The following is a 102576-nucleotide window of genomic DNA, read 5'->3' as shown; positions in this document are numbered from 1 at the left end:
GGAAAAAACCGCAAGGTTTATCTCAATGAAAAATGGGAGAAGCAAAAAGAGAATATTCGTCAACTGCTTTCGGAAGAAGAAACTGGAGCAATTTACGGGCGGCGTAAAACCGACGTAGAACCAGTTTTTGGGTTTCTGAAGGCGAATTTGCGTTTCACCAGAATGTCGGTGAGAGGCAAAGACAAGGTGAAACAAGAAATGGGATTTGCACTCATGGCAGTGAACTTAAGGAAGTTCACTGCCATGAGTCGCCTGCGTTATTCGAATGTACAAACAAAACGCTTCCGATTATCCATTTTGGATAATCGGAAGCGTTTTTACTTAGCTAGAACTTTTTGTCCCAGCCTCTTTTCTCTACACGTTATTCTTCATTGTCGTCTGCGTCTGGTTCATTGTTGTTGTCGTCGTCTTCCTCTGGTGTCTCGTCACCACTGTCCTCTTCCGCGTCACTCTCGTCTTCGTCATCGTCACCACTGCCGGCGAGGCGCCCTCGTTCCAGATCATCCGGATTCACGTCGAGAAGGTAGTCTACTCCCTCCGTGTAGCGGTTTGAAGCGTTCCATAGAAGGAATTCGTAGATGTCGTTGTCATACATCGCCTGAATCTGTGCTTCCACTTCCTCTACTCCGTAGTTGAGGTAGTTACCGGATCCAAGATAGGATGCAGTGAAATCCCGTATCCACGGACGGGAGACCGGTGGGTCATCGAGTGCTCCGAGCACCTCATTTTCCACCTGGGAGTATTCATCAACAAGATCGTAAGGATAGAGATCCGGTTGGTCGATACCGAAATAAGGACCCCAGTGGCTCGGGTAAATCATCGAGGACATCACGTCTACGTTGTCTGCGATTTTTGAAAAATCCTGCCCGATCCCCGGCGCTGCCGGTATCGTGGCGGCATATCCGAATACATCGGCAGAAAGCTCTACATCGTATGGTTCAAGTGCTTCCCTTGTATACTCAATAAATTCAGTTACCGCATCGACACGCCGCGATACATTATCTCCTGGACGGTCCGTATATTCCCCGGTATCATAGTCCAGATCTTCGTCTCTGTTCTCAAAACCTTCCGGGAAACGCACATAGTCCAGCTGAATGTCTTCAAAGCCCATCTCCGCTGCCATAATCGCAACGTCGACATTATAGTCCCATACTTCCTGCAGGAAAGGATTTGTGAATGCTTCTCCCCGGCTGTTTTTCCACACTTCGCCATTCTGTGTAAAGGACAGATCCGGTCGCTCTTCTGCAAGCAGCGTATCTTTGAAAGCGACGATTCTTGCGATTGGATAGATATCGTTTTCTTCGAGTGTCCGCATCATCTCCTCCGGATCCTTGATCATCGGCTGAGAGATATCTATGTAGGGACTCGCTTCCTCCGGCGTGAACGTAATGTACCCATCATCTTCTTTGACATCAATGACCATGGCATTCAGTGCGGTGTCATCGACCAGCTGCAGCAGATCGTCAAATCGTGAACCCCCGGCTGAGTGCCCGGTCACGAAAATCCCTCTGACGGCGTCCGGATACTCAAAGTCGAACCCACTGTCAAAACTGAACCGGGCAATCTGTTCCGGCCAGTTATGCGCCTGAAGCGACACTTCTTTCGTTACTGGATGCTGAATCGTCAGCGCTTCTGCCTCTCCTTCGGCTCCCGCACTTCCATGTATACCTGCGATCAATACTGCAGCTACGGCTGCTCCTGCTGTTTTTTTCATTAGTTTATTACCCGCTTTCCAAGCTCATGATAAAAGGCAGCATCCGTCAACGGATGGACTCCTTTTCTTTCTATATAATTATACATCGCCTCCAGGCTTTTACCAATGTTTTACGAATGATTTTTTAAATTCTTTTTCAAATCAATAAGGTAGTGAATTTTCTATTGACATCGAAACCAGAAAACTGTATCATAGGAGAAATATATAAAATAAGGAGGAAGCCGCTATGTCACGTGTTTACATGGTCGATATTTATCATCACCCTATTGCTCAAAAGTATTTGAGAAGGTCCGGCCTTGCCCACGCGGTTGCATGTGCATACAACGCTTTTGCTCTTGCTGAGCGAGCCGGCGTAGATGCTGATGCTGCGTGCAAAGCTGCCTTCCTTCATGATATTGGACACTATACCTGGTACCAGAATGGAAGCTGGGACTATGAACAATACCGTCGTAATGACATTCATGCCATCAAAGGAGCTGAACGAGCACACAAGCTGTTGATCCGCTTGGGAGAAGATCCGGAAAAAGCGAAAGAAATCTCCCTCGCCGTGCTCTTTCACACCGATTCCTTTCTTCCTGATCCGAGTATGAAAAAAGACAAACTGCAGGAAGTTGTAGCAGCTGCTGACGAAGCAGATGAAGAACCCGGCGGTGCGCATCATTACCGGAAGATAACAGATGACTCCGCCGTGAAAAGCCTGACAGCTCTGGACACCATGCTCACCGCCCGCTGCACGCAGACTGCAGCATCCTCATGATGTTGCTTTTCCCTATTCCCTATGCTAATTTAAGATGAGATGGGGGAGTAGCAGCCACTACGGTTTATAGATCGTCATCCCGTCAGCCTCCGCGCTGTCCGGTCTATAAAGCTCAGCGATGAGTCAGCGAGACCTTTCTGTACACAAGCCGGTGCAGAAAGGTTTTTTGTTTTCTGCCCGTGGAAAGAGGGGCTTATTTATGATGTTTTTTCTGTTTGCAGTGGCAGCTGCCGTGACGATCATATCGGCCGTGAAATTGTCCACGTATGCAGATGTGATTGGAGAAAAGACGAGACTCGGCAGTTTGATGGCCGGTACCATTCTGCTTGCTGGGGCAACATCCCTGCCGGAAGTAACTACGAGTGTTACGGCGGTCGTTGTAGGTAATCCGGATCTGGCTGTAAGTAATGTATTCGGCAGCAACTTATTCAATTTATTTATTCTCGCGCTGATTGACCTCATCTACCGGCAGAAGCAGATTCTACGGGCAATGGATACCCAGCAGATCAAGACGGCCTGGTTGAGTATGGTGATGACCGCCTGGACCGCTACCGCCGTTTTCTGGTCAGGCAATCTGTCCTTCTTCGGCATTGGTGTCGAATTGATGATATTATTCTCTCTCTATATCCTCGGGATGGCTTATGTTTCAAAAGACCAGAATAGCGGGCTGCCAACGGAGGAAATCACCGATGACTATAAAGCTGTTTCTCTCTCCACAGCAAAGAAAGGTTTTGCGGCTGCCGCCCTCATCACCCTTGCAGCTGGTTCACTCCTGTCTATCAGCGCGGATGGCATTGCGGCGGCTACCGGCATTGGGTCCACCTTTATCGGAACCTTCCTGCTGGCAGGCGCCACCTCCCTGCCAGAGCTTGTCACTGTCCTTGTCGCTGTTCAGCTCATGAATTACCGCCTCGCCCTCGGAAATATCCTTGGATCCAACTTATTCAATCTGCTGATTCTGATCATCATTGATCTTGCATACCTGGAGGGAGCGGTTCTCGAGCAGGTGCATCCTGCGACGCTGATCAGCGCCGGCGCTGTCATTATCCTGCACATGATCTTCATCCTGTTCGTCTTTATCAGAAACAGAAAGCCTCAATTCTTTTACGCTGCAAATGCGTTTCTTGTCGTCCTCTTTTATGTCATCAGCAGCTTTGTGATTTTTATCTGGAGCAGTTAGCACCTGTATCACCTTGCAGAACCTGCAGCAATCGGATATACTAATCTCGAATAGGAACCAGGCAATGAGAAAGAGTAGTACTTTTACAACAAGCAGGTTCAGAGAGTCTGTGGCTGGTGCAAACAGACCCTGCTGGTAAAAGGAATGGACTTTCGAGCCGGACAGCTGAATCTGCAGTAGGCAGTCCCGGGATTTCTCCCCCGATACCAAACGAGAACCTCTTCCTTTCCGGAGCAGGTCAAGATGCACAGCCAAGCTGTGTAATAAGGGTGGTACCACGGTCCATTCGTCCCTGTATCAGGGGACGGATGGGCCTTTTTTGTCTGGACCAGGAGACGGGTTTAAAGATCCCTCTTCTAAGCCGACACAGACCGGAAACGGAGAGGGCCGAAAGAGATCATACAGAAAAACCAATGGAGGTACATGCTATGAAAACTGTTTTTTCCGGTATTCAACCGAGTGGAACGTTGACGCTCGGCAACTATCTTGGAGCCATGAAAAATTTCGTCGACATGCAGGAGGACGAAGACTGCTACTTCTGCATCGTCGACCAGCACGCAATCACCGTTCCGCAGAAAAAAGAAGATCTCCGTCGGAACACCCGGAGTCTTGCGGCGCTCTATCTGGCTGCGGGGATCAGCCAGGAAAAATCAACGCTGTTCATACAGTCGGAAGTCCCTGCCCATGCGCAGATGGCTTGGATGATGCAGTGCATCAGCTATATCGGGGAGTTGGAGCGGATGACGCAGTTCAAAGACAAATCCAGCGGCAGTGATGCTGTGTCCGCAGCGCTGCTGACCTATCCGCCGTTAATGGCTGCCGATATTCTGCTTTACGGAACCGATGTCGTCCCTGTAGGGGAAGATCAAAAACAGCACCTGGAACTCACTCGAAACCTTGCATCCCGCTTCAACACCCAGTACAACGATATATTTACCGTTCCGGAAGTCAGGATCCCGAAGGTTGGTGCCCGCATCATGGCACTGAATGATCCGGAAAAGAAAATGAGCAAATCAAACCCGAAGGCAAAAAGCTACATTTCGATGCTGGATGAACCGGATACCATCCGGAAAAAATTCCGCAGTGCTGTCACAGATTCCGAGGGGATTGTGGCCTTTGATAAAGAGAATAAAGCCGGCATTTCCAACCTGCTTACTATCTTTTCCCTCTGTTCCGGAGACAGTATAGAGCAGCTGGAAGAGAAGTACCGGGACAGCGGATACGGCGCATTCAAAGACGCTGTAGCAGAAGCTGTCATCTCTGTCCTTTCTCCTATTCAGGAACGATGGAAAGAGCTGATGGATTCGGCCGAACTTGACGATATTCTGGATGAGGGCGCAGCCCGGGCAGACAAAAAAGCCGCCAAGATGCTTGCCAAAGCGGAGCGCGCGATGGGACTCGGCCGACAAAAGCGGCGGTGATGTCCGGCCGATTCAAAAAAATCAGCGGTGCGCTGCTCCGCTTTTCCATTTCTTTCTTCTTTTTTTCATTAATCGTCAAGAATCTATTCTCTATCCGTATCTCCATCTGGTATAATCACTATTGTTGAGGTGAATCTGATGGGGAAAACAAAAAAAGCTCTGCCTCTCTGGCTGAAGTTCCTGACGCTGACGGTACTGATTTTCGTACTTGGCGGAGTCGGCTTTGCAGCATGGGCAGTAAATGAATTCGATAATGCAAGAGAAGCTTCCATAGAAGAAATCGAACGCGAGGGCGGAACCGTAGATAATAACGAAGACATTGAATTTGACGCTGCAGATCCCGAAGAAGACGAGGAAGAAGAGCTGGATCACATTAATCTCCTCTTGATCGGTGTCGGCGATGATTCGGATGAAGGTCGTACGGATACGATTCTCATTGGGCAGTATCATCCGGAAGACGGCGAACTAAAGCTTGCTTCCATGATGCGGGATATGTATGTTGACATCCCTGGACGAGGCTCCAATAAACTGAATGCGGCTTATGCATACGGCGGCCTGGAACTGCTGAGGGAAACTATTGACGAAAACTTCGAATTCCCACTTCACTATTACGCGCAGGTCAACTTCGATGGGTTCACACAGATCGTTGATGTCCTTGCTCCAGATGGCATTGAGGTCGAGGTGGAAGAGGATATGTACTACGAGGATGAAGCCGGCGGTCTTCTTATTGATTTTGAAGAAGGCGAGCATGTCCTCGACGGAGATGAAGCGCTGGAGTTTGTCAGATTCAGAAATGACGGCAACAATGATTTCGGCCGTGTCCAGCGGCAGCAGGAAATGCTGAGCAACCTGCAGGACGAGCTGATGACACTCTCCGGGGTTTCCAGAGTGCCTCAACTCCTCGGTTCAATGGAGCCGTTCTTCCAGACGAACATGTCCAATCAGCAGCTCATTTCCTACACAAGGGATTTTTTCCTCCATGGAGATGAAGATATCGAGACGATAACCATCCCTGCTGAAGGCGGGTATGACTATAACTATCATTCGCACGCTGGATCTGTACTCGAACCGGATTTCGAGGCAAACATTGAAGTGCTGGCAGACTTTTTTGAAGCAGAAGGAACATCCGCTTCAGAATCAGCAGAGGAAGAATCTGCCTCGATTTATCACCGAATGCCGCACGCAGGCCGTGAGTAACCCCTTCATGCCGAAAAAGCTGATGCGGAGTGTGCTTCAGGCTGAATAATGAAGGAAAGGGTTCTTCTTTCTTCCCGCGCAGCGCACGAAGCCGCCGTTTTTCTCCTCTGGCATCTACTCTTTGACAAATTGAATAAAAAGCATCAGAACGATGCTGCGAAGGCCGCCTCATCCGATTGGTTGAGACGGCCTTCTTTGTAGGTTCTACGTCAATTGTTGGGGTAACCACCCTGGTATCTAAAGATACTCCCTCAAATAGGGTATGTTAAAAAAAACGATAAACAAACACAAATGCGAGTGTTTCCGTAAGTGACAGGCGGCGACGCCAGAGGGATCAAGCGCCGTCCGAAAATCCTCATTCGCTCCGCGAATGATAGTTGAGGGCAAGCCCCTTGGCAAGCGTCCGCCGAAAACGAAGGAAATCGGCGTAGACGTTGTTTCCACACCCCAACATATATTTCAGAACCACATTTATTTTAGAGCCTAGAATCGTTGGAACCATCACAAAGACCCCCGAATGTTAGATTGTTGGACTAACATTCGGGGGTCATCTCAAATGGAGATATTTGCCTATCTACTTATTACATCACAGTCTCCTCTTTCCCGAAGAGTGCTGCTTCAGATAGAATTAAACGAATTTTTTAAACAAGAGAGACACGTTGTGTCCACCGAATCCAAGTGAATTACTCATTACTGTCGTCACCGAGGCACTGCGTGCTTTGTTGGGCACTTTATCCAGATCACAAGCAGGATCCTCGTTCTCGTAATTCATGGTCGGCGGCATAAGCTGGTCTTCAATCGCTTTGACTGCAAAAATGGCTTCCACCGCACCTGCAGCACCTAACAGGTGACCGGTCATCGATTTTGTGGAACTCATCGCCAATGTGAAGGCATGATCCTGAAAAACCGATTTTACGGCTGTTGTTTCGTAAGCATCGTTATACTCTGTGCTGGTACCGTGAGCATTAATGTAGTCTACTTCTTCGTGCGCTGTTCCACTCTGGTCCAATGCCTGCTGCATGGCACGGGCAGCACCTTCACCTTCCGGGGCTGGAGCCGTTACATGGTAAGCATCCCCGGTAGCTCCATATCCGGTAATTTCAGCATAGATCTTCGCTCCCCTTGCCTGAGCAGCGTCGAGGGATTCCAGTACAAGAATTCCCGCACCTTCGGCCATAACAAAGCCATCCCGTTCTTTATCAAATGGACGGCTTGCTGTTGCAGGATCGGGATTGGTGGAAAGGGCACGCGCGGAACAGAATCCTGCAAAGGACATTTCTGTCAGCGGCGCTTCAGCTCCACCAGTAATCATCGCGTCAGCATCCCCACGTTCAATGACTTTGTACGCATCGCCGATTGAATTCGCACCGGAGGCGCAGGCGGTCACTGAACACGAGTTAATGCCTTTTGCTCCGAGAGAGATAGAAACCTGTCCAGCAGCCATGTCTGGAATCAGCATTGGTACAAAGAAAGGAGAGACACGACGGTATCCCCGTTTCTCATAAAGCCGGAACTGCTTCTCGTATGTGTCCATTCCACCGATGCCGGATCCGATCCAGACACCGATACGTGAGGCGTTATCCTCGTTAATATCCAGACCGGCATGTTTCACCGCCATCTCAGCTCCCGCAACCGCAAATTGCGTGAAACGATCCATCTTGCGTGCATCTTTTGGATCCATAAAATCTGCAGGATCGAAATCCGCTGCCTCCCCTGCCACTTTCGCAGGGAAGTCTGCATTCTCATATTTCGTGAAGGTATCGATGCCGGATCTTCCGTTTTTGATCCCGTCCCAGCTCGTCTCCGCATTCAGTCCCAGCGGAGTTACTGCTCCGTAACCTGTCACTACCACTCGTTGTTTCGTCATGTTTTGTTAACCCCTTTCTATTTTCCCCAGACAAGTGCCATTGATCCCCAAACGAGCCCGGCTCCAAAGCCTACGAGTACAATGACATCCCCCTCGTTGATTTTTCCTTGATCGATTTCATACTTCAATGATAATGGTACCGAAGCCGACGACGTGTTGCCATAGCGGTCGACCGTTTTTGACATTTTTTCTTGAGGAAGTTCCAGGCGCTGCCTCGCGGCTTCCATGATGCGGATATTCGCCTGATGCGGTACGAGAAAATCCACATCGTCTTTGGTCAGCCCGGCTTTTTCCACCGCGTTGATGCAGGATTCCCCCATCTGCCTCACGGCGAATTTGAAGACTTCGCGTCCGTTCATGAAAATATAATCGTTCATGCGGATGTGCGCACCGCCGCTGCCATCAGACCCAAGCTCAAAGGAGAGAATTCCGCGGTCTTCGCGGACGGGACCGAGCACGGTGGCGCCGGAACCATCGCCAAAGAGAACAGCGGTATTCCGGTCTTCCCAATTAATCGTCTGCGATAATTTCTCGGTTCCTATGACGAGAACATGCTTATACGTACCTGTTTCAATAAACTGTTTTCCGACGGCCATGCCATAGAGATACCCGGCGCAGGCAGCTCCTACATCCATGGCTGCTGCATTCACAGCGCCCAACTGATGCTGGATCATGGATGATACGGAAGGAAAACTCTGATCCGGCGTCACTGTAGCTACAATAATCATATCCAGTTCTTCCGCCGTAATACCTGCATCCGTTAATGCATCTTCAGCCGCTGCAAAACTCATGTGCGACGACTTGATTTCATCCGGCGCAATACGACGTTCTTTGATGCCGGTTCTCGTCTGAATCCATTCATCGGATGTATCGAGAATCTGCTCCAGATATTCATTTGTAATGACATTGTCGGGGACATAGGTACCCATGCCCCATATTCCTGCGCGCATACATGCTCCTCCCATTTCAAAAAAACTTATTATGTATCATTATGACCTGTTACTAAAAAAATTGCAAGAAGCGTTCCGGCACAGCGCTCTGGCCGGCCGGAACTCCGTTAATGCAGTGGGTTGTTCTGCTTCTCATTTCCATCATCTTCGAGCGTTTCCATCAGCTCCTGAAACATCTCGTCCACGCGCTCGATCAGCTTTTTTTCCTGATTGTCTTTCGGTGTCAGCGGCTTCAGGTGCTCCATTGTGGAAAGAAATGCTTCCGCATCCTTGTCCCCGATCTGTGCGATGGCTGTGTAGCAGAGCAGTTTTGCATTCGGTTTGTTTTCCGTGTGAAGCATCGGCACCATCGGTTCTAATAACTGCCGGGCTCTGGAATACTCCTTTTGATGAACAGCTTCATAGCCATCCAGCACCCGCTGTGCTAATTTATTTACCGCTTTTTCGTTTCCAGACATTAAGCAGCACTCCTTCCCATGTGCAGTATCCTCATGCAGAGACCCGCAGCGTTTTTTCGTCCTGCGGGCCTTTACAGGATGTACTTCTACCATCCTAGTATTTTTTTGATGTCATGACCAGCCGTGCGTCCTGGTACTACATCGACAAGTACGGCGTATTGAAGTGTTCCCACTTTTCCCGCTGGCCGTTCATCCATTGGCGGAGCATATTCATCTGACCGAGATGATAACTTTCATGATAGTGCAGATGATGCAGAACCCATTCGGGAGAAAAAAACTCATCGCTGCTCCCGCCGGAAATAGTGAGATCCGGCCGGCGGAATTCCTGGTCCGATAACGCGTAGAAAAACTCTCTCGTATGCATCCGTGATTCTCCCAGCCGGGCAAGGATATAGCTTTTTTCCAGCCCGCCCGCTGCAGGAATTTCCTGCTTGTGGGAGAAACGGAACCGTTCCTTTACATCTGAGGAAATACCTTCATCCCGGAGGACGACGAAGTTCCACCACCACTCTATCTGCGCGAGATGCAGGGCATAACCGCCAATAGTCGGAAACTCCTGAACGGGGTGATGAATGTCCTCTTCATCGAGACCAGCGATAAAATCCAGTAGTTTTTCACGTGTCTGAACCAGCCCTCCAAGAAGATGAAGGGATTCTCTGGATGTCACGGGAGCAAGAGTATATTCTTTCACTATGATGATACCTCCTCAGGAAGTTCTCCTGTTTCTTTGTAGTGTTCCACGTGTTCTTCCATCCATTGACGTGTTTCCTCCGCTACACCGGCACCATATTCTCCCATGATGATCGCTTCCTCACCAAAATCCAGATGGCGGGTTCCTGCTTCCAGATCGCCATTCTGAAAATCCTCTGCCGTATCGACATACACATTGACAACATCCTGCACCGTACTCGTAAGGACGTGGTCCGGTGAAAGGTGGGCCTGGTCGGTAACGTAGCCGATGACGAAGCTGCCTTGTTCTTCTGCAAGATCGATAATATATTCATTGTACCCATCCGAGGCCGGATAGAAAACATCCGTCCCCTCCGTCATCATGTCGTCATAGGCGCCGGCCGCAAGATCTCTGCGGATCCAGCTCTCGGTAAATGCGACCTCGACGTCATGGGATTCATCGTGATAAGCTGCCCCGTCCAGAAATCCATCCACTTCCGGCTGAAATGGAAAGGCTGCGATGACACCGCTTCTGCCGGTTCTGCTTTTCTCTGCGGCCAGCATCCCGGCAAAGTATCCCATGGCGTATCCTTCGAAATGCAGGCTCGTCATATTTTCTCCAGCTGCATCGTCATTAAAAACAACAAAATGGATGTCGGAATACTGATCCGCCTGTTCACGGAAAATATCGGCGTACAGCGATCCATGGCCGAACACGAGGTTTACCTCGTCTTCCTGCCAGGCAGACAGCACTGCCTCGACGTCTGTGTCCGTGCGGATATCCTCCTGGACAAATACATCAGCGGCGAGCTGCTCTTCTATCTCCGTAATTCCTTCGTAGCCAAGCTGATTCCATTCCTGATCCTCTATTGCATGAGGCAGCAGCAGTCCCGTACGGATTTCCTCCGTACCGCCGCTCCCTATACAGCCGCTGAGCAGTATTGCCGGCACCAGCAGCATCAAATACGTCATACGCACCTTGATCCCCCCACGGTCTTGTCTAATTCTGCCAACTATTTCGACAGAGAACGTGGTCACTCCTTCTCATGCTGCTGTTTTTTTCTGAATTCAAAATAACTCCACTCCAGCAGCAGGCCTGCCCCGAGTGCCGTTACGACGGCCGCCTCTACCGGGACAGCTGTATACAAGTCAAGAATTAAATAAAGTACGAGGGCTGTGACCGAAAAAATGATGACGCCATAAACAAACTTCACTGCGATGCACCTCTCCATCCTGATCGGTTTGAAACCACGCTCAACCTCCTGATACCGGCGGAAGGAACGCCGCATTATCGCTGCTCGTGACAAGCTCACTGTCTGATGCAAATTCTTCGTTCACCGCCATCATGGAACGGCCGATCACTTCCGCCGCCTCCGGAAAAGCGGCCGCGGCTTCCCTGCGGAGTTCACCGATGGATATCTCTTCGCGGTCAATCTCCCACTTCTCCTGACCGGCCGCTTCTTTTAAGCCGGCAAAAAAATACACGCTAATCAATGTCAGGACCTCCTTCGTCATACCTCGACGTTTCCAGTTGATCTCCGATCCAGCTGCTTCCGTCTTCCCAGTGCTCTTTTTTCCATATCGGGACAATTTCTTTGATCCGTTCAATCGCATAGCTGCTCCCTTGAATTGCAGCTTCCCGATGAGCAGACGCGACTCCGATGATCACCGCTGCCTCCCCAATCTCCAGCGGGCCGGTCCGGTGATGAACCGCTGTCTTCGTCCCCGGCCATTTTTCTGCTATTTCCATGCCGATCTGCGCCAGCTTTTTTTCTGCCATCGGCACATACGCTTCGTACGTGAGCGAGAGTGTGCGTTTTCCTTTCGTCCATTCGCGCACCGTCCCGATGAACAAATTGACAGCCCCCGCATCCGGAGAGGCCACCAGGGATTGAATCCGGTCGGCGCTTAACGGTTCTTCCATGACTCGAAACAAATGCTTTTCTTCCACATGATCTCCTCCAGCTCGTCAACAGGCATGTCGCTGCCTCTAATAATTTTTACGATGTCCGGCCACTGCGGCGCTTCCGCGTGTTCGGGCAGCAGGACAATTTTCGGCAGGTGGGCGTGTTTCCAGCCTTCAACTAGAAGCATGTCCACGCCCCGGTGATAAAAAAATTCAACTGCCTCTTCGAGAGATACTTCCGCTTCTGCTGTCCACTGCGACTGCCCCGCCCCGGTCACCATTGTTTCTACGGCTCCGGCCTGGCGGTGGTTCCAAGTATCTTTCCCCTGATCGAGCGTGAGCGGCGCTGTTTTGCCGTGGTGTTTCAGCACGGCTGCTTTCACCTGCTCTGCCCGCAGCCGTTCCAGCAGCAGCTGTATGAGCGTCGTCTTGCCGGATCCGCTCCAACCGGCGGCCTGGATAATTCTCACGTGTCCCTCTCCTTCACTGCCTGCGCAAATGCCGCACTTCCGCTGCCCCGGAGAAGCAGTACATCCACTTGATCTCCTGCGTGAAATCCTCTTGTCCCCCCTGGGAGCATCATCAGCGAATCTGCTTCTACGAGGGACGTCACCACCTGGGATTTATCCAGTCCGGCTGGAGCCGCCTGAAGTCTGCCGTCAGCCATACTCGTTTTGCTGCGGACGAACCTGGTGAATGGATTCGGTTTGGGGAAGTCCGTTTGGAGAACTGCTTTTTCACGTTTCAGGTACGGCATCTCTGCTCCGGCGCATGCTTTGAGAAACGGTCCCGCGAAGAGCTCAAAACCGACGAAACAGGCCGAGGGGTTGCCGGACAACCCAAAGAGCATCTGATTTTCACGAACGGCTGCAGTCGTTACACTGCCGGGCCTCATAGCCACTTTATTAAACATCACGTCAGCTCCGAGTTTCTCGTAGATGGCTGGGAGAAAATCAAAATCGCCGACAGAAACGCCGCCTGTTGTGATCAGGACATCGACTTCATGGAGAGCCGATTTGATGTGTTCATAGCAGGAATCAAAGTCATCAGGCAGCTGCCCTAAATAGACCGGCTCCGCTCCGGCTTCCTTTACCTGGGCACAAACCATCGGCGCATTGCTGTTGCGGATTTTTCCCGGCTGGAGCTCTTCGTGCGGCTCGAGCAGTTCCGTCCCGGTAGCAAGCACTCCGACACGCTGCTTCACGCTTACGAGGGGAGAGCCGTAACCGAAAGAAGCCAGGGCAGCAGCAGTCCCGGAGTGAATCGGCCTTCCTGCCTCTGCCAGCAGATCTCCCTGCTTTGTCTCTTCGCCCTTGATCACGACATTCTCGCAGGACTGCACCGGCCGCTGCAGCGTGATGGTATCCAGCGACGTTTCCTGGACGAGCTCGAGCATGATCACCGCATCCGCACCAGCCGGCATCTGCGCCCCTGTCATGATGCGGATACACTCCCCGGCATCAAGCCCGTGTTCTGCCACCTGTCCTGCCCCTATCGTCTCCAGTACTTTAAGAGGCACCGGCTCCTGTTTGGACGCCTGCGTCGTATCTTCTGCACGAACCGCAAACCCATCGTAAGGAGAGCGGTCAAACGGAGGAACAGGTGCATCTGCCTGTATCGCTTCCCGAAGCCATCTTCCGTGCGCCTGATGAAGTTCAACCCGTTCTGTTTTACCGGGTACTGCCTGTTTCATCACCCGTGATACCGCTTCTTCTACTTGCATCGGCGTTCTTTTTTCCACCATTAGTCACCCTCCTGCTCTATGCCACTCTTCTGCTGTTTCAACTTCCGTTCTCATTTTATCACCGAAGCACATGGCTTGTCCTTATCCAGCGGAAAAGATCGCCGTTTACGAGACCTGACGGCCGACACTTCTCTTATCAGCTGAAACTGCTTTCGCCGGAACGTTACGCCGCAGGCTCTGGAGGGAAGACAGGGGCTTCTTTCTGCTCATGCAGCAGACGACACCGCCGTCGCTCGGTTCTCATTCACATGTTGGGATGAATCTATGATTCACTCTGAAAAAAGCTTTGTTGAAGCTTGTTGTTACTTCATGAAGCAGCGATAGGCTGCGACGCTCTAGGGATAAGCGCAGTCCGAAAATCCTCCTCCGCCTCGCGAAGGATCATGGAGGACAAGCTCCTGAGCAAGCGTCCGTCGAAAGCGGATGAAATCAACGACGACCGATAACACAGCCTTGAAAAAAACAACAACGAAACCTTTTCAGAAGTGAAGGGCAGCGCCCCCTGGCAAGCGTCCGCCTGAAATCAACCTCTCCCCCACCATTTGCTTTAGAACCCGTCTCTCTTCATGAGAATACTTTCCTGCAAAGAAAAAACCCCTCCTTCCATCCAGGGAAGAAGAGGCGTTGTTTTATTCGCTGGAAGCAGATCGGCGCTTCTGCCGGGAAGGTCGCTGGTTCCGCCGGGAAAAGTCCGGCCGGTTTCTTTCATGAAGATGCCGTGCCGAAGCAGAAGGGAAGACGGGCCGATTTACTGAATCACGTCCTCAATATCTTCTATCGTCCGTTCGGGATCAAAGCTGTCCTCTCCAGCATACATGCGGTGAATCACACCGTCCGGGTCCACGAGATAAAAGCGTGTAGAATGGATAATATCATCCTGCTCCGGCGCTTCCATCACCTGAGCAGAGAAGGAATCCTGCGCAAAGGTCTGCAGTTCGTCAAAGTCGTAGCCCGTCACAAAATCCCACGAATCAAAGTCAGCGTTATACGATTCTCCGTACTCTTTCAGCCGCTCCGGCGTATCGAATTCAGGATCTACTGTAAAGGATACAATCTGCACGTCCAAATCCTCTTCCTTCAGCTCATCCTGCAGCTCGGACATGTTGGGGGACATGACATTACAGACTGTCGGGCAGCGGGTGAAAACCATTTTTGTAATCCACCAGTCTCCTTCCAGACTTTCTGTCGAGATATCGTCGCCTTCCTGATTCACACCGGACATCGGCGCTACTTCCCAGGGTTCATCCGCAGTCGTTACATCTATCACTACTTCAGCCTGGCCTGATTCAGACGTGTCTTCATAAAGAAAACTGCATCCACCGAGCAGTACTATGCCGGCGGCGGCCGCGATCCATTTCATATATATCATCCTTTACTGATTTACTGCGGCTTCGGCTCATACATCTCGTAGGCCTGCAGTTCCAGTTCCTGTGTTTCTTTTTTATCACGCTTCTGCCAGAGGCGGAAGGAATAGCCGATAGCAACACCGTAGACGATCTCTTGAATAATTTTCATCAATGCGCCGCCGAACTGTTGATCATGATGGGGGGTAAGGAACGTAAGCGTGTTGCCTCCCTGCATGACTTCATATGGAATATCCGCTCCGGGTGGAAGGCAGTAGGCAATCGCAGAGGCCCACACAGCAGGATCGGTGTACGTTGCATACAGCGTGCTGGTAGAAAAGATGATCAACGCGCATGCCGGAGTGAAAAGCACTCCGCTGACAAACATATATCCAATTCTTTTCAGCTCTGTCAAATGGTACTTTGTATCGATCCGCGGCAGGATATGCCACCACATCAGAACAGCAAGCCCGAACATGCCAAGCTGATATACGTTATGCAGCCCTTCATTCGTCATTAAGTAATCGAATACGCCGGGAATATGATATACCGAAAAAGCCCCGTTGAACAACAGCAGTGCCAGCACCGGAAACCCGAGTACAAGGAAGATTCCACGTACAGGCCGGAACTGCCGGAACTTTTCAAAGAACCAGGAAGGGATCCCGAGCAGCAGCAGCGGCGGCGCAATCAAATAGACAATGGCCATGGAAATCATGTGCATGCTCAGCATAATGTGGCCTAAAACATAAAGTGGACCGCCGAAACCAAGGTAAATACAAAGCAGGCCGAGGTGAAAATACACCTTCCTCCGCAGCGGAACTTCTTCCGCTTCTGGAAAACGGTCACGGAACTTTGTTATGATAAGAAAGTAAAGAGCGCTGATAAGAGCGAGAACAACAAGTAATTCCGGTGTCCAGATGGTGCGGAAGGTAAATGTCGTGAAAAGCTGTTCCATCTGTCAATCTCCTTTACGTTCAATTCAGTCTGAACTTCCGATCCAGCGTATCGGATTCGACTGGACTCTTACACAGTTATACCACGATTTTTATATAAATCCCACCCGTTCGCAGGCAAAGAATTGACTATTCATTGAACGGGCGCGGAAATGGAGGCAGAGTCATGCGGATTTATCACGTTACGAAACCAGCAGACGACACAACAATTGATGCGCTCACCACCTTGATGATGGAACAGATGGAGCAGCTCAGCAGCCCGCCGATGCGCGAGGAACTGCGGGCAACCATTGCTCTATCTCTTGAGGATGGATGCGCCTCCGAATTTTTCGCAGCTGAGAAAAAGGGCGAGATCGTCGGGTGTGCGTTCTTCAACAAAGGCGTCGGTCTGGATAAAGGCGGATACTACCTCTGGTTGAACGAACTATACGTGAGAAAACAGGACCGGAAACAGGGAATTGCCCGAAAGCTGCTCCTCCGGGTACTTCAATGGGCCGAAGCGGAAGGCTTTAAAGGAATTGAATTGGAAACCGGAATGAACAACGAAGCAACGAAGCGGCTGTACAATTCCCTCGGCTTTTACGACATCGTGTCCAAACGGTACGGCCGGACCCTTTAACACCAGTACCATCGATTGACGACGCTCGAGAAGGAGGCCGCGGCCTTGAACCAGCGATTTTTAAAACTGACCATTTTTCTAAGCTCTTACTCCCCCATCTTCTACATTGCTGCAGTACGCCTTCATGAGGACATGCCGATTTCCACGGCGTTTCTGTACACGCTGCTTGCCGGAATTACCGTAATGACGGTAGTCAGCTTCATCCATGCGTACCATGGACTGTTCATGCATAAAAACAACCGTCAGAATCGACCCGAAGCCTATGTTCACGCACGAAGCGCCCAGCCGCTGAAGAATTCCCTCTTCACGGCGTACCTGGTGGCGTTCTTCCTGCCCATCATGAATACGGAATTCAACTCTCCGAGTGATACCATGACGTTTCTGCTGATTTTCGTCCTGCTTTTCGTGCTGTCGATGCAGACGACCATGTATTACTTTAATCCGCTCCTGCTGATTATCTTCGGCTATCAGGTATTCGAAGCAGAACTGCATGAAATCGAGGGCTCCCCCAACATGACACCGAAAAAATCCGTCATCATTACGAAAGAGCACCTGGAATTCTTTAATGATGATCCGGACATGCACCTCGTTCAGATCAAAGATGGCCTCTATTTTCACATCGATACCTTTGCTGAAAGCAAAGAAGGAGGCCCTGTGTCAGCCGATCATGAACTGCAGGGCAGTGAGCAGTAGAATGGTGCCGGCGACAACGACGAGCAGCGGGGCGCCGCGCCAGGCAAGGACTACCGCTGCAGCCCCGCCCGCAACACTCAGCAGCAGGCTGTCCATCGCATAAAGAATACCAGGGAATATTAATGCACCGAGTACCGCGTAAGGCACCCTTCCAAGCATGCGGCGAAGCCACTCCGGCCAGCCTTCCGTTGACAGGATCGTCAGCGGAAGCATCCTCGGTATGTACGTGACAACGGCCATGCCAATAATCATCCAGAAAATGGCTTCATTCAGCATGAGCCTCCCCCTTTCCAATGAACAGTTCATACAAGAGCAGCGAGGTGACGGAAGCGGCCATGAGAGCCCATCCTGTATCCAGCAGCTGCAGGTAAAGCCAGTTGGACAGCCCGGCGGTCAGCGCCAGCAGGAGGATGCTTCTGCCGGCCTGCTTGATAGAGGGGACCAAAAGCGCAATAAACAAGGCATACAAAGCGATTCCCATACTCTCCTGGAGCACTGCGGGAAGAAGCTCTCCGGTAAAGTACCCGATACCTGTAAACCCGACCCAGCTTCCGTACGCACTTACTCCGACGCCAAGAATATAGCCGGGTTTAACGGGCGCATCCGCCACGGAAGACACAGCGAACACTTCATCCGTCAAAAAGAAACTGAAAAAAGCACGCCCTTTTTTCGAAGAAGGCGCTGTTCGCTCATGAATGGAAGCGCTCATGAGCAGATGACGGAGATTCACGATGAAGGTGGCAGCGACGATCTCCAGAGCACCTGCGCTGACGGCAATCATGGAGATGGCCATATACTGTGCAGCCCCCGCAAACACCAGCATGCTCATCAGTACCGCCTCGACAGCCGTCAATCCTGTAGAACCTGCCAGTAATCCGAATGTGATAGCTACCGGCATATAGCCGAACGCGATCGGCACCCCCGCCGTCAGCCCTTGAATCACACTTCCCTGTTCGATTTTTTCATTATGTACAACGTCCACCGCCGCCGCCTCCTCTTTTGATCACATAAAAATCCCGCACGGGCCGGGGACCCGCTGCGGAATTTTGATCATCAATCGTATACTTTTGTGAATGTCTCCTCGACTTTCGGCAGGAGATCATCCCACTCGGCATCCGGAAGCTTGTTGACCGTAACAAAGTCTTGAAAGCCGAAGATGTTATCGACCCCTTCGAGCTGTAGCAGCTCTTTTGCCAGCGGGTGATCCGTTTCCTCCGCGCTTTTGAACGAAGCACTGCCGGATCCTTCAAAAAGCACCTGGTTTGCCGTAAATTTCATTGCGTTCGGGTTTGGTGTTGCGTCTGCTCTCACTTCTACTGCCATGAACAATGACCTCCTTAGTATCTACATCTTTTCGTATTTTATCATGCCTGCGGGATAAATGAAAAGGATTCAGAATGTCAGCTCTTTTGTCGTACGCAGCGCTTCTGCTTCCACCCCTTCCGTCGTCTCTGCAGGAATGCTCACCTGAATCTCCGCTGCCTCCTCGACAGAAACGCCTGCTTCTTCTCTGAATTCCTTCGTTTCGCCAGGCTGTAACAACACGGTTTCCAGCGCCTGTGTGAACATCCGGTCGTCTCCGTATGAATAGATTACCTCTTGCCCGGCATTGACGATGTGGAAATCAAGCATCTGTCCATCGCGGAAATCAAGGCGGATAGGATCCTCTCCAATGTTCTCCAATGTGACCATCACCACGAGGGCCTCTTCCGCTTCCTGCACATCCACCGTGACATATGCCTCCGGTGCCTCATCTGCACGGGAACAGGCTGACATCACGAAAAGCAGAATGAGCATCGGCGCAGCGCGCATTGGGAACCTCCTCTCCTGATTTCTTCATAAAACGAAGAGCCTCCAGCCTGACTGACGCAGGAGTGAGGCTGCTTCGCTGTCTATGCTTCGGGTCTCTTCTTCTGACTCCCTGCCGCTTCGGCTGCTGCTTTCACCCGAGCAGCTGAACTGCCGAAGCCCGCTTCCATTACGGCTGCCAGAGCGCCTTCTACAAACGCCGCATCCGCAATCGTGACCTGCTCCTCCATGCCGCTCATTTCAGCAGCAAGATCGGTGTTCATCCATGCGCTGCCGAGATCAAATAGCACGACAATTTCTTCCTCTTTCCAGGCCTGGAGCTTTGTGCTTATTGTATCGGGATCCGTACCGATGCCTCCACTGTCGCCGGCGGCGGCTTCGATATCAACATCAGGCTGCATCTGCTGCAGCAGTTCTTTCAGTCCTTCTGCAAGCTTCTCACTGTGGGAGACGAGCAGGATTTTCGTCATGAGTCACCGCTTTCCAGCACTTCTGCCAGGCTTTCAATCAACATTCTCGTAGAGACAGATCCCGGATCCAGATGGCCGATCGAACGGGCACCGAGGTAGGCAGCCCGGCCCTTTTTCGCCTGCATCTCTTTGGTGGCGTCGGCCGCTTCTGCTGTTTTCATCCTGACGTGCTGCCAGTCAATGTCCTCTTTTTCTTCTGCTGCTCTGACAACCGCTTCCCACACATCATACATCGTTTTTTCCCCACGTTCCGCCCTGCCTCGGGCCTGAACAGCGTCTGCCGCAGCACGAAGCATTGCTTTCACGTCCTCGTCCTCCAAAGTTTCTTTCCCTCCACAGGAGCCGCTCGCTTTCAGCATAGCTGATCCGTACAACGGGCCCGAAGCCCCGCCTACTTTACTAATAAAAGCGGTGGAAACAGCTTTCAGAACGTCTCCGGGAGTCTCAAATGTTTTCTCGTGCAGGACACCGGCGGCATGCTGCAGACCACGGTTCATGTTAATCCCGTGATCCCCATCACCGACTGCCTGATCCAGGTCCGTCAAATACTCTTTTGAACTCTCGATTTTCTTTTGAAAAGACAATATCCAGTTCACAGCATCTTGTTGATTCACATAATCTCCCCCTTGTGCTTCTGTTTATGCATCGGCTTCAGGCATTCCCGCTACCTTTTAAACGCGGTTGTATCCGCTGCAGCGGCGATCCATCGTTGACGGTCTTCGTTCATTTTCAGCAGCGTGACAGAGACACCCGCCATCTCGAGGGAGGTCATCCATTCTCCGACGATCGTTTCAGTCACTTTCACCCCTTTGTCTTTCAGCAGATGATGGACGGCTCGGCTGATAATGTATTGTTCCATCAGCGGAGTGGCCCCGAGGCCGTTGATGAGCAGCAGAACGTCCATGTCCGGCTCCAGCTTCATGTCCTGTTCGATTTTCTCCAGCAGTGCCGCTGCCGTTTCATCCGCGGATAACAGCCCGGTCCGCTCCACCCCAGGCTCTCCGTGAATGCCTGTTCCGATTTCCATTTCATCATCCGCCAGGGTGAAGCCCGGCTTTCCCGCCTCCGGAACGATACATGGCGTCAGGGACATCCCCATCGATTTGATGTCTTTGACGAGTTTCTCCGCTTCTTCTGCTATCTCCCCCAGAGAAGCCCCTTCTTCTGCCATAGCACCTAGAATTTTGTGGACCAGGACCGTCCCCGCAATCCCCCTTCTGCCGCTTGTAAAGGAGCTGTCTTCTACGGCGACATCGTCATTCACGACAACGTATTTGACGTCAATTCCTTCTGCTTCGGCCATCTCCGCTGCCATTTCAAAGTTCATGACATCGCCGGTATAGTTTTTAATGACGAGGAAGACGCCGCTGCCTCCGTCTACGGCCTTGACTGCCTCAAATACTTGATCGGGAGTCGGCGAAGTGAACACCTCACCGGATACTGCTGCATCGAGCATCCCTCTGCCGACAAACCCAGCGTGGGCAGGTTCATGACCGCTTCCTCCTCCACTGATGATTGCCGGCTTCCCCTGCACGGGAGCATCTTTTCTTACGAGGACTGTCGTTCCGTCAAGCCTCCGCAGCTCGTTCGGGTGGGAAAGCACCATGCCGTCCAGCATCTCATTAACGACTTCTGAGGCATTATTTATAAGTTTTTTCACTTTTGTATCCTCCTATATTTTGATTTAAAAAGGAAAAAATGTCATATCTTACGACGGAAAAGCCATCCTGAACTAGGATGGCTGAAGGACACGTCTACTCATTGTCCTTGATTCTTTGGTTGTAGTAGTTGACTGAGAACGTTGCTCCTTCATCAACCATGGAGTTATCCTCAAGATCTTCCGGATCAGAATAACCGACCTTTTCATAAAAGTCGTCTTTGTTATCTTCTTTCGTATCACCTTTGATTTCCGCCAATGCTCGCTGTGCGTAGTGATTGACTTTCTCACGATTCTCTTCTTTTCCGTAAAAGTATCCGGCTGCTGCGATTCCTGCAGCGGCGAGTGTTGTGATAATCCATTTAGCCATAATAAGTGGACCCTTTTTTGTCCACGTTCACCACCTTTCTATCAGAGTCAGTTCATTCAGGGGCGTCTGCCGATAATGAGGTTGACAATAGCAACCACTAGAGCGATGACGAGCAGGGTGTGTATTAGCCCGCCGCCGAGATCAATGCTGAATCCAAACAGCCACATAATCAGCAGAATAGCTACAATCGTCCAAAGCATAGCATCGACTCCTTTCGTGCGGTTCATCACTTTGTATCCTGATGCGGATCTGGGATGTGCCGTTCTATATAGACTATTGCCTGAATTTGAAATGCTGAAACGTGGTTTCCCATTATTTTTTCTTCTGTAGCCTTACGCGTCTTCTAGTCAGACCCTTCAGAACATGGGAGTACTCCATTTCACGAGAGGATACAGGGATGCTTTCTTATCCTAGTACAAACAAAACGCTTTCGACGATCCAAATCGAATCATCGAAAGCGTTTTTTACGTGCTGGAGAACTATATTGTCCCAGCCTCCCTGTGCTCAGCTGGAACAGAGCCTGCACCAGCTCCGGTTGTTTCTATCGGGAAGGCGTCCAGCCCTTCAGCTCATCGACCGTCTTGAGCTGGCTTTCCGGTCCGGCCACGTCTTCCCCGTCCCAGTCTGTCATTCCACCTTCGTAGTTAATGACATTGCTGTATCCCTGGCCTTTTAAAAACTGCGATACTTTATGGGATCTGTTCCCTCTACGGCAGACGAAAATATACTCTTTCTCTTTATCTAGGCCCTCCGTCAGCTGAGGCAGTGTCATCATCGGTACGAGCGGCACACCGGGAATGTGGCGCGCTTCATATTCCTCAGGTTCACGTACATCGATAATGACCTGGTTCTCACCAGGCTGTTGAAGAATATTCTTCAGTTCCTCTGTATTTATCTGTGTTATACCATCTACTTCGTGACTCATTTCCGAGCACCTCCATAAGAATACTTATTCCATTTTACCTTATTTCCGGCCCTCCGTAAACTCTCCGAGTCGTGCGGCAGCCCTTGCTGCTGCATCTTTATTACGGATTGCTTGCTGGTATCGAAAAGCAAAAACAAAAACGAAACCTTCTCAGGAGGGAGCGCGTCGACGCGAGAGGGGTCAAGCACCGTCCGAACATCCTCCTCGCAGCGCGGAGATCGTTGAAGGGAGCGCCCATTGGCAGGCGTCCGCCTGAAACGAAAGAAAAGATGCGACAGACATGAACCGCTGCCCTAACCTTTATTTTAGAACCAACGTTCCCTGCCTTGAGACAGATTCGCCGTCGTTTCTTACAAACAAAATGCTCTCGACGACCCCACATGGGTCATCGAAAGCGTCATTTACGTGCCGGAGAACGATGTTGTCCCAGCCTCTCGCAGCACACGAAGCCGCCGTCCCTCTCGATGAAAACGTGTGCCTTCTCATTACCCAAAAAAACAGTGCCAGAAGTCCGCTCCTTCTGACACCGTTCTCTTTCAGGGCAGTCGTGCCATTTGTCCAGCAGGTGAGGCCACCTTCGGACCATGAAGCACTCTACACTGATTTTTCAGAGGCTGCTCTCTGTGCAGATGCAATCCGGCGGCACGTTTCCCGCTTCATGAGCTTGTGCGGAATCAGCATTTTTTTCGCTTCCGCTCCGGGATGAAGAATTTTATCGATGAGCAGATTAGCAGCTTCGTATCCCAGGCTGTATATGTTGATATCCACTGTCGTCATCGGTGGAGCTGACAGTTCCGAGATCATCACGTTGTTAAAGCTGATGATGGAAATGTCATCAGGAACATGGATCTCCATTTCACTCAGCATCCTCATCACACCGAACGTCATGATATCATCCGCGACAATCATCGCCGTCGGTCGTTCGTTCAAGCTCATCAAATCAATGACGGCTTCCTGACCGCCTTCCTGCAGCTCTTCGTGGAAAACAATGAAATCGTTGTTCGGTTCCATACCTGCATTTTTCAAGGCGCGGTGGTACCCTTCCATGTGGTCAATCGTGACAACATTCTCCAGATTACCACCGATAAAAGCGATCCGCTTATGACCTAAAAGGAGCAGATACTCCGTCACCGTTTTCGCCGCTTTGAAGTTATCGTTGTTGACGTAAGTAACGTTTTGAAGCGTCTCATCGTAAGGTCTTCCGATAACGGTAAAGGGGAAGTCCTGCTCATGCAGGTACTTCATCACCTGATCATCCGCTTTGGAATACAGCAGGATAATCCCGTCCACTCTCTTTCCCTGCACCATGTGCTGTACTTCTTCAAAAATTTCTTCTTCCGACTGTCCCGTGGAAAGATATAACCCGTACTCCAGCTGATGCGCCTTGGTACTGATCCCCCGGATGACCTCAGGGAAAAATGGGTTCTGGAACGTTTTGTTCGCCGAATTCGGCATGACGACGCCGATGGTTTTCGTGGATTGATTGGCCAGGCTGCGGGCATTGAAGTTCGGATGATATCCCAGCTCCTGCATCGCCTCTCTCACTTTTTCTTTCGTTCTCTCGCTGATTCTCGGGCTGTCGGAGATCACACGGGAGACGGTTGATGGTGCGACCTTGGCTGCCCTGGCTACATCTTTAATGGTTACTGTCATCATGTGCACATCCCTTCTCTCCGGCTCAACAGCCGCCTTGTATAAAGACTCTCGTGCTTTCATTATACGTGACTATTCCCATCTGTGGAAAACGACAATCATTTCTTTCTTGTACAACCTTCCTGTCAACTCCGCTTCATCGACTGCGGCTCACGTCCAAGGACCGCTGCTTAACACAAAAGCGCAGAGCCGCCTTCACGCTGCTATGACATCTTTCTTAAGAAGTACAGAAAAGGGAAGGGAGGCCCCTTCCCTGATCGATGTCCATTATCCTTTTGTCGCACCGGCAGTCAGTCCTGAGATCAAGTACCGCTGCAGGAAGAGATAGACGACGGCAATCGGTACCGCAACCAGAATTGCTCCTGCGGCGAAGCGGGTGAAGTTGTTGGAAAATTCATCGTTGACGAAGTTGAATAAACCCAGTGCCAGTGTGAAGTTCTCCGGACTCCGCAGCACAATCCGCGGAAGGATAAAGTCCATGAACGGAGCCATGAAGTTGAACAGTGCCACAACAGCCAGGATCGGCTTCGCCAGCGGCAGCATGATCTGGAAGAAAATCCGCAGATGACCTGCGCCGTCAATTTTCGCCGATTCATCAAGCTCCCGAGGGATCGTGTCAAAGTACCCTTTTACAAGAAAGGCGTTCATTGGTATAGCAAAACCGATATAGACGAGAATCAGACCAATAAGGTTATCCAGCAGCCCTACCGTATTCAGCAGGATGTAGAGCGCCACCATGGCCATCAGAACCGGGAACATCTGCAGTAGAAGGAAGGCATAGAGCCCGTTCTTCCGTCCGACAAAGCGGTAGCGGGAGAAGGCATACGCCGTCAATCCGGTAATAAAGGTCGCGATCACGGTAACAGAGAAAGCAACAATGAGCGTGTTCCGATACCAGATCAGGTAATCACTGCGTTCGTCAAAGAACAACCAGCGGTAGTGCTCGAGCGTCGGCTCCTGAGGAATGAACGCAGAGCCGTAAAGGCTCGTACCTGCGTTCAGAGACAGGCCGAGTGCCCAGGCAAGCGGGTAGAGAATAATGACGAACATAATGGCAATAACAGTGTAGCTGCCAAGCAGTTCTAGGCGTTCTTTTTTCTTTTTATCCATAGGCTTTCGATTGGAAGCTGCCATTAGAAAGTCCCCTCCTCTTTGAAGGATCTGGAGCGGCGGAACATGAAGAATGCAAAGCCGGCGACCAGAAGCCCGAGTATAATCGATATCGCAGCAGCCATACTGAACTGCTGATTCTCAAATGTCAGACCATAAATCCAGGAGATCAGAATGTCGGTTCCCCCTGCGGTCTGTCCTCTGACAGCCGGACCACCCTGGTTGAATAAATAAATGATGTTAAAGTTGTTGAAGTTAAAGGAATACTGCATGATCAGCAGCGGGCCTGTCGCAAACATCACGTGCGGGAACGTAATGTGGCGGAACTTCTGCACGCGGCTTGCTCCATCGATATCAGCAGCTTCGTACCAGTCAGAGGAAATACTCTGCAGAACACCCGTGAACAGTGCGTAAACAAAAGGGAAACCAAGCCACACCTGAATCATGATAATGGCGATTCTTGTGTACGTCGCATCGGTCATCCATGGGACACCATCTCCAAACAGTGGCGCGATCAGCCCTGTGTTGATAACACCAAAGTTATCATTAAACATGGCGGAAAAAATGATGATCGTCGTGAATGCCGGTACGGCCCAAGGCAGGATGAAAACGGTACGGATCAGCTTTTTGAATTTAATGCGCGGATCATTGACGATCGTTGCAAGAAACAGAGCCAGAGCAATCTGAAGCGTCGTAGCCACAAACGTCCAGACGAGCGTCCAGGAAAGGACATTGATAAAGGTTGTGCGCCATTCCTCGATGGAGAAAAGCGCTGCGAAATTACTGAAGCCGACCCATTCAAGCAGATTCCCTGGTGGTGCGTTATATAAGTTATAGTTCGTAAAAGCCAGGGTCACCATGAACAGGAGCGGGAAAATAACAACGAATACCAGAAGGATAAAGCCCGGTCCAATGATTAAGTAAGGAAAACCAGTATCCCACGCGTTTTTAAATCCTTCCCGAATATTCGGCACCTGCCAGCCTAATTGAATTCTCTTTGCGTCTTTAAAAGCATCGCGTATGTTCATCGCGTAAAACCCGATGAAGAAAGTAAGCAGGATCACGGCCAGGATCCCGTTACTGATAAATACCCGCGAATCGTCCTGTCCCTGCTCCACGCCCAGCGTGACCAGTCCCTGGAGGCCTTCGGACAGAAAGTCGATAAAGGCGAAGACAAAAGCAGCAAAGAGAATGAATAAGGCAGCACCTTTCACAAACCGCTTATTGTAACCCTGCCCCAGACCAGGGATGATGGACAGCAGCGCAGCTACAGTCGGATTATGTTTTGGATTGACAAGCTTCATTCCGCTGTCGTGTTGATTATTTGCAGCCATACATGCTTCCTCCCGATTGTCTGAAAATAGCAGGGATTGGGGCGGGCCCCAATCCCCTACTTATTTCAGCAGATTATTGTTGCATGATAGAGATTTCGTCCTCGATCTGCTGGACAGCTTCATCCAGTACTTCTTGAGGGTCATCTCCCTGTGAAATGAATTCGAGCGCATCTGCGATCGGATCCCAAACCTGCGACATTTCTGGAATGTTCGGCATCGGCTCCGCGTATTCTGTCTGCTCGAAAATCGGCTCAAAGAATTCGTCATCCACATCTACTTCAGGGTGTGCCGGCAGCTCGCCTGCTTCTTCAAAGTAGTGTTCAGAGCTCTCTTCGTTAGTAATGAAGAGTGCCAGTTCTGTCGCCCAGTACTGCTCTTCGGAGTAGTTGTTTACGAGCCAGCCTTTGTTTCCAGAGAACGAGCTCAGCTGTTCGCCGTCAATCTCCGGCAGCGGTGCTGCACCGAGGCTGTCACCAAGAGCGTCTTCATAGTCCGGAATCGCCCAAGGACCGTTCACAACAACACCTACGTCACCGTCAGTAAAGAGGCCATCAACAATGTCACCATCGACGCCGGAAGGCATGTAGTCGTTCTCAAACCAAGATTGAATCATCTCAGCACCTTCTACTGCTCCATCCGTGTTCAGGCCGATGTCAGATGTGTCGTACACGCCATCCTCGTCCTGTTCAAATACGTACCCGCCCGGGGCCGTTAGGAACGGATAAGCGAAATAGAAGTCTGTTGCATTCATCAGGAAGCCGTACTGGTCTCCGTCTGTAAGGTCTTCTGCAATCTCATTCAAGTCGTCCATTGTTTGTGGAGCTTCATCTACAAGATCCTCGTTGTAGAAGAGGGCATAGGTTTCAACAACTGCAGGAATCCCGTACTGCGTTCCTTCAAAACTGAAGGAGGTGACTGCTTCTTCGTTGTATCCATCAAGCCGTGACTGCTGGTCGTCCGTCAGATCGAGCTCTGCTGCGAGTCCTTGAAGCGTGACATCTCCGAGACGGTCATGCGGCTGGAAGAAAAGATCTGGTCCTTGGCCGGACGGACCGTCCAGTGACATCCCTTCTGTCTGGTCCAGCATGTCGTATGGAGTGATGCTGACTTCAATGCCGTATTCATCTTCAAAATTAGCTACGATGTCTTCATAAGCACCAAGCTGATTGTCCTCGTCGTTCACCCACATCGTCAATTCTTCCGGCTGTTCCGGTGCGTCCGGGTCGTCCGCTGCATTTCCGTCAGCGTCGTTTCCGTCATCGTTGTCCGCGTCGTTGTCTGCGTTGTTATTATCATTGCCGTTCTCGACGTTATTATTCATGTTGTCGTTGTTGTCGTTCACTTCGACATTGCCACCATTATTATCGGCTCCGCCGTCGTTACCATTTTCCTCTGCGTTGTTATCATTGCCGCACGCCATCAGCGCAAGCGACATAACTGGTACCATTCCGAGCGTGTACATGAGTGATCTGCTTCTTTTCATTACTACTTTTCCCCCTCAAGAATAATGTATTAACGGTGCACCGTTATGACAGCGTTTTCCGGAATCGTTTGCACAATGAAGACAAAAAAATAGAAACCCGGTTATGCTGCTCTTTTCTCTTTTCACGTTGGAAGCGCAAAAGAGACAACCGTTTGCACCTGAAGCTTTGATGCAAAGGCGCCCTTGGTGAAAACAAGGTGAAACCGTTTGCATCGCTTATGTTTATAATATACTATGGGCTTTATTAAAACACAACCCTTTTTTTATTTTTCCTTGATATTCCTTTCCGCAACCGTATGCACCAATGTTCCAACAAAGTCGATGCGGCGCACTGCCAAGGCCCTGATGCCGTTCTTCTCATCAACAGCACGGTGCAGCGTACATCGTTTTATCTCCATACATTGTTGGTCATGCGACCAGCTGCAGTCAGGGATGGCCCGCGCAGACGTGCGTTCATCCAACGCTTTCTCCCATGCCGATCTTCTCCTATGCAGTCGAAGCGTCGAGGATGCCCCGCAGTCTTTTCACTTCCATCATCAGCTGTTCCTGACTTTTCTGCTGTCCGGCTGTGTGCTGATCCACGCTGCTGCTTTTTCTCTGCAGCTCTACAGCACTGTCTGCCAGGGACGTCACGGCCTGGACTACTTCTTCGATCGATTGGTTAATCTGTTCCACAGAAGCGGATATATCCTGCTGGTTTCTCCCGATGATAGTGTGTTCTTCGTCCATTTCTTTAAAAACGTCCGATGCCTCCTCCGTTTTTTTCTGCGTCACTTCCATTTTCTCCTCAAAAGCAGAGAATACCTCGGCTGTCTCCCGGATACCGCCGACCGCCGCTGACAAGGATTCCCGTATCCGCTGGGAAAAGCTGTTGGTATCATTAGAAAGCTTTCGAATCTCTTCTGCCACCACAGCAAAGCCCCTGCCCGCTGCTCCCGCTTTAGCAGCTTCAATGGACGCATTGATAGCAAGCAGGTTCGTCTGATCGGTAATGGTGTCAATGCCGGCCAGGAAGTCCTGCATCTGCCCCATCTGCTGCTCCGCTGCTCTCCCTTTTTCAGCTGCAGCTTTCGCTTCGGCAGTCAAATCGGCTGCAGACTCGCTCACCTGATGCATCATGACGCTCCCTTCCCGGGAACGGTGCCGCAGGTGGTCCATTTTATGGGTCATCTGCTGAATCGAACTATCAATTTCCTGTGCGCCGGCAGATACCTCTTCAGATACGGCGGATATAGAAGCTGTATGGTCTACCTGTTGGCTGAGGCTCGTTTCCAGGTCCGTCGTCAATGCGTTCATCTGGACGACAGCACGCCCTTGATCGTCAGCCATATGAGAGAGCGTATCGGAGGCATGTGCTACTTCCATGCCGACACTCGATTCATGATGCTGATGCTCGGCAATCCGCCTTCCCATCTGTTCCAGTTCCTCGTCGATACGGCCGAACTCATCTTTCCTTGCTGCCTGCTCGAATGCAAACTGACTCTGCTTATACGCGTGAATCCGCTTCATCACATGCGCCGTTCCTCGTTTAAAGCTCCTTGCAAACAAAAGAAGCGCCGTCAGCGGAAGCAGAAGCAGGAGGGCCAGGCCTGCCAGAACAATGAATTCCGCTGTCTGCAGCGCTGTCTCGAGTGACGAGGCAGCTGCCTCCCGATCGGACTCTATTGTGCTCTGCATCCGCTCATCTGCATTGGACAGCTGTTCCTGCATTCTTGTTATTCCCGGCATGATCCTGGATTCGATCTGTTCAGCCTCTTCACCTACGAAGACAGAAGAAAAATGCTCTTCATAATGACGGGCATAAGTATCCAGCGGCTCTTCCAGAAAGGCGAGAAAATGAGCAGTTTCACTGTCTGCCGGCACTTCAGTTGATAGCCCCTCGAGAAGCGTCTCTCCACTTTCAAGCATTCCCTCCATTTCCTCGATCAAGTCTTCTGAATAGCCGCCGGACGTCAACTGCATCTGCACAAGACTAAGGTCATTGATCGTGTTTACAAGCTGATTGTAATCCTGCTGAAAAGCAGCTGTCTCATCAGCTGCAGCATGCTCCTGCTGCACCTGCTGCGTATAATAGTAGATAAACCCGCCGGTCAGAACACAGACAGCGGTGATTGCAGCCGTCAGTATGTATAATTTCCCTGCCATACTCAGAGCATACTTGTTTTTCTTCCCATTCATTCCCATCCCCCCTGCTTGCGCAAAGCTTTGTCTGCGGAACGTCCGTCTACGGCAAAGAAGGACAACCGTTTGCGCTTCGAGGAAATTATATCATGCAACCCTTTTCATTTCTATTGTTTTTTCAATTTTATTCATTCCTTATGCTCATACGACGGTAGGATGCAGGGCTCACCCCTTCTCGTTTTTTAAATATTTTCGAGAAGTATGATGCATCTTTGTATCCACATGCTTCTGCGATCGCCTGATGATGTTCATTCGTCTGTTCCAGCTGCTGCTTCGCTTTTTCCAGGCGGCAGGTATGCAGATACTCTACCGGGGACATGCCGAGCCTGTTTCGCAGCGCCCTGCTGAGATAATCCGGGTGATACATCAGGGCAGAAGCCGCTTGTTTTAATGTGAAATCAGCATCAGCAAAGTGGGTATGGATGTAATCTGCGAGCAGATCAGCCGCCTGCTGCGCTCCCGTCTTTTTTTCGTCTCTCTCCTGCTGGAGAAAAAGGAGAATATCCATGAAGCGGGTCTGCTGCTTTAAGCGGGTGGACGGACTGACACTGTCACTCGTGGAAAAAAGCTCTTCAAACATCTGCCTCAGCCTTGCCGCTTCCTGAACCTCCCCCTGCTGCGGGATTGACAGCATGATTTCATCCGGCTGATGGTGGTCCGCTTTTCGACGAAGTCTCGCGGCCCAGTCCGGCTTTTCCGAAGCGGTCCACCAAACGGGAATAAAATAAAAGTGGCACCAGAAGAAAATCGTCTCTTCTGCGCACGGCCTGCTGCCGTTATGGTGCCTTCCCGGAAGCAGTATGTAGTAATGCCCCTCCGGTATACGGATTTCCTGATTATCTTCCATCATAGCCAGCTCTCCCTGCAGCACGAACAACATATCAAATAGATGAAATTTTCTGCTGAAATGTTGTCTCCCTGCAGCAAACCTTCCCCGACCGCCTTTTACATAGACTGGCAGCGGCGGCGCAGTTGAACATATAACCATGTGCATCCCCCTTGTTTATCGGATATGTACTATTTTCATCGGTTTCTTCCTCTATAATCTAGAAGTCTCAACGCTGTATCATGACGGTATGTTGTCTTGCTGGACCGGAAAGGATTTTTGATTATGTCGCGGAAACAACAAAATCTCAGCTTATTTGTGCTCACCTGGCCGATTTTCATTGAACTGCTGCTCCATATGCTCATGGGGAATGCCGATACACTCATGCTCAGCCAGTATGACGACCGTGCGGTTGCGGCTGTCGGGGTTTCCAATCAGATTATGGGGATCGTCATCGTGATGTTCGGCCTCATTGCACAGGGAACGACGATTATTACCGCTCAGCATCTCGGGGCCTCAGACCCCGGCAGAGCAGGGAAAACAGCGGTAACGGCCGTCTACATGAATATTGCTGCAGGGATAGCCTTGAGCCTTGTTTTGATTTTTGGCGGCCGAACGATCCTCGGCTGGATGGGCATTCCTGCTGAATTGATGGACACCGCCCTCAACTACCTGCAGATCGTCGGTGGATTCGCCTTTGTTCAGGCGTGTATTATGACGGTGGGAGCAGTATTGAAAAGCCATCAGTTCACTAAAGATGTGATGTATATTACCCTTGGCATGAATGTGCTGAATGTGATCGGTAACTATATCCTCATTTTCGGTGCCTTCGGTGCCCCTTCGATGGGCGCTGCTGGTGTTGCAGTAAGTACTGCTGCTGCGAGAGGAATCGGCCTGATCGTCCTTTTCTGGCTCCTGGTCAGGAAGGTGAAAACACCCCTCCCATGGCTGTATCCCCTTACCCGTCTGCCGGCAGCAGAATTCCAGGCCTTGATGCGGATAGGCATTCCGACGGCCGGAGAGCAGGTCTCCTATCAGGCATCCCAGCTCGTGCTGACTTACTTTACGGCAGGCCTCGGAACCGCTGCACTGACTACGAGAGTATATACGTTGAATATTATCATGTTTTCGCTGCTGTTTTCTCTCGCCATTGCTCAGGGAACGCAAATTCTTGTCGGACGCCTCGCTGGGGAAAGAAGGTACGACGCAGCCTACAGACGCTGTCTGCGAAGCTTAAGAGCTGCGATGGGTATTTCCACTTTTGCTGCTGCGATGTTTTATCTGTTTGGAGATGCGATTCTGTCCATTTTTACGTCAAACGAAGATATTATCCGTTCCGGCACCATGCTGCTGCTTCTGACGATACTACTTGAACCTGGAAGAGCATTCAATCTTGTTATCATTAATTCCCTGCGGGCTGCCGGCGACGTGCGCTACCCGGTCTACATCGGAATCCTGTCCATGTGGGGTATTGCCGTCACCGTTTCGTGGACAGCAGGCATCTGGCTCGGCCTCGGGCTTGCCGGCATCTGGATTGGCATGGTGCTGGATGAATGGATCCGAGGTCTCCTCATGCTCCGCAGATGGCGCAGCAGAAAGTGGGAGCACATGGGGTTCGTAGAGCCGGCAACCGGGGAGGAGTCTGCGGAAGACGCAGCTCCTTCCGACAGGCACGCCTAGCGCCGGCCTTTCGTCGGTTCCCTGCTGTTCTAGGACTGAGGATGTTCTGGCACTGTAACAATCCAGGCTGCAATGCGGTCAGCACTATGATGAGTAGGGGGCCGACGCTGTGACACAGGTACTGCGAGCTCAGGGAATGTTTTGACATCTTCTCTTCTATCTGATTAAATGAAGAGGAATATTACGTTTTGTAATATCCATCATTTATATGCAAAAGGGGGAATTTTAAGTGAAAAAAGTAACTTCACTGTCTGCACTGATCGTGTCCGGCGCCCTTGTTATGGCTGCCTGCGGCGACAACAACGGAGATGACAACAACAACAACGCTCCAGCCGATGATAACAACAATGCAGTCGAAAACAACGCGGATAACAATGCCGATGACGACATGAACGACATGAACAACGACAACGATGCAGATGACAACAACGCCAACAACAATGATGCAGATAACGGTGAGGCCGGCGAGGCCGGAGACATCAGCAACCTGCAGCTGGGTACAGGTTCCACCGGCGGTACTTATTATCCTCTTGGTCAGGAAATTGCGACAACTATCAACAACAACATTGAAGAATATGATGACTTCGACTTGAGTGCGGTATCTTCCGGTGCTTCCGTCGACAACATCTCCAGCATTTTCCAGGGAGAAATGGATATGGGAATGACGGTTCACCTTCCAGCCCTGAACTCGCTGACAGGCGAAGGTGACTTTGAAGGTGTCGAAGTGGACAACTTCGGCTTCATGGGTCACATTTATCCGGAAGTGATGCAGATTGTCATTCCAGAAGACAGCGAATTCGAGTCTGTTGAAGATCTTGAAGGTGCCTCGATCGCCATCGGACCACCTGGAAGCGGTACGCAGGAAGCGGCCCGTCTGATTCTGGAAGCCTACGGACTTGAAGAAGGCGACTATGAAGTATATGAAGAAGGCTTCGGCGACGCCCAGGGCCGTATTCAGGATGGTCAGCTGGATGCTTCCTTCGGACTCCTCGGCCTGCCGGCAGGCGGCATTGAAGAGCTCGCAGCGTCTGCAGATATCGACCTGCTTCCGCTGACTGATGAAGGTCTGGACTATGTCGAAGAAAACAGCGGCTATGCTGCCTTCGATATTCCTGCTGACTCGTACGATTTCCTTGATGAAGATGTACAGGCGATTACCGCTTATGCCATCATGGTAGGCTCCCTGGACAGCATCGATGAGGATCTTGGCTACGAGATCACAAGAGCGATGTTCGAACACGCAGAGGACATCACGCATCCACAGGGGGAAGCAATCACACAAGAAGATGCACTTCTTGGCTCTGACGGGCTGCCAATGCATCCTGGTGCAGAGCGATACTTTGAAGAAGAAGGCATTCTCGACTAAGCAGAACGCTTTCCATGAGACCGGACGCACCGTCCGGTCTCGTTCCTTTCTGCCGTGCGCAGCAGCTCTGTCTGAGGCAGAACTTCGACGAAAGGCCAGGAGACTCTCCTTCCCTTTCGTCGATTTGCGTACCGGCAAGGCTGAAATGTGAGGTGAGCAGCATGACGGATGCTAAAAAACAGGAGGAACTGCTATCCGAAGAAGAAAAGCAGGAAGTTATCTCAAAATACGATAAAGAATCATCATTTCGGCAGGATACCGGCAAGTGGGCCTGGGTTATCACCTTTATTGCAGTATCCCTGACGGTATTCCACTTATACAGATCATTTCCGGGGATCGGTCCAATCGGGGGCGGCCCACTCGTCTCGCTGATGCAGGGGGCTGTTCATTTAGGAACGGCGATGGGCCTTATTTTTCTTCTTTATCCATTCCGCAGGTCCGGTCAGAAGAAAAGAGGAGTCCCGTGGTATGATGTCATCCTCGCCTTTGCTTCGATGGCAAGCTGTTATTACATTCTGTTCCGCTATGACTGGATCACCGGCGGTGCACGAATTCTTGGATTTACTACCATTGACATTGTTTTTGCAACTATCGGTATTGTGCTGCTTCTAGAAGCAACGCGCCGTGCTGTCGGTATTCCTATTGTGGTTATCGGTACACTCGCGATTCTGTATGGGATGTTCGGTACGAATATTCCTTATTTTGGACACGGCGGATTCGACTGGAGCGGCCTTTCCAGAAGACTGTTTTACTCTTCTGACGCCATTTTCGGTACGCCGATCCAGATATCTTCGACCTATATATACTTATTCCTGTTCTTCGGGGTCATGCTGACGAAGACAGGCGTCGGCCAGTACTTTAATGACCTGGCCTTTGGACTGACCGGCCGTTTTACGGGCGGCACAGCCAAGGCGGCCGTTGCAGCCTCTGCGATGCAGGGCACCATCACCGGAAGTTCGGTTGCCAACACGGTAGCATCGGGCTCCTTCACCATCCCGATGATGAAACGGGCGAAGTTCCGCCCCGAGTTTGCGGCGGCAGCCGAAGCCTCCGCCTCCACTGGCGGACAAATCATGCCTCCGATCATGGGTGCTGCTGCCTTTATTATGGCCGAATACGTGTCGACGGTATCCTACAGTGATATCATCATCATTGGTATTATACCGGCCTCCCTTTATTTTGCCGGGGTCTTCATGGGTACCCACTTTGAAGCAAAGCGGTTCGGGATCACGGGACTTCCTAAAGAGGAACTTCCTTCGAAATCCGGGCTGTTAAAAGGGTCTTACCTGCTGCTTCCACTGATTGTGATTGTCACCATGCTGGTCAACGGATTCACGCCGATGTACGCAGCACTGACAGGCATTGGGACAGCGTTTGTAGTGGGGTATGTCCGCCGCGAAACACGGATGGGCCCGAGAGATATTCTCGACGCTCTCGAACAGGGAGCGAAAATCGCCCTCCCGGTTATCGCTGCCTGTGCCACTGCCGGGATCATTGTCGGAACCGTTGTCTTTACCGGACTCGGCGGACGTATTGCCGGCGGACTGCTGGCACTCGCAGGAGACAACCTCTTTTTGCTGATGTTCTTTACGATGATTGCCTGTATTCTTCTTGGTATGGGACTGCCGACGACAGCAAACTATGTCGTAACAGCTTCTATGGCTGCGCCGGCTCTGATTGATTTCGGCGTACCAGAGATTGCAGCGCACTTCTTCGTCTTCTACTTCGGTATTGTCGCGGACATCACGCCGCCTGTCTGTCTGGCCGCCTATGCAGGAGCAGGGATAGCCAAGGCCAATCCGATGCGGGCGGGGGTGACCGCCTTCAAGCTCGCCATCGCTGCCTTTATCATTCCGTATGCCTTTGTCTACAATCCACAGCTGCTGCTGGTGGATGCAGATGCGGTAACGGTCGCTTACTTGATAGTGACAGCGATGATCGGCATGGCCGCCGTCAGTGCAACCATGATGGGATACTTCTTCAACACGTTCAAATGGTATGAACGTATCCTGCTGTTTGCAGCCGGGATCATGCTCATCTATCCGGAGAATTTCCTCATCGAAGGTTCCGGACTGGGTCTCTTTATCCTGATTGCCGTTGTTCAAACGCTGCGTAAGCGAAAGCAGCAGTAATCGAAAATGCCGAGCAGGAGAAACGGTGTCTCTTCTCCTGCTCAATACTGCAGCGCAGCGACCGTTCACAAATCCAGGATTAAAAAGCAGTAATCCATGTTGATAAGTGCCTTCCGCAGACAGAGCTTCTGCTCTCGCTGTTCCCACGGACTTGCCGTTTCCCCGTATCGCGGTGAACGGACTGCTTTCTTTCTGTTTTCAAATGAAACGCTGCTGACGATCCTTCCTGGTTCGTCAGCAGCGTTTTTTGCTTTTTTCGTTCCTGCCCCGGAAGGGCTAATTGGACGCTGCAGGTGATGATAGACGGGGTGTGCTTTTCGTTCTTCTCGAATCGCCGCCTCCTACTAAGAGGGCTTTCCTATGTCTTTGAAGAACAGTTGGAACATGGAACACGCGGCACTTCCTCTTTCCGCACGGCGGGAGACAAAGCATGGCAGGACTTCCCTAATGGCTGCGGGCACACCGGGAGCTGCTATGCCGCTCTGCCTCCTTCGGCCTCTTTCCACATGAAAAGCAGCGGTGCCAGAGGCATTCCCCGTATAAACACCGCTGCTTTTTGATTTCTTCCCGCGTGCTCGAAGCACGTTTGTGTGCAGTTCATGAGACACTTTCGATCCCACGCTTCCCTTTCCCATCATTTCCCGCCTGCTGCGTCCTCCATCCATGCTTCGAGAGAGGCGTACGTGGAGGCCGGCTTGTGATCCCCTTCTCCAATATATATGCCCTTCATTCCCATTTGTACCGCCGGTGCGACATCGTTAAGCAGGTTGTCACCAATAGAAACGGCTTCTTCAGCTTCTACGTCGTATTTGCGTAACAAGTCCGCAAACAAGCTTTTTGTCCAGCGGGGTTTGCCTGCGGAGCAGATTTTTTCATGAAAGCTGTCCTCGAGCCCCAGTTCGCGTAAGATACGTTCTGTATCTGCCAGATCACTGTTCGTGACGAGCACAGCTGAGTGATTCCGTGTCAACGACCGGAGAAATGACGGCAGCCCTGGTATGCTCGTCAGCTGAAAGCTGTCTGAAGCCATATAGTCTTTCGTTTCATGATACCGGCGCTGGATGTTCGTCACCCCATGGTGCGATGCTGCAGCAAAGGGCAGCCACCACCCGTCACCTATGGCGGCTAAATGCGTAAAATCGAACGTCAATGCCGCTGCCTCATACGGACTCGTTTCGACAGGCCGGCCATACCAATCCACTACCTTTGTCCCTCTGCTCGTGTAGGGATCCACCTGGACGACTTCATCCCGAACTGGACTGTAGGCTCGACCGATCTTCACCGGATGGTCTCCCCTCTTCATCGCTTCATAATCTTCCTCAAAAGCTCCTTTCGCCTCTTTTTGTACGTCCTGCTTCAGCAGCGAAGCATAATAGTCGAAATGTTCTCTGCCTGAGTAGAGTGTTCCATCAAGATCAAAAATATACAGCATGCTTCTTCTCTCCTTTCTGCGACCGTCAGTATAACAGACTCTGCCTCCGCAGGAGCTTTAGATTTCATAAAGATTATCACCGGAGTATGAACATCGTTCCTCCTGTGTAAAAGTCGTGTTAGAAAGACGTAAATGATATAGTATTTCGTCTCTGACTGACTCATAATCCAATGTGCATCACCAAAAATTCTAATGGGGGTACTTATCATGCAGAAAAAATCAGGTCTGCTGGCGTCAGCCGCAGTGCTGTTCCTTCTATCCGCCTGTGGAGAGAATAATGAAGATGGGACACCAGTGAACGAGAACCAAGATAATGCGTCGGCAGAAAACGATGCTGACGAGGGGCACGTTTCCGACGACAACAGCAGCAATAACAACAACGGCGCCGATGAGAATGAAAACAACTATGAAACAAATGAAGAAGAGCAGAATGATCAAGAGGCTGCCGAAGAACGACCGGAAGAGATCACCCTCGGTTTCGTACCTTCTTCCGACTCAGACGAAATCGCAGCAACAGTAGAACCACTCGCAGAGCAGCTTTCAGATGAGCTCGGCATTGATGTGGAAGGGACCGTGCTGACTAATTATTCCGCGCTGGTCGAAGCAATGGGGAACGGCCAGGTGGAAGTCGGTTTTATTCCTGCATTCGCGTACGTGCTGGCAAGTGAACGATATGATATCGAGTCGATTCTCAAGTCCGTCCGGGACGGCGAGGACAGCTACCGCGCTCAATATGTCGTCCGGGCCGATTCTGAGTTCGAAACCTTGGAGGATCTCGAAGGAGCAGAATGGGCGTTCGTCGATGTTGCATCCACCAGCGGCTATTTGTTCCCTGCCACGCAGATCCGGAATGACTTCGGCATGAATGAAGAAGAATTTTTCGGAAGCATGATGGAAGCGGGCTCCCACGATAACGCGGCCATTACGGTGCTCGAAGGGAACGCGGATGTCGCGACCACTTTTGAAGATGCCCGGGGGATCATTGAAGACGACTATCCGGAAGTATTCGATGAAGAAACGGGCCTTCGGGTGCTGGATTATACAGAACCTATTCCAAACGACACCATCTCCGTCATTGGTGAATTAGACGATGCTTTTGTTGAGGAGATCCGCGAAGCAATGCTTGCCTTTAATGACGATGACGACATGATTGATGTCATGTATGACGTCTATGAATGGACGGGGATTACCGAGGCAGAAGACAGTGATTATGATATCGTCCGGGATGCTTATGGAGAATTTGCCGATGAAGTCGACCCACTGGATTAAGTGCTTTACCCGAAGTGCCCCGGCTGCGGACGGGGTGCTTCTTCTTTTCGAGGGATCTGAAAAAGGAGAAGATGATCATGATTGAATTTAACAATGTATCGCTGACGTATCCAAATGGACATCAAGGGCTGAACGATGTGAATATTCAGATCAACGACGGCGAATTCGTTGTCATCGTCGGTCTGTCCGGGGCGGGGAAATCCACTTTTATCCGCAGCATCAACCGGATGGTGACACCGACGGAGGGAGAATTGAAGGTGGATGAAGAGAACATCCTTCCGCTTCAGGGAAAGAAGCTGAGAAGCCTTCGGACGAAAGTCGGCATGATTTTTCAGCATTACAACCTCGTCAAGCGGTCTACGGTCATGAAAAACGTGATTGCAGGCCGATTGGGTCACACAGGCACGGTACGCAGTCTGCTTCAGCTTTTTGACAAAGAGGACCGCGCCCTCGCCTATACAAACTTAAAGCGTGTCAATATTGCAGAAAAAGTACATGCCCGGGCCGACCAGCTCTCCGGCGGACAGCAGCAGCGTGTCAGCATTGCGAGGGTATTGACCCAGGAGCCGCGTGTCGTGCTTGCAGATGAACCAGTTGCGAGTCTCGATCCGCCGACGTCCCATCAGGTGATGCAGTATTTAAAAAGGATTAACAAAGAGGACAAAATCACAACCATCGTCAACCTGCACTTCATCGATATGGCTATGGAATACGCCGACCGCATCATCGGCATGCGCGGCGGAGAAGTAGTCTTTGACGGGCCGGTCTCGGAAGTAAGCGAAAAAACCTTTGAAGATATTTACGGACGAAAAATCAAAGAAGAGGACAAAGTGGGGGGAGATGAGCATGACTGACAGCCACGTACTTCAGGCTGACAATGCCCCCGGCCTCCGCGCGGGGAACATGAAATGGAAGCTGACGGGGCTCTTTACGATGATCGCCATTCTCTATGCAGCCTCCTTTCTTTATACAGGTTCGAGCCTGGCTGATTTGTGGAACGGCCTGCCGACGATCGCGGCCATGTTTGCGCAGCTTTTCCCGCCCAACTGGGGCTATGCAGGAGAAGCGTGGCTGTATTTGAGCGAGACGTTCCATATGGCCATTATTGCGACGACAGCGGCTGCAGTTGTATGTATACCAGTCAGCCTGATGGCGTCTTCCAACATCATGCAGGAGCAGCGGGTTCTCTATCATCTCACCAAACAGGTCATGAACATTCTCCGTACGATTCCGGATCTGCTGCTGGCCGTAATTTTCGTCGGTATTTTCGGTATCGGTGCATTCTCCGGCATACTCGCACTCGTCATTTTCTCGCTTGGCATTCTTGCCAAACTGCTTGCTGAAACGGTGGAGGCCATCGATCCGGAACCGCTCGATGCTGTCCGGGCCTCCGGGGGCAGTACGCTTCAGGTTATCTGGTATGCCGTCATTCCACAGATCCTGCCGCAGTATACGTCGTTCAGCCTTTACGTGTTCGAGATTAATGTCCGTGCGTCCCTGGTCCTCGGCTTTGTCGGCGCAGGCGGTATCGGTCAGCTCCTGCAGCGTTCGATCAGTTTTATGGACTACGACAGAACGATGATGATTATCCTGATTATTTTCCTTGCCGTGGTGCTTATCGAATATATCAGCGGCAAAATCAGAGAGGCGGTGCTTTAAATGGATCATACACTGGAACTGCCGCCGGAAAAACGAATGACGGGCGTCCGTAAAGTGAAAATAGCATTGATTGCTGCTTCCATAGCAGCACTGTATATCTGGACCTTTGCTGGTATCAGCATCGATCTCGGCAGAGTATTCAGCGAACAAACGTTAAACAACGTAACAAGAGTCATTCCTCAGTTGTTCCAACCGGACTTGGCTATGGCCGGCAATGCGTCGCTTCTCATGCTGCAGACGCTCGCCATGGCCTTTGCCGGAACGCTGGCAGCATCGATTCTCGCCGTCCCGTTCGGCTTTCTCGCTGCAAAGAACATGATGGCGTCCAAAGCCGCGAATCTCCTTTCCAAGTGGTCTCTGGACGGCATTCGTGCATTTCCGGAAATCATGCTCGCCTTAATCTTTGTGTCCGCTGTCGGTCCTTCCCCCTTCGCCGGGGTGCTGGCGATTGCTATCGGATCGATCGGCATGCTCGGAAAGCTTTACGCCGAAGTGATTGAATCAATCGACATGCACATTATCGAATCGCTGGAAGCAAATGGAGCAGGCCGGCTGCAGATCCTCGTCTACGGGGTGATTCCACAAGTGGTGCCCGAGTTTCTCTCCTATGCCATTTACCGCTATGAGATTGACGTCCGCTCCTCCACCATCCTCGGCCTGGTCGGGGCTGGAGGCATTGGTGTGCTGATACAGATCTCTACGATGAACCGGAACTGGGATGAAGTCGGCATGGCGCTCCTGATGATCATTCTCGTTGTCACAGCCATCGATTACCTGAGCAGCTTCATTCGGAAACGAATTGTATAATGAAACCACCGCGCCGGGAGCTGACGGCTCCCGGCGCGGTGGTTTGCTCCATTTATTGGTTGTACCGGTGTTTTACAGGCAGGATGTAGGTCACAGACCTTTTCGGTCGAGAAGGCGTACAAAGAAGTGCTGTGCCTGACGCGCTTCCCCGCCGCATGAGCCCGTCTGTCGTTCCTGAGCGGCCGTTTTCTGCCGATCACGTCCACTGCTCCTAAAGTCTAAGCAGGATGGGAGCGAAGCCTCCGTCCTGTCCGGAGCCCATGGCTCGTAAGCCAGTCCGTCCGTCAGACTCAAGCGGCTAATCGTAAAACACGTCAAACGTGTCCCACAGCTCTTCCAGCTCCTCGAGACGTTTCGTTACTTTGCCGCTCTCGGATCTTGTCAGCGCCGTAATCAGCGCGCTGGCAATACTCATCGGTGCAGAGAATGAATCGATGAACGAATTGATCTCTGTTGAAGCTATCAGATGTTTTTCTCCGTAGGGATACAGCGGGCTCAAAAGATGATCGGTAATGACAATCGTGCGCGCGCCCTTCGCCTGGACATACTTCATCACTTCTACTGTCCGTTTTGTATACCGGGCGAAACCAAGTCCGACGACAACATCTTTTTCGGAAATATCAAGAAGGTGTTCCGAGACGCCGTCGGCTTCTTCAATCAGCTCGGTATTCTGCAGGACGAGATCCAGATAGAAAGCGAGAAACGAACCAATACTGGCAGCACTTCGGTAGGCGACAATATAAATCCTGTCCGCATCAATCAGATCCTGGACAACCGCATCGAATTCAAGCGGATCTATCTGCTCCATCGTCGACTGCAGGTTGTGTTTATCATCGGACAGAACTTCATACAGCGTCTGTTCGCTCTTCTCTGTGCCTTTGGTCGTCTGTTTCATGACCTCCGCTGATGTCAGCTTTTTTTGCAGGGCTCCCTGCAGATGCCGCTGCAGATCCGGATATCCCTGGTAGCCGAGCACAGATGCGAACCGGATGACAGTTGCTTCGCCTACCTGCACTTCTTTCGCCAGCTTGGAGGCTGTTAAAAACGGTGCCGCCTCCCTGTTCTGCACAAGATAAGCGGCAATTTTTTTATGGGATTTACTGAGACTCTCCTGCATTCTGCTTATTCTGGAGTACACATTATCTTCTGTCATGATGCCACCTCCCGTACCCCATCAGCATACCGTGTTCATGCTTGTGACACAAGCTGAAGCATGGAGGAAAACATTCATTATTCAGACGAAAGGAAATCTTTTCTTCCATTTTTGACCAATCCTGATCTTTATGTTCTAATGAAAACAGTTACACAGAAAGGAGTGCTGTATATGGCACAGCCGAAGTACATCATGAACATTGAAAAAGTCCCCCACCTCTCCGATGAGGAAAAAGCAAAGTTAAAGCAGATCACGGAGAAGTTCGTTTTCAGAGTAAACGAATACTATCTCGGGCTGATTGACTGGGGAGACCCGCAGGATCCAATCCGTAAACTCGTCATTCCAAACGAAGGTGAACTCGAAGAATACGGCAGATGGGATGCTTCAGACGAAGACACGAACTATGTAGTTCCAGGCTGTCAGCATAAGTACGATCAGACAGCTCTGCTGATTGTATCAGAAGTCTGCGGCGCCTACTGCCGGTACTGCTTCCGTAAGCGTCTCTTCCGTAATGACATAAAAGAAGCGATGGCGGACGTTTCTCCAGGAATTGAATACATCCGTAATCACCCTGAAATTACGAATGTCCTTCTCACAGGAGGGGACTCTCTTATTCTCGCTACGCGGAAACTGCGTAAAATCATTGAGCAGCTGCGGGAGATTCCACATGTGAAAATCATTCGGCTCGGTTCCAAAATGCCAGTGTTTAATCCGATGCGCATTTATGAAGATGAGGATCTCCACGAGCTTATCCGGGAATACTCCACACCGGAACAGCGCATTTATGTGATGGCACACATCAACCATCCGCGGGAGATTACAGAAGAAGCGAAGAAAGGCTTTGAAGCACTGCACAATGCCGGAGCCATCGTCGTCAATCAGACCCCCGTCCTCCGCGGCATCAACGACGATCCGAACGTGCTTGCAGAACTGCTGGATAAGCTTTCCTGGGCCGGCGTGACACCGTATTATTTCTTTATTAACCGGCCGGTTGCCGGAAATAACGATTTCGTTCTCTCGCTGAAAGAGGCATACGATGCCGTGGAAGAAGCAAAAGCGAAAACGTCCGGCCTCGGTAAACGTGTCCGGCTGTCGATGAGCCATACATCCGGTAAAATCGAAATTCTCGCCATCGAGGACGGCAAAGCGTACCTCAAGTACCACCAGTCACGCGATCATCAGTACGGGAAATTCATGATCCTGGACTGCCCGGAGGATGCAGCGTGGTTCGATGACCTGCCAGGGAACGAACAGTACTGGACAGCCCCGACGAAAAAGTGGGACGACTTTGTCGGTGCGAATGATAAAATCGCAGAGAAAGAACTCTCGGCTACGGAATAGCAGGAGCCAGCCTGCTTTTCTGCCGCGCTGCGGGAAGCAAAAGTAGCAGTGCCTCTCCCGCTCAAACAACTGCGCGCCTGACCAATCAAAAGAACGGACTTTCCTTATCAGGAGAGTCCGTTCTTTTGACGTTCTTTCTTCTTCGCTGCTGTCAGAAGATGCCGTGATACCGGGCGAGCCAGCTGAAAATCTTCTTTCACGTTAGCCAAATGGAATCGGCATCCACCGGACAACACTTTCCCTACAGCCGTATCCGGTAGGCTGCATGCCGTTACTCCCTCCATCACTGTCACGCTCTCTTCATGAAAACAGAGGCTATGTTATCGTTCGTTGTTGATTTCATCCGCTTTCGGCGGACGCTTGCTCAGGGGCTTGTCCTCCACGATCATTCGTGATGCGAAGGATCGTGGAGGACAGCGCTTACCCCTTGAGTGTCGCCGCCTATCTCTACATTCATCAATTAACAACAACAAGCTTGAACAGAGCTCAAACAGAAAGCATTTATGGGCAGAATGTCCCCCGGCGGTGTGATATGATGAGAGAAAGGGGGGAGCATGCTATGAGAAAGGCAATCATCGGTATCATTCTATTTGCAGCGGGCTGCTCAGCCGGGGCACCACCCGGTCAAACGGAAAGCAGTGCCGGTATGCCCTTGATAGAAACGGTCGAGCAGTCCGACCTTACCATTACCCATTTGGGAACAGAACTGCAGGAGGATACCATGCTTATTCATTTCCTCGCCGAAAACAACCAGGGCCACACGGTCGCTTCTGATGATTATCAATTTCAATGGCCTTCCTACATAAGAGACAGTGAAGATGTCACGTATGAAGTGAAAGACACGTCCTTCTCCCACTCCAGCATCATGGGACAGGATCTTGGGGCCGACGCCATCGGAATGACCATCGAAGCAGGCCCCCTACCAGCTGATAAGAAAGCAAGATTAGAGATCCCTTTTTACATGATCCCGAGCGTGTATGACAGCGGCTACACGTTCGAGGTGGCAGATGATACATCCCAGCTTCGGACCGGCGATATCGCTCTGCGCCAGATCGAAGCAGCACAAGCTTCGATTTCGTTCACGATAGATGATGACCACCCGGACGCCGATAGTGCCGGCACTGGCTATGTTTTTACAAGGATGCTCGACGGCGAAACGATTTATCCTATTTTCCGATCTGTGGAGCAGAGACCGGAAGGAACACATATTACAGCAGACTTCTCCATGCCGTTCACCTATCCGGAAACGTTCGTTGTAGAGCGGACGGCAGCTGATCTGCCGGAGTGGCGTTTCTCGATGGTCGTCCCTATAGAGGAGGAAGACGAAGGATAAGCGCCATCAGATCCCTTTCTTATTCTGACAGTCTGGCAGCTGCCTCTGCTGCTTCCTGCAGCATCTTTTGTCGGTCTTCATCGGAGGCCTGATGCACATCGCCGAAATGCTTGACGGTGTGCAGCTCCAGACCACAGAATTCCAGCAGCTGGTCCCGGATGGCGCCGACTGTCTGATCGTAAAATCCCTTCTCCTCAAACACTTCCGGCGGCGTTCCGGTAGTGAAAAAGAGGGAGGCTCTCTTTCCCGTGAGCAGAGGGATCGGCTCTTCTCCTTCCAATTCGTGCGCTTTCCCGTAGGCAAACACCCGATCGATAAACCCTTTCCCTGCTGCAGGGAAACCTCCCCACCACACCGGAAAGAAAAACAGCACGTGGTCTGCCTCCCGCAGCTGGTCCTGTGCTTCCTCCAGTTCCGGCGGATACCGGCCGTCGATAGACTGCTTGTACTCTTCAATCGTCAGTAGCGGATTCATCTTCTCGACAGCCGGAGCAAACGTCGTCCATTGCTGATAGAGCGCCTTCTCTTGAACCGCCTGAAACACGGCTCCGTTAAAACTATCCCAGCTCGGATGCATATACACGGCAACGATATTCATACAAAGCATCAGCAGACTGCCGGAACAGCCTGCTGACTTCCCCCTTTCATGATACTTGATTCCTGCGCGTACCGGTCTATGCCGGTCTCGAAAGCGGTTTGCCGAAGTAGTACCCTTGAGCGAGATGCACATACTGCTGCAGAACCTTATATTCCTCGGCCGTTTCGATTCCTTCTGCAAGCAGAATAATCCCATTGTCATCTGCTACTTTACGGAGCAGTTTGATTTGATCGAGTTTTTCCGGATGCTGATCGATATCCTGAATCAGCGAGCGGTCGATTTTGGCATAGTTCGGCTTCAGCTGTTTTAATACGTCCACCGTGGAATAACCTGTGCCGACATCATCGAGTGCTACTTTCACTCCCGCCTTTTTGTATTCTTCAAAAATGAACTGCAGGTGCTGCATATCTTCGATCTGTTCTGTTTCCACGACTTCAAAGACGAGATCTTCCGGCTTAACTTTATAGTCTCTCGCTGCCTTAAATGTACTTTTCAGACAGTGGGACGGATCGTATATGGATGATGGCAGAAAATTAATAAACCGTTTCATGCCCGGCATCAATTTATGTGAACTCGTGCGGATGGCGTTGATTCTAGCCTGGCTGTCCAGCATCGACTGCAGCCCGGACCCCTGGGAGAATGCAAACAGCTCTCCCGGGTTGAAAGGATGCAGTTTACTGTTCGGCCGTAAAAGAAACTCATAGCCGATCGGTTCTCCCGTCCGGGTATCGACTACCGGCTGCATGAACGATTGAAAGAGGCGGTCCTGAATGATTTTAACCAGTTCCGGATGGGTAATCTGCTCATTCAGCTCATACAGAGAAAATTCGTTGCCGGGCATATGCCGGCTCCCCTCTTCCGTTATCAGACTCCCAGTTACTGACACGGTGTCATCTTCGGGAAGTTCTCCCAGCGTTTTCTCCATAATCGACTGCAGTGCCTCCCAGCTCGAATAGGAGACATCTACACGATGCTGCTTCGGATGCAGAACGGGATGCCACTTTCTCAATGCTTTTCTAATGCTTTCGGCCTGCTGCTCTGTTTTTCCGGATAACATCAGCGTGCCCCGCTCAGAAAGCGGAATTTTCCCTTGACAAATGCTGCATGATTCCATCGTAACACCAACTTTCATGATCATAATATCCTAATCATTCTGTACCCTGTTTCTCACAAGTAAAACCGGTTATTCAGTCTCTTTTCCATCGATAAGGCAGCGTGCGGGGCACCTCAGGCTCCATCACTGCCGCCTCCTGCAGCATATCCTGCAGAATTCGTTTTTGAAGATCCCTTCTGCCAGGCGCACCGAACGTCCTTCCGAGCGGGAATTTGATGTGCAGCGCTCTCGGTGCATGCACCTGCTCAGTAAGCTCAGGAAAATGCGTGAGGGAGACGGTGGGAATTCCCTCTTTTTCAACTGCTTTCTGTATCAATCCGACCGATTGATGGCAGATGTATCAGCCAGGGGACAACAGGAGCACGTCCACGTTATCTTTCTTCAGCCCGGCAATGATCTCGGGTACACTCTCCTGCAGCAGTTTATCCGTGCGGGGGATGTAGCCCATCATGCCGTAATGTGTAGCTGCCAGCTTTCCGAACTCACCCTCTTCGGCTAATTCACGGACGGCTTCCAGAGGGAACACGGTGTTGATGTCCTCTTCCGCCGCCTCTGTGTCATAGTGCGTATGGGAGACCATCAATTCGGATGCCGCAGTATCCGCTGGAATGCTTCTGACACTCCAGTCTCCTGCATCGACATCAAATGGCTCTTCTGAAGACAGATGAACCCCTGCCGTTGTCAGAAAGGCCACCGTCCACTCATTCTGCGGGCGCTCCGCTTCGACTGGCGCCACCTGTTCGCCGCCATATTTGCGGATGGATCTTGCCGCTGTCCATCTCGCCACACGTTCTTTTAGCTTTTCCAGCATGCACTCACCGCGCTTTCTCCTAATATTATTATTATGCTATTCCCCTATTCTCCGGAACGGTAACCTGTTTCGATAAAAGAAACCCTGCCATTATTCTCCTCATGTATGATAGAATGTTATTATCAGATTTTTCAAATGATAAGAAAGGGGTTTTTGTTGTGGTATTGACACAAGCAGATATCGATATGAACCTGAAGGATTCAGACGGCTGGAGTCAAAGTGGTTCCTGGATTGAGAAAGAGTACCGTTTCTCCTCCTATCCGAAAGCCATACAGTTCATCAGAGAAATCGCAGATACAGCCGAGGACCGCCAGCATCACCCTTATACGATCATTGACCACACGACCGTGATATTAAAACTGAGCACCCTCGACGAAGGCGGGCTGACCCAGAAAGATTTTGAATCTGCCCACGCCTATGACCGCATCTTTGCAAAATACACGTAAAACCTCCCGGAAACGGGTGCAGCCCTGCATCATGGCATGATAAAATAAAGCAGAACGACTTTAGGAGGTCTGCCTTATGCAGTGGCTGTATCTGCTTACCGCTGTCATTATGTCCATCATTTCTATCTATCATCTCTTTACGGACCGGGTCCGTAGAATAAATGGGTCGGAAGTGTTTTTCACTCCCGACGATGCGCAGAAAGTAAGCACGAGCTCTCTGCGTTACAAGATCTCTCTGCTATGCAGTTATGTCGTCATTCTTCTCTCGGTTTTTTTGATCATCGAAGTGTTCAATAATTTCGTGGCAGCTTCCATTCTTGCTGTCCTTGTTTTTGCCGCTGGAACCTTCATTCTCCTGACGCTGGATAAAGTCTTTCAGCTGCAGGGGGATGCTATCGTTTTTGCCGGTTACCACGCAAAATGGTCGAAAATCCGGGTTATCAAATGGGGGCGTGCCAGAAAGAACCGGCAGCAGCTGATCATGGAGCTGCAGAAAGGCCAGAAAATCAAAACGACCATTGCGGATGAAGCGAAAGAAGAAGTGGAAGAAGTATTAAGCAGCTACGTGCACTTTGAAAAAGAGCAGCCTGCAGCTTCCACATAATAAAAACACCAGTCCTTCTATCCCGGGACAAAAGGGCAAATTGCCTTTTGGTCGGAACGGCTTGTACTGCAAGCTTTTCGAGGGAAGAAAGCGGTCTTCTTTCTTCTCGTGCAGCGCAGGAAGCCGCCGTCTTCCTTCTATGACATTTTATGCTTTCCTACAAAGTAAAAAAAGCCTGTCAGGCAATCACTGCCTGACAGGCTTTTTCGGTTCTAAAACAAATGTTGGGGCAGCGGTTTATGTCCATGGCATCTTTTCTTCCGTTTCAGGTGGATGCCTGCCAAGGGGCGCTGCCCTCAACGGTCTTTGCGCTGCGAGGAGGATGTTCGGACGGCGCTTGATCCCTCTTGCGTCGCCGCCCTTCCCTCCTGAAAATTGCTCGTTTTCGTTTTTTCTTTTCTAAAAAAGTCCCAGCTGCCATGTGAAACGCGTCTGAGCAGACCTGAACCTGTTCAACATGGGAATGAGAACCGCTTTTTGTTCGTTTCATCCTCTGCTTCGCTTGGAAAAGTCCTTCTCTGCCGGAGCGTATCCTGCGTTACGGTGTTGGTAATACCCTTTCAGCCGCTGTGATCATTTCGTATAGTCCTTTCTCCATCGTGTCAAGACTCATGGAAGCGAGCGGCCAATCAACCGCCATCTGCGGAAGGACGGGAACGTGCAGAAATCCCACGTAAGGAACCCTGCCTTCTACGAGTGTGCGGTACATCGTTGTATTACAGACGAACGTTCCTGCTGAGTACGAGATCGATGACGGCACGCCGGAACGTTTCGCGGCTTCTGTCATGGTGCGGATCGGGAGCGTGGTTTCCACGGCGGCAGGACCGTCGTCGACGACTCTCCTGTCTTCGGCCTGATCGCCTGCATTGTCCTTGCCCGTGCCGCTGTCTTCCACGTTGACCGCGAATCGTTCCAGGTGAAGGCCGCTTCTGCCTCCAGCAGTACCCAGATGCAGAACGGCATCCGGTTTTTCTTCTGCTATGAGGCGTGCTGCTGTTTCCGGTGCCTTCTTGTATTCTACAGGAAGCACGGCTGCAGCGGCATCTACATCGTTCTTCCATTCCTGCACGCGTTGTGCCAGCAGCTGCGCGGGATTTTCGTCCCAAGGATCAAATGCTTCAAAACCAGTGATCAGCCACTTCATTCACTCACCCTTTCCCTACTGTAAGTACTGCATGGATACAACCTGCCACGCATCGTCCTTCTCCCATTCGATTTCAACAATGCCGCGGAGGGATAGTTCATCTTCTTCCGCTTCAAACATGGACACTTCAGCGAAAGCGCTCTCCCCATCGACAACTACGTCCTCTGCGTGGAGAGCTGCCGTCTGCTGCAGCTGGATAAAGTGCATCGACCGTTCTGGTTCTTCATCCATCATCCGGAGTACTTCCTCTGCTTCATCTACTTCCACAGCGCTGCTGGTCAGATCCTGCAGTCTGTCTGCATCCCCATCATGCATGGCAAAAAAGAAATCGTACACTGCGTGCCGGACCTCATCCTGCTCTGACAGCCGTTCATCCGCCTGCTGCCGTTCTTCCAGCTGCTGTTCTTTCATCGTCAGCACGTCATCTTTGAGCTGCATATTTTCTTCATACAATGCTTCTCTCTGCTCCTGGACAGACTCCAATTCTGCTTCCGTCTGCTGCAGCTGTTCTTCTATGTTCTGGACTTCCGCTTCCAGCTCCTGCAGCTCCTGCTCGTCTGCGCTGCTCTCCTGTTCTTCGTCATTGCTGTCATCCGAACAAGCAGCGAGCAGGAGGAGCATGCATACGGTCGTTATAGTACGCATATACCGTCCCTCTTTCTTCCTGATTATGACCTAATCATACCGGATCGGACACGTTCTGACTACCGTTTTCTTCAAGTGACGTCCTGACCCTGTTCGAACGCAGCTGCCTTCGTCCACCCGGGGGTTTTGAGCCAGCTGCCCCGCGCCATCATGTAGGCCGGTTCCAGCGTCTCTTTGTTTACAAGCAGCAGATCTGCATCAAATCCCGCTTTCAGCCTCCCTTTTTCCTTCAAACCGAGGGCGGCAGCGGGAGATGACGTGACCGGCCGCAGGGCTTCTTCCAGCGGCAGACGATGGTGCAGATACAAGGACTGCAGGGCATGCAGCATGCTGCTCATTCGACCGACTCCAAGATGAGAAAAAGATCCCTGTTCATCGAAGACTGGCAGGCTCCCCTGTGCATCGGAGGAAAACGTCACCGCGTCTGCCGGAACACCCTGCTCTTTCAGCCACATATACGCACGTGCCGGCTCAAGCAGCTCATCGTCTACTTGGAGCGCACTGGTCGTCAAATCAATTATTCCCCCAGCTTCAGCAAAGCGTCTTCCGGCCTCCAGCAGGCCTCTGCTCCGATTGATATGGGTAGGAAGAAATTGCGTGATCGGAAGGTCGGACTCCCGAACGGCTTGTTCCAACAGGGTTACATGCTCCGCGCCGGGACCGACATGCACAATCATCTTTCCACCCTTCCCTGCCAGCATGCCACCGGTTCTTGATGCCGCTGCTGCTTCTTTCAGCTGCTGCAGCGACGGCTGGGAGCTCCGATGATCCGCTACGGCCGCTTCTCCCGTCCCGATTATCTCCTGAACGAACAGCAGGTCTTTCTGGATGGATCCTGTTAAGGTCTGAAGAGGAAAATGGTAGCTTCCTGTCATGCAATAGCAGGAGAGGCCTTCATTCGTCAGCCCTTTTGCTGAGGCTGTAAGATCCTCCATCGATCGGGTAATCCCATCCGTACCGATTACACCGACGACGGTCGTCACCCCCGCTTCCAGGCAGTCCTGAAGCGCCAGCGGAGGGGTTCTCGTATGAAAACCACCTTCCCCTCCTCCTCCAGTAATATGCACATGGCCATCTACCAGACCCGGAACGGCCACCAGGCCTCTTCCGTCCGTTACTTCCATCTCATCGGAAGGTTCAATCCGACTGCGGACAGCCGCAATACGACCGCCGGCGATGAGAATGTCCGCCTGCCCTTCGTCCTCTGGCGTGAAGAGATGTGACTGTTGTATTAAGTGAATTCGTGACATGGTGATTCGGCACTAGTGTGCCTTCTCTCCTTTCCATACAGGTCTGTTCACTATTCAAAAGATGTACTTGATACCTGCTCCTGAACCAGGGACGGCTCCTGAAGAAGAAGCGCACGCAGCAGACGACAGCTTCCTATGACATCTCCTGCTTTCTACGAGGAATAAAAGCGCCTTTTGATCGGAACGGCGTGTACCGCAAGTTCTTTGAGGGGAGCATGGGTTCTTCATGCTTCCCGAGCAGTTGAAAGAGCCGCCGGCTTCTTCTATGAAAACTTATACATTCCGATTCTTCAAAAAAAAGCGCCGCGTATGCCGCAGTGCCGTAACCTGTTGTCGATCCAGGGCAAAATCGCGCCGGAAGGCCCTCCCGGCGCGATGCATTCCCGCTTTGTTCTGCTGTCATGCGTTCCGCTGATCAGAGCAGCAGCAGGGCTGCCGTCAGCGACAGAGCGCCACCCGCAGCAAGCTGAATAGATGCCGTCGACGGCTTATACATAAAGCTTTTCCAGATTAAGTGGTAGACCCCGAGCATCAGCAGCATAAACACGATGCCATCCCAGAAGGGGGAGATGAACGCAGGATCGGTGGATTCATTGTAGATGCCGTAATTCACCGCCATGGCTGCCAGCCATCCAGCGAATAGAACGAGGCCTGTCCATTTCATGATTGCCTCCACAACGCTTCCTCCTTTCTATGAGCCATGTCTGCGTCCCAGCATACCTGGAAAACCGCCGCGATTCAAGCCGTTTCCCTCTAGGCTTTTCCTTCATGTACTGGAGTATAGTGATACACCGCTTCCGGCGGAAGAGGCCTGCTGTAATAAAAGCCCTGCATTTCGTCACACTGCAGTTTTTTCAAATATGGGAACACGTCGGCTTGTTCCACTCCTTCGGCCGTGACTTTCATGTTCATGTTGTGGGCGAGCTGGATGATGGAGGTGACGATGGCCTGATCGTTTTTGTTGTCCACCATCTCCTTGATAAAGGATTTGTCTATTTTTAACGTGTCCACGGGAAACTGCCTCAGGTAGGAGAGGGAGCTGTAGCCGGTGCCGAAATCATCGATGGAAACACGGACGCCGGCGGACTTCAGCTCTTTCAATGTCCTGACGTTGTCGGATTGATGATGCAGCAGATCGTTTTCCGTGATTTCAATGTTCAAATAAGAAGCGGGGAGTCCTGTATGTTCGAGCGTTTCCTGGACGAGACGTGAGAAACGTCTGTCCTGAAATTGAGACGGGGAGATATTCACTCCTATACGAAGAGGCTTTCCCTTCCGGTACCACTCTGCGCCCTGTCTGCAGGCTTCTTTCAGCACCCAGCTGTCAACAGCCGGCATCCAGCCGGCTTCTTCCGCAGCAGGCAGAAAAACGCTGGGAGGCACCAGTCCGAGCTCCTCGTCCTCCCATCGGATCAACGCCTCCACACCTGTGATTCCTCCGGTGCGGAGACTGATCTGAGGCTGATAGACAAGGTGAAACGCAACATCTTCTACGGCTCTGCGCAGACGGGTTTCCAGCCACATTTTCCGGTCGTATTGTTCTGGGAGCGCAGGATGAAAATACACGCTTGTTCCCATCGGCTGGTTCTTTGCGTGCTGCGCAGCCATGGAGGTGTGTTTCAGCAGCTGTTCAACCGTTCCTGCATCTTCGGGGATCCGGGAGGCCCCGATACGGACAGACAGATTGACCTCTTTGTTATGAACAAAGAAGGGAGTATGAAACAGATACAGCACGCGGTCAAGAAACGGCTGAATGCTTTGTTGATCGAAAATCCCCTCGATCAGAAACGCAAATTTATCGCCCCCGTACCGGTAAAGCTCCACCGTCTCCTGCTCGAGCGCGGCTAATGCCGCAGCGATCTGTCTGATCAGTTCGTCTCCCGTGAAATGCCCGAGGGTATCATTGAAATATGTAAACCTTTCGATATCCAGCAGCAGCAGTGTCGCCGCATCCGATCGATGCATCTTGTCCGAGAGCTTCGTTTCCAGCTTTTTTCGATTTTTCAGCCCTGTCAATTCGTCCCGGTGATGCAGCGTCAGCAGTACTTCCTCTGAGTGCGCAAGGCAGCTGATATCTTCATGCAGCAGGAGGTAGACACCTTGATCGGGAAGGTCGATATAGGACATCGACACACGGTACGTTTTCTTGCTGCTGCTGTTCAAAACGAGTGTATACGTGCCGGACTTTTTCTCTGCCAGGTTGGCACTCAGCCTTTCCCATTCTCCGCCTGCACTCGAAGGATCGACCAGCTGCCGGTATGATCCTGATTTCCCGGCGGCTCCCATATCGGCTGCAAACGTTTCTGTACAAGCCTGGATCTTCCCCTCCGGATCCAGGATAACAGCACAGGATATGGTGGAAAAAGCACCGAGAAGCTCGTCCCCTGCCAAAGCGGGTTCTTCTCCCGCCCATTCCTGAAACGAGATCCATGATCCCGCTCCCCTCTCTTCTTTCCCGCTCATACCACCATCCGCCCCTTCATTATCTAGTCAAAGCCGAACTAAGTATGCAACTATTATAACACACCGTTTTGCTCAGCCACGCTTTTTCTGCGGACGTCGAGTCGGGATGGATGGTCCGGCAGGAGCTTTTCGCTCCACGTGGACGTTTGCATCAGAGGGATGCATTACCGCCTCTGCTTCTTCCAGCCGGCTTCTGCCTGACATCAGGTGAGCTGGATTGGCAGGCGTCTGCAAACGGAGCTTCCCCGGCTCCCACCCAGGGGTGTGCGGGTCATGTCCGCTTCTTCGGCAGAGCTGTCAGACGGATTTCTTCCTGTGCGGCGAAAAAAGATTGTTTGCAAAGACTTTACGATGGGAAAAGAGAAATAAACTACCTTTCCTGTAAGGAAAGAGAAGGGGGTCTGATGATGGAATGGTCCAATCTTCACAGTGGACGTTTTGAGAAAATCGGGTTTGATGAGGAGTTGAAGCAGCTGCACGTGCGTTACCAGGACGGCGGCTACCAGATCTTTTACGAAGTAAGAGAAACGGAATACCTCGGCATGATGAGGTCAGATGATATGGAAGCCTTCTTTGATGATAAAATTAAGGAAAAGTTCCCTTCTACTGACGTACACGGATAATACGCGGAATCCCCCTGCGGCGTACCTGCCGCAGGGGGATTCTTTACGTGGACAGCGCTCGAATGACGAGCCCCATGCCCCGGTTCTATTCCACATTCGATCAGCCTGTTACGACGAAACCGAAAATCAGGACGACGACAAGTGCCACAATGAACTGAATCCAGAACACTGTTTTCTGTGTTCCTTGCAGGGTTCCCTTGCCGCTCCGTGTGGCAATGAGTTCCATCACAAAAATCAGCCAGAATGCCAGCATGCCTTTCACGACTGTCGCCCAGTATGGATTCATGATAATCATCGCGATTCCTGTAATCAAAAGCAGGATGTAGAACACCCTCAGCACCATATGCATGATCTTTGCCGGCTTCGCTCTGCCGGAACGGTAAAAAACAGCAATCAGTACAAACAAAACAACACTCACCAGCCAGAACAGCGAGTGGGAGTGCAGAAACATATCATAACTTCCCAACATCTTTCCCTCCCTTCCACAAATCACACTTCTGCTATTATAGTAAAATTTCCTTGATACCGCAAAAAAAACTTCTCCTGTCAGCCGGCAGAAGAAGCCATTCTTGCCATATAGTAACCGACACCCCGGACCGTCTTGATATATTCCGGACGTCTCGTGTTTTTTTCGATTTTGCCGCGGATCCGGCTGATAAACACATCGACCATCCGATCATCATCGGACTCTCCAAATTCATAAAGCATCTGATGAAGCTGCTTCCTGGAGTGGACTTGTTCCGGATACTGCAGCAGGTAATGAAGCAGTTCCCATTCTTTTCTCGTCACATCCACCGGCTGGTCCTGCACTTTCAGCAGATAGTCATCCACATAGAGCTTGATGCATCCATTCGTAAGAATAGCACCGTTCCGCTCTCCGCCATGCTCCCTGCGCCGGCCGAGCGATTCTCGGCGGAAAGCCGCTTTCATCCTGGCTGCAAGCTCCTTCATGCCGACCGGACGGTACATACAATCATCAACGCCAAGCTCGAGGTGAAGCGCACACTCAAATTCACTGCAGCTGTCTGTAATGAATAAGAGAGGGACCCAGACACCGGATTCGCGGACGCTCCGGCAGATCTGCTGCCCATCCCAGCCATCTTCTGTAGAGGAAACGACAATTCCGTCGATGTTCCATGTTCTGAGCGCTTTCCAGAATTCGTCCTTTTCCAGCACGCCGATGACCTGCCATTCCGGCATTGTCTCCGCCAGTCCGGTGGATTCATCCTCATTTCCTCCGGCAAATAGAATCGTTTTCGTCATACGCCCTCCTGCTGCAAAATAAGCTGCCTCGTACGATCAGCGCATCGGACACCGCTGTATCAGTTTAAATCAAACCTGCGTCCATTCACTTCATACAGCACCCATTCGGCAATGTTCGTACAATAATCCCCAATCCGCTCCATGTACCGGGCTGTAAACGCAAGCTGAATCGTCTCATCCGGATGCATCTCCGACTGGAACATCTCCTTGATCAACTTCCCGAACACTCTGTCTACTTCGTCATCCATGGCCGCTATCTGCTGTGCTTTCAGCGGATCCTGGAGTTTATAGGATTCGAGTACGTCATCCAGCATCGCCGACACGTGATCGAAAAGATAGTGAAAGTCCGATTCGAAGACGGCAAAGGCCTCATGGTGACGAAGGTGCAGATACGCTTTGGCCATGTCTACACTCAAGTCGCCGATCCGCTCCAGATCACTGCTGATCTTCAGGCAGACAATGACATGCCGGAGATCTTTCGCTACCGGCTGCTGCTTCGTCATGATCAGGGTCGCTTTCTCGTTGATTTCCATCTCTGCTTTGTTCAGCTCAGCATCCTCTTCAATGATGTCTTTCAGTAACGCACTGTCTCCTTTGGATGCGGCTTGATACACCCGCTGGAAACTCGATGCAGCCATGGTACCGAGATCGAGCAGATCTTTTTTTAAATCTTCCATTTCTGTAAAAAAAGCTTGTCTCATCATGGGATGACCCTCCTTATCCGAAACGCCCGGTAATATAATCTTCCGTTCGATCGTCTGACGGGTTGGAAAAAATACGATCTGTCGTATCACATTCGACCACTTCCCCATTCAGAAAGAAGGCGGTACGATCGGAAATACGGGCAGCCTGCTGCATGTTGTGTGTAACGATCATAATGGAATACGTTTCTTTTAATTCGCGGACGAGCTCCTCTACTTTCATTGTTGACTTCGGATCGAGCGCAGACGTAGGTTCGTCCATGAGTATGACATCCGGCTCTACCGCCAGGCACCTTGCAATACAGAGCCGCTGCTGCTGCCCGCCGGACAGACCAAAAGCGTTCTCATGAAGGCGGTCCTTCACTTCTTCCCAGATTGCTGCGCCTTTCAGACTTTCTTCCACGATCTGCTCCAGCAGCTGCTTGTCCCGGATGCCGTGAATCTTCGGGCCGTAGGCGACATTTTCAAAAACGGATTTCGGGAATGGATTCGGTTTCTGGAATACCATGCCGACTCTCGTTCTCAGTTCTTCTACCGGAAACCGCCGGCTGAAGATGTTTCTTCCCCGATACGAAATATTTCCTGAAATGCGCACTTCCGGGTTCATTTCGACCATCCGATTCAGTGTCTTCAGATAAGTGGACTTGCCACAGCCGGAAGGACCGATGACCGCGGTCACTTCCTGCTCTCTCTGTTTCAGATGAATGTTATGAAGTGCTTGTGTCTGCCCATACCAGAGGTTGACTCCCTGTGCTTCAAACACGGATTCCCTTTCTTCCTCAGGCTGTTCTTGAATGGAGACGTTTTTTTTCATGGATAGTTCTGTCATAGGAATCCTCTCCTTTAAAGGCGTTTCTGGAATTTATTGCGTACCAGGATCGCAGTTGCATTCAATATAAACATCATGACGAGCAGGACGATGATGGTAGCAGCGGCAAGGGCGGCGAGATCATCATTCAATGCTGCATCGATCGTCCAGTAATAAATCTGGACCGGCAGTACGGTGAAACTGTCGAACATACTCGATGGGAGCGGAATCAGCAGCGCCGGAATACCAAGCGCAATGAGCGGCGCTGTTTCTCCAATAGCACGCGACATAGACAAAATCATCCCTGTCAAAATGCTCGGAAGCGCAGCTGGGAGCACAACACTCCGGATCATCTGCCAGCGTGTCGCCCCCATCCCGTAGGAAGCCTCACGCAGATAGGATGGAACCGCCCGCAGCGCCTCCTGTGCACTGACGATAACGATCGGCAGGACAAGCAGCGACATCGTTAATGCACCGGCGAGAACAACCGAGCCGAGCCCGAGTATACGGACGAAAACGGTCAGACCAAGCAGACCAAAAACAATCGATGGAACACCGGCAAGGTTCGATATATTCGTTTCAAAAAAGGTCCGCACTCTTCCTTCTTTTACATACTCCTCAATAAACACGGCTGTCGCCACACCGATGATCATCGTTAACGGTCCGGTGATCATCATCAGCCAGAACGTTCCGGTGATGGCTCCGATCACACCAGCTTCTGCTGCGTCAAACGAAACCACGCTCGTGAGGAAATTCCAGTTCAGCCATCCCCAGCTGTCTGAGATGACATCGTAGAGAAGGACAGCGAGGACAACGAGGCCGAACAGCGTGGAACCGAGGAATAATCCACGGACGATTTTATTGATCGCAATCCGTCTGGGCAGACTTTTCGCGACGGCCTCCTGATCCATCATCTGCATATCAGTACACCTCCCTGAAACGTTTCGATATCCACTTCGCGAGCATATTCATCGCGAGCGTGAAGAAGAACAACGTGATGGCAACGGCATACAGGCTGTAGTAGGCGGTTGTTCCTGCTCCTGCATCCCCGCTCGTCACTTCCACGATATACGCTGTCATCGTCTGCATCGACTGGGTAATATCAAAAGTCAGGTTTTTATTACTACCGCTCGCAATCGTAACAATCATCGTTTCTCCGATCGCCCTCGATATACCGAGGACAAAGGAGGCGATGATACCCGAAATGGCGGCAGGAATGACAACACGCACCACAGCTTCAAATTTCGTTGCACCGAATGCCATCGCGCCTTCTCTCATGGAATTCGGAACGGAACTCAAGGCATCTTCCGAAAGCGAAGCCACCATCGGGATAATCATGATTCCCATCACAATCCCCGGGCTTAAAATATTCGTCCGGTCCAGCATCGGGATAATCTCCCGGAGGACAGGCGTGACAAAAGTAAAAGCAAAAAAACCGTAAACGATCGTCGGGATACCGGCGAGCACCTCCACGATCGGCTTCAATACTCTTCTCGCCTTATCCGTGGCATACTCACTCAAATATACTGCTGTCGTTAATCCAACCGGTACTGCGACAAACATAGCAATCACCGTAGACAGCAGGGTAGCCGATAAGAGTGGAAGAATACTAAAGGAAGGATCACTCCGGTTTAACGGCTGCATATCTGTAGAAGTGAAAAATTCTCTGAACGACACTTCTGAAAAGAACATCACCGTCTCGACCATCAGCGTCAGCAGAATGCCGGCTGTCGTAAGAACCGAGATCGATGCAGCTCCTGCGAGGATAAATGGTACGAGTTTCTCTAGTTTTCTGCGTTTACTTTTACTACGCTGTTCTGCAATCAAATTGCTTACATTCGTTGATGAAGCCATCTCTAACATCCCTTCTCTGAGTCATTGCCTGTTTACAGGCGCCCCCTGACATGATCAGAGTGTGAATTCTGTTATGCGCACGGATGTCCCCTGCCGGGCATTGCCCGGCCCGAGGGGACCTATACTGCAGTATCGTGTTATTCTATTGATTGAATTTCTTCGAGCTGCTCCTGCAGCTGTTCTTCCGGTAGAGGAGCAAATCCAGTATCAGGTGCAAACGTATCAACGTTGTTAAACACGTAATCGGCGAAATCACCTACTGCAGGATTGTCTCTTAACGAATCAAGATTAATGTTGGTGAATACTTCCCGTGTGTAAGGAGCGTAGTCTCCTTCGAGGTCGATCGTGTCCAGGGAAGGCGTTACATGTCCATCTCCAAAGTCAATGGAAACAACACCAAGAGCATCTGAATTGTTCTCGTAGTAACCAAATCCGAAGAAACCGAAGGCATATTCGTCGTCATTGACAAGCTCGACGAGGGTTGGATACTCCTGCTGCAGGTTTGTGCCATCCTTCAAATCCTGCCCATCAATCAGCTCATCGATGAAAAATTCGTATGTTCCGTGATTTTCATTCGGACCGTACGTATTGATTTCTTCCTCCGGCCATTCATCCCGGATATCCGACCACATCACTTCATCATCGTCATTGACAGCTCCAGAGACAAAAATGGATTCTACTTCTTCTACCGTCATTTCTTCGGCCCAGTCATTGTCTGGATGCGTGACGATCGTCATGCCGTCCAGAGCTACCGGGAATTCCATGCTTTCAATCCCATTTTCCTCCATCATCTCTTCTTCTTCGTCACTGACAGTACGGGAAGCATTAGCGAAATCTGTTTCTCCTTCGACATACCGCTGCATGCCTGCACTTGTACCCGCTCGACTCACTTCTATGCTAACTTCCGGATTCTCTTCGGTCATATACCCTTCTGCAACCCGGGACATTAATGGATAAACCGTGCCCGAACCATCGATGTTGACTGTTCCGGAAATATCCCCGTCGGATCCTTCTGCGCTTTCCTCAGCTTCGTTGTTACTGCCTGCTTCGTTATTGTTGCTGCTTCCTGCTGCAGTACCGTTGTTGTTATCATCATTTCCACATGCTGCGAGAGTTACCAGTGCGCTTGCTGCAATTAGTCCCCATGCTTTTCTCATTGTTTTATTCCTCCCGGGTATCGTTGTTTGACTCACAATGACGAGTATAGGCTTCTTTTGTTAACTGCATATATAAGCTGTGTAAAGAATCATAAAGAACGTGTAAAGGTTTTATTAAGCTTTCACCGGAAGGTAACATCCATAGTACGCCTTTAGGAACGACGACAAAAAGCAGAAAAAAGGGCACAATGCAGCCAGAGCTCCTTAGTGGAAAAGGCGTTTCTACTCGTCTACGGCTGCCGGAGCAGCCGCCGAAACGAAGTAATGATGGGCTTCCTGTTAGATCGTGTCTGTCATCGCGGCGCAGCTCGGTCGTTCAGACCGCCGGCTCGGTCGCTCGGCGCCGGCGGGCGGTCGCTAGGCAGCCGTCCGCAGTCACTCAGAAGGGAAAAGTGGCGCTTCAGGCGCTGGGCGGTCATTCGGGAGGGCGCATCGGTCATTCAGCGGAAGCCGTCGGTCACTCAGCGAAGCCGAGCCGCCACTCGCCTTTCATCTCTCAACGCACTGCAGTCAAGTCCTTCCAAATAAAACCTTGTACTTGAACAAAAGCGCGGAGCGTCTTTTGGTCGGAAGAGCGTGTACCGCATGCTTTTCGAGGGAAGAAAGAGGTCTTCTCTCTTCCCGTGCAGCGCATGAAGCCGCCTTCTTCTTGTATGAGAACCTATACATTCCTATACTTAAAAAAAGAGGCCCTCTCCTGATTCCGGAGAGGACCTTTCAGCTTGTTGATGAAGGATGAAGAGAGGTATATATCTTCTTCTCTTTGTCTTTTCTTTTTCGCTTGGTGGCGGACACGTTGTAGAAAAGAGACCTTTCCTCCTCTGTAGAAATGTATAAGAAGCTGCAGCCTGGAAAACTATTTTACCTCTGGCTCTTCCATTAGAAGAGGTCCTGACAGATCAGGACCCATGATCAGTAAGTGTGCGGACGTTCCAATTACTTCTCATGCCATGATCTCTGGCGTCCTTCCGCTGCCAGTTTAACTACCCCTGTGTAGACGGCAGAAGCTTCCTCCTCCAGCTGGGCGTGCCTGCCGAAATGAGGCAGGTGGGTGAGCCACAGCTCCTTTGCCTGAGCTTTCTCTGCCACGATGCCGGCTTCTTCTGCCGTCATATGACCAAAGGAGGCTGCGTCCTGTCCGGCATAGAAGCTTGCTTCAGCGATCACAAGATCTGCATCTGCTGCGAATGTCGCCAGCTTGTCCTCGTAGGACGTATCCGCTGTATAGACGAAGGTGTTTTTTCCATCGGATACTTTCACCGCTGCACAGGGCGCAGGATGTTTCGTCGCCTGGAACGTGAAGACAAGGTTCCCCAGGTGAAGGGTATCCTGCACATCATAATACATCATTTCCGTACTTCCTTCGCGGTGATAGCTGGCGAAAAAATCCCGGTCACTGACGGGAGCCGCAATCGTTAATGGTGCAGCCGTATGTTCCAGCGCCATATCAACGACCCTGCTGTAAGTAAGGACGCCGAGATCCGCCGTATGATCATGATGCCGGTGGCTCAGCAGTACAGCATCAAGACCAGCCAGGTTGACGTGCTGCTGCAGATGGCTGACAGCCCCACTCCCGCAGTCGATCAGCATGCGGTATCCTTCATGTTCCAGCAGGTAGGCACTGGTGGCTCCTCCAGCTTCCGGGTAGGCTCCCCACCAGCCTATGCATGTCATTTTCATCGTACCCCTCCTGTGCGTAGTTTCTTCCTTCGGGCGGCTTGGATGTAAACCTGCTCGAATGCTTTCGTGCTGCCGGTATACATCCCTTACGGTCAGAGCCGCTTTCACCCTGCTGGGAGATCTTTTCTTCGAAATAAGCTCTGTTAAGGATGGTGTTGATATAAAAAGGACGCCTGCGGCTCCTCTTTCTTCGCTTCCGCGGAGAAATCCTTCCGCTGTCTCTTCCTTTCGTCCTGGATGATTTTCACGCTTTCTTTTTCCACAGGCCTCTGAACAAAAGTGCCAAGCGCCTTTTGGTCGAAATGGCGTGCGGAGTCGCTGCAGGCTTTTTTAGGGAAGAATACGTTCTTTGTTTCCTCCCGAGCAGCGCATGGAGCCGCCGTCACACTGTATGAAAACTTATACATTCCTATCATGCGAAAAACGCCTTGCCTGTGCTTTTTTGATAGATAATTGGAGAAAGAAACCATCTATGTCTTTTCTTTGGAAAAGCAAGAACGAGGCGGAGGCCTGTGGAAGATCGAGCGGCGCAGCGAGGAAGCGGAGGAGCTCGTCCACGGCAGGCATGCCGAATGGAAGGGAAGGATTCTTGTATCAAAAGGAACATGATCAGAACCTCGAAATAAAAAAAGCCCGGTATCCATCACGATGGAATACCGGGACACCAGGACATGTTACGCTTCCTGTACTTCTTCGTACACGCTGACGCGCTTGCGGTCACGTCCTACACGTTCGAATTTAACAACACCGTCTACTTTTGCAAACAACGTGTCGTCGCCGCCTCTGCCGACGTTAACTCCTGGATACACGCGGGTACCGCGCTGGCGCACGAGAATGGATCCTCCTGTTACAGCCTGGCCGTCTGCGCGCTTCGCACCAAGACGTTTCGACTCTGAGTCACGACCGTTTTTTGTACTACCTACACCCTTTTTCTGGGCGAAAAACTGAAGATCGAGTTTCAGCATCATGGTCTTCACCTCCTGTTTGAATCAAGATGTCACCTGGATAAACTGTCCGTACTGCTCTTCCATCGTCTGCATGGAAACACGGAGGCCCTCCAGGAGTGTCTGTATTTTCTGAACATGCTCCGGACGGATATCATCCGGCAGCGATGCTGCAAGCATGCCGCCATCTTCCATCTCTACATCCAGGGCAGTACCCGTCAATTCATACACGGCATTTACTGTACCAAAAGACACAGCCGATGCTCCTGCACAGACGAGATCGTATCCGTATGGACCCGATTCTGCATGCCCCTTCATCGTAAACGAGGTGATATCTCCTGAAGCATCCCGTTGAAAACGTACATCAATCATACGCTTATGCGTTGATTGCGTCGATCGTTACCTTCGTGTAAGGCTGACGATGACCCTGCTTACGACGGTAGTTCTTCTTCGCCTTGTATTTGAATACAGTCAGTTTCTTGCCGCGGCCGTTCTTGTCGACCTTGGCCGTTACTGTTGCACCATCAATAAGCGGAGAACCTACTTTTGTTTCGTCACCACCGACAAGCAGAACACGGTCGAATGTAACAGTTTCACCAGCTTCTGCATCGATTTTCTCGATGTAGACCTCCTGGCCCTGCTCCACCTTTACCTGCTTACCGCCTGTTTCGATAATAGCGTACATATTGCGCACCTCCTCTTGGACTCAGACTCGCCTTTGCAGGTGCACTGGGTGCTTATAACCTGCTCCGAGCGGTTACAGTCATTTGGCGCGCAGCCAAATAACCAACAAAAGAAATAGTACCACGTAATCCCAGCCGCGTCAATTGGTTGCGCCATATCTTCTTTCGATCGAAGAAAGAAGAACGTCTTCCCTGCCGGTCTGCAGAATCGACCAGGATGGCTCGCCCGCTTCCTCGACGGTAAACACCCTTGTCGGTACCTCTTTTGCTGCTGCTTCTTGACGGACCATCTCCGCCAGATTCGGACGGCACTGAACGAGAACGGCTTCCGCTCCCAGCTGCTTCACTTCCAGCATCAGCGCCTCGACCGCCTCCTGCGCCGAGGGAACACGGCCGGTACCACCGCAGACGGTGCAGGACTCTGTCCATAACTGTTTCAGCGGCTTCTGTGTCTGTTTCCGCGTCATTTCCACCAGGCCGAGTTTGGTCATGCCGTGCACCTTCGTGATGGTGCTGTCCTGCTTCAGTGCACGTTCCAACGTCTGAATGACGGCCTGTTTGGCTTCTTCACGGGCCATGTCAATAAAATCGATGATGATAATACCGCCGATCCTCCGCAGCCGAAGCTGTTTGGCGATATCGACCGCTGCTTCCTCGTTGACGCTCTGAACCATCGTTTCAAAGTCGGCCCCTTTCATCCGGTACCTGCCTGAATTGACATCAATAACCGTCATGGCTTCGGTTTCCTCTATATGAAGAGAGGCCCCGCTTTTCAGCCGGACAAAATCCTGCAGCGTCTGATCCCAGGCGGCATCCAGCTGGAACGTGCCGAAGAGCCGCTCGGAAGGATGCCAGTGCACGGCGGCTTTTCCTTTTTGGAAAACGGCCGCCGCCTCCGCGTCGTTCGTATGAAGGACATGGTCCGGATCAAAGGCGTAGTGCCGGTAGACCCTTTGCAGCGTGCTGCCTTCATGAAACACGACCTCCCCGCTGCTCGGGTTCCTGCTCAACATCGTTTCATACCGGCTGCGGAGCATGAAAAACTCTTCCTTCAGTTCCTCGGTACAGGCTTTGGCCGCAGCGGTCCGGATGATGACTCCTTCCTGCTCCTCCAGCCACGTCGCTGCTTCTTCCCGGAATAATTTTCTCGTTTCTTCCGGCAGCTTTTTGGAGACCGCACAATATCCGGCAAACGGTTCGTATACGAGAAAGCGTCCGGAAAAGCTGAGCAGCATCGTTAAAGAAGGGCCTTTCTCCCCTGCCGCTTCTTTTTTCACCTGGACGAGCACGTCGTCTCCAGCCTGCAGCAGTTCCGTGATCGCCGGCAGGCGCTGCTCCTGCAGCTTCGCCTGCTGATGCAGAGGGTGTTCTTTTTGATGCAGATACCCCTCTGCCTGACCGTCAAGATGGATGAACGCAGCATTCATGCTCTTTTTCACTTTGCTGACACGTCCCTGGATGATCATGCCCTCCTGCCATCCTCCGCTGTCATCGTCAACCAGCCATTCCTGGACTGCTCCATGCTCTATAATCCCGGCACGATGTCCGCCTCGGTATTTTTCCATCACTATTTCCCTGTGCATACATGCCACGACCTTTCCAGGTAGCTGAACCGGCCGATCGGTTCAGACATAGTTAACCTGTCGTCTATTGTACAACAGGAGAAGCACCTCCGCCCAGTCAAGGTCGGGAAATCGATGATTCTTACATTTTCTTCATCCAGTAATTTTCCAAAGGAGCGGCTCTCATCGTGTCCCCTGCCAGTTTTTCGTTTGTCAGCATGTTCTGCAGCGGTTCCGCCGGCAGGGACAGCTCTACTTCCTTGTTCGACGTGTTCACGATCACATAGACCGATCCTCCTTTGTCCGGATCGCTTCTCTCCACACAGAACACTGCAGGATGAAGGCGGTGGATGGTCTGTGGTGCATGAGGATGAAAAGCTGGCTCCGCAGTCCGGATGCGGATTCTGTCTGCACATGCATGGAATATCCTGTGCCGCAGCGACTGCTCGTCCGACAACGCCGCCTCGACTTCGTCCGCATCCAGTACTTCCCGGTTAATCGACCGGCTGCGTCCTGTTTCACGTACCCCTGCCTGATCATTGACGGAGCCAAGCAGGCTGTGAATATAAATGCCGGGCATCCCCTGCAGCGCCAGCAGAATGGACTGCGCGGAAATGAATCGGGCCGCCCGCTGGTGCTCTTCTTCTTCCGGATGGGAGAGCGCGTCCAGGTAATTACTGTTTAACTCATACGGACTCTGCGTGCCGTCCCCATTGTCTTTATACGAGACCAGACCGCCGTGGGCCTTCACCTTCTCGGCCATCGCTTCTATTTCTCGTTCCGACAGCAGCCCTTTCGCGGGAACGACGCCAATCCCGTCATGCGAAGCGAGAAAGTTGAAGAACGCTGTTTTCTCCGACGGCGCTTCGATCGTTTCCGCCCAAGCGGACAGCACGTCCGTCCGCTGTTCATGAAAACTATGGAGCACGAGCGGCGGCAGCGGAAATTGATACACCATGTGTGCTTCGTTCCTCCCGTCGCCGAAATAAGCGATGTTGTCCTCATGCGGGACGTTGGTTTCTGTTATCAATATCGTCCCTGGTGCTCCCGCATCCATCAGGAGACGGAAGAGCTGTATGAGCGCGTGCGTCTCATCTAAGTGAATACAAGAGGTGTGCAGCTTCTTCCACATGAAGCCGACCGCATCCAGCCGGAGGTAGTCCGCTCCCTGATCCACGTAGAAAAGGAGGATGTCGACGATGTCCAGAAATACGTCCTCATTGGCGTAGTTCAGGTCGATCTGATCCTCACTGAACGTCGTCCAGACATGGGTCGTTCCCTCCGCCGTCTGCACCGGCGTGAGAAGGGGTCTGGCCCTCGGCCGGGTGACGGAAGAATAATCCTCCTCCGGATCGGAGACAATGAAATAATCCTGATAACGGGGGTCCCCCTCCCGGAAACGCTGAAACCAAGTACTCGCCTGCGAAATATGATTGATCACAGCATCGAACATGACATCCACCTCGCCGGCAATGGCCTGGATCTCCTCCCAGCTCCCGAGCCGGGGATCGACTGCCGTATAATCCTGCACGGAAAACCCGTCATCCGAGGTATATGGATAAAAGGGGAGCAGATGAACGGCGGAAAGCAGGTCTGCAGTATGGTTCTTCAGAAATTGATGCAGGGTCCACAGCGGCTTCTCTCCGCTCCTTCTGATGCTTCCACCATACGTAATCAGCATGGTATCTTTTTCGGAGATAAAATCCGCTGACGCTCTCTGCTGCGGCCGGTCGGCAAGCATGGTCTCCAGCCGCCGGAAGACAGCGTCTTCTCTGTCTCCGTATACGAAGCGGAGTTTCTCTCTAATCCATGTTTCTTGTTCGTCTGTAAACATCCATGACCCTCCTTGAACGATTATTCTTTATGAAAAGCGCTGCAGATCCCAACCGACACGGGTCACGTCCGAAAACACGAAGCAGCAGACGATGACCGGCAAGCCGCCGGTTTCGCTGACAGCAAAGAGAGCCGCCCCGCCGATAATGGGAGCGGCTCCAGACAGAGCGCATCCGTGCGTGGATGCACCTTCCGTCTCTGATGCCAAGCAACTATTCTTTGACCGATCCGGATGTCAAGCCTGCCACAATTCGACGCTGGAAGATCAGTACGACAATGACAATCGGTATCGTCACGACGACGGTAGCGGCAGTAATATCTCCCCACGGAATAGTGAACTCCGACTGATACATCGACAGACCGACCGGAATGGTTCTCCAGTTGTCATCCGAGTTGATCGTTAAGGCGAAGAGGTATTCGTTCCACGCCGCAATGAAAACAAGGATGGCCGTCGTAAAGACCCCGGGAGCGGCCAGAGGGAAAATGATTTTCCGGAACGTCTGAAACGGCGTAGCACCGTCCAGTTTCGCGGACTCTTCCAGCTCAAAAGGAATTTTCTTAAAAAAGGTAGCCAGGATCCAGATCGCGAGCGGAAGACTGATCGTGATGTACGGAATGACCAGCCCGAGATAGCTGTTCCGCAGCCCGAGAGACTGGATCAGGTTAAAGATAGGTGAAATGATCGCAATCTGCGGAAACATCGCTGCCGCCAGAACGATACCAAGAATGGTCCCTTTGAATTTAATAGGCAGCCTGGTGACTGCATAGGCGGACAGGGAAGCGACAGAAATCGCGAGTACGGTCGTCAGCGTCGAAACAGCAATACTGTTCCACATGTACAACAGCAGTGGTCTTGTTTCAAACGCATTGATATAAGACTGCAGTGACGGATTTGTCGTGAACCAGTCAAATCCGGAGTAAATTTCATTTACCGGTCTGATCGAAGTGAGAAACACCCACAGAAACGGAAACATCGTCACAAAGATGAAGATACTTAAAAACACATAAAACCAGATGCCTGCTTTTTTCCTCACAGCGGATACCCCCTTTTCTTACGCTTTTTTGTCATCAAACAGATCGGAACCGATCAGCTTAATGAAAATGACACTGATTATTGCCACAGAGACGAACGTGATGACGGAAAGAACCGATCCTTCACCGAAATTCTGCTGCGCAAAAAGTACTTGATAGGCATAAACCGAAATGGACTCTGTGGCGTTAGCCGGCCCACCGCCTGTCAGTACGTAGATCAGGTCAAACACCCGGAAGGCATCCAGTGTACGGAAGAGCAGCGCTACCAGTATGGCGGACTTCAGCATCGGCAGGGTAATGTACAAAAACTGCTGGAATCTTCCTGCGCCATCGACTTCCGCAGCTTCGTAGAGAGAGCCGGAGATTGTCTGCAGCCCTGCCAGCAGAAGCAGCGCCATATACGGCATCGTTTTCCAGACATCTGCAAGTATGATGGAGAACATCGCTCCGGAGCCGGTACTGAGAAGCACAGAGGCATCCGATATGAGCCCGAGCTGTTCAAAATAATGGGCGATGATTCCGAACTGTCCATCGTACAGATAACTCCACATCATCGCACTGACAGCCGTCGGAATCGCCCAGGGGATCAGTACTGCTGCCCGGACAGCGCCTCGTCCAATGAAGGCGCGGTTGATGACCAGCGCAACCGCAAGGCCGATCGTCAGTTCAAAGAAGACGGAAACGACGGTAAAGAAGACCGTGTTCCATAATGACTGCCAGGTCCTTGCTTCTGTCAAGTAGGTGGCGTAATTGGATAAACCGATGAAGTTCGGCCGGATCATCGACCGGTCAATCTGATCGACGGTGCCGTCCAGGCTGTTTACAGCCTCCTGCACCTGCTCATCTTCTGTCTGATCGGATAAACTGGTGAGCATCTCTGATACATCTTCCAGTGCATCAATGTAGGATTCCGAGAAATCATTATTAATGCTTCCGTATCGAAGATCATCATCGGTGACCGGGTCGAACTCCATGACCATCTGATCGACCTCAGCGAACTGGTCGCCGATGCTGTCAGAATCAACGATCTGCTGATGATAATCATCAATAGTGCTGCGGATATTTTCCGCCGTGTCTGCAGCCTCTTCATCCGCCGCAGCAAGGCTGTCAACATCACGCTCGAAGTAAAAATAGTTATCTGCATATCGTTCCAGATCAATCTGATAACTCAATGTTGTCTGGTTTCTTGTCGGATCATTCAGCCGGTAGTCAAACATACTGTTATAAAAAGACTGTGCCACCGGCCAGAGAGTAACAGCAAAAATCAGGATGAGCGCTGGTGCAACCATCAAGTATCCGAGCTGGCGCTCATTCAGCTGAAAACCTTTTTTCTTCTTCCCGCTCATAGAATGTTCCCCCTTTGTCAAACCATTATCACCTGGTCAGTATATCGATTTCATCATCTCTGCAGCTGGACTGCCCTCTCAAGTCGAACCACGCTTGACTAGATGAAGAGGCAGTGTTTCTTTTTGATAAGTAACAGGACCTGCATGATCAATCATATCCATCATCAGCTGCATCGCGCGGATCCCCATCACTTTCGTCGGCTGTTCAATCGTCGTAATGCCGGGTTCGACCAGCTCTGCCAGCGGCTGATTATCAAAACCGACAACAGCGATATCTTCCGGCACCCGCCATTGGTGCAGCTTCGCCTGTTTGATGACGCCGGCTGCTACTTCATCCCCGCCGGCAAAGATCGCCGTCGGCGGCTCCTCCATCCCGCGTATCTCATCGAACACCTGGATGCCATCGCTCAAACCATAAATACCAGTAAAAATGAAGGCGTCTTCAACAGGGAGGGATGCTTCTGCCATCGCCTGCCGATACCCCTGAAGCCGGTCATAGGTTAACTGAATGCGGTTCACCCCACCTGCATAAGCGATGCGGGTATGACCCTGCTCAATCAAGTGCCGGACCGCCAAGTATCCTCCGTACTGCTGATCGCAGCTGATCATCGGCATTTCTGCCTCTTTATCGTATTCATTGCATGTAATGACAGGTCCAAACTTCGTGTAGGGCTCTATCTCTTTCCACGTATTCTGCAGCGAAGCGAGGATCACGCCGTCGACCTGTTTTTTCTTCAGCAGTTCCAAATGCTCCAGCTCGCGCTGCGCATCCAGTCGTGAGTCGCACAAGAGCAGCTGGTATCCTCGATCGGTGGCGGCTTCTCCCATCGCATCGACGAGATGGCTGAAGAACGGGTTGATGATTCTGGAGATGATGACGGCTACCGTGTTGGTCTTCTGCCCCCGGAGACGCTGAGCAGAAGAGTTGGGCACGTAGCTTAGTTCCTGCATCGCCTTCTGCACCTTGATCCTCTTCGATTGATCGACATAAGGATGATTATTGATGACGCGCGATACAGTAGTGGGAGACAATCCCGTTTTTTCAGCTATGTCTTTGATCGTTGCCAACGGTTCTCACCTCTTCTCAGTCTCAGCATCTCCTGAAGCAGGAGAGGGAGCAAACGGCATGTTTACTCCCCCGGTGCCTTGTTACTCGTCGAGTGCGCTCTGGATCTGCTCTTCCATGTTTTCCACTGCTTCTTCCGCTGTGATTTCATCCGCAAGTGCACGGGACACTTCGATCTGCATGATGTCACTGATCTGTGGATAGATCGGTGTAACCGGACGCGGAATCGCGTTCTGCAGTGTTTCTACAAACTCTTCGTCTGCAAAGAGCGGAGCTGCTTCCTGTACTTCTTCGTCATCATAGAGGGATTCGATGGTCGGTGCACGTCCACCTTCCATGGCCGAGAGCTTCTGGCCTTCTTCACCAGACTTGAACTTCACAAACTCCCAGGCTTCTTCAGCATGATTCGTGTTGCGGTTGATCATCGACATCCACCCGCCGAGACCTGCTGCGCTTCCGTCATCCCCTGCAGGCAGGAGGCTGAAGCTGACGTTGCCGACGACAGAAGACATCTCCTCATTCTCCGTATTCGCCTGCATGTACGGCCAGTTACGGGCAAACACGGCCTGGCCTTCAAGGAAGGAATTCTCCGTTGCAGGCTCATCAAAGTTGAGGATGTTGCCCGGGACGATGTCGGACTGGACAATTTCCATCATTTTTTCCAGTGCGGTAACGGCTTCCGGTGTATTGATTGTGACGTTCTGGTCATCATCCAGCACCTCAGCTCCATAGGAACCCATGAATTCGATGGCGTTTACGACAAGTCCTTCATACTGGTTCGCCTGAAGGAGGTAGCCGAATTCCGTTCCCTCTTCTCCCATCAACTCTTCAGACATCTCAATCAGCTCATCCCACGTTTCCGGAGGCGTCTCGACAATATCGTCTCGATAGTAAAGGAGCCCCGCATCTGTATACTTCGGCATCGCCCACATGCGGCCGTCGAAACGCCCAGCTTCTACTGTTCCTTCAAAGTATTCATCGAGGTCGACATCCTCATCTGATTCAATGAACCGGTCCAGCTCCATCGCGTAGCCTGCCTGGGCGAACTCAGCCGGCCAGATGACATCCGCATCAAAGACGTCAATGGTGTCATCGCCTGCACTGAACTCCGTTACATACTGGTCATGCGACTGTCCCGTATCGGACGGCATTTCTCTAATTTCCACGGTGATGTTTGGATGCTCTTCTTCAAAAGCTTCGATGAGCGCATCGGTGGCGTTGGTCGTGTCCTGTCCGCGTGCATAGGTGATGGTGACTTCTTCTCCGTCCCCTGCTGCTTCCTCATCGTTATTGGCGTCGTTGTCCATGTCGTCAGCATCGTTATCGCTGTCGTTGTCGTTATTCATGTTGTCCATGTTGTCGTTATCATCGTTGTCATTCATGTCTGCACCGTTGTCGGCACCGGCATTGTTGTTCATGTCAGCGTCTGCGTTGTCATTGTCTGCGTTGTTCCCGCACGCGGCGATCAACCCTGCCATGGAAAGCACTGCGGCACTCGTCAACACCTTTTTCTTGATCTTCATACGTAGTTCCCCCTTAAAGAAATGAATGATATGATAACGATTTCAGATACGGACAATGAAATGGATTCCTGCTGCAAACGAAAGTGCCTGTGCAATGGAATCCACAACCTGTACGCCTCTCTGTTATCGCTTTCATAGCTAAAGTATAAGCGGGGGTGGTAACGATTTCAAGAACTTTTTTGAATATTTTTTTAAATTTTTTTAGATTTCTATTTCTCCATAACAGAGCCGGATGATTCTTTCCCAGGATACTAAGCAGCAGCTTGAGTAAACAGCACTACCCTTCGTATAGCGAATGAACAAACGGGATAATCAGTATATTGCAATAATATAAATATTCATGCTGCACGTGCAGGAAGCAGTAGATAACTCCAACTGACAAAAAGAAATAACGCTTCCGGCGATCATCTGAGATCGTCGGAAGCGCTGCCTCTGTCGATGGATGCTTCGCCTCCCCACAGCTCTTTCTTCTTAGACCAAAAGGCGCTCCGCGCTTTTGTTCAAAACATGCTGTCGTGCTTCTCTTCTCATCAAAGTCGAAACGTTTTTGTCGATGCTGGAGCTGCAGAAGGTCAACTCCGGGAGGATCAAGAACGATTCGAAGTTGGCCCTGCCCAAGGCGGATCAGCTGAGAAAGCTCCCTCCGAAAGGGTCCCTTTGAAATCGGAAATTACGCATAGAGAAAAATGACTTTATACACGGCCTGGAAAAGAGGCTGGGATAAAATCGTTTTCCAGCACGAAAAAAACGCTTTCGATGACCCAAGTGGGGATCGCCGAAACCGTTTTGTTATGGCTTGATCGTTCTAACTGAACCGGAAGGTATCCTTTTTATGGAAAAATCAAGACCGTACGGCCTCTATCAGGGGTTGCTCATGAAAAGGCAAGCCCGTGGGAACAGCAAGGGCTGAAGATGCCCTGTCGCTGTAGTTGCGACGGTCAGCTGAAGCCTTGCCCGCGGCAAGGGATTGTCATTGGAAGGATTAACTCCCCTTACATACAGAAAGCCCTCACCAATGAGAAGGTAAGGGCTTCTTTTTATTCTCGTTTTGTTCTAGCCACTTTCAGATGTCTGCTTTTCTCTAGGCTTCCTGTGCTCGTCAAGCGGCTGCGGTTGTTACGAACGAATGCCGAAAAATTTCTTGATTTTAGCCATTAGTCCCGTGTCTTCGTCCAGTTTCATCAATGGAACCTGTTCTCCCTGAATACGGCGGGCGATGTTTCGGTAGGCAATGGATACTTTAGACTTCGGATTCAATGCGATCGGTTCTCCAGCGTTGGACGATTTGATCACTTCATCGTCATCCAGGACAAGGCCGAGCAGATCAATCGCGAGGATCGTCACGATCTCATCCACTTCCATCGCTTCGCCGCTCCGCATCATATTGCTGCGGATGTGGTTGATCACGAGCCTCGGAGGTTCGACGTGTTTTTCTTTTTCCAGCAGTCCAATAATCCGGTCGGCATCGCGCACGGCGGATATTTCCGGCGTGGTGACAACGACCGCCTGGTCCGCTGCGGCCACCGCATTCTTGTATCCCTGTTCAATTCCGGCAGGACAGTCAATCAGTATGTAATCATGATTTTTTTTCAGTTCTGCCACAATCTCCAGCATCTGCTCCGGTTCCACATCATCTTTATCTTTCGTCTGTGCTGCAGGAAGCAGGTGCAGAGATTCAAATCGCTTGTCTTTCACCAGTGCCTGCTGCAGACGGCAGGTTCCCTGCGCCACATCGACAAGATCATAGATGATCCGGTTTTCCAGTCCCATCACCACATCCAGATTCCGAAGACCAATGTCTGTATCGATCATGCAGACTCTATACCCATTCAGTGCAAGTGCTGTACCTATGTTGGCTGTTGTCGTCGTTTTTCCGACCCCGCCTTTACCTGAGGTAATAACTATTGCTTCTCCCACAGCACTCTCCCCTTTCTGATTCGATCTAGTGTCATTACAGATGTTCGTTTCTTATTCATCGGGAGGACCTGCATGCTCCGGTCGAAGAGCACTTAATTTCACGGAGCGGTCCAGCGTCAGAACGCCTTCTTCGTTCACATAGGCACACTCAAAAATGCCCCTCCAGACTTCTTCCTCGTCATTTTCGGGAGGGTGCCTGACGATATGGGCAATTCTCAGCTGCGAGGGATCCATAAATGAGGCACAGATGACAGAACGGACTTCTCCTTCCGTTCCGGCATGCGCTGTTCCTTTCAGGCTGCCGAGGATGTAGATACTGCCGGTCGCTTTAATCTCTGCCCCCGGATTCACGTCGCCGATAAGAAGGACGCTGCCCTCGATCTCCACTACCTGGCCGGAACGCAGGACGTGGTACATCGTCGTCATTTTCTGGGCTTTCAGCATGTTTTCCGCTTCTTGCTTCGATAGTACATCCGATTCAAAAGCATCGATTGAGACAGCGAATTCGTCCTCCAGCAGTCTCCGTACGGCTGCTTCATCTTCCGGTCCGATATAACGGAACCCTGCATCGACCGTGACGTGCAGTTCCCGTCCTTCCGGTGCGGCAAACTGCTGCTGCTTTTCTTTAAGCGTGCGTTCCAGTTCCTCCATCAGCAGATGAAAAGAACACTTGTCATCCAGCTTCAGTTCAAGGCCCTGCCTTGTCCCTCGGAGAACAACATACTGCTGTACATGCTTTGTCATGCCTTCACCTCCACTCAGCGTTCTTCCTCCATCCCATCAACTGAATAAAAAAACCACCTGACCGGATAAACGACAGCAGCGGCAACTGCTGCATTCATGATAAAACTAGGTAGAAAACGCTGCTGAAACAGTTCCTGATGCGGTTGTTCTGTGAGTCCCAGCAGCAGCATCAATCCGTACATATAATATTCGACCAGGATGACCCCGGCTGTAATCAGCAGAACGATCAGCATCGGACGCCGCTTAATAAAGGAATTCGAGATGGAAAACAAGTAGGCAGCGAACCCGAATCCAAACGTATTTACTCCGAGCACCGGCGCGTAGACGATGTCATACAATGCGCCGAACAGCACGGCGTAAAAAATGCTGTGGCTCCTTCCGCGGAAGATACCGACAAACAGAATACCGATCAGCATGAATCTTGGAATCAGCTGCCAGGAGTCAGCTCCCCTGCCGGGAGCAAAGATTTGAAATACCGTCCCTTCCATGACGAAGAGGATAAAAAGAAGGACAGGAATGATATACCGGCTCATTCCTCATCCCCCTCTTCCTGCATCTCTTCCATCACGTCTTCCAGCTCATCATCTTCCAAAGGCTCATCCAGGGAGTCGGCATCACGCTCGATGATCGTGACATAATCGAGATGGTAAAAGTCTGCGGCAGGTTCTACGAGTGCTGTCTGGCTCAGTCCGTATTCATCGGTCTGGACATCCACAATCTCTCCGATCAGAAGACCGTCGGGGAAAATGCCGCCGAGTCCGGATGTCGCTACCGTCTGACCTTCTTCTATTTCAACATCAATATCAATTTTCGTAAATCGCAAATATCCGGATTCACCGTCGATGCCTTCAATAAACCCATAGACGGTCTCCTCCGCATCGGCCATGGCGGAAATTCTGTTCGTGACATCCGTGTCGCTCAGAAGCTGGACCGTCGACGAGAACTGGGAGACTTCATCGATTTTCCCGATCAGCCCCTGGGAAGTCACTACCGCCATATCTGACTCGACGCCGTCCTGCGCGCCTTTATTCAACCCGACTGCTTCGTTCCACCGGTCCGGAGATCGATGGATGACCATCGCCTGCCGGGGCGTATAATCGAGCAGATCCTGTTCCTGGTCGATCATCCCCTGCAGCTCTTCGTTCCTCCGCTGCAGTTCCGAGAGCTCCACCCGCATCGAGGCATACTCATCGAGGTGCGCACGGAGCATTTGATTTTCTTCATATACGTAGCGTACTTCCTGCACTGCATCCACCGCACCAGAGATCATGTAGGACGGTCGGGAGAACAGCGATTGGACCGTTCCCGCAGCATCCTGCACGAACTGCTCCGGCCAGGTGGTCGTCCGCTGATCGCTCAAGGAATACCCGACGAGGCCTACGAGAAAAATGAGGCAGACGAGCAGTACAATTAAGCGCCTGTTAGAAAAAAAAGACATGATTGGCACCTACTTATGCTTTTCGATTCGATCGTGCAGTAATTCCTGCTTTGGAATGAAACAGGTGAAGATTTTCCAGCGCTTTACCGGTCCCGGCTGCGACACTGTCGAGCGGTTCTTCTGCCGTATGCACCGGCATGTTCGTTTCATCACTCAGCACTTTATCCAAATTCCGCAGCAGTGCCCCGCCGCCGGTGAGGACGATGCCCCGGTCCATGATATCAGCGGACAGCTCAGGCGGTGCTTCTTCAAGCGTGTTTTTCACCGCTGCCGTAATCGCTTCGACCGTTTCCAGCAGTGCTCCTGCTATTTCTTTCGCCTGAATGGAGATCGTCTGCGGAAGGCCGCTCACAAGATCCCGTCCACGGATGTCCATGGTTTCCTCGCCATTGGAGCCGTCCGCTGTTCCGATTGTAAACTTCACCGATTCGGCGGTACGCTCCCCAATCATGAGGTTGTACGTCTTTTTGATGTACTGTATGATTGCTTCATCCATTTCGTCCCCAGCGATCCGGACAGACTGGCTCGTCACAATGCCGCCGAGGGAAATGATGGCAACTTCCGTCGTTCCGCCGCCGATATCAACGATCATGCTGCCGGTCGGCTCCCATACGGGCAGGTCGGCGCCAATCGCAGCAGCGAATGGTTCCTCGATCGTATAGGCTTCCCGGGCGCCCGCCTGTTTCGTAGCGTCTTCCACAGCCCGTTTTTCCACCGATGTGATACCGGATGGAACACAGACCATCACGTTCGGCTTTCTTGCGAGCATGGAACGTTTTTTCAAAGCAAGCTGAATGAAATGCTTCATCATGGTCGATGTTGTATCAAAATCCGCAATCACGCCGTCTTTCATTGGACGAATGGCTGCAATGTTGCCCGGCGTTCTGCCGATCATGCTTTTCGCATCGCTTCCGACGGCTTCGATGCGTCCCGTGTCGGAACGGATCGCGACCACGGACGGTTCGCGCAGAATCACTCCTTTTCCTCTTACATATACCAACGTATTGGCCGTGCCGAGGTCAATACCTAAATCTTTTGAGAATCCTCCGAACATCTATGTAATCTCCCTTCAACTTCTAAATACGGTAAACAGCCGATAGTATTCATTATACTGAATCGAGCACGGCTTGAGTAGCGTTTTCCGCAATACTCACAAAAATCCTTATTTTATCCTAACACAGCGCTGTATCTATGTATATGTACACCCGCCTCCCGCAAGCCTTGTGCCGGGGTGTGAACGGCCCTGCAGCACGGGCATGGGAAGCACACCGGGCCTGCTGCAGCTGCCTGATCGTGTCAGATGGTAAAGGAAACGCCTGCCTGCTCCGGGGACGTCATTCCTGTGCTGCCTATGCACAAGAAACCGTCTTCCAAGTACTGGAGACGGTTCCTTCCGGGCCCGCTCTCACTGCGGCGCGCCTGAAGACGCTGCGGGGGCCTGCTGCTGTTATCCCATGTAGCCTTTCTCTTTCATCGAACAGAACTGTCTGTCTCCGATAATGACATGATCGAGCATGTCGACACCGAGCGTTTTCCCGGCCTCGTGGAGGCGCCTCGTAACATCGATATCCTCTCGGCTCGGCTCTGGGTTACCGGAAGGATGATTATGCAGACAGATGAAGGAGGCGCTCGAATAGCGGAGCGCTTCTTTATATACTTCCCTCGGGTGCACGAGGCTCGAATTCAAACTTCCGATAAAGAGCGTTTTCTTGTGAAGTACGGCATTTTTCGTATTCAGGTAGAGTGCAACGAAATGTTCCTGCTTCAAGTGCCGCATGTCCTCCATCATATAATCCGCTACATCCTGCGGGGAGCGGATCACGTGGGTTTCCTCGACGGGATACTGCTTGATGCGCCGTCCCAGTTCCAGGGCTGCTTTCAGCTGGACGGCCTTGGCCTCGCCGATGCCTCTGATTTCCATCAGTTCGGCCGCCGTCGTCTCCTTCAGCAGCTTTAATCCATCAAACTGGTGCAGGACTCTTCCGGCCAGCTGGATGACCGATTCCTCTCTCGAACCCGATCCAAGGAGCAGGGCAACGAGCTCCTGATTGGAAAGATGCTCTGCTCCTTCGCGCAGAAGCCTCTCTCTCGGGCGTTCACTCATCGGTACGTCTTTCACCATCATCGGTTGATTCATGCAGGACCTCCTCTTACGGCCGTTACGTTATGCCGTGTGATTGCAGCACACGAACAACCCTTCCGAGCGGCAGCCCGACGACCGCATAATAGTCGCCGTGGATCCGCTTCACAAGAACAGCTCCAAGACCTTGAATCCCATAGGCTCCGGCTTTGTCCGCCGGTTCGTTTGAAGCGATATATCGTTTTATTTCTACATCTGTCAGAGGATAAAATGTCACATCGACTGTTTCTGTAAACACCGTTTTCCCCATACCGGATAGTACGGCTGCTCCGGTATGTACCTGATGTGTCCTGCCGGATAAATAGCGCAGCATGTTTTCTGCCTCGTCATCATCCGCAGGCTTCCCCATCATCCTGCCGTCACAGGCGACGATGGTGTCTGCGCCGAGCACGACGGCTCCGCCTTCTGCATCCGCATGAACGGCTGCCGCCTTTCTTTCCGCCAGCAGGGAGGCTGCTTCGGCAGCGGACAGGTCATCCGGAATACGCTCATCAGCCCCACTCGGCCTGATGTCATACGTCAGTCCTGCCTGGTCCAGGAGGATTCTTCTTCTCGGGGACTCGGATGCCAGAATAAGCTGTTTCATGGTTACTGCCCCTCTCTTTCTGGATTGGAGGACCAACCTTGGTACTACCGTCATTGCCGGCAGAAAGAACAGGCACGACGGCCTTTTCTGCTTCAGACACAGCTTCTGCCCGCATGCGGGGGAGCACGGCACCATGGTTGTCCGATAAAAAAAGAAGAGGGTATGTTAAAACATACCACATCTTCTCTAAAAAAACAGCAAAAATCGAATGAATGTTCTCCTTTTACTCACCGAATGGGGAATCCCGGTCTTCGTCTTCCGGATAGTCAACGATCGGAGCTTCCGGTTCCAACTCTTCCAGCTCCGGATAGTAATAAGAAGATACTTCTACTTCAAAAAAGATGTCGGACTCGCCGTCAAAGATCCGGTCCGAATCCTGACCGAGAAACAGAATGGAATCAATGTTCACGTCGCGCACGAGCGCATCGACTTCTTCGAGAAAGCCGCTCAGGTGGTCATACGTGTTGACCTTCAGTTCGATGAGCGCCGTCTGCCGGCGCACACCGTCGATTTCGTCTCCTTGAACCGCTCCGCGTTCAGCTTCATCTGCATCGGCTGTCTCTTCTTCCCGGTCTTCGAGATCCGACTCGATTTCTGTATCTTCCGCATCGACGTCGTCATCGGTGCCGACGAGCTCTTCATCTTCTTCGGGTTCTTCTTCACGGACGTCGTCGATATCCGTCCGCGCTGCAGGCGGATCGGAAGAGTCGGATACTTCCGTCGTCTCGTACGTATAGACCGGCTGATCATAGGTCATATCGATATCCATGATCCTCACTTCGGATAATTCTTCCGCCATGCTCAAATCCAGCAGAAACTGATCGGTGAGACGGACGACAGGCAGCCGGCGCTGGTGTTCTGTCGTAAGGTCGCTCCGCTCCGCCGCTTCTTCCATTTCTTCTTCCAGCTGAGCTTCCAGCTCCGCTGCATACTGGGTTTCTGATTCCAGCTCCTCTTCCGTCGCTTCCCTTTCGTCGAGCTCGGGCTGGATCATCTGAAAATACAGAAAGAGGAGGCCGACGGCTACGAGCACGGCACTCAGAATGACGAGAATCTTGTCTCTGCGCTTGTTCATCATGGCAGCTCCACCTCGTCTTCCTCTGGTTCTTCTTCAAACGCTCTCACGGCATCCGGATGAAGCGTGATTTCGAACGTTGTAAAATACTGGGGAAGGTAGTCTTCATACCAGAAAATATCTTCCTCCAGCTCTTCCAGGATTTCTTCTCCGAGCACCGTGTCCACTTCCGCCCGCTGAATCATTGGTGAATCCTCCAGCGCATGCTGATAGCGTGCGATGTCCGGGACGCTCAGGATAATCGCTTCCATGATGATTTCATCCGGAAACACATAGTCGAACAGCGTCATCACAGACTCTTCGGGCATTCGTGCCACGACTTCATCCAGAACAACGGAGACAGGAACGATTTTATCATCCAGCTCATCCATTCTCGCCTGCAGCTCTTCCTGTTCCGGATTCTGCAGTTCTGTGATTTGATTTTCAAGTTCCGTTGTCTCCATCTGCAGTTCCTGCAGCTCTTCTTCCGATGCGGTCCGGTCATTTTCGATCGACTGGGACAGGGAAAACATCGTGAAGATAATCATCACGGCTGCGAGCAGCAGCGCAGCGAGAATGACCGGCAGCGATCCGGATCGTTTACGTTTCTGCGGCAGTAAATTAATTTCTACGCGCATGACTACACCTCATTCTTCAGCGCGAGCCCGACGGCAGGATAGTATTTCGTCTCCAGCCCGTGGCCCTGACTCGTCTTCCATTCCGACTCATAAAGATAGTCGACAGGGAGATCTACCGACGCACGCAGATCTTCAATGATTCGTTCGAGATACGGATGGTCCCCGCTGATCCGGATACGGGACACAGCGGCTTCTCCATGCTGATAGTTAAATTGATAAAAATGGAGGAGCTTGTTCAGTTCGCCTACCGCATCTTTCCAGGAACTGAACACCTTCTCCGGCGGTCCGTTCCACTGGATCGGGTCATCGTCATGGGGATTGACTTCCCAGTCTTCCATCGATGTCTGCAGGTTCATCGTGCGGACAATCAGCGGAAGGCCGTCATGAAAAATCGATACGTGAAACGCGTCCGGAAACACCTGCATCTGCATGACATGACTCGGCGTTTCTTCTCCGAGCCACGTATCATAAAACCGATACAGGCTGAGCGCCGATAGATCCGCCGCGCGCGGCTTCATCTTCACTTCCCGCATCAGTCGTGCAATCGTCGTCACGGTCGGTTCCGGAGCCGCAAACAGCAGCACATCCCGCTTTTCTTCATCCCGTTCTATCTCGTACCAGTCGAACACGGGCTGCTCAATCGGCAGGTGCAGCGTTTCGCCGAGCTGCATATAGAGATGTCCGAGAATATGATCCTCCTCGACATCCATCGGGATGGTGTGCCGTCGGACGAGGACCTGGGTATCAGGAAGCGTGAACATCACTTCTTTCCCTTTCAGGCCCCATTCTTCCACGCAGTCCTGCAAGAGCGACAGCAGGGTATCTACTTCCTTGATCTGTCCATGGACCATGACACCTTCGGGTATGTAGCGTTCCGCAGCCGTGTTGATGTGATCCAGCGACTGGTTTCTCACCTCAGCATAACGAAGCACATGATCGGTAATGATGATCGCATGCCGGCTTTTTGAAAATAGGTTTCTCATGTTGTATCCGCGTCCTTTTCTCCAAGATCTATTGTCCCATCGTCAGAAGTCCAGTATACCACTGCAGCAGATCACTGCCGAAAAAATAAGCGGTGACCGCGCCGGCGGCGATGTACGGTCCGAACGGCACTTCCATCTTCCGTTGTATCCTCTGCTTCGCGTGCAGCAGGAGGGTTCCCGCGAGGCCGAAGAGCGCAGCGAGAAACAGCGACAGCAGCATCGGAACGAAGCCGAGCGCTGCACCGAGTACGGCATACAGCTTGATATCCCCTCCGCCCATGCCGCCTTTCGATAGAATGGCAATCAGCAGCAGCAGCGTAAATCCCGCGCCGGCCCCGAGCAGGGCGTCCCACCAGGGCTCGAGTGAGGCTGCAGTCAGGCGGAGGATCAGCAGCGGTACGCCGAAAAGAAGAAGCACCCTGTCTAAAATCAACGTTTCGGTAAGGTCCGTCACGATCGAGACCATCAGCATCGATATCAGCAGCAGGGCGACCGGAAGTTCCCACGTGAGGCCGGTGGAGACGGCCGCAGCCAGAAACAGCAGGCCGGTCAGCAGCTCGATGCCCGGGTACATCGGCGAGATCCGGCTGCCGCAGCTGCGGCAGCGTCCCCGCTGCACGAGGTAGGAAAACACCGGAATCAGCTCCCCGGTTCGGAGCGTATGTCCGCAGGAGGGGCAAGCCGAGCGGGGATGCACGACCGATTCGCCCTGCGTCCAGCGCAGGCCCATCACATTATAAAAGGACCCGAGCGCGAGTCCGGCCGTGCCTATGTATATGTACCAGAACCACTCCATGCGGCACCTCCACCCACGCTGTTACACTTATTTCCTATTATAGCTTTTTTGGAGAGGAGAAGAAACCGTAAAAAGAGGGACAAGTGCTTTTTTGATAAAAAAACACAGTGTCCCGGGTCAGGAGCCGGAACACTGTGTTAATTAGAAGTTACTCCTAGTCATCGCTTTCGTCGGCGCCGATAGCACCTCGCCCATCCTCGCGGATGGTTTCAATAGAAACTTCATTGAAAATATTGTTATCTCCATTGTTACCCATTGTAACAGTGTAGTCACCTTCGTCGTTGATAGTTACATAGAATTCCTCGTAACCATTATTTTCAGGGTCTTCAGGTATACTCTCAATGTATCCTGCATCTACAAGATTAATATCACCATCATTATCATCATCAACAACTACATCAAATTGCCCTGTCTCTTCGTTCTCACTAATCGATGCCAGCCTGGCTGCATCCACAGCTGTCTCTGCATTGGCAATGTGGGCATCCTCTCGTGAGTTGTCAATCAGACCGCCGATCGCCGGAACGGCAATCGCAGCGATGATACCGAGGATGATGATGACCGCAAGCAGTTCGATCAACGTTAACCCGCGCTGGTTCTTTAAATACTGGAACATCTTTCTCATGATGATCGTCTCCTTCTCGTTAATATTTAGTCAGCCGATAAAAAAAACCGGCATGCACTCTAAGTCCTTTAGAGGAAGCCGGTTGCACTACTCGCTCTCCCATCATCAAGTGCCCACATACAATGATGGTGTCTTTGCTTCTTCTGATTCACTTTGTCTTATTGTATGTGAAAACAAAATCAATGGTAAGGGTATTTAGACTCAATAATACAAAACCAGCCTGGTCCGGCAAGGAATGAAAGGACTATTTGTGTGCTTATTAAGTCTATACCCCGGCTGAGCATCAGCGAAACGTTATTCGATCGTATCGAAAATTTCAAACATCGGTACTGCCACGGAAGCCACAATGACCCCGACGACGACAGCCAGAACGGAGATTAACACCGGCTCCATCATGCTTTTCATGCGGTCGGTGGCCTGATCCACTTCCTCTTCATAAAAGTCCGCTATCTTATCAAACATCTGATCCAGCGACCCTGTCTTTTCTCCTACGGTTACCATCTGCGTAACCATCGGAGGAAAAATCCAGTGTCCGTTCATCGGGTCGGCCAGCGATTCGCCTTTTTCAAGCGACTTCCGGGAGTCTCGTATCACGGTCGCCAGGACTTCGTTGCCAACGACTCGCTCTACGATGGAAACGGCCTGCAGTACCGGCACGGAACTTGCGAACAAGGAGCTCCACGTGCGGCTCATGCGGGCGATCGCCGCTTTCTGCAGCACACCGCCGACGATCGGCGTCCGCAGCAGGACATAGTGCCACCAGTATAGGTACTCCCGTCTGCTCCGGATCAGAGCGGCGGCTGCAATGCCAGCGGCGGCGAGCGGAAACAGCAGCCACCAGAGGCTCGATACAACATTACCGAGCGTGAGAACGAATCTCGTAATCCACGGAAGCTCGGCTTGAAATCCGGCGAACATATCAGCGAAAGTCGGAACGACAACAGCGAGAAGAAAGATCACGACCGCCATGGAAGCCCCTGCAAGGATCAATGGATAAGACAGGGACGATAACACCTTCTGACGCAGGCGGTACTGTTTTTCGTAATAAACAGCGAGCCGTTCGATGACTTCATCCAGATCTCCCCCGGCTTCGCCCGCTTTGATCATGTTCGTCATCAGCGGCGGAAAAAGGTTCCGGTGTTTTTCTGCTGCTGCGGAAAAGGCGGTGCCGCCCCGGATGTCCTCCTCCACGGCTGCGAGCGTATCCCGCCACTGCCTCGACTGCATCTGTCCGGCGAGCAGCTTGATGGATTCCACCAGCGTGATCCCTGCCTGCAGCAGCGTCGCCAGCTGACGGAGGAAGAGGACCATTTCTTTCGGGTTCTGCCGCTGAAGCACGGGCACATCCTGATAAAGCCAGCCTTCCAGCTGCTTCACTTCCTTGGCATGAACGGCCTTTTTTTCGAGTTTTCCCCGCACTTCCTTTTCTGTCGCGCCTCTCATTTTCCCTTCGACTGGAACGCCATAGGCATCTCTTCCATAGTAATGATAAAAAGGCATAGCTGATTCTCCTTTTTTAATGCTGAATCAGGTTAAGTAGTAGCTGCCGGCATCCCGGTTGATCGTCCCGTCCTGAACGAGGCTGCGCACGGACATTTCCATCGTGTGCATCCCCTCGGATCTGCCCGTCTGCATCACGCTCGGGATCTGATGGATTTTTTCGCTGCGGATCAAGTTCCTGACCGCACTCGTGCAGCGCAGGATTTCCGTTGCCGCTGTTCTGCCTCTGCCGTCCTGGTTGCGGAACAGCCGCTGAGAAATAACAGCGGACAGGACACTTGCCATCTGGATGCGTACCTGGTCCTGCTGGCCGGATGGGAAGACGTCAATAATCCGGTCGATTGTAGAGGCAGCATCGGTCGTATGCAGGGTAGCCAGTACGAGGTGGCCGGTTTCAGCCGCGGTGATCGCTGTGCTGATCGTCTCCAGATCGCGCATTTCTCCGACGAGAATCACGTCCGGATCCTGGCGGAGCGCCGAGCGGAGCCCGTTGGCAAAAGACTGGGTATCAAAACCAATCTCCCGCTGATCGATCAGGGAACGGTTATGTTTATGCAGATATTCGATGGGATCTTCCAGCGTGATGATGTGCCGCTCTTCCTGCTCGTTCATGTAGCGGATCATCGACGCGAGCGTCGTAGACTTGCCCGATCCGGTAGGTCCCGTCACCAGCACGAGTCCCTGTGGTTCCAGCGCTATGTTTTTCAGCTGCTGCGGCATCTGGAGCGCATCGATCGTTGGAATCGAGGTTGGCACGACCCGAACAGCAAGGCTGACACAGGAACGCTGGAAATACGCGTTCACCCGGAACCGGGACACCCCGCGGACCGCATAGGAGAAGTCAAGCTCTCCCTTTTTCTTGAACGTATTCCAGAGCGCCGGCGGGATCATACCTTCCGCCGTTTTCTCTGTATCATCCGGTTTGAGGGTCGCCTCCCCTGCTTTCTGAAGTTCTCCGTGAATACGAAAAACGGGAGGCATGCCGACAGTCAAATGAATATCGGATGCCCCCCGTTCAAAGGCTTCTGTCAGAAGCGCATCAATCTGCAGCACAGTCATCTCTCCTTTTTTATGCATCATCTGCCGCCACCCGGTAGATCTCTTCCAGGGTCGTCTTGCCCTGTGCTGCCTTGAAAAAACCGTCGTCCATGAGAAACAGCATGTCCTGGTCCAGGAGATACCGGCGGATGGCTGACATCTCCGCATTGTTGAGAATCATTTTGCGGACGAGATCATCGACAGCAATGATTTCATGTACCGCCAGACGACCGCGGTAGCCACTGCCATTGCAGGCTTCACAGCCGCTTCCATAATAAACCGCCTCCACGTCCATGCCCCGTGCTTCGAATATTTCTTTCACTGCCTCTGTTGGTACATCGGATGTGCGGCAGTTCGAGCAGATCTCTCTCACGAGCCGCTGACTGATGATACCGGATACGGAGGAGGTGACCAGGTACGGCTCGATGCCCATATCAATTAGCCGCGGTATGGTGGCGACCGCGCTGTTTGTGTGAATCGTACTGAACACGAGATGACCTGTCAGCGCGGCCCGTATCGCGATTTCCGCCGTTTCTGAATCACGTACTTCCCCGACCATAACAATATCCGGGTCCTGCCGGAGAATCGTGCGGAGTGTATGGGCAAACGTCAACCCGATTTCAGGCTTCACCTGTACTTGATTAATTCCTTCGATCTGGTATTCGACGGGGTCCTCCGCAGTAATGATATTGACTTCCTCGCCGTTCAGGCGATTCAGGGCGGCATATAGCGTCGTCGTCTTGCCGGAGCCCGTCGGTCCTGTAATCAGTATCATACCGGACGGCCGCTCGATCAGCTTCCGGAATTTTTTCAAATTCATGCTGTTGAAACCGAGGTCCTCGATTTCTTTCAGCGCTCCTTCTTTATCAAGAATCCGGATCACAATCTTCTCGCCGAAGATCGTCGGCATCGTGGAGATGCGGAGGTCCACCTGCTTCTGCTCGACATGCACTTTCACCCGCCCATCCTGCGGAAGCCTCGTTTCTGTGATATTCAATTCAGCCATGATCTTTATTCTCGCTGTCAGCGCATTCTGGTATTCCCTGCTCATCGCTCTTTCCGAATGAAGAACGCCATCAATCCGGTAGCGGAAGAGCACTTTATCTTCCTGCGGATCTACGTGAATGTCACTCGCTTCTTTCTGAAGGCCTTTGATCAGCATTTGGTTGACCATGCGGATGACCGGGGCGTCTTCTTCCCGGTCACCGATCTGGGTCATACTGCTGGACGTTTCTGCTTCCGATACTTGGAACGCTGCCTCTTCCCAATCGGCATAGTAGGCAGCAACCGCTTCCCGGATCTCCATCTTGCTTGCTATAACCGGATCTACTTCAAAACCAGAAGACATCCGGATATCATCCAGGGCGAAATAATCAATGGGATCGGCCATCGCCACGCGCAGGGTCGTTCCGGATTTCTCTACCGGTATGAGGTCGTTTCGTTCAGCAAAAGCGCGCGAAACATGCTTGACCGCTTCGGTGTCGACCGGGAACGTATTCAGTCTGATCCGCGGGATGCTGAGCTGGAATTCGAGCAGTTCCAGCAGCTCTTCTTCCGTGATCAATCCCCGGTTTTTCAGCGCGTCTCCGAGCTTTTCATCCCCTTTTTCTGCAACGGTTTTCTCTACCTCTTCCTTCGTAAGCATTCCTGCATCAACCAGGATATCACCTAAACGGCGACGATCATGTGCTGCCATGTTGTTTCACCTGCCCTGCTGCTAGTCCCCTTTAGTGGAGGAGCCGTCTTTTCCGCCCGGATCACCGCCACCTGGGAATGTTCCGTTGCCATTTCCATTACCGGGGCCGGCGCCGTTTCCATTGCCATTGCCAGTGCCGGGACCGAATCCGTTGCCGTTTCCATTTCCGTTCCCCGGACCAAATCCGTTATCGGTGCCGTTTCCATTTCCGGGACTCGATCCGTTCCCGTTTCCATTGCCGAAATCGAAGCCATTGTCGTCCCCGTTTCCGTTATCAAAATCGAGGCCGTTATCTGCGCCGTTGCCAGTATCAAAATCGAATCCATTGTCTGCGCCATTGCCGGTATCGAAATCGAATCCGTTGTCCGCGCCGTTGCCGGTATCGAAATCGAATCCGTTGTCTGCGCCGTTGCCATTGTCAAAATCGAAGCCGTTGCCGTTGTCGAAGTCAAAGCCGCCGTTGTCTCCGTTTTCTTCGAGCCAATCATCGAAGTCTCCCGGCGCTCCTTCATCAAGCCAGTCTTCAAAAGCATCGGAGCCTTCCCCGTTTTCCAGCCAGTCTTCAAATTCGTCGCGCTCTTCCTCGTCGTTAAAGCCGTTGAAGTCTTCGTCAAACCAAGGGAAATCGTCCTCGTCTTCGTCTTCCTCTTCTTCCTGACGCTGATCAATGGAACGGCGCTCGAGGGCATGAACGGGCGCGTAGTAGTCTTCGGCAAGCACCTGCTGGCCGATCGGCTCGTCATCCAGTTCCGCATCCTGATAGGAAAGGGTGCGGATCGTTTCCACCCGGAGTCCATTTTCTCCATTATCGAGTTCGGTCGTAGAATCTTCCGTTTCCTGCGTCTGAGAATACGTAATTTTCGTGCGTGTGCCGATATTATCTGTTTCAAAGACGTCTACGGCAATATCATAAGGGAATTCATAGCCGACCAGCGTTACTTCCAGGTTCGTCCCGGTCAGGTTAAACTCCAGTTCATAGTCGTAGTCGTTCGGGTTCGTAAATTGAAAATCACGGATATCTTCTTCCAGGTGGGCATCAAAGCCCATCGGTACGCTGTCCAGCAGCGCATATCGGTGATGTCGCTCTTCGATGTTGAAGTTGCTGGATGCGACCACTTCAAAGACGGCAGAGCCGAGCGCCGCCAGCGGTTCTTCATCCACCCAGTCCTCCGATGGGGTGCTGAGCTGTTCCATGACGGAGAAGCTGGTGCCGCCTTCGATAGTTTCCGACGTGACGCCGTCGAGTGCTTCCTGCAGTTCCGGTGTCACGACGTTGGACCGGGATGCTTCAGCAATGACGACTTCTTCCGGCTGCGCCGAGGCGTTCAGGTAACCATGCATCATCCACTGAAGGTCGTCATCGGGTAAGGAGGCAGTCTCCCTTTCAATATCATCGGTCAGGTCATCGATATCGACGGCCGTCCGCATGTCTTCGCGGAAGGAAAAACTTTCAGCTGACTGCCGGACAGCTCCTTGATCGACCGCGGTGATGACTCCTTCATCCGAAGCATCCGGGTCATCCAGGCGGCGGTCCACGGTAGGTTCGATAAGAAATTGAATCGACTCACGTGGTACCGGGATTTCCTCATCAAACCAGGTTAGATGAAGGTGCGTCTCCTCCTGCCAGCCTTCCACATTCTCTCGGACTGCATCGACTGCTTCATCTCTCGTCATGTCTGACACGTCTATGCCGGCAATCTCCGAATCTTCTGCAAAGCGCTCTCCCTGAAAGGAGACCTCGTATGTAAGCTGTGCTGTATAGGCAAATACAAGCATAAAGGTTACGCTTCCCGCCAGTACAAGAAACGAAGCAGCAAACCATTGAATTCTCGTCATCCCTGTTTCCTCCTAGCGGTCATCTTCTTCGAGCTGCTGAAACAGCTTCTTCCTTCTCTCTTTTCTTTCTTCGTCTTCTTCTGCGGTCGTTTCTTCGTTGTCTTCTGCCGTCACGCCTGCTTCCTCCCCGTCTTCATCCGTGTCTGTCTCTTCTTCGTCTTCCGTAGAGAGAGGTTCGCGGGTCGTTGTTTCTGCAAACGCTTCTTCTTCTTCGTGTTCTTCCGTTTCAACCTCGGAGGTTTCGTCCTTCCCCGGGTCTTCTTCGGCTGACGCTCCGGTGTCCGTTTCCGCTGCACCGGCTTCTTCCGGCGGCTCTTCGGCAGGGTGCTCCGTCTCTTCTTCGGTGTTTTCTAATTCGGGCATACGAATGGAAATCAAATAAGACGTTCCTGCTGTCAAAATAACCAGCATGATCACGACCAACCACCATGTATACTCAAGAAAAGCCCAGTAGGCTGCGACTGTGTAAAGTAATCCCAATGAGACCAGTAATGCGGTCATTTTTCGTGAAAAAACGGACGGGACGAGCAGCAGCACGCCCAAAAGCAGCAGAAATGCCGCTCCTATAAATAAGTACATCAACGATATCCATCCTCCTGCTGTGACAGAACTTGTATTCTCTTTTCCATTCTATCTCAGACGATGGGGGAAAGAAAGGATTATTCCCCGGGAAATAACCCGGATCCGAATTTCCTGTACGGCTGGCTGCAACATTACGAGCCCGCTTTTGTCATGCCGCGGTTTTTCCATTCTTCTCTAAATGTGGAGGTGAACGCGTGCGATCCGGTGACGACGACGGTTTTCCCCTTCTGAGCCGACACCCAGGAAACCGGATCTTCCACCATCGTCATGCTGCTGTCTACCGCGTACCAGTCGGCTGCCTGCATGAACCTCGGACCTGCAGGGACGACAGCTGCAGCGGTTCCTTTCGTATGCATTCGTTCCAGCATGGCAGCAGCCGGTTTATCTTTCATCGCCGCGAGAAGAAACACGGTGTCCTGACCTTCCGGGAGGCTGTCAATCAAGGCTTCCACTGCCTCCGTGTTATGAGCGGAATCGACGAGCAGATCCGGCTCAAGCCACTCCCCCCGGGCGGGCATCACCGCAAGCCGGAGTGCCTCTGGACGAATCCGGCTGCTCAGTACTTCGCTGGCGATCACGGCAGCCAGTGCATTCGACGCCTGATGCCGGCCTTTCACCGGCAGCGGCCACACTTCATCTCGATACAGAAGATGGTCTTCTTTGCACGTATCCGCCACGTTCGGCAGATCCACCCAGACAGCACCTGCTGCCTCCGCTTCTTCCTGCAGCCAGCTTCTCGCTTCTGCATCTGCTGTGCTGACCGCAGGAACGCCAGGTTTAAAAATACCGGCTTTTTCCCGGGCAATGGCTTCCCGCGTGTCTCCGAGATACGCCTGATGGTCCATCCCTACCGACGTGATCACCGATACCGCGGATGCAGCGGCTGCATTGGTGGCATCGAGCCGTCCGCCCATGCCGGCTTCCAGAATCAGCACCTCTGCCTTCGTCTCAGCAGCCCCTGCAAAGGCGGCGGCCGTCAGCAGTTCAAACGGCGTCATCTGCTCATCCATCTCTGCTTCGGTCTGTCTGACAGCCGGCATCACGCTCGTAAGCCACGCGCTCCATGCTTGCTCAGACGCATAAGCGCCCCCCGACCGGTAGTGATGGGATCTCGGTCCTGGCGAAGGGCTTTGGAACAGGAACACGTCCATGTCTGCGTCGAGCAGCAGCGCCTCGCACATGGCTGCCGTCGATCCTTTCCCGTTCGTCCCTGCGATATGAATGATGCTGCTGTTTTTTTCCGGGTGCCCCAGCAGCTCCAGCACCCTCGTCATACGGTTCAGATCATACCGGATCCCGGCATTCAGCCGCTCTTTAAACTCCTTCATAAAGGTTCCTCCTCATTTGATTTTTGTCCGTGTTCATGACAAGATACAGAAGATGCTTTATGGAAAAGGGGGGACATCCGATGCTTCAGGCAATCGTGCTGTATAATGGCGGCCTGCAGACGCCGAAATTCATGGACAACGTGGCGCTGCTCCAGGAAGCCGCCCGGCGGAAAAAGGTACATATGACGGCGGTGCCGAACGATGCTCTCGCTGCAGCGCCCGGATGCAGCCGTTCTGTTGTCGGGCTGGATCATCATCCTGACTTCCTCTGCTCGTTTGATAAAGACATTGAGCTGCTCGAGGCGGTCGAACAGCTCGGTATTCCTGTGTTCAACAGTGCGGCCGCCATCGCGTTATGTGACAATAAACGGAGAATGCATCAGGCGTTTGCACGTCACGGCATCCCCCAGCCGAAGACCATTCTTGCTCCGATGGCATATGCAGGCGTCGGCAGGACGGATGATGCTTATTTACAGGAAGTGGAGCGCATCCTTGGTTTTCCGATGATCGTGAAAGAAGCCTATGGTTCATTCGGAAAACAGGTGTACTGGATTGCCTCCTCTGAAGAACTGCGGCTCAAAGCTGCAGATCTGCAGGAAGTGCCCCACCTGTACCAGGAAGCCGTGTCGGACAGCCTTGGTACGGACCTTCGCCTCAACGTCGTCGGCGGTCAGGTTTCTGCCTCTATGAAGCGTACCTCATCCACCGATTTCCGGGCAAACATTACTGCCGGCGGAAAGGCTGTCCCTTACGAACCGACACCCGAGGAGAAAAACACGGCCATTGCCGCTGCGGCAGCGGTCGGCGCTGATTTTGCCGGAGTGGATCTGTTTGCAGGCCGAGTCCCACTCGTCTGCGAAGTGAATGCGAATCCGCATATAAAGAGTACATACGAGACGACCGGCATCCGCGTGGAGGATGCCATGATCGACTACATGATAAGGAGGACGATCCGGCAATGAGAGGCTGGCTTATTTATTACAAAGAGGACGAACAACGAAATCAAGCCTTTATCGACCTTCTTCAGGAGGCAGCCGCGTCGGAGGGGATCCGCCTGACAGTGGTCCGGTACGAGGACCTTTCTCTGGATGTCTCGGGTCTGCACTGCCCGGGAACGTTTTATCCGGATTTTCTCATGGTGCGGACCTCCACGCCTTGGCTGAATGAAGCAGCAGAACTGCAGGGCATCCGCGTGTTCAACCGGGCCCGTTTCAGCCGAATAGCGAATGACAAACGGCTCAGCCATGCCTGTGTCAGCCGGCTCGGCCTGCCGATGCTTCCATCCAGGGCGGTGCATCGACAGGCCGTTCCGGACAACCACCCTCCTTATCCGTTTATTGCGAAAGATCCTATGGGTCGCGGAGGCACCGGTGTCGAGTGGATCGCTCATGCGCACCAGCTGGCCTACTCCACTCTGCAGGAGAACGTACTTCTGCAGCCGGTCGGCGGCCAGCGCGGACGGGATGTCCGCGTCTATATTGTCGGCGGTGAGATTCAGGCGGCGGTGCTTCGGGAGTCCGCTACGAATTTCAAGGCGAATATTTCCGGAGGTGCGTCGTCGCGCCTGTATTCATTGAGCCGGAAAGAACGTGAAGAAGTGACGGCGGTCACCTCCATGCTGCCGATCGATTTTGCCGGTATCGACTTTCTTCTGGCAGAGGACGGTACGCTGCTGTTCAATGAAATGGAGGATACCGTCGGATGCAGAAGTCTCTACGACAGCAGTGATATCAACATTGCGGCTGTTGTGATGGCCTATGTGCGCAGGGAAATGGAGACCATCCTCTCCTCCTAGAGCTACGCTGTTCTTTCCCCGGTCTGACGGGGACGTACGCCCAGGGAGGGCGTCTTTTCCAGCGAGCTGCCGACAGGTCCGGGGCTGCCCGCACGGCGGTGAACGTCAGACAGGACGCCTGGGAGCCGTTTCGATTGTTCCAGGTTCTCATTCGCATGTCGGGGTTCATGTACCGAGGGTCGCTCCGATGCTTCTCGAATGCAGGAAGGATCATCTTAAAAGGGAAAAACCTTCTCAGGTGTGAAAGGCGGCGCCGCTGGAGGACTACGCCCCTTGGCAGGCGTCCGCCGGAAACGAATGAACAAACGTAACAGAAAGGCCCCTCTCCCCCCAACATTTATTTTAGAGCCTTTTTCTATCGACAGAAGAAACGCTTCCGACGATCCATTCTGGATGATCGGAAGCGTTTTTTGTTCATGTCAGGCGGATTCGTCACGGCCTCATTCTGTTGATCCTTCCTGCGTTCGGGTTTCGTGCTTGATCTGTTGAAACTGCTGAAACAGCTTCTCCGTGATCGGACGTGCTGCTGGCAGCGCCGTCTCATCAATCTGGTCGATGCCGAGCACTTCCATCGTCGTCGAGGTTAGAAACGCCTCATCCGATTCCAGCAGTTCCTGCTTCGTGAATGGCAGTTCCCTGCACGGCAGCCCGATCTGTTCCGCCGCCTGCAGTACCATCCTGCGGGTGATGCCATGAAGAATCCGCTCGGTCGCCGGATGCGTTTCCAGCACTCCGTCTTTCACTCTGAAAATATTCGTGCTCGATCCTTCCGTAACCGCATCACCATCGACGAAAACAGCTTCATGGGCTCCGTGGTCTTTCGCCTCCTGCTTCGCCATGACGTTCGGAAGCAGGTTCAGGGATTTGATCCAGCAGCGCTTCCAGCGGATGTCTTCTGTCGTGATCACCTTCACACCGGAGGCCCGCAGGGTGCTGCTCACTTCCCGGGCAGGTCCGGCTACCATGCTCAGCACCGGCGCCGCAGGTTCCGGGAAATGATGCTGTCTCGTCCATGCACCACGGGTGATCTGCAAGTAGATTTCTGCTTCCTCCAGCCCCGTATCTTCATATGCCTGCAGGGCTCGGGAACGGATGTCGTCAATGGAATACGGAAGCGGCATGCGTATCGCTTCCGCACTCCGTTCGAGGCGCTCCAGATGTTCTTCGAGCGTAAACGGGACGCCGCTGTACACACGGATCACCTCATATATGCCATCGCCGAATTGATGTCCCCTGTCTTCTATCGGCAGGACGTCTTCCTGAATATCGACAAATCGGTCTCGGTAAAATGCCACCGTTGTCATGGCGGGCCTCCTTAGTTTTTCAGTTCTTCCAATCTCGCTGATACTTTCTCCCGCTGCTCGGTATAATCCCGCTCTTTTTCCCGTTCTTCTTCTACGACATGGGCGGGAGCCTTGGCGGTGAATCCTTCGTTCGCCAGTTTCTTCTGTACACGGGTCACTTCTCCGTCCAGGCGTTTCTTTTCATCCTCGAGACGTTTGATTTCCGCATCAAGGTCCAGCAGTCCTTCCAGCGGCATGTACAGCTCCACTCCGGAGAGGACGGAACTCATCGATTTTTCCGGCGCTTCCAGTCCGGTGCCGATCCGGAGTTCGGATGGGTTACAGAATTTATCCAGATAGCTCTGGCCGCGCAGCAGCTGGGCTTCGACTGCGCTGCTGCCGGCATTGAGGAACAGAGTGATTTCTCGGGACATCGGTACATTCAGCTCTGCTCTCGTATTACGCACCGAGCGGATGATTTCCTGCAGCAGCTGCATGTCTTCGACGGATGTCCGGCTTCCCTGCCCGCTCGGCTTCGGCCACGGTGCTCGGGTGATGGTTTCCCCTTCATGCGGCAGGTGCTGCCACACTTCTTCTGTAATGAAAGGCATGAATGGATGGAGCAGCCGCATCGTGCGGTCCAGGACGTACGCAAGAATCGAGCGCGTCGTATGCTTGGCTGCGTCATCTTCTCCGTTGAGCGGCAGCTTTGCCATTTCAATATACCAGTCACAGAAGTCGTCCCAGATGAAGTTGTACAGCGCCCGGCCGACCTCTCCGAATTCATACGCGTCGATGTATTTGGTGACGTGTTCGATCGTGTCATCGAGACGTGTGAGGATCCATTCGTCGGCGATGGTTTTCTGTCCGCTGATATCAATCTCTTCATACGTGATGCCGTCCATGTTCATGAGGGCAAAGCGGGACGCATTCCAGATCTTATTGCCGAAGTTCCAGTTCGCTTCGACCTTTTCCCAGTGGAAGCGGAGATCGTTGCCGGGAGTGGTGCCGGTGCTCAGGAAGAACCGCAGCGCATCAGCTCCGTACCGGTCGATGACATCCATCGGATCTACCCCGTTGCCGAGCGATTTACTCATTTTACGGCCCTCCGCATCCCGAACAAGACCGTGGATCAGGACGTCTTTAAACGGGCGCTCTTCGGTGAAGTGTCTGCCCTGGAAAATCATGCGGGCTACCCAGAAATAGATGATGTCATATCCCGTGACGAGTGCATCCGTCGGGTAATAGCGCTGGAAGTCTTCCGCTTCTTCCTCCGGCCAGCCGAGGGTCGAAAACGGCCACAGCGCCGACGAGAACCATGTATCGAGTACGTCTTCATCCTGCTCCCAGTTCTCGGGATCTTCCGGTTCGCCGCGCCCGACATAAAGCTCTCCGGTCTCTTTATGATACCATGCCGGAATGCGGTGTCCCCACCAAAGCTGACGGGAGATACACCAGTCGCGGATATTCTCGATCCAGTGCATGTAGGTTTTCTCAAAACGGTCCGGGACGAAATGGACTTTGTTCTCCTGCTGCTGCAGCTCGATGGCCTGTTCTGCAAGAGGACCCATCTTGACGAACCACTGCGTCGACAAGTACGGTTCTACGACGGCTCCGCTTCGCTCCGAATGCCCGACGCTGTGCTCATGATCTTCGATATCAAAGAGGATGCCTTCCTCCTGCAGATCCTTGACGATGGCTTTCCGGCAGTCAAACCGGTCCATCCCCTCATAATGGGCGGCACTGCTGTTCATCGTTCCGGACTCATCCATGACGAGGACGCGTTCCAGGTCGTGCCTCGTTCCGATTTCGAAGTCGTTTGGATCATGCGCAGGCGTGATTTTGACAGCTCCGGAGCCAAAGTCCATGTCGACATAGTCATCCGCTACAACAGGAATCTCTCTGCCGACGATCGGAAGCTTGACGGTCCGGCCAATCAAGTGGCGGTAGCGGTCGTCGTCCGGATGAACCGCCACAGCCGTATCGCCGAGCATCGTTTCCGGACGGGTCGTCGCCACCTCAATCGCCCCATCGCCGTCCGCCATCGGATAGCGCATGTGATAGAAGGCGCCTTTTACTTCCTCGTAGACGACTTCAATGTCACTCAGCGCCGTCTGGGTGGATGGATCCCAGTTGATGATGTACTCCCCGCGGTAGATGAGCCCTTCTTCATACATGCGTACGAAAACTTCCCGCACCGCATCCGAGAGGCCGCTGTCGAGCGTAAACCGCTCACGGGAATAGTCGAGGGAGAGCCCCATCTTCGCCCACTGATCGCGGATAAACGAGGCATATTCCTCTTTCCACTCCCAGCTCTTCTCAAGAAACGCTTCGCGCCCGAGGTCGTGGCGGGAGATTCCCTCCTCCTTCAGCTTGCCTTCCACTTTAGCCTGCGTCGCAATGCCCGCATGGTCCATTCCCGGCAGCCAGAGGGCATCATAGCCCTGCATGCGCTTCGTCCGGATGAGGATGTCCTGCAGCGTCGTATCCCAGGCGTGGCCTAGGTGCAGCCGGCCGGTGACGTTCGGCGGCGGAATCACTACGGTGTAAGGCGTCTTCGCCCCTTCCCCTTCCGCTTCGAAAAATTTGTTCTCCACCCAATATGAGTACCATTTCGCTTCTGTCGCCTGTGGATCATACTTGGATGGCATGGTGACGTTTTGTTGACTGCTCATTCGATCTTCCTCCTTTTTCAGCATATAAAAAACCCTCTTCTCCCTGTATAAAGGACGAAGAGGGTTGTCTCCCGCGGTACCACCTTGTTTCACAGCGTGATGGGCTGTGCACTCATGTGCCGTAACGGGGCATCTCCGGCAGCGGCTCTATGTGACCGCTGCAGCTCCGGGGCGACCTTCAACCGTTCCTTCCGGGATCCCCTCTCAGCGGCATAAAGCCGGGCACCCTCTCTGGCGGAATTTCCGATTTACTCCTCCCCATCTCCGCTGTTACGTCTCTATTTTACAATGGGTTGTTTCCGTTAGCAACTCTCTATTGGTCCAGAAGGTTTTTCTGCACACCGTACTGCTGGAACTGCGCCAAGAAATGACGATGCGAATCCCGCAGTTCTTCCGGCAGATCTGACAGCTGGAACCACGCCAGTGCGAGCGTCTCTTCATCCCCTTCTGTCAGCGGCTGGTCCGGTACAGGAGCGGTATAGACAGCGGAGACCGCATAGTAAGGATCGCCGTTCGGCGCTTCTACATAATAACGTTCCCCGGTGAACGTGCCGAACATATGCAGGTCGTCCTCGGGAAGCTTCAGCCCGGTCTCTTCTTCCGTTTCACGTTTGACCGTCTCCCGGAAAGACTCCCCCGGTTCCATCAGGCCGCCGGGCAGTCCCCATGTTCCTTCTTCCCGCCGCTGCAGGAGCACGTGCTCGTCCGGTGTATAAATAATCACCGCAGCACCCGGCAGCAGCAGCGTTTCCTTGCCCACCTTCTCTCTCATTTTCTGAAAATAGCTCATATCTTTCTTCCTTTCTGTGACCATGTCGTCATTTCCTGTACATGGAAATCAAGTGCCAATACGCTTCTTTTCTATGATATCATAAGAATCAGGGAGTGATGTATGTGGTATTAAAACAGTCGACAGCATCCTGGTTGAAAGACCAGGAACACGTAGTAGAAAATATCATCTATGCATACGGACTGGAGGAGAAAACGGAGGCATTTCTCCGGCAGTGGCATCAAAAAGGAGACCCGCAGAGCCTTCAGGAAGGGCTCGCTGCCTGCTTGAGCATTGCCAGGCATCTCGGGTATCAGCAGCCGGAGGACGGCGAACGTCAAAAGCTGGACGTGCTCAATGAACCGGCCAGAAGCAGGCTTGCTGCCTACAGCTACGGCGACGTCGCTGCGGCGGACCTTGCTGCGGCGGAAGGGCTCCATGTAGAGCAGCTCGAAGAAGAACTGATCCGCTCGGTTAAATACATACAAACCTGCTTCGGCGGAAAGTCCACCTGATGCTCTGCAGAGACGCGGAACGTCATCTGCTCCAGTATCACGGACAATCAGAGGACCCGGAAGTAACGGAACACCTGCACACCTGCGCCTCCTGCAGGGAAACGGCAGAAGAGCTGCAGCAGCTCCAGCTTTTTCAGCTTGATAAACAGCGGGCGCCTTCGATTGATTTACCCGAAGCCGTCAGCAGCAGCGCTGCCAATGGCACGAGCGCTCCGGAAACAAAGCCGCCGCGGCGGGCGGCTGGAAGCTGGGTTTCGCTGACAGCAGCTGCTCTGCTGATCGTTTTCCTTCTGCTGTGGGACGAGATGTATTATTTCAGTGCTGATACGTTCGGGTTCGCTTATGATAAACAGGAACGCCTCGTCTACGATGGCGAGGCGCTGGCAGCCGATGAAAAGGTGGAGAATGATCAGGCATCGGTAGCCGTAGAACAAGTGACAGCGGATGATCTCGCCACCACTTTCCGGGTACGGATTACTGCCAAGGACGAAGAAACGCATTTCGTACCGGGGCACAACACCTTTCTCTTAAATAACATGGAAGCGCTCTGGCCGGAGGCGGAGGACATGGACATTCCTATGATACAGCCGCTTCCACAAGAACCAGAGCTGAAAGACGACGGGGAAGTCGCCGTCACCATGCAGCTGCCTCCGCTGGAAAACCCGGATACCGGGACGATGGAGCTGGCTCTCGGTCCTTTCTTTGAAGACAGCGAAGTAGAAGCTGGGGAGGAACTGCACTTTATGGAGGGCGAGGAGCTGAGCCTGCCGTTTCACGTAGTGGAAAGCCGCGCGTATGAACCGGAAGAGCCCGTATACCTCGATCAGCATGAACATATGCGCCTGTCCAGTGTCCACGTCGGTCCAGCTGCCACCGCTGTCTACTATGAGCAGGAAGCATCTTTAGAAAACCGTACTCACTTCGAAGATGAACCTTCCGCGGTTCTTGGCAGCGGCCAAGAAGCTTCCTTGAAGAGAACGGCCAACCTGCCTTTCCAGAGCTCCAGCATCGAGGAGCCGTTCGTCCTTTATGAGAGCCTCTGGTACGACACGCTGGAGGAAACGACTTTTCGACATGATCATCGGATTGAAGTGGAGCATGAAGAGGAAGTATTCCCCCTGATCGAGGACGACGAGCTGATCAGCCGTTTTGACACCTCTGTCGGCAGCGTTCATATTGACGCCGCCTTGAACAATAATGAACTTCAGGTGGAAACACAATTTCCAGCGTTGTCGCTCCCCTACCTCGGTACGCAGTTTCATCTCGAAATGCCTCAGGACATGCAGCTGAATCAGCAGGTCCAAAGCAACGACTTGATCATTTACGATGAAGAAGGCCGTGAACAGCCGCATTTCACTGCTTATGCTGACCGTCATCAATATCATCATCTGAAAGAGGAGACAGCCACGCTGTCCACCAACGGCAGCGAGGAACTGACCCTGTCCGATTTACAGGGACTGCAGTACCGGTTGAACTACGTCGTCACGAGAACGGAAGAGTCAGGAGAGATGACTGTATCATTACAGCGCGTGGAGGACGAATAGCCGCTGACCACCAGCGCCGTCCGCTTTCCTGATGAGAACGCACGCATTCCTGCTCCAGATCGGAAGCGCGAAGCGCCATGCAGCCGCAGCCTCGTGCTGGGGCCGCTCCTTTCTGCGCGAGCGTCTATAGATCTGCCAGCCTGGAGCCGTCTATGGTCTTCGCAAGACCGGCGTAGAAGCCGTCGTTCGATTTCTGCAAGCGTGTCTGCGTTTCACCAGTATGCCGGTGAGAGGCAAAGACAAGGTAAAACAGAAACTCGGGTTTGCACTCGTGGCAGGTTCGTGATCGTTATGGACAAACAAAACGCTTTCGGCGATCCAACTTGGATCATCGAAAGCGTTCTTTTCGTGCTGGAAAACAATGCTGCCCCAGCCTGAGCTGTATAGTTCAGAAGGTGGACGGATGTCCGGGATTCAACAGCGTCTCCGCTCTGCTCTGCCTGGACTGGGCTTTAGGCAGAAGCGGCATTAACGTCTCCGGCTTCCGGCTACTGCTGCTGTTCCTGCTGGATCTGTGCGAATGCTTTTTCTGCTGCAGTGATCGTTTCATCGATATCTTCTTCCGTATGCTTCGTGGAGAGGAAGAGGCCTTCAAACTGAGCGGGCGGGAGCGAAATCCCCTGTTCCAGCATGAGATTGAAGAACCGGCTGAACATATCCAGATCCGAAGTCTTCGCCGTAGCAAAATCACGAACATATTCATTCGTAAAGAAGAAGCCGACCATCGATCCTGCATTGACGGTGTGGTGCGGAATGTCATACTTTTTCGCTGCTGCGGCAAGACCTTCCGTCAAGCGGCGCCCGATCCGGTCGAAACGATCGTAATCCTCCGGCGTCAGGCGGTTGATTGTTTCGAATCCTGCTGCCATGGCGAGTGGATTACCGGAGAGCGTCCCCGCGTGATAGATGGCCCCCGCAGGTGCAATCATCTCCATGATGTCGCTGCGTCCACCGAACGCACCGGCAGGCATACCGCCTCCGACGACTTTTCCGAGACACGTCAAGTCCGGCGTCACGCCCAGTTCTCCCTGCGCGCAGTGATAGCCGACCCGGAAGCCAGTCATGACTTCATCAAAAATCAGCAGAGAGCCATGCTCGTTCGTCAGCTCCCGGACGCCTTCCAGAAACCCTTCTTCCGGCCGGACGACACCCATATTGCCGGTAACTGGTTCCAGTATCACTCCGGCAATATCATCGCCGAACTTCTCAAACGCCAGCTTTAAGCTTTCCAGGTCATTATATGGAACCGTCAAGGTATTGGCCGCCACCGACTCGGGTACACCCGGAGAATCCGGCAGTCCAAGCGTGGCTACGCCGGATCCTGCTTTAATGAGGAGCGAGTCGTTGTGACCGTGATAGCACCCTTCAAATTTGAGGATTTTGTTCCGGCCGGTAAACCCTCTCGCTACCCGCAGGGCACTCATCGTTGCCTCGGTACCGGAACTCACCATACGGACCGTCTCGATCGACGGCACCCGTTCGATAATCAATTCGGCCAGCTTCGTCTCCAGGACGTGCGGTGCACCAAAACTTGTGCCCTTCGCCGTCAGTCTCTGCAGAGTCTCGACAATGTGATCATCTGCGTGACCATGAATGAGCGGTCCCCAGGAAAGAACATAGTCCAGGTATTCGTTCCCATCTATGTCTTTGATTCGTGCCCCTTTGCCTTCGTCAAAAAAGATCGGGTCTCTGCCGACCGCGTTAAACGCACGGACCGGACTGTTTACACCGCCGACCATGACGTCTTTCGCTTCCTCAAATGCTGCTGTTGAATTCTCCCATTTCATCGAATCACCTCTATACGCGTTTTTATGCTTCGTCGAGCCAGACGGCGGCGTCTTTTGCGAAGTAGGTCAGAATCAGATCCGCTCCTGCCCGCTTCATGCTGGTCAATTTCTCCATCACGACTGCCTGCTCATCAATCCATCCCTGCGCAGACGCGGCCTTGATCATGGAGTATTCCCCGCTGACGTTGTAGGCCACCACGGGCTTGTGATGCCGGTCGCGCACATCCCGGATAATATCCAGGTACGACAGTGCCGGTTTGACGATGAAAAAGTCTGCGCCTTCTGCTTCGTCCGACTCCGCTTCCCGAAGTGCTTCGAGACGGTTCGCCGGGTCCATCTGATACGTTTTCCGATCGCCGGACTGCGGCGAGGAATGAGCCGCATCACGGAAGGGGCCGTAAAAAGCGGATGCATATTTGACGGAGTAGCTCATGACAGGAACATGCACATAGCCTGCATCATCAAGCCCCTGTCTGATCGCGGCTGTGAATCCATCCATCATATTGGACGGAGCGATGATATCGGCGCCGGCTTCCGCCTGGGAAACAGCCGTCTGGACGAGGAGATCCAGCGACTCATCGTTCTTGATTTCCCCGTTCTCCACGACACCACAGTGGCCGTGATCCGTAAACTGACAGAGGCACGTATCGGCAATCAGATTCAGCTGCGGATGATTGCTTTTGATCTGCCTGAGTGCCC

The 102576-nt window shown here is 52.1% G+C and carries 102 protein-coding genes, 1 pseudogene, 1 riboswitch and 3 other annotated features (1 of these 107 cut by a window edge); of the genes and pseudogenes, 23 read left to right on the top strand and 80 right to left on the bottom strand.

The annotated features are described in order from the left end of the window. Positions 1-636, top strand: a 636-nt coding sequence (locus tag G477_RS21540; protein WP_245575421.1) for a transposase, incomplete at its 5' end; no start/stop codon positions are given. Here G477_RS21540 and G477_RS19020 read toward each other — a convergent pair. Next, positions 521-1714, bottom strand: a pseudogene (locus G477_RS19020) (putative glycoside hydrolase); the annotation flags it as partial. The gene G477_RS21540 and the pseudogene G477_RS19020 sit on opposite strands and share 116 nt — an antisense overlap. 226 nt (positions 1715-1940) lie before the next feature. On the opposite strand from G477_RS19020, the gene G477_RS0107265 reads away from it, so the two are divergent. The 4 genes from G477_RS0107265 to G477_RS19015 all read left to right on the top strand — a co-directional run bounded on the left by G477_RS0107265 (position 1941) and on the right by G477_RS19015 (position 6269). Beyond that, the gene (locus G477_RS0107265) at positions 1941-2471 is read left to right on the top strand and encodes an HD domain-containing protein (protein WP_026697379.1); all 531 of its coding nucleotides are present in this window, start codon (positions 1941-1943) and stop codon (positions 2469-2471) included. Positions 2472-2670: 199 nt separating this feature from the next. Further along, positions 2671-3651, top strand: a complete 981-nt coding sequence (locus G477_RS0107260) for a sodium:calcium antiporter (protein ID WP_026697378.1) — start codon at positions 2671-2673, stop codon at positions 3649-3651. Positions 3652-3706: 55 nt separating this feature from the next. Continuing rightward, positions 3707-3948, top strand: a binding site (T-box leader). Between the two features lie 131 nt (positions 3949-4079). Continuing rightward, a complete protein-coding gene (gene trpS / locus G477_RS0107255) occupies positions 4080-5072 on the top strand; it encodes a tryptophan--tRNA ligase (RefSeq protein WP_051287793.1) in 993 nt (330 codons plus the stop codon). 138 nt (positions 5073-5210) lie between these two features. After that, a complete protein-coding gene (locus G477_RS19015) occupies positions 5211-6269 on the top strand; it encodes an LCP family protein (RefSeq protein WP_084406166.1) in 1059 nt (352 codons plus the stop codon). A 628-nt stretch (positions 6270-6897) separates the two neighbouring features. Here G477_RS19015 and fabF read toward each other — a convergent pair. The 12 genes from fabF to ctaG all read right to left on the bottom strand — a co-directional run bounded on the left by fabF (position 6898) and on the right by ctaG (position 16161). After that, positions 6898-8136 (bottom strand): beta-ketoacyl-ACP synthase II, encoded by a 1239-nt coding sequence (gene fabF / locus G477_RS0107245; RefSeq protein WP_026697376.1) that lies wholly within the window; start codon positions 8134-8136, stop codon positions 6898-6900. A gap of 17 nt (positions 8137-8153) precedes the next feature. Further along, positions 8154-9086, bottom strand: a complete 933-nt coding sequence (locus G477_RS0107240; RefSeq protein WP_026697375.1) for a beta-ketoacyl-ACP synthase III — start codon at positions 9084-9086, stop codon at positions 8154-8156. A 107-nt stretch (positions 9087-9193) separates the two neighbouring features. After that, complete coding sequence (locus G477_RS19010) at positions 9194-9544, bottom strand: hypothetical protein (RefSeq protein ID WP_051287791.1); 351 nt, start codon at positions 9542-9544, stop codon at positions 9194-9196. A 136-nt stretch (positions 9545-9680) separates the two neighbouring features. Further along, entirely contained in the window at positions 9681-10235 is a 555-nt protein-coding gene (locus G477_RS0107230) for a DinB family protein (protein ID WP_026697374.1), read from the bottom strand. After that, on the bottom strand, positions 10235-11185 hold the full coding sequence (locus tag G477_RS0107225) for a BMP family ABC transporter substrate-binding protein (RefSeq protein WP_035211506.1): 951 nt from the start codon (positions 11183-11185) through the stop codon (positions 10235-10237). The genes G477_RS0107230 and G477_RS0107225 overlap by 1 nt, the downstream gene beginning before the upstream one ends. A 62-nt stretch (positions 11186-11247) precedes the next feature. Further along, positions 11248-11427, bottom strand: a complete 180-nt coding sequence (locus G477_RS0107220) for a hypothetical protein (protein ID WP_156897304.1) — start codon at positions 11425-11427, stop codon at positions 11248-11250. Between the two features lie 40 nt (positions 11428-11467). Continuing rightward, positions 11468-11698, bottom strand: coding sequence for a MoaD/ThiS family protein (locus tag G477_RS0107215; RefSeq protein ID WP_245575428.1), 231 nt, complete (start codon positions 11696-11698; stop codon positions 11468-11470). 1 nt (position 11699) lies between these two features. Then, complete coding sequence (locus G477_RS0107210) at positions 11700-12137, bottom strand: molybdenum cofactor biosynthesis protein MoaE (protein ID WP_035211473.1); 438 nt, start codon at positions 12135-12137, stop codon at positions 11700-11702. After that, a complete protein-coding gene (gene mobB / locus G477_RS19005; protein ID WP_051287787.1) occupies positions 12122-12589 on the bottom strand; it encodes a molybdopterin-guanine dinucleotide biosynthesis protein B in 468 nt (155 codons plus the stop codon). Before mobB ends, G477_RS0107210 begins: the two co-directional genes overlap by 16 nt. Then, positions 12586-13863, bottom strand: a complete 1278-nt coding sequence (locus G477_RS19000; RefSeq protein WP_051287785.1) for a molybdopterin molybdotransferase MoeA — start codon at positions 13861-13863, stop codon at positions 12586-12588. The genes mobB and G477_RS19000 overlap by 4 nt, the downstream gene beginning before the upstream one ends. A 748-nt stretch (positions 13864-14611) precedes the next feature. Next, positions 14612-15223: an SCO family protein gene (locus G477_RS0107190; RefSeq protein WP_026697369.1), complete on the bottom strand. Its 612-nt coding sequence runs from the start codon at positions 15221-15223 to the stop codon at positions 14612-14614. A 20-nt stretch (positions 15224-15243) separates the two neighbouring features. Next, the gene (gene ctaG / locus G477_RS0107185) at positions 15244-16161 is read right to left on the bottom strand and encodes a cytochrome c oxidase assembly factor CtaG (RefSeq protein ID WP_026697368.1); all 918 of its coding nucleotides are present in this window, start codon (positions 16159-16161) and stop codon (positions 15244-15246) included. A 164-nt stretch (positions 16162-16325) separates the two neighbouring features. On the opposite strand from ctaG, the gene G477_RS0107180 reads away from it, so the two are divergent. Together G477_RS0107180 and G477_RS0107175 are read left to right on the top strand one after the other, a co-directional pair. Next, positions 16326-16778 carry a GNAT family N-acetyltransferase gene (locus G477_RS0107180; protein WP_026697367.1) on the top strand — a complete coding sequence of 151 codons (453 nt, stop codon included), beginning with the start codon at positions 16326-16328 and terminating at the stop codon, positions 16776-16778. A gap of 45 nt (positions 16779-16823) precedes the next feature. Continuing rightward, complete coding sequence (locus tag G477_RS0107175; protein ID WP_026697366.1) at positions 16824-17471, top strand: hypothetical protein; 648 nt, start codon at positions 16824-16826, stop codon at positions 17469-17471. Here the strand turns inward: G477_RS0107175 and G477_RS0107170 are convergent. From G477_RS0107170 to G477_RS0107090, 17 genes are all read right to left on the bottom strand, one after another. Then, complete coding sequence (locus G477_RS0107170; RefSeq protein WP_051287783.1) at positions 17436-17747, bottom strand: AzlD domain-containing protein; 312 nt, start codon at positions 17745-17747, stop codon at positions 17436-17438. The two genes, G477_RS0107175 and G477_RS0107170, sit on opposite strands and share 36 nt — an antisense overlap. Further along, positions 17737-18453, bottom strand: coding sequence for an AzlC family ABC transporter permease (locus G477_RS0107165; RefSeq protein ID WP_051287781.1), 717 nt, complete (start codon positions 18451-18453; stop codon positions 17737-17739). Before G477_RS0107165 ends, G477_RS0107170 begins: the two co-directional genes overlap by 11 nt. A 71-nt stretch (positions 18454-18524) precedes the next feature. Next, positions 18525-18794, bottom strand: a complete 270-nt coding sequence (locus G477_RS0107160) for a NifU N-terminal domain-containing protein (RefSeq protein WP_026697363.1) — start codon at positions 18792-18794, stop codon at positions 18525-18527. A gap of 69 nt (positions 18795-18863) precedes the next feature. Then, on the bottom strand, positions 18864-19283 hold the full coding sequence (locus G477_RS18995; RefSeq protein WP_035211469.1) for a BsuPI-related putative proteinase inhibitor: 420 nt from the start codon (positions 19281-19283) through the stop codon (positions 18864-18866). Positions 19284-19363: 80 nt separating this feature from the next. Next, entirely contained in the window at positions 19364-19750 is a 387-nt protein-coding gene (dhaM, locus tag G477_RS0107150; RefSeq protein WP_026697362.1) for a dihydroxyacetone kinase phosphoryl donor subunit DhaM, read from the bottom strand. Beyond that, positions 19747-20364 (bottom strand): dihydroxyacetone kinase subunit DhaL, encoded by a 618-nt coding sequence (gene dhaL, locus G477_RS0107145; protein WP_051287779.1) that lies wholly within the window; start codon positions 20362-20364, stop codon positions 19747-19749. The genes dhaM and dhaL overlap by 4 nt, the downstream gene beginning before the upstream one ends. Before the next feature lie 50 nt (positions 20365-20414). Continuing rightward, on the bottom strand, positions 20415-21410 hold the full coding sequence (dhaK, locus tag G477_RS0107140; RefSeq protein WP_026697360.1) for a dihydroxyacetone kinase subunit DhaK: 996 nt from the start codon (positions 21408-21410) through the stop codon (positions 20415-20417). Between the two features lie 94 nt (positions 21411-21504). Beyond that, the gene (locus G477_RS18990) at positions 21505-21777 is read right to left on the bottom strand and encodes a hypothetical protein (RefSeq protein ID WP_035211466.1); all 273 of its coding nucleotides are present in this window, start codon (positions 21775-21777) and stop codon (positions 21505-21507) included. A gap of 56 nt (positions 21778-21833) precedes the next feature. Next, positions 21834-22004: a lmo0937 family membrane protein gene (locus G477_RS21170; protein ID WP_245575419.1), complete on the bottom strand. Its 171-nt coding sequence runs from the start codon at positions 22002-22004 to the stop codon at positions 21834-21836. A gap of 314 nt (positions 22005-22318) precedes the next feature. Further along, positions 22319-22702, bottom strand: a complete 384-nt coding sequence (locus G477_RS0107125; RefSeq protein ID WP_026697359.1) for a rhodanese-like domain-containing protein — start codon at positions 22700-22702, stop codon at positions 22319-22321. Between the two features lie 594 nt (positions 22703-23296). After that, positions 23297-24355 (bottom strand): LacI family DNA-binding transcriptional regulator, encoded by a 1059-nt coding sequence (locus tag G477_RS0107115; protein ID WP_026697357.1) that lies wholly within the window; start codon positions 24353-24355, stop codon positions 23297-23299. Positions 24356-24622: 267 nt separating this feature from the next. Then, positions 24623-25465 carry a sugar ABC transporter permease gene (locus tag G477_RS0107110; RefSeq protein WP_026697356.1) on the bottom strand — a complete coding sequence of 281 codons (843 nt, stop codon included), beginning with the start codon at positions 25463-25465 and terminating at the stop codon, positions 24623-24625. A gap of 23 nt (positions 25466-25488) precedes the next feature. Continuing rightward, on the bottom strand, positions 25489-26799 hold the full coding sequence (locus G477_RS0107105) for a sugar ABC transporter permease (protein ID WP_051287777.1): 1311 nt from the start codon (positions 26797-26799) through the stop codon (positions 25489-25491). Positions 26800-26872: 73 nt separating this feature from the next. Next, a complete protein-coding gene (locus G477_RS0107100; protein ID WP_026697354.1) occupies positions 26873-28282 on the bottom strand; it encodes a sugar ABC transporter substrate-binding protein in 1410 nt (469 codons plus the stop codon). A gap of 263 nt (positions 28283-28545) precedes the next feature. Then, positions 28546-28743, bottom strand: a complete 198-nt coding sequence (locus tag G477_RS21165) for a hypothetical protein (RefSeq protein WP_156897303.1) — start codon at positions 28741-28743, stop codon at positions 28546-28548. 25 nt (positions 28744-28768) lie between these two features. Continuing rightward, positions 28769-30460, bottom strand: coding sequence for a methyl-accepting chemotaxis protein (locus G477_RS0107095; RefSeq protein WP_026697353.1), 1692 nt, complete (start codon positions 30458-30460; stop codon positions 28769-28771). A gap of 127 nt (positions 30461-30587) precedes the next feature. Then, positions 30588-31451, bottom strand: a complete 864-nt coding sequence (locus G477_RS0107090) for a helix-turn-helix transcriptional regulator (protein ID WP_026697352.1) — start codon at positions 31449-31451, stop codon at positions 30588-30590. Positions 31452-31574: 123 nt separating this feature from the next. Here G477_RS0107090 and G477_RS0107085 point away from each other — a divergent pair, with 123 nt between their 5' ends. From G477_RS0107085 to G477_RS0107075, 3 genes are all read left to right on the top strand, one after another. After that, a complete protein-coding gene (locus G477_RS0107085; RefSeq protein WP_026697351.1) occupies positions 31575-32969 on the top strand; it encodes an MATE family efflux transporter in 1395 nt (464 codons plus the stop codon). A 229-nt stretch (positions 32970-33198) separates the two neighbouring features. Then, a complete protein-coding gene (locus G477_RS0107080; RefSeq protein ID WP_026697350.1) occupies positions 33199-34335 on the top strand; it encodes a TAXI family TRAP transporter solute-binding subunit in 1137 nt (378 codons plus the stop codon). A gap of 161 nt (positions 34336-34496) precedes the next feature. Continuing rightward, positions 34497-36467: a TRAP transporter permease gene (locus tag G477_RS0107075; RefSeq protein WP_026697349.1), complete on the top strand. Its 1971-nt coding sequence runs from the start codon at positions 34497-34499 to the stop codon at positions 36465-36467. A gap of 634 nt (positions 36468-37101) precedes the next feature. On the opposite strand, the gene G477_RS18985 is transcribed toward G477_RS0107075, so the two are convergent. Then, positions 37102-37899, bottom strand: coding sequence for an HAD family hydrolase (locus G477_RS18985; RefSeq protein ID WP_051287774.1), 798 nt, complete (start codon positions 37897-37899; stop codon positions 37102-37104). A 207-nt stretch (positions 37900-38106) separates the two neighbouring features. Between G477_RS18985 and G477_RS0107060 the strand changes: the two genes are divergently transcribed. The 4 genes from G477_RS0107060 to phnE (G477_RS0107045) all read left to right on the top strand — a co-directional run bounded on the left by G477_RS0107060 (position 38107) and on the right by phnE (G477_RS0107045) (position 41634). Next, a complete protein-coding gene (locus tag G477_RS0107060) occupies positions 38107-39168 on the top strand; it encodes a phosphate/phosphite/phosphonate ABC transporter substrate-binding protein (protein ID WP_026697347.1) in 1062 nt (353 codons plus the stop codon). A 77-nt stretch (positions 39169-39245) separates the two neighbouring features. Next, complete coding sequence (phnC, locus tag G477_RS0107055; RefSeq protein WP_026697346.1) at positions 39246-40022, top strand: phosphonate ABC transporter ATP-binding protein; 777 nt, start codon at positions 39246-39248, stop codon at positions 40020-40022. Continuing rightward, a complete protein-coding gene (gene phnE, locus G477_RS0107050) occupies positions 40015-40827 on the top strand; it encodes a phosphonate ABC transporter, permease protein PhnE (RefSeq protein WP_026697345.1) in 813 nt (270 codons plus the stop codon). The genes phnC and phnE (G477_RS0107050) overlap by 8 nt, the downstream gene beginning before the upstream one ends. Next, positions 40828-41634 (top strand): phosphonate ABC transporter, permease protein PhnE, encoded by an 807-nt coding sequence (gene phnE, locus G477_RS0107045; RefSeq protein WP_026697344.1) that lies wholly within the window; start codon positions 40828-40830, stop codon positions 41632-41634. Positions 41635-41932: 298 nt separating this feature from the next. Here the strand turns inward: phnE (G477_RS0107045) and G477_RS0107040 are convergent, their stop codons facing one another. After that, complete coding sequence (locus G477_RS0107040; RefSeq protein WP_026697343.1) at positions 41933-42787, bottom strand: MurR/RpiR family transcriptional regulator; 855 nt, start codon at positions 42785-42787, stop codon at positions 41933-41935. A gap of 171 nt (positions 42788-42958) precedes the next feature. Between G477_RS0107040 and G477_RS0107035 the strand changes: the two genes are divergently transcribed. Together G477_RS0107035 and G477_RS0107025 are read left to right on the top strand one after the other, a co-directional pair. After that, positions 42959-44128 (top strand): KamA family radical SAM protein, encoded by a 1170-nt coding sequence (locus G477_RS0107035; protein ID WP_026697342.1) that lies wholly within the window; start codon positions 42959-42961, stop codon positions 44126-44128. Positions 44129-44687: 559 nt separating this feature from the next. Beyond that, a complete protein-coding gene (locus tag G477_RS0107025; protein ID WP_026697341.1) occupies positions 44688-45461 on the top strand; it encodes a hypothetical protein in 774 nt (257 codons plus the stop codon). 19 nt (positions 45462-45480) lie between these two features. On the opposite strand, the gene G477_RS0107020 is transcribed toward G477_RS0107025, so the two are convergent. The 3 genes from G477_RS0107020 to G477_RS21695 form a co-directional block, all read right to left on the bottom strand. Continuing rightward, positions 45481-46068 carry an NAD(P)H-dependent oxidoreductase gene (locus G477_RS0107020; protein ID WP_170203851.1) on the bottom strand — a complete coding sequence of 196 codons (588 nt, stop codon included), beginning with the start codon at positions 46066-46068 and terminating at the stop codon, positions 45481-45483. 67 nt (positions 46069-46135) lie between these two features. Next, positions 46136-47191 (bottom strand): EAL domain-containing protein, encoded by a 1056-nt coding sequence (locus G477_RS18980; protein WP_051287772.1) that lies wholly within the window; start codon positions 47189-47191, stop codon positions 46136-46138. A 55-nt stretch (positions 47192-47246) separates the two neighbouring features. After that, on the bottom strand, positions 47247-47984 hold the full coding sequence (locus G477_RS21695; RefSeq protein ID WP_415783248.1) for a glycine/sarcosine/betaine reductase selenoprotein B family protein: 738 nt from the start codon (positions 47982-47984) through the stop codon (positions 47247-47249). A gap of 158 nt (positions 47985-48142) precedes the next feature. On the opposite strand from G477_RS21695, the gene G477_RS0107000 reads away from it, so the two are divergent. Then, positions 48143-48430 (top strand): 4a-hydroxytetrahydrobiopterin dehydratase, encoded by a 288-nt coding sequence (locus G477_RS0107000; RefSeq protein WP_026697337.1) that lies wholly within the window; start codon positions 48143-48145, stop codon positions 48428-48430. 76 nt (positions 48431-48506) lie between these two features. Continuing rightward, positions 48507-49034: a hypothetical protein gene (locus G477_RS0106995; protein WP_026697336.1), complete on the top strand. Its 528-nt coding sequence runs from the start codon at positions 48507-48509 to the stop codon at positions 49032-49034. A gap of 538 nt (positions 49035-49572) precedes the next feature. Here the strand turns inward: G477_RS0106995 and G477_RS18970 are convergent. The 5 genes from G477_RS18970 to G477_RS18965 form a co-directional block, all read right to left on the bottom strand. Then, positions 49573-50178 (bottom strand): pyroglutamyl-peptidase I, encoded by a 606-nt coding sequence (locus tag G477_RS18970; protein WP_035211460.1) that lies wholly within the window; start codon positions 50176-50178, stop codon positions 49573-49575. A 15-nt stretch (positions 50179-50193) separates the two neighbouring features. Continuing rightward, positions 50194-50823, bottom strand: coding sequence for a nuclear transport factor 2 family protein (locus G477_RS0106985; RefSeq protein ID WP_026697335.1), 630 nt, complete (start codon positions 50821-50823; stop codon positions 50194-50196). Between the two features lie 71 nt (positions 50824-50894). Continuing rightward, entirely contained in the window at positions 50895-52073 is a 1179-nt protein-coding gene (gene iadA / locus G477_RS0106980) for a beta-aspartyl-peptidase (protein WP_205622331.1), read from the bottom strand. 415 nt (positions 52074-52488) lie between these two features. Further along, the gene (locus G477_RS0106975) at positions 52489-52749 is read right to left on the bottom strand and encodes a hypothetical protein (protein WP_026697333.1); all 261 of its coding nucleotides are present in this window, start codon (positions 52747-52749) and stop codon (positions 52489-52491) included. A gap of 77 nt (positions 52750-52826) precedes the next feature. After that, positions 52827-54536, bottom strand: coding sequence for a putative bifunctional diguanylate cyclase/phosphodiesterase (locus G477_RS18965; RefSeq protein WP_051287770.1), 1710 nt, complete (start codon positions 54534-54536; stop codon positions 52827-52829). A 407-nt stretch (positions 54537-54943) separates the two neighbouring features. On the opposite strand from G477_RS18965, the gene G477_RS21365 reads away from it, so the two are divergent. Next, entirely contained in the window at positions 54944-55159 is a 216-nt protein-coding gene (locus G477_RS21365; RefSeq protein ID WP_170203849.1) for a KTSC domain-containing protein, read from the top strand. A 100-nt stretch (positions 55160-55259) separates the two neighbouring features. On the opposite strand, the gene G477_RS0106955 is transcribed toward G477_RS21365, so the two are convergent. The 35 genes from G477_RS0106955 to G477_RS0106770 form a co-directional block, all read right to left on the bottom strand. Continuing rightward, on the bottom strand, positions 55260-55628 hold the full coding sequence (locus G477_RS0106955; protein ID WP_026697331.1) for a YisL family protein: 369 nt from the start codon (positions 55626-55628) through the stop codon (positions 55260-55262). A gap of 77 nt (positions 55629-55705) precedes the next feature. Beyond that, positions 55706-56422, bottom strand: coding sequence for a response regulator transcription factor (locus tag G477_RS18960; protein WP_051287768.1), 717 nt, complete (start codon positions 56420-56422; stop codon positions 55706-55708). 59 nt (positions 56423-56481) lie between these two features. After that, positions 56482-57126 (bottom strand): phosphate signaling complex protein PhoU, encoded by a 645-nt coding sequence (gene phoU / locus G477_RS0106945; protein WP_026697330.1) that lies wholly within the window; start codon positions 57124-57126, stop codon positions 56482-56484. Between the two features lie 13 nt (positions 57127-57139). After that, a complete protein-coding gene (gene pstB, locus G477_RS0106940; RefSeq protein WP_035211457.1) occupies positions 57140-57952 on the bottom strand; it encodes a phosphate ABC transporter ATP-binding protein PstB in 813 nt (270 codons plus the stop codon). A gap of 14 nt (positions 57953-57966) precedes the next feature. Continuing rightward, positions 57967-58851 (bottom strand): phosphate ABC transporter permease PstA, encoded by an 885-nt coding sequence (gene pstA / locus G477_RS0106935; protein WP_026697328.1) that lies wholly within the window; start codon positions 58849-58851, stop codon positions 57967-57969. Between the two features lies 1 nt (position 58852). Then, complete coding sequence (pstC, locus tag G477_RS0106930) at positions 58853-59785, bottom strand: phosphate ABC transporter permease subunit PstC (RefSeq protein WP_026697327.1); 933 nt, start codon at positions 59783-59785, stop codon at positions 58853-58855. A gap of 137 nt (positions 59786-59922) precedes the next feature. Then, positions 59923-60942: a substrate-binding domain-containing protein gene (locus tag G477_RS0106925; RefSeq protein ID WP_026697326.1), complete on the bottom strand. Its 1020-nt coding sequence runs from the start codon at positions 60940-60942 to the stop codon at positions 59923-59925. Positions 60943-61878: 936 nt separating this feature from the next. Next, positions 61879-62622 carry an MBL fold metallo-hydrolase gene (locus G477_RS0106920; RefSeq protein WP_026697325.1) on the bottom strand — a complete coding sequence of 248 codons (744 nt, stop codon included), beginning with the start codon at positions 62620-62622 and terminating at the stop codon, positions 61879-61881. Positions 62623-63296: 674 nt separating this feature from the next. After that, positions 63297-63587: a 50S ribosomal protein L27 gene (rpmA, locus tag G477_RS0106905; protein ID WP_026697323.1), complete on the bottom strand. Its 291-nt coding sequence runs from the start codon at positions 63585-63587 to the stop codon at positions 63297-63299. A 24-nt stretch (positions 63588-63611) separates the two neighbouring features. Further along, complete coding sequence (locus tag G477_RS0106900) at positions 63612-63938, bottom strand: ribosomal-processing cysteine protease Prp (protein WP_026697322.1); 327 nt, start codon at positions 63936-63938, stop codon at positions 63612-63614. Between the two features lie 4 nt (positions 63939-63942). Then, entirely contained in the window at positions 63943-64251 is a 309-nt protein-coding gene (gene rplU / locus G477_RS0106895) for a 50S ribosomal protein L21 (RefSeq protein ID WP_026697321.1), read from the bottom strand. A gap of 13 nt (positions 64252-64264) precedes the next feature. Then, positions 64265-64335, bottom strand: a sequence feature (ribosomal protein L21 leader region). 54 nt (positions 64336-64389) lie between these two features. Next, a complete protein-coding gene (locus tag G477_RS0106890; protein WP_026697320.1) occupies positions 64390-65814 on the bottom strand; it encodes a ribonuclease E/G in 1425 nt (474 codons plus the stop codon). 139 nt (positions 65815-65953) lie between these two features. Beyond that, on the bottom strand, positions 65954-67645 hold the full coding sequence (locus G477_RS18955) for a sugar phosphorylase (RefSeq protein WP_035211454.1): 1692 nt from the start codon (positions 67643-67645) through the stop codon (positions 65954-65956). Positions 67646-67856: 211 nt separating this feature from the next. Beyond that, on the bottom strand, positions 67857-68678 hold the full coding sequence (locus G477_RS0106875; RefSeq protein ID WP_026697318.1) for a carbohydrate ABC transporter permease: 822 nt from the start codon (positions 68676-68678) through the stop codon (positions 67857-67859). 18 nt (positions 68679-68696) lie between these two features. Continuing rightward, positions 68697-70022, bottom strand: coding sequence for a carbohydrate ABC transporter permease (locus tag G477_RS0106870; RefSeq protein ID WP_026697317.1), 1326 nt, complete (start codon positions 70020-70022; stop codon positions 68697-68699). 78 nt (positions 70023-70100) lie between these two features. After that, complete coding sequence (locus G477_RS0106865; RefSeq protein WP_026697316.1) at positions 70101-71090, bottom strand: LacI family DNA-binding transcriptional regulator; 990 nt, start codon at positions 71088-71090, stop codon at positions 70101-70103. An 81-nt stretch (positions 71091-71171) separates the two neighbouring features. Continuing rightward, positions 71172-72611, bottom strand: a complete 1440-nt coding sequence (locus G477_RS0106860; RefSeq protein WP_026697315.1) for an ABC transporter substrate-binding protein — start codon at positions 72609-72611, stop codon at positions 71172-71174. A 1116-nt stretch (positions 72612-73727) separates the two neighbouring features. Next, positions 73728-74528, bottom strand: coding sequence for a septum site-determining protein MinD (gene minD / locus G477_RS0106855; RefSeq protein WP_026697314.1), 801 nt, complete (start codon positions 74526-74528; stop codon positions 73728-73730). 51 nt (positions 74529-74579) lie between these two features. Continuing rightward, positions 74580-75272 (bottom strand): septum site-determining protein MinC, encoded by a 693-nt coding sequence (locus tag G477_RS0106850; RefSeq protein ID WP_026697313.1) that lies wholly within the window; start codon positions 75270-75272, stop codon positions 74580-74582. Positions 75273-75286: 14 nt separating this feature from the next. Next, positions 75287-75805, bottom strand: coding sequence for a rod shape-determining protein MreD (gene mreD, locus G477_RS0106845; RefSeq protein ID WP_026697312.1), 519 nt, complete (start codon positions 75803-75805; stop codon positions 75287-75289). Continuing rightward, positions 75802-76710 carry a rod shape-determining protein MreC gene (gene mreC / locus G477_RS0106840; RefSeq protein ID WP_342664180.1) on the bottom strand — a complete coding sequence of 303 codons (909 nt, stop codon included), beginning with the start codon at positions 76708-76710 and terminating at the stop codon, positions 75802-75804. Before mreC ends, mreD begins: the two co-directional genes overlap by 4 nt. A gap of 13 nt (positions 76711-76723) precedes the next feature. Then, complete coding sequence (locus G477_RS0106835; protein ID WP_026697310.1) at positions 76724-77764, bottom strand: rod shape-determining protein; 1041 nt, start codon at positions 77762-77764, stop codon at positions 76724-76726. A gap of 393 nt (positions 77765-78157) precedes the next feature. After that, the gene (radC, locus tag G477_RS0106830) at positions 78158-78835 is read right to left on the bottom strand and encodes a RadC family protein (protein WP_026697309.1); all 678 of its coding nucleotides are present in this window, start codon (positions 78833-78835) and stop codon (positions 78158-78160) included. A 34-nt stretch (positions 78836-78869) separates the two neighbouring features. Then, positions 78870-79436: a Maf family protein gene (locus G477_RS0106825; RefSeq protein WP_026697308.1), complete on the bottom strand. Its 567-nt coding sequence runs from the start codon at positions 79434-79436 to the stop codon at positions 78870-78872. 223 nt (positions 79437-79659) lie between these two features. Beyond that, complete coding sequence (locus tag G477_RS0106820) at positions 79660-80514, bottom strand: hypothetical protein (protein WP_026697307.1); 855 nt, start codon at positions 80512-80514, stop codon at positions 79660-79662. After that, positions 80511-81128: a hypothetical protein gene (locus G477_RS0106815; RefSeq protein WP_026697306.1), complete on the bottom strand. Its 618-nt coding sequence runs from the start codon at positions 81126-81128 to the stop codon at positions 80511-80513. Before G477_RS0106815 ends, G477_RS0106820 begins: the two co-directional genes overlap by 4 nt. Before the next feature lie 2 nt (positions 81129-81130). Continuing rightward, positions 81131-82111 (bottom strand): type IV pilus biogenesis protein PilM, encoded by a 981-nt coding sequence (gene pilM, locus G477_RS0106810; RefSeq protein ID WP_026697305.1) that lies wholly within the window; start codon positions 82109-82111, stop codon positions 81131-81133. 28 nt (positions 82112-82139) lie between these two features. After that, positions 82140-82907, bottom strand: a complete 768-nt coding sequence (locus tag G477_RS0106805; protein ID WP_026697304.1) for a prepilin peptidase — start codon at positions 82905-82907, stop codon at positions 82140-82142. A gap of 154 nt (positions 82908-83061) precedes the next feature. After that, positions 83062-83529: a prepilin-type N-terminal cleavage/methylation domain-containing protein gene (locus G477_RS20495; RefSeq protein ID WP_051287766.1), complete on the bottom strand. Its 468-nt coding sequence runs from the start codon at positions 83527-83529 to the stop codon at positions 83062-83064. A 67-nt stretch (positions 83530-83596) separates the two neighbouring features. Beyond that, a riboswitch (cyclic di-GMP riboswitch) is annotated at positions 83597-83680 on the bottom strand. A gap of 143 nt (positions 83681-83823) precedes the next feature. Then, positions 83824-85029: a type II secretion system F family protein gene (locus tag G477_RS0106795; RefSeq protein WP_026697303.1), complete on the bottom strand. Its 1206-nt coding sequence runs from the start codon at positions 85027-85029 to the stop codon at positions 83824-83826. Positions 85030-85056: 27 nt separating this feature from the next. Beyond that, positions 85057-86109 carry a type IV pilus twitching motility protein PilT gene (locus G477_RS0106790; protein WP_281171125.1) on the bottom strand — a complete coding sequence of 351 codons (1053 nt, stop codon included), beginning with the start codon at positions 86107-86109 and terminating at the stop codon, positions 85057-85059. Then, on the bottom strand, positions 86099-87763 hold the full coding sequence (locus tag G477_RS0106785; RefSeq protein WP_026697301.1) for a GspE/PulE family protein: 1665 nt from the start codon (positions 87761-87763) through the stop codon (positions 86099-86101). The genes G477_RS0106790 and G477_RS0106785 overlap by 11 nt, the downstream gene beginning before the upstream one ends. 21 nt (positions 87764-87784) lie before the next feature. Then, positions 87785-89599, bottom strand: coding sequence for a VanW family protein (locus G477_RS18945; protein ID WP_035211453.1), 1815 nt, complete (start codon positions 89597-89599; stop codon positions 87785-87787). 12 nt (positions 89600-89611) lie between these two features. Beyond that, entirely contained in the window at positions 89612-90181 is a 570-nt protein-coding gene (locus G477_RS20490; protein ID WP_156897302.1) for a hypothetical protein, read from the bottom strand. 131 nt (positions 90182-90312) lie between these two features. Further along, positions 90313-91509 (bottom strand): bifunctional folylpolyglutamate synthase/dihydrofolate synthase, encoded by a 1197-nt coding sequence (locus G477_RS0106770; RefSeq protein WP_026697299.1) that lies wholly within the window; start codon positions 91507-91509, stop codon positions 90313-90315. Positions 91510-91589: 80 nt separating this feature from the next. On the opposite strand from G477_RS0106770, the gene G477_RS0106765 reads away from it, so the two are divergent. Together G477_RS0106765 and G477_RS20485 are read left to right on the top strand one after the other, a co-directional pair. Then, complete coding sequence (locus G477_RS0106765) at positions 91590-92471, top strand: ATP-grasp domain-containing protein (RefSeq protein WP_026697298.1); 882 nt, start codon at positions 91590-91592, stop codon at positions 92469-92471. Next, positions 92468-93304, top strand: coding sequence for an ATP-grasp domain-containing protein (locus tag G477_RS20485; protein WP_051287764.1), 837 nt, complete (start codon positions 92468-92470; stop codon positions 93302-93304). The genes G477_RS0106765 and G477_RS20485 overlap by 4 nt, the downstream gene beginning before the upstream one ends. 440 nt (positions 93305-93744) lie before the next feature. Here G477_RS20485 and dat read toward each other — a convergent pair whose 3' ends face one another. The 3 genes from dat to G477_RS0106745 all read right to left on the bottom strand — a co-directional run bounded on the left by dat (position 93745) and on the right by G477_RS0106745 (position 98052). Further along, positions 93745-94608, bottom strand: a complete 864-nt coding sequence (gene dat, locus G477_RS0106755) for a D-amino-acid transaminase (RefSeq protein ID WP_026697297.1) — start codon at positions 94606-94608, stop codon at positions 93745-93747. Positions 94609-94619: 11 nt separating this feature from the next. Further along, positions 94620-97262, bottom strand: coding sequence for a valine--tRNA ligase (locus G477_RS0106750; protein WP_026697296.1), 2643 nt, complete (start codon positions 97260-97262; stop codon positions 94620-94622). Between the two features lie 47 nt (positions 97263-97309). Continuing rightward, positions 97310-97536: a binding site (T-box leader), on the bottom strand. Positions 97537-97575: 39 nt separating this feature from the next. Continuing rightward, positions 97576-98052: an NUDIX hydrolase gene (locus tag G477_RS0106745; protein WP_026697295.1), complete on the bottom strand. Its 477-nt coding sequence runs from the start codon at positions 98050-98052 to the stop codon at positions 97576-97578. Between the two features lie 104 nt (positions 98053-98156). Here G477_RS0106745 and G477_RS0106740 point away from each other — a divergent pair, with 104 nt between their 5' ends. Beyond that, complete coding sequence (locus G477_RS0106740; protein ID WP_026697294.1) at positions 98157-98546, top strand: hypothetical protein; 390 nt, start codon at positions 98157-98159, stop codon at positions 98544-98546. Further along, positions 98546-100090, top strand: coding sequence for a hypothetical protein (locus G477_RS0106735; RefSeq protein ID WP_026697293.1), 1545 nt, complete (start codon positions 98546-98548; stop codon positions 100088-100090). The genes G477_RS0106740 and G477_RS0106735 overlap by 1 nt, the downstream gene beginning before the upstream one ends. Positions 100091-100578: 488 nt before the next feature. Here G477_RS0106735 and hemL read toward each other — a convergent pair whose 3' ends face one another. Next, on the bottom strand, positions 100579-101877 hold the full coding sequence (gene hemL, locus G477_RS0106730) for a glutamate-1-semialdehyde 2,1-aminomutase (protein ID WP_026697292.1): 1299 nt from the start codon (positions 101875-101877) through the stop codon (positions 100579-100581). 22 nt (positions 101878-101899) lie between these two features. After that, positions 101900-102576, bottom strand: the 3' portion of a protein-coding gene (gene hemB / locus G477_RS0106725; RefSeq protein ID WP_026697291.1) for a porphobilinogen synthase. 322 nt of this gene lie beyond the right edge of the window; only the last 677 of its 999 coding nucleotides appear in the window; the start codon falls outside the window, past its right edge; its stop codon occupies positions 101900-101902.

It is taken from the genome of Alkalicoccus chagannorensis DSM 18086 (genome assembly GCF_000429725.1).
Classification (GTDB): Bacteria; Bacillota; Bacilli; order Bacillales; family Salisediminibacteriaceae; genus Alkalicoccus; species Alkalicoccus chagannorensis.
The sequence above is the reverse complement of the archived record's forward strand: the minus strand, read 5'-3'. Positions and strand labels throughout refer to the sequence as shown.

Coding starts and splice junctions, on each gene's coding strand:
- G477_RS0107265 (WP_026697379.1), top strand. CDS start 1,941: ATGTCACGTGTTTACATGGTCGATATTTATCATCACCCTATTGCTCAA.
- G477_RS0107260 (WP_026697378.1), top strand. CDS start 2,671: ATGATGTTTTTTCTGTTTGCAGTGGCAGCTGCCGTGACGATCATATCG.
- trpS (WP_051287793.1), top strand. CDS start 4,080: ATGAAAACTGTTTTTTCCGGTATTCAACCGAGTGGAACGTTGACGCTC.
- G477_RS19015 (WP_084406166.1), top strand. CDS start 5,211: ATGGGGAAAACAAAAAAAGCTCTGCCTCTCTGGCTGAAGTTCCTGACG.
- fabF (WP_026697376.1), bottom strand. CDS start 8,136: ATGACGAAACAACGAGTGGTAGTGACAGGTTACGGAGCAGTAACTCCG.
- G477_RS0107240 (WP_026697375.1), bottom strand. CDS start 9,086: ATGCGCGCAGGAATATGGGGCATGGGTACCTATGTCCCCGACAATGTC.
- G477_RS19010 (WP_051287791.1), bottom strand. CDS start 9,544: ATGTCTGGAAACGAAAAAGCGGTAAATAAATTAGCACAGCGGGTGCTG.
- G477_RS0107225 (WP_035211506.1), bottom strand. CDS start 11,185: ATGACGTATTTGATGCTGCTGGTGCCGGCAATACTGCTCAGCGGCTGT.
- G477_RS0107210 (WP_035211473.1), bottom strand. CDS start 12,137: ATGGAAGAACCGTTAAGCGCCGACCGGATTCAATCCCTGGTGGCCTCT.
- G477_RS19000 (WP_051287785.1), bottom strand. CDS start 13,863: ATGGTGGAAAAAAGAACGCCGATGCAAGTAGAAGAAGCGGTATCACGG.
- G477_RS0107190 (WP_026697369.1), bottom strand. CDS start 15,223: ATGAAATGGATCGCGGCCGCCGCCGGCATAGTACTGCTCGGTGGATGC.
- ctaG (WP_026697368.1), bottom strand. CDS start 16,161: ATGGAACAGCTTTTCACGACATTTACCTTCCGCACCATCTGGACACCG.
- G477_RS0107180 (WP_026697367.1), top strand. CDS start 16,326: ATGCGGATTTATCACGTTACGAAACCAGCAGACGACACAACAATTGAT.
- G477_RS0107170 (WP_051287783.1), bottom strand. CDS start 17,747: ATGCTGAATGAAGCCATTTTCTGGATGATTATTGGCATGGCCGTTGTC.
- G477_RS0107160 (WP_026697363.1), bottom strand. CDS start 18,794: ATGGCAGTAGAAGTGAGAGCAGACGCAACACCAAACCCGAACGCAATG.
- G477_RS18995 (WP_035211469.1), bottom strand. CDS start 19,283: ATGCGCGCTGCGCCGATGCTCATTCTGCTTTTCGTGATGTCAGCCTGT.
- dhaM (WP_026697362.1), bottom strand. CDS start 19,750: ATGACGAAAATCCTGCTCGTCTCCCACAGTGAGAAGCTTGCAGAAGGA.
- G477_RS18990 (WP_035211466.1), bottom strand. CDS start 21,777: ATGGCTAAATGGATTATCACAACACTCGCCGCTGCAGGAATCGCAGCA.
- G477_RS21170 (WP_245575419.1), bottom strand. CDS start 22,004: ATGAACCGCACGAAAGGAGTCGATGCTATGCTTTGGACGATTGTAGCT.
- G477_RS0107125 (WP_026697359.1), bottom strand. CDS start 22,702: ATGAGTCACGAAGTAGATGGTATAACACAGATAAATACAGAGGAACTG.
- G477_RS0107115 (WP_026697357.1), bottom strand. CDS start 24,355: ATGACAGTAACCATTAAAGATGTAGCCAGGGCAGCCAAGGTCGCACCA.
- G477_RS0107110 (WP_026697356.1), bottom strand. CDS start 25,465: ATGGATAAAAAGAAAAAAGAACGCCTAGAACTGCTTGGCAGCTACACT.
- G477_RS0107105 (WP_051287777.1), bottom strand. CDS start 26,799: ATGGCTGCAAATAATCAACACGACAGCGGAATGAAGCTTGTCAATCCA.
- G477_RS0107100 (WP_026697354.1), bottom strand. CDS start 28,282: ATGAAAAGAAGCAGATCACTCATGTACACGCTCGGAATGGTACCAGTT.
- G477_RS0107095 (WP_026697353.1), bottom strand. CDS start 30,460: ATGAATGGGAAGAAAAACAAGTATGCTCTGAGTATGGCAGGGAAATTA.
- G477_RS0107090 (WP_026697352.1), bottom strand. CDS start 31,451: ATGGTTATATGTTCAACTGCGCCGCCGCTGCCAGTCTATGTAAAAGGC.
- G477_RS0107085 (WP_026697351.1), top strand. CDS start 31,575: ATGTCGCGGAAACAACAAAATCTCAGCTTATTTGTGCTCACCTGGCCG.
- G477_RS0107075 (WP_026697349.1), top strand. CDS start 34,497: ATGACGGATGCTAAAAAACAGGAGGAACTGCTATCCGAAGAAGAAAAG.
- G477_RS18985 (WP_051287774.1), bottom strand. CDS start 37,899: ATGCTGTATATTTTTGATCTTGATGGAACACTCTACTCAGGCAGAGAA.
- G477_RS0107060 (WP_026697347.1), top strand. CDS start 38,107: ATGCAGAAAAAATCAGGTCTGCTGGCGTCAGCCGCAGTGCTGTTCCTT.
- phnC (WP_026697346.1), top strand. CDS start 39,246: ATGATTGAATTTAACAATGTATCGCTGACGTATCCAAATGGACATCAA.
- phnE (WP_026697345.1), top strand. CDS start 40,015: ATGACTGACAGCCACGTACTTCAGGCTGACAATGCCCCCGGCCTCCGC.
- phnE (WP_026697344.1), top strand. CDS start 40,828: ATGGATCATACACTGGAACTGCCGCCGGAAAAACGAATGACGGGCGTC.
- G477_RS0107040 (WP_026697343.1), bottom strand. CDS start 42,787: ATGACAGAAGATAATGTGTACTCCAGAATAAGCAGAATGCAGGAGAGT.
- G477_RS0107035 (WP_026697342.1), top strand. CDS start 42,959: ATGGCACAGCCGAAGTACATCATGAACATTGAAAAAGTCCCCCACCTC.
- G477_RS0107025 (WP_026697341.1), top strand. CDS start 44,688: ATGAGAAAGGCAATCATCGGTATCATTCTATTTGCAGCGGGCTGCTCA.
- G477_RS0107020 (WP_170203851.1), bottom strand. CDS start 46,068: ATGCTTTGTATGAATATCGTTGCCGTGTATATGCATCCGAGCTGGGAT.
- G477_RS18980 (WP_051287772.1), bottom strand. CDS start 47,191: ATGAAAGTTGGTGTTACGATGGAATCATGCAGCATTTGTCAAGGGAAA.
- G477_RS0106995 (WP_026697336.1), top strand. CDS start 48,507: ATGCAGTGGCTGTATCTGCTTACCGCTGTCATTATGTCCATCATTTCT.
- G477_RS18970 (WP_035211460.1), bottom strand. CDS start 50,178: ATGAAGTGGCTGATCACTGGTTTTGAAGCATTTGATCCTTGGGACGAA.
- G477_RS0106985 (WP_026697335.1), bottom strand. CDS start 50,823: ATGCGTACTATAACGACCGTATGCATGCTCCTCCTGCTCGCTGCTTGT.
- iadA (WP_205622331.1), bottom strand. CDS start 52,073: ATGTCACGAATTCACTTAATACAACAGTCACATCTCTTCACGCCAGAG.
- G477_RS18965 (WP_051287770.1), bottom strand. CDS start 54,536: ATGAGCGGGAAAGAAGAGAGGGGAGCGGGATCATGGATCTCGTTTCAG.
- G477_RS21365 (WP_170203849.1), top strand. CDS start 54,944: ATGGAATGGTCCAATCTTCACAGTGGACGTTTTGAGAAAATCGGGTTT.
- G477_RS0106955 (WP_026697331.1), bottom strand. CDS start 55,628: ATGTTGGGAAGTTATGATATGTTTCTGCACTCCCACTCGCTGTTCTGG.
- G477_RS18960 (WP_051287768.1), bottom strand. CDS start 56,422: ATGACGAAAACGATTCTATTTGCCGGAGGAAATGAGGATGAATCCACC.
- phoU (WP_026697330.1), bottom strand. CDS start 57,126: ATGATGAGACAAGCTTTTTTTACAGAAATGGAAGATTTAAAAAAAGAT.
- pstB (WP_035211457.1), bottom strand. CDS start 57,952: ATGACAGAACTATCCATGAAAAAAAACGTCTCCATTCAAGAACAGCCT.
- pstA (WP_026697328.1), bottom strand. CDS start 58,851: ATGCAGATGATGGATCAGGAGGCCGTCGCGAAAAGTCTGCCCAGACGG.
- pstC (WP_026697327.1), bottom strand. CDS start 59,785: ATGGCTTCATCAACGAATGTAAGCAATTTGATTGCAGAACAGCGTAGT.
- G477_RS0106925 (WP_026697326.1), bottom strand. CDS start 60,942: ATGAGAAAAGCATGGGGACTAATTGCAGCAAGCGCACTGGTAACTCTC.
- G477_RS0106920 (WP_026697325.1), bottom strand. CDS start 62,622: ATGAAAATGACATGCATAGGCTGGTGGGGAGCCTACCCGGAAGCTGGA.
- rpmA (WP_026697323.1), bottom strand. CDS start 63,587: ATGCTGAAACTCGATCTTCAGTTTTTCGCCCAGAAAAAGGGTGTAGGT.
- G477_RS0106900 (WP_026697322.1), bottom strand. CDS start 63,938: ATGATTGATGTACGTTTTCAACGGGATGCTTCAGGAGATATCACCTCG.
- rplU (WP_026697321.1), bottom strand. CDS start 64,251: ATGTACGCTATTATCGAAACAGGCGGTAAGCAGGTAAAGGTGGAGCAG.
- G477_RS0106890 (WP_026697320.1), bottom strand. CDS start 65,814: ATGGAAAAATACCGAGGCGGACATCGTGCCGGGATTATAGAGCATGGA.
- G477_RS18955 (WP_035211454.1), bottom strand. CDS start 67,645: ATGTTTACAGACGAACAAGAAACATGGATTAGAGAGAAACTCCGCTTC.
- G477_RS0106870 (WP_026697317.1), bottom strand. CDS start 70,022: ATGAGCGGGAAGAAGAAAAAAGGTTTTCAGCTGAATGAGCGCCAGCTC.
- G477_RS0106860 (WP_026697315.1), bottom strand. CDS start 72,611: ATGAAGATCAAGAAAAAGGTGTTGACGAGTGCCGCAGTGCTTTCCATG.
- G477_RS0106850 (WP_026697313.1), bottom strand. CDS start 75,272: ATGACAAAGCATGTACAGCAGTATGTTGTTCTCCGAGGGACAAGGCAG.
- mreD (WP_026697312.1), bottom strand. CDS start 75,805: ATGAGCCGGTATATCATTCCTGTCCTTCTTTTTATCCTCTTCGTCATG.
- mreC (WP_342664180.1), bottom strand. CDS start 76,710: ATGTCTTTTTTTTCTAACAGGCGCTTAATTGTACTGCTCGTCTGCCTC.
- G477_RS0106835 (WP_026697310.1), bottom strand. CDS start 77,764: ATGTTCGGAGGATTCTCAAAAGATTTAGGTATTGACCTCGGCACGGCC.
- radC (WP_026697309.1), bottom strand. CDS start 78,835: ATGATGGTGAAAGACGTACCGATGAGTGAACGCCCGAGAGAGAGGCTT.
- G477_RS0106825 (WP_026697308.1), bottom strand. CDS start 79,436: ATGAAACAGCTTATTCTGGCATCCGAGTCCCCGAGAAGAAGAATCCTC.
- G477_RS0106820 (WP_026697307.1), bottom strand. CDS start 80,514: ATGATGAACAAGCGCAGAGACAAGATTCTCGTCATTCTGAGTGCCGTG.
- G477_RS0106815 (WP_026697306.1), bottom strand. CDS start 81,128: ATGCGCGTAGAAATTAATTTACTGCCGCAGAAACGTAAACGATCCGGA.
- pilM (WP_026697305.1), bottom strand. CDS start 82,111: ATGAGAAACCTATTTTCAAAAAGCCGGCATGCGATCATCATTACCGAT.
- G477_RS0106805 (WP_026697304.1), bottom strand. CDS start 82,907: ATGGAGTGGTTCTGGTACATATACATAGGCACGGCCGGACTCGCGCTC.
- G477_RS20495 (WP_051287766.1), bottom strand. CDS start 83,529: ATGAGAAAGATGTTCCAGTATTTAAAGAACCAGCGCGGGTTAACGTTG.
- G477_RS0106795 (WP_026697303.1), bottom strand. CDS start 85,029: ATGCCTTTTTATCATTACTATGGAAGAGATGCCTATGGCGTTCCAGTC.
- G477_RS0106790 (WP_281171125.1), bottom strand. CDS start 86,109: ATGATGCATAAAAAAGGAGAGATGACTGTGCTGCAGATTGATGCGCTT.
- G477_RS0106785 (WP_026697301.1), bottom strand. CDS start 87,763: ATGGCAGCACATGATCGTCGCCGTTTAGGTGATATCCTGGTTGATGCA.
- G477_RS18945 (WP_035211453.1), bottom strand. CDS start 89,599: ATGACGAGAATTCAATGGTTTGCTGCTTCGTTTCTTGTACTGGCGGGA.
- G477_RS0106770 (WP_026697299.1), bottom strand. CDS start 91,509: ATGAAGGAGTTTAAAGAGCGGCTGAATGCCGGGATCCGGTATGATCTG.
- G477_RS0106765 (WP_026697298.1), top strand. CDS start 91,590: ATGCTTCAGGCAATCGTGCTGTATAATGGCGGCCTGCAGACGCCGAAA.
- G477_RS20485 (WP_051287764.1), top strand. CDS start 92,468: ATGAGAGGCTGGCTTATTTATTACAAAGAGGACGAACAACGAAATCAA.
- dat (WP_026697297.1), bottom strand. CDS start 94,608: ATGACAACGGTGGCATTTTACCGAGACCGATTTGTCGATATTCAGGAA.
- G477_RS0106750 (WP_026697296.1), bottom strand. CDS start 97,262: ATGAGCAGTCAACAAAACGTCACCATGCCATCCAAGTATGATCCACAG.
- G477_RS0106745 (WP_026697295.1), bottom strand. CDS start 98,052: ATGAGCTATTTTCAGAAAATGAGAGAGAAGGTGGGCAAGGAAACGCTG.
- G477_RS0106735 (WP_026697293.1), top strand. CDS start 98,546: ATGCTCTGCAGAGACGCGGAACGTCATCTGCTCCAGTATCACGGACAA.
- hemL (WP_026697292.1), bottom strand. CDS start 101,877: ATGAAATGGGAGAATTCAACAGCAGCATTTGAGGAAGCGAAAGACGTC.